The 112856-nt window shown below is 72.3% G+C and carries 99 protein-coding genes, 1 tRNA gene and 7 pseudogenes (2 of these 107 running past the window's edge); 36 read left to right on the forward strand and 71 right to left on the reverse strand.

Translation table 11 applies throughout. The features are described from left to right. On the reverse strand, positions 1 to 139 hold the 5' end (the start) of the coding sequence (locus tag HDC93_RS00270) for a 1-acyl-sn-glycerol-3-phosphate acyltransferase (protein WP_185005984.1). It extends 677 nt beyond the left edge of the window; the window shows 139 of its 816 coding nt (coding positions 1-139); the start codon lies at positions 137 to 139; its stop codon lies beyond the left edge, outside the window. Further along, positions 136 to 906 carry a GNAT family N-acetyltransferase gene (locus HDC93_RS00275; protein WP_185005986.1) on the reverse strand — a complete coding sequence of 257 codons (771 nt, stop codon included), beginning with the start codon at positions 904 to 906 and terminating at the stop codon, positions 136 to 138. Before HDC93_RS00275 ends, HDC93_RS00270 begins: the two co-directional genes overlap by 4 nt. A gap of 244 nt (positions 907 to 1150) precedes the next feature. Between HDC93_RS00275 and HDC93_RS00280 the strand changes: the two are divergent. Further along, a pseudogene (locus tag HDC93_RS00280) lies at positions 1151 to 1348 on the forward strand (gas vesicle protein K); the annotation flags it as partial. Between the two features lie 167 nt (positions 1349 to 1515). Here HDC93_RS00280 and HDC93_RS00285 read toward each other — a convergent pair. The 3 genes from HDC93_RS00285 to HDC93_RS00295 are packed head-to-tail and all read right to left on the reverse strand — an operon-like array spanning position 1516 to position 4918. Further along, positions 1516 to 2262 (reverse strand): succinate dehydrogenase/fumarate reductase iron-sulfur subunit, encoded by a 747-nt coding sequence (locus HDC93_RS00285; protein ID WP_030851268.1) that lies wholly within the window; start codon positions 2260 to 2262, stop codon positions 1516 to 1518. Continuing rightward, the gene (locus HDC93_RS00290) at positions 2259 to 4208 is read right to left on the reverse strand and encodes a fumarate reductase/succinate dehydrogenase flavoprotein subunit (RefSeq protein ID WP_185005988.1); all 1950 of its coding nucleotides are present in this window, start codon (positions 4206 to 4208) and stop codon (positions 2259 to 2261) included. Before HDC93_RS00290 ends, HDC93_RS00285 begins: the two co-directional genes overlap by 4 nt. Positions 4209 to 4210: 2 nt before the next feature. Further along, positions 4211 to 4918 (reverse strand): succinate dehydrogenase, encoded by a 708-nt coding sequence (locus HDC93_RS00295; protein WP_185005990.1) that lies wholly within the window; start codon positions 4916 to 4918, stop codon positions 4211 to 4213. An 83-nt stretch (positions 4919 to 5001) separates the two neighbouring features. Between HDC93_RS00295 and HDC93_RS00300 the strand changes: the two genes are divergently transcribed. Further along, positions 5002 to 5886 carry a LysR family transcriptional regulator gene (locus tag HDC93_RS00300; RefSeq protein ID WP_185005992.1) on the forward strand — a complete coding sequence of 295 codons (885 nt, stop codon included), beginning with the start codon at positions 5002 to 5004 and terminating at the stop codon, positions 5884 to 5886. A 288-nt stretch (positions 5887 to 6174) separates the two neighbouring features. Here the strand turns inward: HDC93_RS00300 and HDC93_RS00305 are convergent, their stop codons facing one another. The 4 genes from HDC93_RS00305 to HDC93_RS37955 form a co-directional block, all read right to left on the reverse strand. Then, entirely contained in the window at positions 6175 to 8319 is a 2145-nt protein-coding gene (locus HDC93_RS00305) for an EAL domain-containing protein (protein WP_185005994.1), read from the reverse strand. Next, positions 8316 to 9128, reverse strand: coding sequence for an SAM-dependent methyltransferase (locus HDC93_RS00310; protein ID WP_185005996.1), 813 nt, complete (start codon positions 9126 to 9128; stop codon positions 8316 to 8318). The genes HDC93_RS00305 and HDC93_RS00310 overlap by 4 nt, the downstream gene beginning before the upstream one ends. 330 nt (positions 9129 to 9458) lie before the next feature. Further along, positions 9459 to 10433 carry an SCO0930 family lipoprotein gene (locus HDC93_RS00315; RefSeq protein ID WP_185005997.1) on the reverse strand — a complete coding sequence of 325 codons (975 nt, stop codon included), beginning with the start codon at positions 10431 to 10433 and terminating at the stop codon, positions 9459 to 9461. Between the two features lie 290 nt (positions 10434 to 10723). Continuing rightward, on the reverse strand, positions 10724 to 11158 hold the full coding sequence (locus HDC93_RS37955; protein ID WP_185006000.1) for a hypothetical protein: 435 nt from the start codon (positions 11156 to 11158) through the stop codon (positions 10724 to 10726). A 28-nt stretch (positions 11159 to 11186) separates the two neighbouring features. Here HDC93_RS37955 and HDC93_RS37960 point away from each other — a divergent pair, with 28 nt between their 5' ends. The 3 genes from HDC93_RS37960 to HDC93_RS00330 all read left to right on the forward strand — a co-directional run bounded on the left by HDC93_RS37960 (position 11187) and on the right by HDC93_RS00330 (position 12872). Then, positions 11187 to 11318: a hypothetical protein gene (locus tag HDC93_RS37960; RefSeq protein ID WP_260419336.1), complete on the forward strand. Its 132-nt coding sequence runs from the start codon at positions 11187 to 11189 to the stop codon at positions 11316 to 11318. Between the two features lie 24 nt (positions 11319 to 11342). Then, positions 11343 to 12107 carry a DUF4239 domain-containing protein gene (locus HDC93_RS00325; protein WP_260419337.1) on the forward strand — a complete coding sequence of 255 codons (765 nt, stop codon included), beginning with the start codon at positions 11343 to 11345 and terminating at the stop codon, positions 12105 to 12107. Positions 12108 to 12332: 225 nt separating this feature from the next. After that, entirely contained in the window at positions 12333 to 12872 is a 540-nt protein-coding gene (locus HDC93_RS00330) for a hypothetical protein (RefSeq protein ID WP_185006002.1), read from the forward strand. A 139-nt stretch (positions 12873 to 13011) separates the two neighbouring features. Here the strand turns inward: HDC93_RS00330 and HDC93_RS00335 are convergent, their stop codons facing one another. Further along, the gene (locus HDC93_RS00335; RefSeq protein WP_185006003.1) at positions 13012 to 13572 is read right to left on the reverse strand and encodes a hypothetical protein; all 561 of its coding nucleotides are present in this window, start codon (positions 13570 to 13572) and stop codon (positions 13012 to 13014) included. 351 nt (positions 13573 to 13923) lie between these two features. Between HDC93_RS00335 and HDC93_RS00340 the strand changes: the two genes are divergently transcribed. Then, entirely contained in the window at positions 13924 to 14592 is a 669-nt protein-coding gene (locus HDC93_RS00340) for a class F sortase (RefSeq protein WP_185006005.1), read from the forward strand. Positions 14593 to 14632: 40 nt separating this feature from the next. Here the strand turns inward: HDC93_RS00340 and HDC93_RS00345 are convergent, their stop codons facing one another. Continuing rightward, a complete protein-coding gene (locus HDC93_RS00345; protein ID WP_185006007.1) occupies positions 14633 to 15475 on the reverse strand; it encodes a polysaccharide deacetylase family protein in 843 nt (280 codons plus the stop codon). A gap of 89 nt (positions 15476 to 15564) precedes the next feature. Continuing rightward, complete coding sequence (gene lysX, locus HDC93_RS00350; RefSeq protein WP_185006009.1) at positions 15565 to 18855, reverse strand: bifunctional lysylphosphatidylglycerol synthetase/lysine--tRNA ligase LysX; 3291 nt, start codon at positions 18853 to 18855, stop codon at positions 15565 to 15567. Positions 18856 to 19009: 154 nt separating this feature from the next. Here lysX and HDC93_RS00355 point away from each other — a divergent pair, with 154 nt between their 5' ends. Continuing rightward, positions 19010 to 19471, forward strand: a complete 462-nt coding sequence (locus tag HDC93_RS00355) for a universal stress protein (RefSeq protein ID WP_185006010.1) — start codon at positions 19010 to 19012, stop codon at positions 19469 to 19471. Positions 19472 to 19532: 61 nt separating this feature from the next. Here the strand turns inward: HDC93_RS00355 and HDC93_RS00360 are convergent, their stop codons facing one another. Beyond that, positions 19533 to 20684 carry a CapA family protein gene (locus HDC93_RS00360; RefSeq protein ID WP_185006012.1) on the reverse strand — a complete coding sequence of 384 codons (1152 nt, stop codon included), beginning with the start codon at positions 20682 to 20684 and terminating at the stop codon, positions 19533 to 19535. 222 nt (positions 20685 to 20906) lie between these two features. Here HDC93_RS00360 and HDC93_RS00365 point away from each other — a divergent pair, with 222 nt between their 5' ends. The 3 genes from HDC93_RS00365 (at position 20907) to HDC93_RS00375 (ending at position 22923) form a co-directional block, all read left to right on the forward strand. Next, on the forward strand, positions 20907 to 21452 hold the full coding sequence (locus HDC93_RS00365) for a sigma-70 family RNA polymerase sigma factor (RefSeq protein WP_185006014.1): 546 nt from the start codon (positions 20907 to 20909) through the stop codon (positions 21450 to 21452). Positions 21453 to 21605: 153 nt separating this feature from the next. Then, positions 21606 to 22118, forward strand: coding sequence for a hypothetical protein (locus tag HDC93_RS00370; RefSeq protein ID WP_185006016.1), 513 nt, complete (start codon positions 21606 to 21608; stop codon positions 22116 to 22118). A gap of 151 nt (positions 22119 to 22269) precedes the next feature. Further along, complete coding sequence (locus HDC93_RS00375) at positions 22270 to 22923, forward strand: zf-HC2 domain-containing protein (protein ID WP_185006018.1); 654 nt, start codon at positions 22270 to 22272, stop codon at positions 22921 to 22923. 213 nt (positions 22924 to 23136) lie between these two features. On the opposite strand, the gene HDC93_RS00380 is transcribed toward HDC93_RS00375, so the two are convergent. Genes HDC93_RS00380 through HDC93_RS00390 form a run of 3 tightly spaced genes read right to left on the reverse strand, consistent with a single transcriptional unit; the run spans position 23137 to position 27333 of the window. Next, positions 23137 to 24000, reverse strand: a complete 864-nt coding sequence (locus HDC93_RS00380) for an Fpg/Nei family DNA glycosylase (protein ID WP_185006020.1) — start codon at positions 23998 to 24000, stop codon at positions 23137 to 23139. A 22-nt stretch (positions 24001 to 24022) separates the two neighbouring features. Continuing rightward, positions 24023 to 26110: a SpoIIE family protein phosphatase gene (locus HDC93_RS00385; protein ID WP_185006022.1), complete on the reverse strand. Its 2088-nt coding sequence runs from the start codon at positions 26108 to 26110 to the stop codon at positions 24023 to 24025. A 50-nt stretch (positions 26111 to 26160) separates the two neighbouring features. Continuing rightward, positions 26161 to 27333 carry a DUF6777 domain-containing protein gene (locus HDC93_RS00390; protein ID WP_185006024.1) on the reverse strand — a complete coding sequence of 391 codons (1173 nt, stop codon included), beginning with the start codon at positions 27331 to 27333 and terminating at the stop codon, positions 26161 to 26163. Positions 27334 to 27476: 143 nt separating this feature from the next. Here HDC93_RS00390 and HDC93_RS00395 point away from each other — a divergent pair, with 143 nt between their 5' ends. Continuing rightward, on the forward strand, positions 27477 to 28898 hold the full coding sequence (locus tag HDC93_RS00395) for a lipase maturation factor family protein (protein ID WP_185006026.1): 1422 nt from the start codon (positions 27477 to 27479) through the stop codon (positions 28896 to 28898). On the opposite strand, the gene HDC93_RS00400 is transcribed toward HDC93_RS00395, so the two are convergent. Genes HDC93_RS00400 through HDC93_RS00435 form a run of 8 tightly spaced genes read right to left on the reverse strand, consistent with a single transcriptional unit; the run spans position 28886 to position 36724 of the window. Continuing rightward, entirely contained in the window at positions 28886 to 29719 is an 834-nt protein-coding gene (locus tag HDC93_RS00400) for an amidohydrolase (protein WP_185006028.1), read from the reverse strand. The two genes, HDC93_RS00395 and HDC93_RS00400, sit on opposite strands and share 13 nt — an antisense overlap. Further along, a complete protein-coding gene (locus HDC93_RS00405; RefSeq protein WP_185006030.1) occupies positions 29716 to 30033 on the reverse strand; it encodes an L-rhamnose mutarotase in 318 nt (105 codons plus the stop codon). Before HDC93_RS00405 ends, HDC93_RS00400 begins: the two co-directional genes overlap by 4 nt. Continuing rightward, positions 30030 to 31025: an aldo/keto reductase gene (locus HDC93_RS00410; RefSeq protein WP_185006032.1), complete on the reverse strand. Its 996-nt coding sequence runs from the start codon at positions 31023 to 31025 to the stop codon at positions 30030 to 30032. Before HDC93_RS00410 ends, HDC93_RS00405 begins: the two co-directional genes overlap by 4 nt. Next, positions 31022 to 31777 carry an SDR family NAD(P)-dependent oxidoreductase gene (locus HDC93_RS00415; protein ID WP_185006033.1) on the reverse strand — a complete coding sequence of 252 codons (756 nt, stop codon included), beginning with the start codon at positions 31775 to 31777 and terminating at the stop codon, positions 31022 to 31024. Before HDC93_RS00415 ends, HDC93_RS00410 begins: the two co-directional genes overlap by 4 nt. After that, positions 31774 to 33108 carry an L-fuconate dehydratase gene (locus HDC93_RS00420; RefSeq protein WP_185006035.1) on the reverse strand — a complete coding sequence of 445 codons (1335 nt, stop codon included), beginning with the start codon at positions 33106 to 33108 and terminating at the stop codon, positions 31774 to 31776. The genes HDC93_RS00415 and HDC93_RS00420 overlap by 4 nt, the downstream gene beginning before the upstream one ends. A gap of 37 nt (positions 33109 to 33145) precedes the next feature. Further along, positions 33146 to 34171 (reverse strand): ABC transporter permease, encoded by a 1026-nt coding sequence (locus tag HDC93_RS00425; protein ID WP_185006037.1) that lies wholly within the window; start codon positions 34169 to 34171, stop codon positions 33146 to 33148. Further along, the gene (locus HDC93_RS00430) at positions 34164 to 35654 is read right to left on the reverse strand and encodes a sugar ABC transporter ATP-binding protein (RefSeq protein ID WP_185006039.1); all 1491 of its coding nucleotides are present in this window, start codon (positions 35652 to 35654) and stop codon (positions 34164 to 34166) included. Before HDC93_RS00430 ends, HDC93_RS00425 begins: the two co-directional genes overlap by 8 nt. Further along, on the reverse strand, positions 35651 to 36724 hold the full coding sequence (locus tag HDC93_RS00435; RefSeq protein WP_185006041.1) for a sugar ABC transporter substrate-binding protein: 1074 nt from the start codon (positions 36722 to 36724) through the stop codon (positions 35651 to 35653). The genes HDC93_RS00430 and HDC93_RS00435 overlap by 4 nt, the downstream gene beginning before the upstream one ends. A 167-nt stretch (positions 36725 to 36891) precedes the next feature. On the opposite strand from HDC93_RS00435, the gene HDC93_RS00440 reads away from it, so the two are divergent. Next, on the forward strand, positions 36892 to 37596 hold the full coding sequence (locus HDC93_RS00440; protein ID WP_031107763.1) for a FadR/GntR family transcriptional regulator: 705 nt from the start codon (positions 36892 to 36894) through the stop codon (positions 37594 to 37596). A gap of 28 nt (positions 37597 to 37624) precedes the next feature. Here HDC93_RS00440 and HDC93_RS00445 read toward each other — a convergent pair whose 3' ends face one another. Together HDC93_RS00445 and HDC93_RS00450 are read right to left on the reverse strand one after the other, a co-directional pair. Beyond that, entirely contained in the window at positions 37625 to 38098 is a 474-nt protein-coding gene (locus HDC93_RS00445; protein ID WP_185006043.1) for a carboxymuconolactone decarboxylase family protein, read from the reverse strand. Positions 38099 to 38197: 99 nt separating this feature from the next. Beyond that, positions 38198 to 38956: pseudogene (locus HDC93_RS00450) on the reverse strand (glycoside hydrolase family 38 C-terminal domain-containing protein); the annotation flags it as partial. On the opposite strand from HDC93_RS00450, the gene HDC93_RS39195 reads away from it, so the two are divergent. The 3 genes from HDC93_RS39195 (at position 38900) to HDC93_RS00465 (ending at position 41359) form a co-directional block, all read left to right on the forward strand. Continuing rightward, positions 38900 to 39268 carry a prolyl oligopeptidase family serine peptidase gene (locus HDC93_RS39195; protein WP_311774454.1) on the forward strand — a complete coding sequence of 123 codons (369 nt, stop codon included), beginning with the start codon at positions 38900 to 38902 and terminating at the stop codon, positions 39266 to 39268. The pseudogene HDC93_RS00450 and the gene HDC93_RS39195 overlap by 57 nt on opposite strands. A gap of 119 nt (positions 39269 to 39387) precedes the next feature. Continuing rightward, positions 39388 to 40731 (forward strand): amidase, encoded by a 1344-nt coding sequence (locus HDC93_RS00460; RefSeq protein WP_185006047.1) that lies wholly within the window; start codon positions 39388 to 39390, stop codon positions 40729 to 40731. A 208-nt stretch (positions 40732 to 40939) separates the two neighbouring features. Then, the gene (locus HDC93_RS00465; RefSeq protein WP_185006050.1) at positions 40940 to 41359 is read left to right on the forward strand and encodes a VOC family protein; all 420 of its coding nucleotides are present in this window, start codon (positions 40940 to 40942) and stop codon (positions 41357 to 41359) included. A gap of 22 nt (positions 41360 to 41381) precedes the next feature. Here the strand turns inward: HDC93_RS00465 and HDC93_RS00470 are convergent, their stop codons facing one another. Both HDC93_RS00470 and HDC93_RS00475 read right to left on the reverse strand, forming a co-directional pair. Continuing rightward, positions 41382 to 41864, reverse strand: coding sequence for a GNAT family N-acetyltransferase (locus HDC93_RS00470; RefSeq protein WP_185006052.1), 483 nt, complete (start codon positions 41862 to 41864; stop codon positions 41382 to 41384). A gap of 55 nt (positions 41865 to 41919) precedes the next feature. After that, on the reverse strand, positions 41920 to 42093 hold the full coding sequence (locus HDC93_RS00475) for a hypothetical protein (RefSeq protein WP_167526749.1): 174 nt from the start codon (positions 42091 to 42093) through the stop codon (positions 41920 to 41922). A gap of 456 nt (positions 42094 to 42549) precedes the next feature. Here HDC93_RS00475 and HDC93_RS00480 point away from each other — a divergent pair, with 456 nt between their 5' ends. Further along, positions 42550 to 42999, forward strand: coding sequence for a hypothetical protein (locus HDC93_RS00480; RefSeq protein ID WP_185006054.1), 450 nt, complete (start codon positions 42550 to 42552; stop codon positions 42997 to 42999). A 66-nt stretch (positions 43000 to 43065) separates the two neighbouring features. Here the strand turns inward: HDC93_RS00480 and HDC93_RS00485 are convergent, their stop codons facing one another. The 6 genes and pseudogenes from HDC93_RS00485 to HDC93_RS00510 form a co-directional block, all read right to left on the reverse strand. Beyond that, entirely contained in the window at positions 43066 to 44568 is a 1503-nt protein-coding gene (locus HDC93_RS00485) for an SDR family NAD(P)-dependent oxidoreductase (protein WP_185006056.1), read from the reverse strand. Positions 44569 to 44672: 104 nt separating this feature from the next. After that, entirely contained in the window at positions 44673 to 46016 is a 1344-nt protein-coding gene (locus HDC93_RS00490) for a wax ester/triacylglycerol synthase family O-acyltransferase (RefSeq protein WP_185006058.1), read from the reverse strand. Between the two features lie 144 nt (positions 46017 to 46160). Next, a pseudogene (locus tag HDC93_RS00495) lies at positions 46161 to 46910 on the reverse strand (hypothetical protein); the annotation flags it as partial. Between the two features lie 152 nt (positions 46911 to 47062). Then, positions 47063 to 48283, reverse strand: coding sequence for a glucose-1-phosphate adenylyltransferase (gene glgC, locus HDC93_RS00500; protein WP_185006060.1), 1221 nt, complete (start codon positions 48281 to 48283; stop codon positions 47063 to 47065). A 51-nt stretch (positions 48284 to 48334) separates the two neighbouring features. Next, a complete protein-coding gene (gene glgA / locus HDC93_RS00505; RefSeq protein ID WP_185006062.1) occupies positions 48335 to 49486 on the reverse strand; it encodes a glycogen synthase in 1152 nt (383 codons plus the stop codon). A gap of 39 nt (positions 49487 to 49525) precedes the next feature. After that, entirely contained in the window at positions 49526 to 50263 is a 738-nt protein-coding gene (locus HDC93_RS00510) for a (2Fe-2S)-binding protein (protein ID WP_185006064.1), read from the reverse strand. 228 nt (positions 50264 to 50491) lie between these two features. Here HDC93_RS00510 and HDC93_RS00515 point away from each other — a divergent pair, with 228 nt between their 5' ends. Then, positions 50492 to 51922, forward strand: a complete 1431-nt coding sequence (locus HDC93_RS00515; RefSeq protein WP_185006066.1) for a DMT family transporter — start codon at positions 50492 to 50494, stop codon at positions 51920 to 51922. On the opposite strand, the gene HDC93_RS00520 is transcribed toward HDC93_RS00515, so the two are convergent. Further along, positions 51912 to 53177 (reverse strand): transglycosylase family protein, encoded by a 1266-nt coding sequence (locus tag HDC93_RS00520; protein ID WP_185006068.1) that lies wholly within the window; start codon positions 53175 to 53177, stop codon positions 51912 to 51914. The two genes, HDC93_RS00515 and HDC93_RS00520, sit on opposite strands and share 11 nt — an antisense overlap. 350 nt (positions 53178 to 53527) lie before the next feature. Here HDC93_RS00520 and gndA point away from each other — a divergent pair, with 350 nt between their 5' ends. Next, positions 53528 to 54967, forward strand: a complete 1440-nt coding sequence (gene gndA, locus HDC93_RS00525) for an NADP-dependent phosphogluconate dehydrogenase (RefSeq protein WP_185006070.1) — start codon at positions 53528 to 53530, stop codon at positions 54965 to 54967. A gap of 536 nt (positions 54968 to 55503) precedes the next feature. Here gndA and HDC93_RS00530 read toward each other — a convergent pair. Beyond that, a complete protein-coding gene (locus tag HDC93_RS00530) occupies positions 55504 to 55848 on the reverse strand; it encodes a GNAT family N-acetyltransferase (protein WP_185006072.1) in 345 nt (114 codons plus the stop codon). Between the two features lie 28 nt (positions 55849 to 55876). Beyond that, positions 55877 to 56296, reverse strand: a complete 420-nt coding sequence (gene panD, locus HDC93_RS00535; protein ID WP_185006074.1) for an aspartate 1-decarboxylase — start codon at positions 56294 to 56296, stop codon at positions 55877 to 55879. Positions 56297 to 56686: 390 nt separating this feature from the next. Here panD and HDC93_RS37970 point away from each other — a divergent pair, with 390 nt between their 5' ends. Further along, a complete protein-coding gene (locus HDC93_RS37970; protein WP_260419338.1) occupies positions 56687 to 56809 on the forward strand; it encodes a hypothetical protein in 123 nt (40 codons plus the stop codon). A 240-nt stretch (positions 56810 to 57049) separates the two neighbouring features. Here HDC93_RS37970 and HDC93_RS00540 read toward each other — a convergent pair. Together HDC93_RS00540 and HDC93_RS00545 are read right to left on the reverse strand one after the other, a co-directional pair. Continuing rightward, positions 57050 to 57708 (reverse strand): annotated as a pseudogene (locus tag HDC93_RS00540) (nucleotidyl transferase AbiEii/AbiGii toxin family protein). Further along, a complete protein-coding gene (locus tag HDC93_RS00545; RefSeq protein WP_185006076.1) occupies positions 57705 to 58070 on the reverse strand; it encodes a hypothetical protein in 366 nt (121 codons plus the stop codon). Before HDC93_RS00545 ends, HDC93_RS00540 begins: the two are co-directional and overlap by 4 nt. Before the next feature lie 419 nt (positions 58071 to 58489). Here HDC93_RS00545 and HDC93_RS00550 point away from each other — a divergent pair, with 419 nt between their 5' ends. Next, entirely contained in the window at positions 58490 to 60946 is a 2457-nt protein-coding gene (locus HDC93_RS00550) for a SpoIIE family protein phosphatase (protein WP_185006078.1), read from the forward strand. Between the two features lie 376 nt (positions 60947 to 61322). Continuing rightward, the gene (locus HDC93_RS39550; RefSeq protein ID WP_398983294.1) at positions 61323 to 61595 is read left to right on the forward strand and encodes a transcriptional repressor; all 273 of its coding nucleotides are present in this window, start codon (positions 61323 to 61325) and stop codon (positions 61593 to 61595) included. Positions 61596 to 61688: 93 nt separating this feature from the next. Here the strand turns inward: HDC93_RS39550 and HDC93_RS00560 are convergent, their stop codons facing one another. The 13 genes and pseudogenes from HDC93_RS00560 to HDC93_RS00620 all read right to left on the reverse strand — a co-directional run. Then, positions 61689 to 63452: an ABC transporter ATP-binding protein gene (locus HDC93_RS00560; protein WP_185006082.1), complete on the reverse strand. Its 1764-nt coding sequence runs from the start codon at positions 63450 to 63452 to the stop codon at positions 61689 to 61691. Continuing rightward, a complete protein-coding gene (locus HDC93_RS00565) occupies positions 63449 to 65188 on the reverse strand; it encodes an ABC transporter ATP-binding protein/permease (RefSeq protein ID WP_185006084.1) in 1740 nt (579 codons plus the stop codon). Before HDC93_RS00565 ends, HDC93_RS00560 begins: the two co-directional genes overlap by 4 nt. Then, positions 65185 to 66336 (reverse strand): SagB/ThcOx family dehydrogenase, encoded by a 1152-nt coding sequence (locus tag HDC93_RS00570; RefSeq protein ID WP_185006086.1) that lies wholly within the window; start codon positions 66334 to 66336, stop codon positions 65185 to 65187. Before HDC93_RS00570 ends, HDC93_RS00565 begins: the two co-directional genes overlap by 4 nt. A 9-nt stretch (positions 66337 to 66345) precedes the next feature. Next, positions 66346 to 67725, reverse strand: coding sequence for a YcaO-like family protein (locus HDC93_RS00575; protein WP_185006088.1), 1380 nt, complete (start codon positions 67723 to 67725; stop codon positions 66346 to 66348). Next, on the reverse strand, positions 67722 to 69203 hold the full coding sequence (locus tag HDC93_RS00580; protein ID WP_185006090.1) for a CocE/NonD family hydrolase: 1482 nt from the start codon (positions 69201 to 69203) through the stop codon (positions 67722 to 67724). The genes HDC93_RS00575 and HDC93_RS00580 overlap by 4 nt, the downstream gene beginning before the upstream one ends. Continuing rightward, complete coding sequence (locus tag HDC93_RS00585; protein WP_185006092.1) at positions 69200 to 70054, reverse strand: hypothetical protein; 855 nt, start codon at positions 70052 to 70054, stop codon at positions 69200 to 69202. Before HDC93_RS00585 ends, HDC93_RS00580 begins: the two co-directional genes overlap by 4 nt. Before the next feature lie 92 nt (positions 70055 to 70146). Further along, on the reverse strand, positions 70147 to 70260 hold the full coding sequence (gene amiA, locus HDC93_RS37980) for a streptamidine family RiPP (protein ID WP_240797855.1): 114 nt from the start codon (positions 70258 to 70260) through the stop codon (positions 70147 to 70149). Positions 70261 to 70316: 56 nt separating this feature from the next. Next, positions 70317 to 71138, reverse strand: a complete 822-nt coding sequence (locus tag HDC93_RS00590) for an ABC transporter ATP-binding protein (protein WP_185006094.1) — start codon at positions 71136 to 71138, stop codon at positions 70317 to 70319. Positions 71139 to 71158: 20 nt separating this feature from the next. Further along, the gene (locus tag HDC93_RS00595; protein ID WP_185006096.1) at positions 71159 to 72166 is read right to left on the reverse strand and encodes an iron ABC transporter permease; all 1008 of its coding nucleotides are present in this window, start codon (positions 72164 to 72166) and stop codon (positions 71159 to 71161) included. Beyond that, a complete protein-coding gene (locus HDC93_RS00600; RefSeq protein ID WP_185006889.1) occupies positions 72163 to 73329 on the reverse strand; it encodes an iron ABC transporter permease in 1167 nt (388 codons plus the stop codon). Before HDC93_RS00600 ends, HDC93_RS00595 begins: the two co-directional genes overlap by 4 nt. 104 nt (positions 73330 to 73433) lie before the next feature. Continuing rightward, a complete protein-coding gene (locus HDC93_RS00605; RefSeq protein ID WP_185006098.1) occupies positions 73434 to 74411 on the reverse strand; it encodes an ABC transporter substrate-binding protein in 978 nt (325 codons plus the stop codon). Positions 74412 to 75540: 1129 nt separating this feature from the next. After that, complete coding sequence (locus tag HDC93_RS00615; RefSeq protein ID WP_260419339.1) at positions 75541 to 76569, reverse strand: metal ABC transporter substrate-binding protein; 1029 nt, start codon at positions 76567 to 76569, stop codon at positions 75541 to 75543. Continuing rightward, positions 76566 to 76953: pseudogene (locus tag HDC93_RS00620) on the reverse strand (hypothetical protein); the annotation flags it as partial. The pseudogene HDC93_RS00620 and the gene HDC93_RS00615, both read right to left, overlap by 4 nt. Before the next feature lie 216 nt (positions 76954 to 77169). On the opposite strand from HDC93_RS00620, the gene HDC93_RS00625 reads away from it, so the two are divergent. The 5 genes from HDC93_RS00625 (at position 77170) to HDC93_RS00645 (ending at position 82489) form a co-directional block, all read left to right on the forward strand. Then, on the forward strand, positions 77170 to 78105 hold the full coding sequence (locus HDC93_RS00625) for a metal ABC transporter solute-binding protein, Zn/Mn family (protein ID WP_185006101.1): 936 nt from the start codon (positions 77170 to 77172) through the stop codon (positions 78103 to 78105). Positions 78106 to 78125: 20 nt separating this feature from the next. After that, positions 78126 to 78998 carry a metal ABC transporter ATP-binding protein gene (locus HDC93_RS00630; protein ID WP_221516138.1) on the forward strand — a complete coding sequence of 291 codons (873 nt, stop codon included), beginning with the start codon at positions 78126 to 78128 and terminating at the stop codon, positions 78996 to 78998. Then, entirely contained in the window at positions 78995 to 79903 is a 909-nt protein-coding gene (locus HDC93_RS00635; protein WP_185006103.1) for a metal ABC transporter permease, read from the forward strand. The genes HDC93_RS00630 and HDC93_RS00635 overlap by 4 nt, the downstream gene beginning before the upstream one ends. 73 nt (positions 79904 to 79976) lie before the next feature. Then, positions 79977 to 80294 (forward strand): DUF1490 family protein, encoded by a 318-nt coding sequence (locus HDC93_RS00640; protein ID WP_185006105.1) that lies wholly within the window; start codon positions 79977 to 79979, stop codon positions 80292 to 80294. A gap of 2 nt (positions 80295 to 80296) precedes the next feature. Then, entirely contained in the window at positions 80297 to 82489 is a 2193-nt protein-coding gene (locus HDC93_RS00645; RefSeq protein WP_185006107.1) for a cation-translocating P-type ATPase, read from the forward strand. Between the two features lie 351 nt (positions 82490 to 82840). Here HDC93_RS00645 and HDC93_RS00650 read toward each other — a convergent pair whose 3' ends face one another. The 5 genes from HDC93_RS00650 to HDC93_RS00675 all read right to left on the reverse strand — a co-directional run bounded on the left by HDC93_RS00650 (position 82841) and on the right by HDC93_RS00675 (position 86823). Further along, positions 82841 to 83035: a hypothetical protein gene (locus tag HDC93_RS00650; RefSeq protein ID WP_185006109.1), complete on the reverse strand. Its 195-nt coding sequence runs from the start codon at positions 83033 to 83035 to the stop codon at positions 82841 to 82843. Between the two features lie 74 nt (positions 83036 to 83109). Beyond that, positions 83110 to 83811 (reverse strand): response regulator, encoded by a 702-nt coding sequence (locus HDC93_RS00655; protein WP_185006111.1) that lies wholly within the window; start codon positions 83809 to 83811, stop codon positions 83110 to 83112. Further along, positions 83808 to 84215, reverse strand: a complete 408-nt coding sequence (locus HDC93_RS37990; RefSeq protein ID WP_260419366.1) for an ATP-binding protein — start codon at positions 84213 to 84215, stop codon at positions 83808 to 83810. Before HDC93_RS37990 ends, HDC93_RS00655 begins: the two co-directional genes overlap by 4 nt. Before the next feature lie 134 nt (positions 84216 to 84349). Then, complete coding sequence (locus HDC93_RS00670) at positions 84350 to 84853, reverse strand: hypothetical protein (protein WP_185006113.1); 504 nt, start codon at positions 84851 to 84853, stop codon at positions 84350 to 84352. Positions 84854 to 84927: 74 nt separating this feature from the next. Beyond that, positions 84928 to 86823, reverse strand: coding sequence for an ABC transporter ATP-binding protein (locus HDC93_RS00675; protein ID WP_185006893.1), 1896 nt, complete (start codon positions 86821 to 86823; stop codon positions 84928 to 84930). 217 nt (positions 86824 to 87040) lie between these two features. Between HDC93_RS00675 and HDC93_RS00680 the strand changes: the two genes are divergently transcribed. The 3 genes and pseudogenes from HDC93_RS00680 (at position 87041) to HDC93_RS00690 (ending at position 90163) form a co-directional block, all read left to right on the forward strand. Further along, positions 87041 to 88024: a YbhN family protein gene (locus HDC93_RS00680; RefSeq protein WP_388450382.1), complete on the forward strand. Its 984-nt coding sequence runs from the start codon at positions 87041 to 87043 to the stop codon at positions 88022 to 88024. Positions 88025 to 88067: 43 nt separating this feature from the next. Continuing rightward, positions 88068 to 88846, forward strand: a pseudogene (locus tag HDC93_RS00685) (crotonase/enoyl-CoA hydratase family protein). Between the two features lie 219 nt (positions 88847 to 89065). Then, entirely contained in the window at positions 89066 to 90163 is a 1098-nt protein-coding gene (locus HDC93_RS00690; protein WP_185006115.1) for a mechanosensitive ion channel family protein, read from the forward strand. Positions 90164 to 90230: 67 nt separating this feature from the next. On the opposite strand, the gene HDC93_RS00695 is transcribed toward HDC93_RS00690, so the two are convergent. Further along, a complete protein-coding gene (locus tag HDC93_RS00695; RefSeq protein WP_185006117.1) occupies positions 90231 to 91775 on the reverse strand; it encodes a M1 family metallopeptidase in 1545 nt (514 codons plus the stop codon). Positions 91776 to 91962: 187 nt separating this feature from the next. On the opposite strand from HDC93_RS00695, the gene HDC93_RS00700 reads away from it, so the two are divergent. Next, the gene (locus tag HDC93_RS00700; RefSeq protein WP_185006119.1) at positions 91963 to 94182 is read left to right on the forward strand and encodes an NADP-dependent isocitrate dehydrogenase; all 2220 of its coding nucleotides are present in this window, start codon (positions 91963 to 91965) and stop codon (positions 94180 to 94182) included. A gap of 88 nt (positions 94183 to 94270) precedes the next feature. Here HDC93_RS00700 and HDC93_RS37995 read toward each other — a convergent pair. Further along, positions 94271 to 94613 (reverse strand): annotated as a pseudogene (locus HDC93_RS37995) (DUF5713 family protein). Between the two features lie 81 nt (positions 94614 to 94694). Here HDC93_RS37995 and HDC93_RS00710 point away from each other — a divergent pair. Beyond that, complete coding sequence (locus HDC93_RS00710; RefSeq protein WP_185006121.1) at positions 94695 to 95483, forward strand: N-formylglutamate amidohydrolase; 789 nt, start codon at positions 94695 to 94697, stop codon at positions 95481 to 95483. Positions 95484 to 95581: 98 nt separating this feature from the next. Here HDC93_RS00710 and HDC93_RS00715 read toward each other — a convergent pair whose 3' ends face one another. From HDC93_RS00715 to HDC93_RS00725, 3 genes are all read right to left on the reverse strand, one after another. Beyond that, the gene (locus HDC93_RS00715; protein WP_398983596.1) at positions 95582 to 96112 is read right to left on the reverse strand and encodes a hypothetical protein; all 531 of its coding nucleotides are present in this window, start codon (positions 96110 to 96112) and stop codon (positions 95582 to 95584) included. Between the two features lie 41 nt (positions 96113 to 96153). Continuing rightward, on the reverse strand, positions 96154 to 96729 hold the full coding sequence (locus HDC93_RS00720; protein ID WP_311774455.1) for a sigma-70 family RNA polymerase sigma factor: 576 nt from the start codon (positions 96727 to 96729) through the stop codon (positions 96154 to 96156). Between the two features lie 62 nt (positions 96730 to 96791). Continuing rightward, a complete protein-coding gene (locus HDC93_RS00725) occupies positions 96792 to 98222 on the reverse strand; it encodes a S8/S53 family peptidase (protein WP_185006124.1) in 1431 nt (476 codons plus the stop codon). Positions 98223 to 98392: 170 nt separating this feature from the next. Between HDC93_RS00725 and HDC93_RS00730 the strand changes: the two genes are divergently transcribed. Then, positions 98393 to 100960, forward strand: coding sequence for a CHAT domain-containing protein (locus tag HDC93_RS00730; RefSeq protein ID WP_185006899.1), 2568 nt, complete (start codon positions 98393 to 98395; stop codon positions 100958 to 100960). 244 nt (positions 100961 to 101204) lie between these two features. On the opposite strand, the gene HDC93_RS00735 is transcribed toward HDC93_RS00730, so the two are convergent. Next, positions 101205 to 102932 (reverse strand): LuxR family transcriptional regulator, encoded by a 1728-nt coding sequence (locus HDC93_RS00735; RefSeq protein WP_185006126.1) that lies wholly within the window; start codon positions 102930 to 102932, stop codon positions 101205 to 101207. A gap of 99 nt (positions 102933 to 103031) precedes the next feature. Here HDC93_RS00735 and HDC93_RS00740 point away from each other — a divergent pair, with 99 nt between their 5' ends. Both HDC93_RS00740 and HDC93_RS00745 read left to right on the forward strand, forming a co-directional pair. Next, the gene (locus HDC93_RS00740; RefSeq protein ID WP_185006128.1) at positions 103032 to 104117 is read left to right on the forward strand and encodes a M12 family metallopeptidase; all 1086 of its coding nucleotides are present in this window, start codon (positions 103032 to 103034) and stop codon (positions 104115 to 104117) included. Positions 104118 to 104481: 364 nt separating this feature from the next. Continuing rightward, a complete protein-coding gene (locus HDC93_RS00745) occupies positions 104482 to 104835 on the forward strand; it encodes a hypothetical protein (protein WP_185006130.1) in 354 nt (117 codons plus the stop codon). A 240-nt stretch (positions 104836 to 105075) separates the two neighbouring features. Here HDC93_RS00745 and HDC93_RS39555 read toward each other — a convergent pair whose 3' ends face one another. The 7 genes from HDC93_RS39555 to HDC93_RS00775 form a co-directional block, all read right to left on the reverse strand. Further along, positions 105076 to 105153, reverse strand: a complete 78-nt coding sequence (locus HDC93_RS39555) for a 50S ribosomal protein bL37 (protein WP_370443954.1) — start codon at positions 105151 to 105153, stop codon at positions 105076 to 105078. 161 nt (positions 105154 to 105314) lie between these two features. After that, the gene (locus HDC93_RS00750; protein WP_185006132.1) at positions 105315 to 106502 is read right to left on the reverse strand and encodes an ABC transporter ATP-binding protein; all 1188 of its coding nucleotides are present in this window, start codon (positions 106500 to 106502) and stop codon (positions 105315 to 105317) included. A gap of 26 nt (positions 106503 to 106528) precedes the next feature. After that, positions 106529 to 107362: a carbohydrate ABC transporter permease gene (locus HDC93_RS00755; protein ID WP_142156932.1), complete on the reverse strand. Its 834-nt coding sequence runs from the start codon at positions 107360 to 107362 to the stop codon at positions 106529 to 106531. Further along, a complete protein-coding gene (locus HDC93_RS00760; RefSeq protein WP_260419341.1) occupies positions 107362 to 108321 on the reverse strand; it encodes a carbohydrate ABC transporter permease in 960 nt (319 codons plus the stop codon). Before HDC93_RS00760 ends, HDC93_RS00755 begins: the two co-directional genes overlap by 1 nt. A 70-nt stretch (positions 108322 to 108391) precedes the next feature. Next, positions 108392 to 109672: an ABC transporter substrate-binding protein gene (locus HDC93_RS00765; protein ID WP_311774456.1), complete on the reverse strand. Its 1281-nt coding sequence runs from the start codon at positions 109670 to 109672 to the stop codon at positions 108392 to 108394. Between the two features lie 491 nt (positions 109673 to 110163). Beyond that, positions 110164 to 110237, reverse strand: a tRNA-Pro gene (locus HDC93_RS00770). 43 nt (positions 110238 to 110280) lie between these two features. Next, the gene (locus tag HDC93_RS00775; RefSeq protein ID WP_185006134.1) at positions 110281 to 110502 is read right to left on the reverse strand and encodes a hypothetical protein; all 222 of its coding nucleotides are present in this window, start codon (positions 110500 to 110502) and stop codon (positions 110281 to 110283) included. 304 nt (positions 110503 to 110806) lie between these two features. Between HDC93_RS00775 and HDC93_RS00780 the strand changes: the two genes are divergently transcribed. Beyond that, positions 110807 to 111151: a cupin domain-containing protein gene (locus HDC93_RS00780; protein ID WP_030840645.1), complete on the forward strand. Its 345-nt coding sequence runs from the start codon at positions 110807 to 110809 to the stop codon at positions 111149 to 111151. A gap of 13 nt (positions 111152 to 111164) precedes the next feature. Here the strand turns inward: HDC93_RS00780 and HDC93_RS00785 are convergent, their stop codons facing one another. Next, positions 111165 to 112163 carry a LacI family DNA-binding transcriptional regulator gene (locus HDC93_RS00785; protein WP_185006136.1) on the reverse strand — a complete coding sequence of 333 codons (999 nt, stop codon included), beginning with the start codon at positions 112161 to 112163 and terminating at the stop codon, positions 111165 to 111167. Positions 112164 to 112274: 111 nt separating this feature from the next. On the opposite strand from HDC93_RS00785, the gene HDC93_RS00790 reads away from it, so the two are divergent. After that, positions 112275 to 112856, forward strand: the beginning of a protein-coding gene (locus HDC93_RS00790; protein ID WP_185006138.1) for a Gfo/Idh/MocA family protein. The gene runs 582 nt beyond the window's last position; only the first 582 of its 1164 coding nucleotides appear in the window; its start codon is at positions 112275 to 112277; its stop codon lies off the right edge, out of view.

Consider the following 112856-nt stretch of genomic DNA (forward strand, 5'->3'; position numbering starts at 1 on the left):
GCGCGATCCCCGCGAGGAGGAGCAGCAGGACCGCGCCGAATCGCAGCACGGCACGCGGCACGGCCCGCGCCCGCACGGCCGCCGACGCCTCGACACAGGCGCGCGGCGTGCAGGGCGCGGTGGGCAGCCAGGCGCTCATCCGGCCGGGGCGAGAGAGAGGAAGTGGCGCAGGTAGCGCGCGTTGACGCGGCTCATCGGCAGCAGCACGTACAGGTCGGCGACGCCGAAGTCCGGGTCGTGGGCCGGTGCGCCGCACACCCAGGCGCCGAGGCGGAGGTAGCCGCGCAGCAGGGCGGGCAGTTCGACGCGGGCGGCGGGCGCGGGGCCCGGCGTCCACGGCAGCAGCGGCCGCACCCGGAACTCCTGCGGGGCGAGGTGCTTGTCGCTGACCCGGTCCCAGGTGGCGGAGGCGAGGGTGCCGCCGTCGGCGAGCGGGACGGAGCAGCAGCCGGCGAGCCACTCGTGGCCGCGGTCGACCATGTAGCGGGCGATGCCGGCCCAGATGAGGCTGATGACTGCCCCGTCGCGGTGGTCGGGGTGCACGCAGGAGCGGCCGACCTCGACGAGCTGTGGCCGGATCCCGTCGAGGGCGGTGAGCTCGAACTCGCCCTCGGAGTACAGCCGCCCGGCGACCGCCGCGCGCTCCGGCGGCAGCAGCCGGTAGGTGCCGACGACCTGGCCGGTCGTCTCCTCCCGGACGAGCAGGTGGTCGCAGTACGCGTCGAAGGAGTCGACGTCGAGGCCCGGCTGCGGGCCGGCCAGCAGGGCGCCCATCTCCCCGGCGAAGACGTCGTGCCGCAGCCGCTGGGCGGCCCGCACGTCCTCCTCGTTCCGGGCGAGGGCGACGGTGTAGCGGGTGGGGGCCGTGGGCTGCGCGGGGCGGTCGACGGTCAGTACGCCGGTCATGGCACTCTCCTGGTCACGGGCCGGTCGGTGAGGCGGGGCGGGGCGCTGAGCGGTGGCGTGCGAACCTCCGCCTCTGTTCTCCCGAAACCGACTGACCTGCGCGTGTCATGTGCAGAGAGAACGGGTGTGAGGTTGTTGAACGGCTCGCGCCCGCCGGCGCGGCCCGGAATGGCCACTTGCGCACGCGCACCCCGGCGCCGGCGGCGAGAGTGGGCTGCGTGACAGAACCCGGAGCCGGCGGGCGCAGCTCATGGAACGCCAGGCGGTCCGCCGTTTCGACGAGGGCACGCTCAGCGTCGAGCAGGAGGACCGGCTGGGCACCGCGCTGACGCTGCTGGACGAGCGCATGGACGAACTGTGCGCACAGCACGGGCTGCGGCGCAGCGACCTCAACCTGGACCTCGGCCCGCTGGGACCCCTCCTCGCCGATCCCGGCCCGTGACGGACAGAAGCGAGACGGGGCCGGGAGAGCACCACTCCCGGCCCCGCCCGTCCGCACGTACCGGCGAACGTTCATTGCAACGCCCCGGGGGCGCGGGGAACTGCGCGATCAGCCCCGACGCACCCGCAGCCACCGAAGCACCGAAGCACCGAAGCCCCTACGGCGCGCTACCGCTTCACCTTCCGTGCGGCCCGCAACCACTCCTTGTTCATGCTGGTGATGGACATGAGAGGTATCCCCTTGGGGCAGGCGGTGGCGCACTCCCCGGCGAGGGTGCAGCCCCCGAACCCCTCCTCGTCCATCTGCTCCACCATGTCCAGCACCCGCGTCTCCCGCTCGGGCGCCCCCTGCGGCAGCACGTTGAGATGGTTGATCTTGGCGGACGTGAACAGCATCGCCGCCCCGTTCGGACAGGCCGCCACGCACGCCCCGCACCCGATGCACTCGGCGTGCTCGAAGGCGAGGTCGGCATCCGGCTTCGGCACCGGCGTGGCGTGCGCTTCGGGAGCCGCCCCGGTCGGCGCGGTGATGTACCCGCCGGCCTGGATGATCCGGTCGAACGCCGACCGGTCCACGACCAGGTCCTTGATCACCGGGAACGCGGACGCCCGCCACGGCTCGACGTCGATGGTGTCGCCGTCCTCGAACGACCGCATGTGCAGCTGACAGGTGGTGGTCCGCTCGGGCCCGTGCGCGTCGCCGTTGATGACGAGCGAGCACGCCCCGCAGATCCCCTCGCGGCAGTCGTGGTCGAAGGCGACGGGGTCCTCGCCCTTGACGATGAGCTCCTCGTTGAGCGTGTCGAGCATCTCCAGGAAGGACATGTCGGGTGAGATCCCGTCCACCTCGTACGTGGACATCGTGCCGTCGGCGTCGGCGTTGCGCTGCCGCCAGACGCGCAGGGTGAGCTTCATGCGTAGCTCCGCTGGGTGGGGTGGACGTACTCGAAGACCAGGTCTTCCTTGTGCAGGACGGGAGCCTCGCCGGTGCCGGTGAACTCCCAGGCGGCCGCGTACCCGAACTCCTCGTCCTTGCGGGCGGCCTCGCCGTCGGGTGTCTGGGACTCCTCGCGGAAGTGGCCGCCGCAGGACTCCTCGCGGTGCAGCGCGTCGAGGCACATCAGCTCGGCGAGCTCCAGGTAGTCGACGATGCGGTTGGCCTTCTCCAGCGACTGGTTGAACTCCTCGCCGGTGCCGGGCACCTTGATGCGCCGCCAGAACTCCTCGCGGATCTGCGGGATGCGCTCCAGCGCCTTGCGCAGGCCGGAGTCGCTGCGGGCCATGCCGCAGAACTCCCACATGAGTTCGCCGACCTCGCGGTGGAAGGAGTCGGGGGTGCGGTCGCCGTCGACGGACAGCAGCAGGTTGAGCCGGTCCTGGGTGTCGGCCAGCACCTCCTGCACGGCGGGGTGTTCGTCGGTCACCGCGTCGTGATGCGGGTTGCGGGCCAGGTAGTCGTTGATGGTCGAGGGGAGGACGAAGTAGCCGTCCGCGAGTCCCTGCATCAGCGCGGAGGCGCCGAGCCGGTTGGCGCCGTGGTCGGAGAAGTTGGCCTCGCCGATCGCGAACAGGCCGGGGACGGTGGTCTGGAGGTCGTAGTCGACCCACAGGCCGCCCATCGTGTAGTGCACGGCGGGGTAGATCCGCATCGGCACCTCGTACGGATCCTCGTCGGTGATCCGCTGGTACATGTCGAAGAGGTTGCCGTACTTGGCCTCGACCGCCTTGCGTCCCATGCGGGCGATGGCGTCGGCGAAGTCGAGGTAGACGCCCTGCCCGCCGGGGCCCACTCCCCTGCCCTCGTCGCAGACGTTCTTCGCGGCGCGGGAGGCGATGTCGCGCGGGACGAGGTTGCCGAACGACGGGTAGATGCGCTCCAGGTAGTAGTCGCGCTCGTCCTCGGGGATCTCGTTCGGGGGCCGCTGGTCGCCCTTCGCCTTCGGCACCCAGATGCGCCCGTCGTTGCGCAGCGACTCGCTCATCAGCGTGAGCTTGGACTGGTGGTCGCCGGTGCGCGGGATGCAGGTGGGGTGGATCTGGGTGAAGCAGGGGTTGGCGAAGTGGGCGCCGCGCCGGTGGGCCCGCCAGATGGCGGTGGCGTTGGAGTTCATGGCGTTCGTCGACAGGTAGAAGACGTTGCCGTAGCCGCCGGAGGCGAGGACGACGGCGTCCGCGAAGTACGTGTCGATCTTGCCCGTGACCAGGTCCCGGGCGACGATCCCGCGCGCCCGTCCGCCGACGACGATCAGGTCGAGCATCTCGGTGCGCGGGTGCATCTCGATGTTCCCGGCGGCGATCTGCCGGCTGAGGGCCTGGTAGGCGCCGAGGAGGAGCTGCTGGCCGGTCTGTCCCCGGGCGTAGAACGTGCGTGACACCTGCACGCCGCCGAACGACCGGGTGTCGAGCAGTCCGCCGTACTCCCGGGCGAAGGGCACGCCCTGGGCCACGCACTGGTCGATGATCTCGACGGAGATCTGCGCGAGCCGGTGGACGTTGGACTCGCGGGCGCGGAAGTCGCCGCCCTTGACGGTGTCGTAGAACAGGCGGTGGACGGAGTCGCCGTCGTTGCGGTAGTTCTTCGCGGCGTTGATGCCGCCCTGCGCGGCGATGGAATGGGCGCGGCGGGGCGAGTCCTGGTAGCAGAACTGGACGACGTGGTAGCCCTGTTCGGCGAGGGTGGCGCCGGCGGAGCCGCCGGCGAGGCCGGTGCCGACGACGATCACGGTGTGCTTGCGCCGGTTGGCGGGGTTGACCAGCTTGGCCTCGAAGCGGCGCGTGTCCCACCGCTCGTCGACCGGCCCGGTGGGGGCCTTGGTGTCGACGACCGGCTCGCCGGTCGTGTAGTCGGCGTACGAAGTCATCTTCAGCTCACCACTCCGGTCATGACGCCCACGGGTACGGCGATGAAGCCGGCCGTGAGCAGCAGCGCGAGGACGTTGGCCGTGGTCTTCAGGGCGCGGTCGCGGGTGCGGCTGCCCGCGCCGAGGGTCTGGGCCGCGCTCCAGAAGCCGTGCCGGACGTGCAGGCCGAGCGCGAGCATCGCGACGATGTAGACGACGTTGCCGTACCAGGTGGAGAAGGTGTCCACGACGTTCTGGTACGGGTGGCCCTCCTGGAAGCCGCCGGAGTGCACGGTGCCGGTCGTCAGGTCGAGGATGTGCCACACGATGAACAGGCCGAGGATGACGCCGCCCCAGCGCATGGTCCGCGTCGCGTAGCTCGCCCGTGGCTTCTTGTGCACGTACTTGCTGGGCCGTGCCCTGATGTCGCGGCGGCTGAGCTGGTACGCCGAGGTGGCGTGGGCGACGACGGCGGCGACCAGCACGATCCGGACGAGCCAGAGCGTCCACTCGTAGTGCATGATCGGCTCGCCGACGACGCGCAGCCAGTGCGCGTAGTGGTTGAACTCTCCCGCCCCGAAGAAGATCTTCAGATTTCCGATCATGTGGACGACCAGGTACAGCAGCATGATCAGACCGCTGACCGCCATCACGGTCTTCTTGCCGACGGTGGAGTCCCACACGGTGCGTGCGAGAGACGGCCGTCGGTCCGTCCGCGTTGCCAGAGCCATGGAACAGCACGCTACGGACCGGCAGGCGATCGGTCCAAGACATGGTCCGGCTTGAATCAATAGGCTGTAGCTATCGTGGGAGCATGCAGTTCCAGCAGCTCCAGTACTTCGTGGCCGTCGCCGAGACCCGGCACTTCACCCGGGCCGCCGATCTGGTCCATGTCGCCCAGCCGTCGCTGTCGCAGCAGATCAAGGCGCTGGAGCGGGAGCTGGGCGCGGACCTGTTCCTGCGCGCCCGGGGCAACATCACGCTCACGGACGCCGGAGAGGCGCTCCTGCCGCTGGCCAGGCGCATCCTGGCCGACGCCGACACGGCCCGGCACGAGGTGCAGGAACTGGTGCAACTGCGCAGCGGCCGGGTACGGCTGGGCGCGACGCCGAGCCTGTGTACGGGTCTGCTGCCGGATGTGCTGCGGGCGTTCCACGACCGCTACCCCGGGGTGCGGCTGATGATCGAGGAGGGCGGCTCGCACGATCTGGTACGGGAGCTGGCGCGGGGGGCGCTGGATCTGGCGCTGGTGGTGCTGCCGCTTCCGACGCCGTCACCGGCGCTGACCACGGTGGAGCTGCTGCGGGAGGATCTTGTCGTGGTCTCCTCGCCGAGCGCCCCGCGTCCGGGCGGGGGGCGCCGCACCGTGCGGGTCTCCGACCTGGAGGGTGAGCGGCTGGTGATGTTCCGGCACGGGTACGACCTGCGGGAGCTGACCGTGGCCGCGTGCCGCACGGAGGGGTTCGAACCCGACTTCGCCGTGGAGGGCGGGGAGATGGATGCGGTGCTGGGCTTCGTGCGGGCCGGGCTGGGGGTCGCCGTGGTGCCGCGGATGGTGGCGGCGAGGTCCGGGCGCGGACTGCGGGTGACCCCGCTGGCCCGGCCCGGACTGCATCGCACGATCGCGCTGGCACATCGCGGTGATGTGGCGCCGCCCCGGGCCGCTCGGGAGTTGCAGCGGATGCTGCTGGAGCGGTGAGGCGGTTCCTGAAGCGCCGTTGGGTGTGAGCACCGTTCGAGGGTGCGGGTCGATCGCGGCTGGTCGCACCCACGCGGCGGAGCCGCATACCGAATACAGCCCCGCACCCCTCGAAGGCGTTACCCCTAGGGGGCTGCTGACTGATCTCCGCGGAGGAAGGAGCGGCGTTCGGTACGTGTTCTCGGCGTGCCGGACGGAAGGTCTCGCAGCGGAGACCAGGCCTTTCGTCCGGTGCGGCGAGAGCGCGTGCCGGGCGTCGCGACGCCGTGGAGATCCGTCAGAAGCCCCCTAACCCGTCGCGTCCACCAGGGCCAGCTGGTGCAGGCGCTCCGGTGGACCCGGCCTCGCGTAGTACCAGCCCTGCGCCGTGTCGCAGCCGAGTATGCGCAGTTGTTCGGCCTGGGCTCCCGTCTCCACGCCCTCCACCGTCACCGCCAGGTCCAGGCTGTGGGCCAGGGAGACGATGCCCTCGACGATCTTCAGGTCGACGGGGTCCGCCGGGAACTGCTGCATGCTCTGGGTGAAGGAGCGGTCCAGCTTCAGGATGCTGACCGGCAGCCGGCGCAGGTTGGCGAGGTTGGAGTAGCCCGTGCCGAAGTCGTCCAGGGCGATGTCGACTCCCATCTCCGCCAAGCGCCGCAGCGGCTTCAGCAGATCGTCGTCGGCCCCGATCAGCGCCGACTCCGTGACCTCCAGGCACAGCGCGTCCGGCGCGACGCCCGTGCGCTCCAGGATGTCGACCGTGTCCTGGACCAGACCGGGGTGCGTCAACTGGCACGGCGACAGGTTCACGTTGATCCGCAGCGGCCCCGCCGCCTCGACGCCGCCCTGCAGTTCCCGCCACTCGCGGGCCTGGCGCACCGACTGCTCCAGCACCCACCGCCCGAGAGGCACGATCAGCCCGGTGTGCTCCGCGAGCGGGATGAACCGGTCCGGCCCGAGCACGCCGTGCTGCGGGTGCAGCCAGCGCACCAGGGCCTCGGCCCCCCGGACGCTGCCGTCGCCGAGGTGCACCAGCGGCTGGTACTCGATGAAGAACTCGCCCCGCTCCAGCGCTGTCGGCAGTGCCGTGGTCAGCCCGTGCCGCGTGATGGCCCGGGCGTCCGCCTCCGCGTCGGCGAGTTCGAAGCGGTTGCCGCCGGCCGACTTGGCCCGGTACATGGTGATGTCCGCGCTGCGCAGCACCTCCGCGGGGCTGCGTTCCCCGGCCGGGCCCTCCACGATGCCGATGCTTCCGCGCACGGTCAGTTCCCGGCCGTCGACGCTGATCGGCGCGAGCAGCGCGTTCATGATGCGTCCGGCGAGTTCGTCGACCGCGTGCTGGGTGTCGGGTCCCGTGGTCAGCGCGACGAACTCGTCGCCGCCGAGCCGCGCGACCATCTCGCCGGGCGCGGTGGCGCAGGACTGCAGCCGGTCGGCGACCTCCACCAGCAGCCGGTCGCCGGCCGCGTGGCCGAGGCTGTCGTTGATGGTCTTGAAGCCGTCGAGGTCCAGGTAGCACAGCCCGAACCGCTGGCCCTCCCCGGCGCCCAGCGCCTTCTCCAGCCGCTCGAAGAAGAAGGTGCGGTTGGGCAGCCCGGTCAGCGCGTCGTGCGTGGCCTCGTAGCGCAGTCGCAGGTTGAGCAGCCGCCGCTCGGTGGTGTCCTCCATGAGGGCGAGCTGGTACTGCGGATCACCGTCGGCGTCACGCAGCAGGGAGACCGTCAGGTTGGTCCACAGGACGGTCCCGTCAGGCCGGTAGAACGCCTTCTCCAGGTGGTAGTGCTCCCGCTCGCCCCGGACGAGTTCGTCGTAGAGCCGCCAGGTCTGCGGGGCGTCGTCGGGGTGGGTCCACTCCCGGACGTTGCGGCTGCGCAGCGTCGGCTCGGAGACCCCGAACATGCGCAGCAGCGCGCCGTTGACCTGCAGTATGTTGCCCTCGAGGTCGGCCATGCCGATGCCTATGGCCGCGCCCTCGAAGACGGCTCGGAACCGCGCCTCGCTCGCGTGCAGGGCCTGCGCCACCACGCCCTGCGCCTGGAGGGCGGCCTGGGCGACGGCCTCCTGCTCGGCCAGCGTCCGCTCGCGCAGCGTCCGGGCGAAACCGGCGGCCATCGCGTGCTGCAACCGCGCGCACCGGGCCCGCAGGTCCTCCTGGTCGCCGTCGCCGCCGCAGTACAGGACCAGGTAGGCGTCGACGCAGTCCAGGGTGCGGCTGAGCGCCTCCGGGTCGGTGCAGTGCGCGTCCACGAGGGCGGCGCCGACCGCCCGGCCCGCGTCGGAGTCGAAGGTCCGGGCCAGCAGGGCCTCGCTCAGCCGCCGGGCCAGGGGCAGCAGATGTGCCTCGAACTCGGGGCGGGTCGACGACGTCGAGGTCACCGGGAAGACGGCCCGGCTCCAGATCGTCGCGAACCGGCGCAGTCTGTCCTCCGGCCCGTCCGGTTCCGGGGTCACGCCGTACGCCCCACGCCCGCGAACCCGGAGAACGCGTACGGATCCTCGTCCTCCGGTGCGGTGTCGGGGCGCCAGTGCGGCATCGCCACCAGTCCGGGTTCCACCATGTCGTACCCCTCGAAGAACCGCGCGATCTCCTCGCGCGAGCGCATGATCAGCGGGTTGCGGATGTCCTCGTACACGTCCACCGCACCCCCGGCCCGCTCCGGCGGCAGCGGGATCCCCTCGTAGGAGGCGTGGGTGAGCACGAGCAGGCTGCCGGGCGCGAGCGCCTCGCACAGTTCGGCCACGGCCCCGTACGGGTCGTCCTCGTCTTCCACGAAGTGCAGTATGGCAACGAGGAGCAGCGCCACTGGCTGATTCAAGTCGATCAGCCGCTCCACCTCGGGGCTGCGCAGGATCTCCTGGGGCTTGCGCAGGTCCGCCGCGACGACGCCCGCGTCGTCGTTGCCCTCCAGGACCGCCTGGCTGTGGGCCACCGCCACCGGGTCGTGGTCGACGTACATCACGCGCGCACCGGGGCGGGCGGCCTGCGCCACCTCGTGCACATTGCCGAAGGTGGGGATGCCGGAGCCGATGTCCAGGAACTGGGAGATGCCCTGGCCTGCCGCGTAGCGCACGGCGCGGCGCATGAAAGCGCGGTTCGCCTGCATGATTTTGGGGAGTCCCGGCATGAACTCCATGGCCCTGCGGGCCGCTTCCCGGTCGACCTCGAAGTTGTGTGATCCGCCCAGGTAGTAGTCGTACATCCGGGAGACGCTGGGCACCGAGATGTCGATGCTCCGTGGGGCCCAGGCGGGACGCTCCATCTATCTCTCCAAGGCGTTAGGCGATCCGGTGTTCGAGCAGAGGCTACTGATCGCCCGCCAATGGAGCGACCCGAAACGGAAATTGACCATCCGTTCCCGGTCACTGCCTGCGGCACGTGCCGAATTGATACCCCTGCGCATGCCCTTCGAACATATGACGAACAGTGCCCGAGGCATTCCGGAGAGTCCCGGTCCGGAGGGGAAGAGTGGGCGGAATTCGCTGAGTTCAGGTGAAGCACGGCAAAACGGCCCACCCCTCCGTGGAGCACGAAGGGGTGGGCCGGGCCTGCGCTTCGGGTGGACGAAACGATCAACCCTGGGGAGGTTTCTCTACTTCTCCGACGCGCCGACCAGCTTTCCGTCGGGCCGCACGGCGTACCAGGTGCCGCCGACACCCTGGCCGTTGGTGTCGCCCGGGGCCTTGTCACCGGCGAAGGTGTAGATGGGCGAGCAGTTGATCGTCTGCTGCTTGCCCTTGCCGTCGGTCCGGTCGAAGATCATGTAACCCTTCTTCTGGATGCCCTTGGTGTCGGCGAAGTCGACGGGCTCCACGAGCGGCCACTTCTCCAGGCACGCGCCGGTGCAGTTGGAGACCGGCTTGGGCCAGGCCTCGTCCTTCTTGAACCGGTAGACGGTCATGCCGTTCTTGTCGACGACGATCTCGCCGAGCTTGGCGTCGTTGCGCGTGGACAGCCCGGCCTCGACCGCCTCGCCGCCGCCCGCGCCCCCCTGCGCCTTCTTGCCGTCGGGGGCGAGCGCGTACCACTTGCCGCCCACGCCCTGGCCCTTGACGTCACCGGCGTTGACGTCCTTGGCGTAGCGGTAGGCGGGCCAGCCGGCGACCGTGAGCTGCTTGGTGCCGTCGGCCCGGGTGACCGAACCGAGCAGCGCCTTGTCGATGCCCTCGCCCGCCTCGGCGTCGTCGGCCGGAACCGGCGGCCAGGTCTTGGCGCAGTCGCCGTCGCAGTTGGACTTGGGCGGCTCCTCCGTGTCCTGGTCGAACCGGTACAGGGTGAGGCCGAGACTGTCGGTGACCACCTTGCCGACCTTCTCGGCGGTGGAGACGGACAGCTTGCCGGCGGGGTTGGACGGGCTGGAGGCGCTCGGCGCGGACGGCTGAGCGGTCGCGGCGTTGCCCGCCGTGCCCGCGGTGCCCGAGCCGATGCTTCCGTAGTCCCCGGGCGCGGCCGTGGCGCCCACGTTCTGGCTGGCCGCCGGTGGGCTGTCCTGACCGCACGCCGTCGTCAGCGCCAGGACCGCCGCGGCGCTCGCCACGAGTGAGGCGCTCCGCCAGGAGGTCTTCATCGTCAACTCCCCATAATCGCAAGGGTGTTGCAGCGCCCTGCTGCGCCGCCGCACGGCCATGAATACGCACGGCGGCTGCGCTTGTGTTCAACGGTCGGCCACATTTCTTTCCGGAACCTGTGACGAGCCCCTCGCGCCGCCGTACACGTACGCGGGAAGCACCCTGCGGGTGACCGCCGATCAAACCGGCACCACCCGGAATTCCCCCTTTCGGGGCAATCCCCTTGCGCCCTGGCCCGTGCGGGCGGCACAGGGCTCATGATCTTCGTCGTGCATGGACCCCTCTCGACTCAACCCGCCCTTGCGGCACGGGCCTTGGCGGCGGCGACGCTGACCTGGGCGCTCGTCGGCGCACCGGCCGGGGTCGCGGTGGCCGACGCCTGCGCGTACGCCTCCACGGGGCCGGACGGCACCGAGGCGGTGGCGTACGCCGGAAGCAAGAAGACCTGGCCGTGCCCCACACCCACGCCGAGCCCCTCCCCCACGCCGACCCCGACCCCGCCACCGAAGCCCCCGCCGAAGCCGACGCCCCCGCCGAAGCCGACGCCGGACCCGCCGCCCCCACCGAAGCCCCCGCCCACCGAGCCGACCCCCACGGCCCGGCCCGAGCCGCCGCCTCCACCGCCGCCCGCGCCACGCCCGGCACCGCCCACGCCCCGGCCGGCCCCGAAAGCCGTGCCGCCGGCACCCGCTCCCCCGGCGCCGGCACCGGCCCCGCCGGCCACCCCCGCGCCGCGTCCGTCCGCGACGCCCGTGCACTACCCGCGCTACCGCGCCGCGCCCCCGCGGCCACGGAGGGCGGACGGCACGCTGTCGCCGCTCACCTTCGTCCTGCTCGTCACGGTGCCCGCGGTGGTCGCCGTCGCCGCGCTGCGCGCGCGCTGATCCCTGAAGCCCTGGAGGTACCTCTTGCCGGAATGGCTTGTTCTCACCCTCGCGATGCTGGCCGCCTGTGCCGTGGTGGTCATCATCACCTTCGTACGCCACCGCGCGGCGCCCGAGGACGAGGACCCCAGTGAGACCCCGGACGTCATCGAGTACATGACGATGTGGATCGGCGTGGTCTACGCCATCGTCCTGGGCCTGGCGATCGCCGGTGTCTGGGAGGGGCGCAGCGCCGCACAGGACCACGTCCAGGCCGAGGCGACCGCGCTGTACGAGATCTCGGAACGGGTTCGGGTGTATCCGGCCGAGGAACGCGACCGCATCCGGGACGACATCCGGACGTATGTCAGCCATGTCGTGACCACCGAGTGGGACACGATGGCCGACAAGGGCGAGGTCACCCCGCGCGGCGCCGAGCTCTTCGAGCGGATCCGCCAGGACGTCACCGACTACGAGCCGGCGACGGACTTCGAGGCCCAGGCCTACCAGCCGCTGCTGGACCAGGTGACCGCGGCGAATCAGGCCCGGATCGCCCGGGCGGAGTCGACCGGGGAGACCATGCCGGGGGTGGTGTGGTTCGGGCTGATCGCCGGGGCCGTCATCACCATCGGGATGATCTTCGCCCTGCAGATCCGCAGAACGACCCGCGAACTGGTCCTCGCCGGGCTGTTCTCGGCGCTGATCGCCTTCCTGCTGTTCCTGATCTGGGACTTCGACTCGCCCTACAGCAGGGGCGTGACCGCCTCGGCCGACCCGTTCCTGAGTCTCTTCCCGGGCGTCGGGGACTGACGGCGCCCCACAGCACGGATCCCGGCCGGGGGGCGCGCGACACACCGTCGCCGTCCCCCGGTCGCGTGGGCGGCGTTCCCCCGGGCGGCCCACACCCGTGCCCCATTCGCCCTACTGCGATCGCGCCGCCACGCTCGCCTTCTTAGCGTTTCGGGCATCGAGGTGCATTTGTGACGTGAGCGGAACAGGTCCGCGATTGCTCCTCGGGGACCCGGAGGATTCACCATGCGCGCGATAGGCCTCGCTTCGGCCGTACTGCTGGGCGCCGGCGCCCTCACCTCCTGCGTGCCCGCCGCCGACGCGGCGATCCGCACCGACTTCGGCTTCAGCATCATCCCCTCCACCGTGGCGGCGGGCGGTGAGGTCACCCTGCGGGTGGAACGCAACAAGGCGTGCCGGGGGGAGGCGGCGGTCAACTCAGAGGTCTTCGACATGGTCATCATCCCGCCAAAGGAGTCCTGGGCGACGGCCGTCGTCGACTGGGACGCCAAGCCCGGAGCCGTGTACGACGTGGAGTTCGAGTGCGACGAGTCGAGCGGCACCGCGCGCCTGACGATCGCGGGCGGCCGTCCGACACACCACCCCACGCACCACCCCACCCATCACCCGACGCGCCACCCCCACAAGGGTGTGCACGCCGGTGAGGGCGGCACCCTCGCCGGGTTCGACCTCAAGGAGATCGGCCTCGGCGCCGCCCTGATCGCCGGATCCCTCGGCGTCGCCTACCACTTCTCGCGCCGCCGCACCGACGACGACGCCGGCTAGCACCGACGCCGCCGGCTGATGAACGCCATGGCCGCAGGTCTGCGCCCCGGCTCCCCCGAAGACCTCGGGGGGAGCCGGGGCGAAGACCGTGCACGTGCGAGGCGGTGGCTCGTCGAACGAAGGAGCGCGAAGCGAGGCGTCAGATGCGCCGCTCGGCCCGACGGCGCATCCAGAACACGCCACCGCCGACGACGGCCGCGGCCACGAGACCGCCGCCGATGGCCACGTCGGTCGGGGTCGCACCCGTGGTGGTGCTGCCGCCGATTCCGCCGCGGACACCGCCGATGACGCTGAAGGCCTGCGGCTTGGTCAGGGTCCTGCCGTCGCAGGTGACCGTGATGTCGTACGAGCCAGGACGGGCGTTTCTGTTGATGGTGGCGGTGCCCCGCGCGGTCGCGTTGCCGGCGCTGCCCCTGCCGCCATCGTTGTTGCCGTCGCCGCCCCTGTCGCCCTCGTTGCCCTTGCCGCCGTGGTGGACGGGCGACAGCCGCGTCGGCGCGAACGCGTTGGACGTCGCCGTGCCGCCGCTCCGGCAACCGTCGACCGTGATGGTCAGCTGGCCGCCGGTGGCGATCACGCTGGGCAGGGCGGTGATGTTGCTGGGCGTCTTGGGCGTCTCCCACGCGACGGCCGCGGGGGCCGAGAGGCCGAGGGCGGCGACCGCCGCGCCGGTGACCGCCAGGGCACGAGTGTTACGCATGTGAACCTCCGCGGAAGACGCCCCGGGACCCGTCCCCGGTCGATCGGCGAGAAAGCGCCTCCCAGAGAGACAGTCAGTTGCCGTGCCGCGACCCGCATTTCGGGAATGGTCCGTCCTGGTGAGACAAGGCGGTGCCGGAAAACCGCACAATCGGACATCGCCGCAGGTCACGGGCCGTCAGAAATTTCCTCGCGGCGGCAACTCGGATGGCGCACCTCCGGTCCCCGGGGCACCCCGTCCGTCCCGGGGCCACCCGTTCGCCGCCGCCCCGTCGCCGGTTTCGCGCGTGCCGCTTAGCGTTCGGATATGCGCGATTGACACGGCGACGGCCATGTCGAGAGGGGATGGCGAATGTCTGCGTCCGAGCTGGCCCAGGCGGAAGAGGAGGCGCGGCCGAGGAAGCGCGCCCCGTGGGGCGTGATAGCGCTGGTCCTGCTGACCGGCCTCGCCCTCATCCGGAACGGCTCGGGGGAGTTCGACGAGGGCCCGCCGCAGCCGGCGACGGCGGCCGCCGCGGACAACCGGGTACCCGCAGGCACCTTCGCCGGGACCGTACCGGCCCTGCCCTACTCCCTCCCGGACCGGGTCAGGATCCCGGCGATCCAGGTCGACGCGCCGATCACTCCCGTGGGCCTGGACGCGGACGGCTGGGTCGGCGCACCGCCGCCGGAGGACCCCAACCTGGCCGGCTGGTTCACCGGTGCCGTCACCCCCGGCGAGAAGGGCACCGCGGTCGTGGTCGGCCATGTCGACAACCAGCAGGGCCCCGCCGTGTTCTACGGACTCGGGGCCCTGAAGCAGGGCCATCGCGTCGAGGTCGCCCGGCAGGACGGAAAGACCGCGATGTTCGAGATCTACGGCGTCGAGGTGTTCGAGAAGAACAACTTCCCCGGTGACCGCGTCTACGCGTCCAAGGGCGCGCCGGAACTGCGGGTCATCACCTGCGGCGGGGGCTTCTCCGAGCAGGAGGGCTATGCGGGGAACGTCGTCGCCTTCGCCCGCCTGGTCGAGGTGCGCTGAGCGTTCCCGGCCGGGCGGGCGAAAGGCCCGAGGGAGTCCTTCACGCGTAGTGCCGCCGGGGCACGGTGACGTGGTAGCCGGAGTCCAGCAGTTCGGGCAGGTAGCGCCGCAGGGCCCGCACGCTCTGCGAGCGGTCGCCCCCGGCGTCGTGCGAGAGCACCACGACGCCGGGGGCGGCGCCGCGTTCGACCCGGTTCGCGATGGACCGGACTCCCGGGGTGGTCCAGTCGAGGGTGTCGACCGTCCAGCCGAGCGGTTCCATGCCGAGTTCGGCGCCGAGCTGCAAGGCGGCGCGGTTCCAGGCCCCGTAGGGCGCGCGGAACCACTCGGGGCGCTCCCCGTAGGCGTCCTCGATGACGTCGCTGGTGCGTTCCATCTCGGAGCGGATCTGGCGACGGGTGAGGCGGGTCAGCAACGGGTGGGACCAGGTGTGGTTTCCGACGACATGACCCTCGTCGGCCATCCGGGCCAGCAGCTTCCTGCCGCCGGCGACCATTTCGCCGCACACGAAGAACATCGCGCGCACGTCGTACTCGGCGAGGGTGTCGAGGATGTCCGGGGTGAAACGGGGATCGGGGCCGTCGTCGAAGGTCAGCACCATGGTGCGGCCGCGGCCGGACACCTTCAGCGGCGCTTCGCGGCGTACCAGGGTCCGCCGGGGCGCGGCGCGCGGCGGGCCGTAGCCGGTCACCGGCTGCAGCCGGTACGCGGAGGACTTGACGGGCGGGGCCGGGGGTCCCGCGGCCGGGGCGGGGGTGACGGGTCCGTCCCCGGTGACAGTCGTGATCACTCCGGCCGTCGCGGCCGCTCCCATGGCGCCGGTGGCAGCGATCAACGCCCGGCGCCGGGTGAGCAGCCGGGTGAGCAACTGATCCTTCTTCATGAGTCATCAGTCGCCCGGCCGAAGGCCGACGCTCGCGAGCAACACCGGTGTGGCGGCACACATTCACCCGTTCGGCCCACGCAGTCGGGTCAGCGGCGGCGCACCAGGGGGAAGGGCAGGGTCTCGCGGATGGTCAGTCCGGTGAGGAACATGACGAGCCGGTCGACGCCGATGCCGAGGCCGCCGGTGGGCGGCATGGCGTATTCGAGGGCGTCGAGGAAGTCCTCGTCGAGTTCCATCGCCTCGGGATCGCCCCCGGCGGCCAGCAGGGACTGGGCGGTGAGGCGGCGGCGCTGCTCGACGGGGTCGGTGAGCTCCGAGTAGGCGGTGCCGAGTTCGGTGCCGAACGCGACGAGGTCCCAGCGTTCGGCGAGGCGCGGGTCGGTGCGGTGCTGCCGGGTGAGCGGGGAGACCTCGGTCGGGAAGTCCTTGTAGAAGGTGGGCAGCTGGGTCTTCTCCTCGACGAGCCGCTCGTACATCTCCAGCACCACGTCGCCGTGGCCGTCGTCGGCGGTGTACGGCACGCCGACGCGGTCGCAGAGCCGCAGCAGTTCGGGCAGTTCGGTGCCGGGGTGGATCTCCTCCCCGATGGCCTCGCTGACGGCGCCGTAGACGGTCTTGACGGGCCACTGCCCCGAGATGTCGTACTCCACGCCGTCCTTGTGGGCGACGGGCTTGCCGAACGCGGCGGTGGCGGCGCCCTGGATCAGCTCGCGGACGAGGTCGAGCATCACGTCGTAGTCGGCGTACGCCTGGTAGGCCTCCAGGATGGTGAACTCGGGGTTGTGCTTGTAGTCCGTGCCCTCGTTGCGGAAGGTGCGGCCCATCTCGAAGACCTTCTCCATTCCGCCCACGCACAACCGCTTGAGGTACAGCTCGGGGGCGATGCGCAGGTAGAGGTCGAGGTCGTAGGCGTTGATGTGGGTGGTGAAGGGCCGGGCGTTGGCGCCGCCGTGGATCTGCTGGAGCACCGGCGTCTCGACCTCCAGGTAGCCGCGTGCCAGCAGGCCCTGGCGCACGGCCTGGACGGCGGTGGAGCGGGCGCGGACCACGTCGCGGGCGGCGGGGCTGGCGGCCAGGTCGAGGTAGCGCATGCGGACCTTGGCCTCCGGGTCGGCCAGGCCCCGTCGCTTGTCCGGCAGCGGGCGCAGGCACTTGCCGGTGAGCTGCCAGGAGGTGACGAACACGGTCGGCTCGCCCTTGTCGCTGGCGCCCGCCTCGCCGGTGGCGGTGATGTGGTCGCCGATGTCGGTGTCGGCGGTGAAGCGGTCCAGGGCGGGGCCGGAGCGGTCGCGGGTGAGGGCGAGTTGGTGGTCGCCGGACCAGTCGCGCAGGACGGCGAAGACGATGCCGCCGAAGTCGCGGACCAGCATGATCCGGCCGGCGACGGTGACCTGCTCGCCCGGCCGGACCTCGGCGAGGGTGTGGGTGCGGGCCGGGATGCCCACCGGGTAGGGGTCGATGCCGTCGGTGCGCAGCCGGTCGAGCTTGTGATGCCGGACGCGGACCTGGTCGGACAGGCGGGAGAGGGGGTCGGCGGGCTCGGTCCCGTCCCCTCCGGCGAGGCCGAGCGCCGCCAGCGACGGCAGCCCCTCCGTGGTGGCGGGCCGCTGTCCGGCCCTCGGGTGCCCCTTTCCCTTTCCCCACAACTTGCGCATCGACGGTACGGAGACGAAGCCCTCGGCGATGCCGGAGGCGAGACCGACCCGGGCGAGGGAGGCGGCCTCCGCGTAACAGAGGAAGCGGGGGTACCACTCCGGGTGGTACTTGGCGTTGGAGCGGTACAGCGCCTCCAGTTGCCACCACTTGGAGAAGAACAGCAGCAGGCGGCGCCAGAGGCGGATCACCGGTCCCGCGCCGATGCGGGCGCCCTCCTCGAACACGGAGCGGAACACGGCGAAGTTCAGCGAGACCTTGCGCACGCCCAGCTTCGGGGCCACGGCACACAGTTCGGCGACCATGAACTCCATGACGCCGTTGGGGGCGGTGCGGTCACGGCGCATCAGGTCCAGGGAGACACCGTCCTTGCCCCAGGGCACGAAGGACTGGATGGCGAGGAGCCGGCCGTCCTCGTCGAGGGCCTCGGCGAGGAGGCAGTCGCCGTCGGCCGGGTCGCCGAGGCGGTCCAGGGCCATGGAGAAGCCGCGTTCGGTCTCGGTGTCGCGCCAGGCGTCGGCGCGTTCGACGAGCTGGCGCATCTCGTCCTCGCCGAGGGTGGAGTGGCGGCGGACGCGGCAGGTGACGCCGGTGCGGCGGACCCGGTTGACGGCCTGGCGGGTGACGCGCATGTCGCGGCCGTCCAGGTCGAAGTCGAGGACGTGCAGGATCGCCTCGTCGCCGAGCTGGAGCGCGCCGAGCCCGGCCCGGACGAAGGCCCGGGCTCCCTCCTCGGAGGCGCCCATCACGGCCGGGACCCAGGCGTAGCGGCGGGCCACGTCCTGCCAGGCGGCGATCGCGTGCGGCCAGGCCTCCCGGTCGCCGACCGGGTCGCCGCTGGCCAGGCACACCCCGGCCTCGACGCGGTAGGTGACGGCGGCCTTGCCGCTGGGCGAGAAGACGGCGGCCTTGTCGCGACGGGTGGCGAAGTAGCCGAGGGAGTCCTGGTCGCCGTAGCGGCCGAGGAGGGCGCGGATGCGGGCCTCCTCGTCGTCGTGCAGGGCGGCTTCCAGGCGCTGGGAGCGGAACAGGGTGGCGGCGGCGTTGAGCAGGGCGAGCGCGCCGAACAGGCCGAGCAGGAAGTACAGGGCGTGTGGCGGGCGGCCGTCGAAGGAGCCCGCTGGCACCAGGCCGCCGCAGACCCGGTTCGCGGCCCAGGCCAGGCGCTCGCCGCTCGGCAGACTGCCCGGGAACGCCTCGACCAGGGCCCAGCCGACCAGGATCGCCACGACCAGGCCCGCCACCAGGACGGCCAGGGCCCGGCGTACGGCGGCGCGTCGGGAGGCGGCGTAGAACTCCTTGCGGGCGTAGATCAGCAGGATCAGGGCGAGGCCGCACAGCACGAGGGAGGGGACGGACTCGGCGAACTCGCCGCCGGCCATGCCGAGGATGTCGGTGAGGACCAGCAGCCCCAGGTAGACGACGACCAGCCACCAGGCGATCTTCTTGCGGGCACCGGTCGCGGCGGCGAGCAGGAACAGGAAGACCGCGTAGGCGAGGTTGGCGCTGACCGGGACGAGCAGCAGGTCCAGGAAGCGGACGAGGGGGCGCAGTCCGGTGCGCAGCGGGGGGATCAGAGCGAGCAGGGCGCAGAGCAGTCCGAGGACCCCGAAGAAGACGGCGAAGCCCTGCGGTACCCGGCTCAGGAAGCCGTGCGCCCGGTGGGGCGGCCGTATCGGTCCTGAGGTGTCCTCGGCCGTCCCGGTGTCCGCGATGACGCTCATGCTTTCGACTCTAGGAACACCCGCGCCTCCTCGCCCGTCGAGCGCTCCCGCCTCGCGGGGCCCAGGAGGCCCGGGGGTCCCGTCCGCATCCGGGTGCGCGGACCCGGGCCTCCCGCCCGGCGGGCGGACCGGGGGGTTCCGATAGCCTCGCGGCGTGACGGAACAGCACTCCCATCGGTTCGAGCGGGGCACGGACGGTCCGAAGGTGATCGTGGTCGGGGTGGACGGCTCCGATTCCTCCCTGCGCGCCGCGGCCTACGCCGCCGGCCTGGCCCGGCGGCAGCACGCGTTGCTCGCCGTGGTGTACGTGCAGCCGGTGCTGGCGGCGGGCGCCGCGCTGGGGGTGCCGGTGGCCGAGACCACGGACGAGATCGCCGAGGATCTGGTGGCGCAGATCCGGGAGTCGGCCGAGCGGCTCAAGGGGATATTCGAGGTCCGCTGGGAGTTCCACACGTTCCGGGGTGACCCGTACAACGGCCTGGTGACGGCGGCCGACGAACTGAAGGCCGACGCGGTCGTCGTGGGCGCCTCGGAGCAGGCGGGCCACCGCATCGTCGGCTCGGTGGCGGTCCGTCTGGTGAAGGCGGGGCGCTGGCCGGTGACGGTCGTGCCGTAGGGGACCTGTCGATGTTCGGCCGCCATCGCCGGGCTTGCGCCGATGGCGGCCGAAGCAGGTGCTACTCCCCCATGACCAGTCCGTCCCCGGCCGCGCCGCGGCTGAGCACGATGTCGCGGATGCGGTCGCGGACGGCCCGGACGTCGGCGCCCTGGGCGAGCGCCCGGTTGAGGTTCACGACCCGGCCGGCGTCGACGTCGAACAGCTGCGGGACGAACTCCGCCCTGGTCACCTTCCAGCGCTCGCCCGGCCGTGCGGGCGGGGCGAAGGTGAAGCGGCCGAGGGTGGACTGGTTGCCGCGCGGGTCCTTGGCGCCCTCGTGGTTGGTCATCTCGCCGGCGATCTGGTCGCCCATGCCGTAGATGACCCAGGTGCCGTTGACCTTCTCGTAGGCCTGCGGGACGTGCGCGTGGGTGCCGAGGACCAGGTCGATGTCGGGGCGGTTCCCGGTGCGCGCGGCGGTGAGGCTCCGGGCCAGGGTCAGCTGCCGGTCGTCGGGGGCGTCCTGCCACTCGGTGCCCCAGTGCAGGGAGACGACGACCACGTCGGCGCCCGCCCGGCGCGCGGCCCGGGCGTCCTCGACGATCCTGGCCTCGTCGATGAGGTTGACGGCCCAGGGCTGCCCGTCGGGGAGGGGGAGGCCGTTGGTGTCGTAGGTGTAGGCGAGGTGGGCGACCTTGGCCGGTCCCGGCTCGAGGAGGGTCGCCGTGCGTGCCTCCTCCTCGGAGCGTGCCGAGCCGGCGTGCCGGACGCCCGCGCGGTCGAGGGCGTCGAGGGTGCGGCGGATGCCGTCGGCGCCGTCGTCCAGGGTGTGGTTGGAGGCGGTGGAGCAGCCGTCGTAGCCGGTGACGGCGAGGGCCTGGGCCACCTCGGGCGGGGATTTGAAGGTGGGGTAGCCGGTGTAGGCGCCGTCCGCGCCGTAGACGGTCTCCATGTGGCACAGGGCGATGTCGGCGCGGGAGACGACGGGGCGGATCGCGGCGAGCATCGGCCGGAAGTCGTAGCCGGTGCCGCCGGCGTCGAAGCGGGCCCGGTCGATGATCGTGCTGTGCGGGAGGACGTCACCGGAGGCGACCAGTGTGAAGCCGCGGGGCCCGGCGGCGGGTGCCGGACGTCCGGGGCCGGGCTTGTCGTGTCCGCGGGCCTGGCAGGCGGCGCCTGCGGCGAGGACGACGGTCAGGGCCAGGGCGATCTGTCGACTGCGTGCGAGCATGCATTCACCCCACTGTGGGCGTTGTGGTCGTATTTGCGCACAATCAGGAAAGAAGGCAGGTGGCGCCCCATGCGGCTCCGACACGCTCATCAGCCCCTCCGGCACCCACATGGCCTGGCGCCCTGACCGTTCGTCGAACCGTTCGTCGACGCGATCGACCGTCCGCCGCACAGCCGGGTACGTGCCCTGTGCCCGGACCGCCCCCTGCGGTGGCATACGGCCATGACGGCCGGATCCACTCTCACGAACGGAACGACCGCCGAGCACGAGCTCGCCGCACTGCAGCGGGAGCACGGCCGGCCCCTCTTCGCGCTGCTGCTGCGGCTCTGCGACGGCGACCGGCAGCGCGCGGAGGACCTGGCCCAGGAGACGCTGGTGCGCGCCTGGCAGCATCCCGAGGCCCTGCGCGCCGACGACTTCGACTCCGTGCGGCCCTGGCTGATGACCGTCGCGCGGCGCCTCGCGATCGACGCCCGGCGGGCTCGTCAGGCCCGTCCGCCCGAGGTCGGCGACGCGGTGCTGGAGAACGCGCGGGTCGTCTCCGACCACGCCGAGCGGGCCGCGGCGACGCTCGACGTCCGCGAGGCTGTGAAGACACTCACTCCGCAGCACCGTGAAGTCCTGGTGCTCGTGTACTTCCAGGGGGCGAGTGTGGCGGAAGCAGCGGCGACCCTCGGCATCCCGCCCGGTACCGTGAAGTCCCGCGCGTACTACGCGCTGCGCGCCCTGCGCAGGGTGCTACCGGGATACGCCGCCGACCTGCGATGAAACCAACAGGTGGGTCAAGCCTCCGTAAAGCGCCTTGCCGATGACCCCGGTTGAGTAATCGGCTGTTCTCATCCGTGTTCCGGAGGGGGCCGTCAGCGTCCCCCGGAGCCCGGTGTCGGGCGACGCGCAGGTACCGGAGGAAGGCAGGAAGGGATGCTGGACAGAGAGCAGGGGAGCACGGACGGCGCCGACGGCGAACTGACCGTTCCCATGGCGTGGTTGTACGCCGAGTACATCGCCGACGAGCTGCTGCGGACCGGCGATCTCATGCCGCCGACGTCCTTCGAGTTCCGCGCCGGGCGCGATGCCCTGGCGTTGACCATCTTCCTGTCCGACACCGACGGGGAGCTGTCCGGCATCCGGGTCGTCACCCAGCTGGAGACGTGGCTGTCGCTGACCGCGTACGACCAGCCGTGGCAGGAGTGGGTGCGTGAGCGGCTGGCCGAGCTCGCCGTGGGCGCCGCACGGTCGGGAGGGCCCGCGCCGGACCTGGCTCTCGCCGAGGAGGCCTGGCGCTGGCTGCAGGAGACGGAGCTGCTCGCGCCCGATCTGAACGCGGTGCCGGGGGGCGCTCCGGTGGCCGGGGAGGACGACGGGCCGAAGGTCTGGACGCCCGCCTGGCAGCTCGGACTGCCGCTGGGACACCTCGCGATCCATCTTTTTTAGATTTCTGCGGCCCCCGACCAATCCGGGGGCCGGAGGGCTCCGAATCCTTTGGTTGCGATTGTGTCGCCGGCTTGAGTGATTCCGCTGCCAGGTCCGTACCGGTGGGAGCAAGGAGTAACCCCACCCGCACCCAACGGCACGAGGATTCGGCATGAGGTCCCTGGAAAGGCATCACGACGTCGCGGCCTACGCGCTCGGCGTGCTGGACGAGGCGGAGGCATTCCGCTTCGAGGACCACCTCATGGAGTGCCCTCGGTGCGCTGCAGAGGTGACGGAATTCGGTGCGACCACACGGCAGTTGATGCTGTACCGGCGGGCGACGCCACGGTTCGTGCACCCGATGGCGCAGCCCGGCCCGCGCATGCTGGACGGGCTGCTGGCCGAGGTGGCGACCCGGCGCCGGACCGGACGCAGGCGTCTGCTGTTCGCCCTGACCGCCTCGGTGGTTTTCGCGGCGTCGGTCCCCGGCATCGCGATGATGGCCGAGGGCAGCGCCGAGGAGTCACGGACGGTGGCGGCGACCGATGCGCGCACGGGCGTGTGGGCACAGGTCACCACCGAGGACGAGGCCTCGGGCAGCCAGGTCGAGCTGAAGGTGAAGGACGCCTCGGGTCCGCGCCCCTGCCACCTGGTGATCGTCGGACACGACGGCACCGAGGAGACCGCGACCAGCTGGCAGGCGCCCGGCCACGACGACCACCCCAACACGATGATGGCCAGCTCCTCCATGCATCCGGAGGACATCGCCCGCTACGAGATCCGCTCGGCGGCCGGCGAGGTCCTGTGGAGACTCCAGCCGAGCTGACCATCCGTCCGCCCCTGTCACCGGGCGCCGCCCGCGCCCCGGTGTGAGTTCGCCGACTGCATCATCGGGGCGACGGCCGCGGGCGAGCTGGCACCCGAGACACTCCGGCGGCTCACCACGCCGTCCTCGACACGCCCACCAGCCGGCTGCGGGACGACGCGACCATCCTGATGTTCGAGTGGACACCGCCGGCCCCATGACCCCGGGCCCGGGTCACTTCAGCAGGCGGGACATCCTGCGGTCCGCGAGCGGCTTGCCGCCCGTCTGACAGGTCGGGCAGTACTGGAGCGAGGAGTCGGCGAAGGACACCTCGCGGACGGTGTCGCCGCACACCGGGCAGGGCTCGCCGGTGCGGCCGTGGACGCGCAGCCCGCTCTTCTTCTCGGCCTTCAGCCGCCCGGCCGCCACGCCCCGGGAGCGTTCGACCGCTCCGGCGAGCGTGTCGCGCAGGGCCGCGTACAGCCGCCCGGTCTCCTCCTCGCTCAGCGACGCGGCCAGTTTGAAGGGCGACATCTTCGCCGCGTGCAGGATCTCGTCGCTGTACGCGTTGCCCACCCCCGCGATGAGGCTCTGGTCCCGCAACGCGCCCTTGAGCTGCCGCCGTTCGCCGGCCAGGAGCTCCGCCAGGCGCCGCTCGTCGAAGTCGCCGGCGAGCGGGTCCGGACCGAGCCGGGCCACGCCCGGCACCTCCTGCGGGTCGGCCACGACGTACACCGCGAGGCGCTTCTGTGTGCCGGCCTCGGTGAGATCGAACCCGGCACCGGTCTCCAGGGCCACGCGCAGCGCGAGGGGGCCCTTGCCGGGGCGGGGCGGCCCGTCGGGCAGGCGGTCCTTCCAGTGCAGCCAGCCCGCGCGGGCCAGATGCGTCACGAGGTGCGGGCCGTCCGCGGTCCGCAGGTCGAGGAACTTGCCGTACCGGCGTACGGCGGTGACCTCCTGGCCCTCCAGCGCGGACAGGGGCGGTTCGTACGTCTTCAGGACGCTGATCGCGACGGGCAGCACCCGTACGATCTCGTGGCCGACGAGGTGCCCGGTCAGGAAGTCCTTGAGCGCCTCGACCTCGGGGAGTTCCGGCATGAGTCCAGAGTGCCACGCCGGGTCAGCCGGAGTCGGGCACCACGAACTCGCACCACACGGCCTTGCCGCCGCCCCGGGCCTCCACGCCCCACACGTCGGTGAGCAGCTCGACCAGGAGCAGGCCCCGCCCGGAGACGCCCGCCTCGCCCGCCTCGCGGCGGCGCGGCAGTGCGCTGGAGGAGTCCTCCACCTCGACGCGCAGCCGCCGCTCGGAGCCGGTGAAGGCCCGCAGGGTGACGACGGCGGCTCCCTCGGTGTGCATCAGGGCGTTGGTGATCAGCTCGTCGGCGACCAGTTCGACCTCGTCGGCGCGCTCGCCCGCTCCCCAGCCGGCGACCGCGGTGCGGATCATGTGCCGGGCGTCGGCGAGGGCCCCGGGATCACCGGGGGCCACATGCCGCTGGAGCCGGCGGCCGGACTGCGGATGCTCGGGGCCGCGCCGGCGCAGCAGGAGCAGCGCCACGTCGTCGTAACCGCCGCGCTCGGCGGCCACGTCGATCAGCCGCTCGGCGAGGTCCCGCACGTCGTCAGGGCCGGTGGCCACGAGCGCGCCCAGGGTGCGCATGCCGTCGTCGAGGTCGGCGCCGGGCTGCTCCACCAGACCGTCGGTGCACAGCAGCAGGGTCTCGCCGGGGTCGAGCTCTATGGTGCCCACGGGGTATTCGAGGCGGCCGAACTCGGCGGACAGGCCGAGCGGCAGCCCGCCGGGGACGGTGACACGGCGGCAGGAGCCGTCGGTGTGGCGCACCAGCGGATCGATGTGGCCGGCCCGGACCATCTGGAGCACGCCCGTGGACAGGTCGGCTTCCGCGTAGAGGCAGGTCGCGGAGCGGTCGGTGTCGAGTTCGTGCAGGAAGACGGAGGCGCGGGCCATGACGGTGGCCGGGGGGTGCCCCTCGGCGGCGTAGGCGCGCAGCACGATGCGCAACTGGCCCATGACGGCGGCCGCGTGCGTGTCGTGGCCCTGGACGTCGCCGATGACGGCGCCGACCCGGCCGCCGGGCAGCGGGATCAGGTCGTACCAGTCGCCGCCGATGTCCCGGCCGACGGAGCCGCCGATGGTGGCGGCGCGGTAGCGGACGGCGATATCGGCCCCGGGCACGCTCGGGATGGTCCGGGGCAGCATGGCCTGCTGGAGGCCCTGTGCGAGGTCCATCTCCTGCTCGTAGAACATGGCCCGCTGCAGGCTCTGCGCGATGCTGCTGCCGAGGGCGACGAGGATGTTGCGCTCCTCGGTCGTGAAGCCGTACCGGTCGCTGTAGAGCAGGCCCATCACGCCGATCGGCCGGGCCTGGACGATGAGCGGCAGGTAGGCGGCCGAGGTGATGTCGAGGTCGGTGATGTGCGGCCACAGGATCGGGTAGCGCTCGGCGAACTCCTGCGGTGACTCGATGAAGCACGGGCCGAGGGTCCGTACGGCCTCGCTCATCGGGTAGGGCTCGTCGATCCGGGTGACGCGGGTGCCGGGCACGAAGCTGCCCGCGGGGCCCTCGGCGACCAGGCGGATGCGGCCGGCCTCGACCAGGCCCATGACGAGGCTGGTGGCGCCCAGATGGACGAGGCCGTGGGTGTCCTTGAGGACGTCGATGACGTCCTGGACGGTGCGGGCGTGGGCGAGGGCGGCCGTGGTCAGTTCGACGACGCTGGTCTGCTCGCGGCGGGCCTCGTCGCGGGCGGCCTGGTCGAGGCGGGCGTCGCTCTCGCCGAGTTCCCGGGTGGCGTCCCGGATGATGCCGATGATGCGGCGGGGCCGTCCGGTGTCGTCGCGCCGGATGTAGCCCTGGGTGTGGGTCCAGCGCAGGGAGCCGTCACGGCGGCGGATGCGGAAGTAGGCGCCGTAGTTCTCGCTGCCGTCCTTCAGGGCCCGGGAGACCGCGGTGTCCAGGCGGCGGGACTCGTCGGGCGGGACGCGCTTGGCGAGGGTTTCGGGGTGGTCGTCGTACTCGTCGGGGCGCACGTCGAAGACCTCGTGGGCCTGGGCGTCCATCTGCATCAGGCCGGTGTCCAGATCCCAGTCGAAGCTGCCCATCCGGTTGAGTACGAGGATCGGGTCCGGGTGGGCGGGCCAGTCGTCCGGAAGGGACAGGGCGCTCGCTCCCCGATCAGCCATGGGCCCACCTTGCCAGGATTCGTCCGATTCTTCGACCGGATGTGCTGAGTCTACGAGCCGCGCCGCCGGATCGGCCCTCTGTTGATGAAGACGCCCGTGGGGCTGCCGGGGATGCGTTCGGCGGCCAGGTCGTCGGGGATGAGCCCGGCTCCGTCGGGCGGATCGGGGTTGTCGGGGACGGCGTCGGGGCCGACCTCGTCGGATCCTGCGGGGCCCTCCGGCTCGGCCGGAGGGTCGGGAAGCGGGGCGGTCTCGCCGGACGTCGGAAGGGGGGTTTCCGCGGCCGGGAGACCCGTCTCGGCCGGGGTGTCCCCGGGGGATGCGCCGCCCGGGTCGGGATCCGGCTCCGGGGACGGCTCCGTTTGCGGCGGGACGCGGGTCTGCGGCGGTGACGGTGCGGGCCGGGACGGGTCCGGGGGGTCCGTCACCCGGGCGGGGGGCGGCAGGGCCCGGTCGTGGCGTACGTCGTGGCCGGTACGGCGTTCGATCCAGGTCCGGGCGGTGACGTCGATGATCGTGAAGCCGGCGACGGCCCGCGGGGCGGGGGTCACGGCGATCACCCGGCCGGACCGGTAGCCGGGCCAGGGGGTGCCTCGGGTGACCGGGGTGCCGTGCGACTCGGCCGGCGGCCCGAGCGGGTTCCCGCAGGCGCACCGGACGCGCGGCATGCCCCGGTCGTCGACGAGGACGGCGGTGCCGGCCTGGAGGACGGACTGGTAGCGGGTGATCCGCCCGGCCCGGAAGCCGTGGCCGGTGACGCGGGTGTCGGCACGCAGCACGACCGGGGTCAGCGCGCGCACGTGGTCGGGGAGCGCCGCCGGGGAGATGCCCACGACCTCGGCGAAGGCGCGGCCCCTGGCCGGGTCGCGGACGAGGTGGCCGACCTGCCGGCCGATGTCGCAGCTGCCCGTCCGCTCGGCGCCGCCGTACAGGCCGGGCGTTCCGCCGGAGAGGGCACGTGGGCCGCCGCCGGCGGCGGGAGCCCGGTCGGTGCGAGGTGGCGTTCGCGGGGCGGGGGACGGGGTAGCCGCCGTGAGGGCCGTGGAGTTGGTGAAGGGGTCGGGCCCCGGAGCGGCGGCGGGCAGGAGGAACAGTTCTCCGCCGGTGCCCGCGCCGAGGCGGGTGGTGCCGGGGTGCCGGGTGGTGTGGCCGACGCAGCCCGAGAGGAGGAGCGCCGCCGAGAGCACACAGGCCAGGACGACGGTCCCGGTGGGTGTCCGCACCTCGTCCTCCCGCTCACCTCGGCCCGTTCGGGGCCGTTCGTCACTATTGTTTGCTCCGGTCACTTGCGTCACGCAACCGGAGCGGTGGCACACGGAGTGTGACGTCCGGGCAGGGCGCCGCACTGGGAGGAGGACCGCACCCCGTGGAATGGTTCGGCGCGTCCGACTACTGGCTGACCCGGCTGGTCTTCCAGCGGGCGCTGGCCGCCGTCTACCTGGTGGCGTTCCTGACGGCGGTGCTCCAGTTCCGCCCGCTGATCGGGCGGCGCGGCATGCTGCCGGTGCCGCGGTTCGTGGAGCGGGTGCCGTTCAAGCGGGCGCCGAGCCTGTTCCAGTGGCACTACTCGGACCGCTTCTTCGCGCTCTGCGCCTGGGCGGGCTGTGCGGTGGCGGCGGCGCTGCTGGCGGGGCTCGACTCGCTGCTGCCGTTGTGGGGCGCCATGCTGCTGTGGCTGGTGCCGTGGGTGCTGTACCTGTCGATCGTCAACGTCGGGCAGACCTGGTACGCGTTCGGCTGGGAGTCGCTGCTGCTGGAGGTCGGGTTCCTCGCCGTGTTCCTCGGCAACGACGAGGTGGCGCCGCCGGTCGTCATGCTGTTCCTGCTGCGGTGGATCCTGTTCCGCGTGGAGTTCGGCGCGGGCCTGATCAAGATGCGCGGGGACGCCTGCTGGCGCGAGCTCACCTGCCTGGACCACCATCACGAGACCCAGCCGATGCCGGGCCCCCTCAGCTGGTTCTTCCACCATCTGCCGGGGCCCCTGCACCGCGTCGAGGTGGCCGCGAACCACGTCACCCAGCTCGTGGTGCCGTTCCTGCTGTTCACCCCGCAGCCCGTCGCGACGGCCGCCGCGTCGCTGATGATCGTCACCCAGGTGTGGCTGGTGCTGTCGGGCAACTTCTCCTGGCTGAACTGGATCACGATCGTCCTGGCGCTGTCGGCCCTCCGGTTCCCGGCCGATCCGCCGGACGTGCCCGGCGCCCCGGTGTGGTACGTCGTGGTGGTGCTCGCGGTGGCCGTTTCGCTCCTGGGCCTCAGCTACCGGCCGGTCCGCAACATGCTCTCCCGCCGCCAGGTCATGAACCGCTCCTTCGACCCGCTCCACCTGGTCAACACCTACGGGGCGTTCGGCAGTGTGAGCCGGGTGCGGTACGAGGTGGTGGTGGAGGGCACCGCGGACGACGTGTTGCGCGAGGACTCGGGCTGGCTGGAGTACGAGTTCAAGGGCAAACCGGGCGATCCGCGGCGCTGGCCGCGCCAGTTCGCGCCCTACCATCTGCGGCTGGACTGGCTGATGTGGTTCGCGGCCCTCTCCCCCGCCTACGCCGACCCCTGGTTCGGGACGCTGGTGGAGCGGCTGCTGGAGAACGACCGGGCCACCCTGAAGCTGCTGCGCCGTTCCCCGTTCCCGCCGGACGCGCCCCCTCGGTTCGTGCGCGCCCGCCTGTTCCGGTACCGCTACACGACGTGGCGCGAGCTGCGGGAGACGGGCGCGTGCTGGGAGCGGACGTACGTGAGGGACTTCCTGCCGCCGACGCGGCTGGCGGGGCCGGTTCAGAGGCCGTAGACGCGGGTGGCGGTGGTCTCGAGGATCTGCGGGTGGTCCTGCGGGTCGGTCAGCCGGCGGGTGAGGTCCAGAGTGGCGCCGTACGCCGCGCCCAGGGTGCACACCGGCCAGTCCGAGCCGTACATCAGCCGGCCGGGCCCGAAGGCCTCCAGGGCCACGTCGGCGTAGGGGCGCAGGTCCTCGACGGTCCAGGAGGCGGGGTCGGCCTCGGTGACCAGGCCGGACAGTTTGGCGACCGTGTTGGGCAGGGCGGCCAGGGCGCGCAGGCCGGTCACCCAGGGTTCGAGGGCACCGGCGGCGATGGGCGGTTTGCCCAGGTGGTCGAGGACGAAGGTGAGGCCGGGCAGGGCGGCGGCGGCCCGGACGCAGGCGGGCAGGTGGTGCGGGAGCACCACCAGGTCGTAGACCAGCCCGGCGTCGGCGACGGCAGCCAGTCCGCGCTGCACGTCCGGGCGCAGCAGCCACTCGGGGTCGGGTTCGCCCTGGACCTGGTGGCGGATGCCCTTGAGGTAGGGGCCGCCGGGGAGCGCGCGCAGGCGGGCGAGTTCGTCGGCGACGTCGGGGCGGGTGAGGTCGGTCCAGCCGACGACGCCCGCGATCAGGTCGTGCTCGGCGGCCAGGGCCAGGAACTCCGGGGTCTCCTCGGGCACGGTGACCGTCTGGACGAGGACCGTGCGGGTCACTCCGGCCGCTCTCGCCTCGGATGCGAGGTCCTTCATGGTGAAGTCGCGCCGGAGCGGGGCGAGTTCGGGGCCGGTGATCCAGTCCTGGTCCCGGACGGACAGGTCCCACACGTGGTGGTGGGCGTCGACCACGGTCATGCCGGCAGCTCCCAGACGACGGGCAGACCGGCGTCGGCGCCCCCGCCGGAGTAGTCGTGCACGACGTCGAGCAGTTCGGCCATGCGGGCCTGCCAGGCGACGTCGACCGGCAGCTTCTCCAGTTCGGCGAGGAGCCGGGCGTAGTCCTCGCACTCCAGGACGTGGAAGAGGTCGGTGCCGCTGCGCCAGATGATCCAGGAGGTGGCGCCGGCGGCCCGGATGGCGTCGGTGAGTTCTTCGGGGACCTGACGGTGGGCGGCCTCGTACGCGGCGATGCGGTCGGCGCGGACCTGGGTGTGCAGGGCGACTCTCATGCCGGCTCCTTCAACGCCTCGTCGGGGACGGGCGCGTCGGCGGGCAGCAGGCCCTCGGCGCGCAGGTCCTGCCAGAACCCGGCGGGCACCCGGGCGGCGAACTGGTGGGCGCAGTCGCGCACTTCGTGGGCCGAGCGGGCGCCGACGAGGACACTGGCGACGGCCGGGTGGGCGGCGCAGAAGGCCAGGGCGGCGGCGCGCAGCGTGGTGCCGTGCCGGTCGGCGAGGGACTTCAGGCGCAGGGCGCGCTCGACCAGTGCGGAGGGAGCGACGGTGTAGTTGTACCTCGCCCCGGGCTCGGGGTTGGCGAGCAGGCCGGAGTTGAAGGCGCCGCCGATGACGACGGACGTGCCGCGTTCCCGGGCCGCGGGCAGCAGGCCGGTGAGGGCGCTCTGGTCGAGCAGGGTGTAGCGGCCGGCGCAGAGGACCACGTCGACGTCGGTGTCGCGGACGAAGCGGGTGAGCGTCTCCGCCTGGTTCATGCCGGCGCCGATCGCGCCGACCACGCCCTCGGAGCGGAGCTTCTCCAGCGCTGGATAGCCCTCGCGGAAGGCCTGTTCGGCGTGCTCGTCGGGGTCGTGGAGGTAGACGACGTCGACCCGGTCGAGGCCGAGGCGTTCCAAACTGGAGTCCAGGGTGCGGCGGATGCCGTCGGCGCTGAAGTCCCACACGCGGCGGTGGCTCGCGGGCACGGCGAATCCGCCCGCCAGGTCGTCGCCGCCGCCGTCCGAGGGTTCCAGGCGGCGACCGACCTTGGTGGAGAGGGTGTACTGGTCGCGGGGGTGGTCGCGCAGGGCGGCGCCGAGGCGGCGTTCGGAGAGGCCGAGGCCGTAGTGGGGGGCGGTGTCGAAGTAGCGGACGCCCCGCTGCCAGGCGGCCTCCACGGCGTCGTGCGCCTGGGCCTCGCCGACCTCGGTGTACAGGTTGCCGATGGCGGCGGCGCCGAAGGACAGGGAGCTGACCTCGACGCGGCTGCGGCCGAGCCGGTTCACCGGGCCACCGGGCGCAGCCGCAGGCCCTGCATGCCGCCGTCGACGGCGAGCGCGGTGCCGGTGGTGGCGCCGGACAGGGGGCTCGCCAGGTAGGCGATGGCGCCCGCGACCTCGGCCGCGGAGACCAGGCGGCCGGCGGGCTGGCGGGCCTGAAGGGCGGCCCGTTCGGCGGCCGGGTCGGGTGCGGCGTCGAGGAGGCGGCCGACCCACGGGGTGTCGACGGTGCCCGGGTTGACGCAGTTGACGCGGATGCCCTCGCGGACGTGGTCGGCGGCCATGGCGAGGGTGAGGGAGTACACCGCGCCCTTGGTGGCGCTGTACAGGGCGCGCTGCGGCAGGCCGGCGGTCGCGGCGATGGAGCAGGTGTTGACGATCGCGGCGTGCGCGGAGGCCCTCAGCTGGGGCAGGCAGGCGCGGGTGGTGCGGACCATGCCGAGCACGTTGACGTCGTAGACGCGGTGCCACTCGTCGTCGGGGTTGTCCTCGACGGTGCCCTGGGCGCCGATGCCCGCGTTGTTGACCAGCACGTCGAGCCCGCCGAGGTCGGCGACGGCGACGGCGACGGCCTCACGCACGGACGCGTCGTCGGTGACGTCCGCGCGGTGGGCGAGCAGCGGCTTGTCGACCGGCGACGGGTCCAGGTCGAGGACGGCGACCTGGGCGCCGCGCTCGGCGAGGAGCTCGGCGGTGGCCCGGCCGATGCCGGAGGCGCCGCCCGTCACCAGGGCCCTCAAGCCCTCGAAGTCGCTCATTCAGCCTGCTCCTTTTGGAGGTCGGCGGCCCAGAACGCACCGCCCGGGTAGGTGTACCGCGCCAGCGACTCGGGCCGCATGGCCGCCGAGAAGCCCGGCGCGGTGGGTGCCGTGTACCGACCCTCGCGGATCACCACCGGGTCGAGGAAGTGGTCGTGCAGATGGTCGACGTACTCGATGACGCGGTCCTCGGTGGTGCCGGAGAGGGCCACGTAGTCGAACATCGACAGGTGCTGGACGAGTTCGCACAGGCCGACGCCGCCCGCGTGCGGGCAGACCGGCACGCCGAACCTGGCCGCGAGCAGCAGGATGGCGAGGTTCTCGGGGACGCCGCCGACGCGGGCCGCGTCGATCTGGACGACGTCGAGCGCGCCGGCCTGGAGGAGCTGCTTGAAGACGATCCGGTTCTGCACGTGTTCGCCGGTGGCGACCTTCACGGGGGCGACGGCCCGGCGGATCGCCGCATGGCCGAGGATGTCGTCGGGACTGGTGGGTTCCTCGATCCAGTACGGGTCGAACCCGGCGAGCGCCTTGGTCCAGCGGATCGCCTCGTCGACGTCCCAGCGCTGGTTGGCGTCGACGGCCATGCGGACGTCCGGCCCGATCACCGAACGGGCCACACGGCAGCGGCGGATGTCGTCGTCGAGGTCGGCGCCGACCTTGAGCTTGATCTGCCGGAAGCCGTCGGCGACGGCCTCGGCCGCGAGCCGGGTGAGCTTCTCGTCGTCGTAGCCGAGCCAGCCGGGCGAGGTGGTGTAGGCGGGGTAGCCGGACTCCAGCAGGCGGGCCGTGCGTTCGGCGGCGCCCTGCCTGCCCCGGTGCAGGAGGGTCAGGGCCTCCTCGGGGGTGAGGGCGTCGGTGAGGTAGCGGAAGTCGATCTGTCGCACGATCCATTCGGGTTCGGCCTCGGCCAGCAGCCGCCACAGCGGCAGTCCGGCCCGCTTGGCGGCCAGGTCCCACACGGCGTTGACGACGGCGCCGATCGCCATGTGCATCACGCCTTTCTCGGGTCCGAGCCAGCGCAGCTGGCTGTCGCCGATCAGGTCGCGGCTCAGGGTGGAGGGGTCGGCGCACAGCTCGTCCAGGTCCCGGCCGACCAGGTGCCCGCTCAGTGCCTCGATGGCGGCGACCTGCACCTCGTTGCCCCGCCCGATGGTGAAGGCGAATCCGTGCCCCTCGTGCCCGTCGGCCGCGTCCGTGCGCAGGACGACGTAAGCCGCCGAGTAGTCGGGGTCCGGGTTCATCGCGTCGGAGCCGTCGAGCTCGCGCGAGGTGGGGAAGCGGATGTCGTGGGTGTCGACCGCGGTGATGCGGGCGGGCGTCGGGGACACGGAGTGCCTTTCGGTCGGGTGCACAAGGGCGGGGAGGTCAGTCCTGGGCGCGGCCGGTGGTGACCCGGGCAATCATGAGGGCGACCAGGATGATCCCGCCGTAGATGGCCTGGATCCAGAACGACGGGACCTGCGCGAGGGTGAGCAGGTTCTGCACGACACCCAGAAGGAGTACGCCGGTCAGGGCGCCGAACATGGTGCCCTTGCCGCCGTCGAGGGCGATGCCGCCGATCACCGCGGCGGCGAACACCGTGAAGATCATGTTCTGGCCCTGGTTGGCGCTGATCGCGCCGACGTAGCCGGTCTGCATGATGCCGCCGACCGCGGCGAGGACGCCCGCGACGACGAACACGCCGAGCATGACGCGCTCCACGCGGATGCCCGCGGCCCGGGCGGCGTCCGCGTTGCCGCCGATGGCGTACAGGGCGCGTCCGACCCGGTGGTACTTCAGGACGAGCCCGGCGACCGCGAAGGCGATCGCGGCGAGCCACACCGACAGCGGGACGGTGAGGAAGGTGGTGGTGGCCGGCGAGTAGAAGCTGTCGGGCATGCCGAACAGCGTCTTGCCCTTCGTCGCGCCGACCAGCAGGCCGCGCAGCACGATCAGCATCGCCAGCGTCACGATGAACGCGTTGAGCTTGAACTTCACGACCAGGACGCCGTTGAAGGCGCCGACGGCCGCGCCCGCGACCAGGACCGCGAGCAATGCCAGGGCGGCGGGGAACTCGGTGCCCCAGCCGGACTGGGCGGCGGGCAGCACGAGCAGCGCTCCGACGGCGGGCGCGATGCCGACCACCGACTCCAGGGACAGGTCGAACTTGCCGGTGATGAGGACGAGCGACTCGGCGAGCACGACCATCGCGAGGGCGGCGGAGGCGCCGAGGATCGAGATCAGGTTCCGCTCGGTGAGGAACGAGTCGTTGACGATCGTCCCGAGCACCGTGAGCAGCAACAGGGCTGGTACGAGGGCCAGTTCGCGGGCCCGGCGCAGCAGCACGGTCCTGGCCGACCCGGTGCCGGTCACGAGCACCGGCTTCACCGGTGGGGCCTTGGTGTCAGCCATGGTCCACTCCTTCGATGGAGGCGATGAGCTCGTGGTCGCGCCAGCCCGCGCGGTGTTCGGCGACGACACGGCCGTGGAAGAGGACGAGGACCCGGTCGCAGCGCCTGAGGTCGTCGAGTTCGTCGGAGACGACGAGCACGGCGGTGCCGTCCTCGCGGGCGCTGTCGACCCGGGCGAGCAGGGACTCCTTGGACTTCACGTCGACTCCCGCGGTCGGGTTGACGAGGACCAGGAGCCGCGGGTCGGAGGCGAGGGCCCGGGCCATGACGACCTTCTGCGCGTTGCCGCCCGACAGGTCCGAGACGGGCTGCTCGGGTCCCTCGGCGTGGATGTCGAGCCGTTCGATCAGCGCGGTGGCGACGTGGCGCCTGCGGTCGGTGCCGACGAAGCCGAAGCGCCCGAGCCGGTCCAGAACGCTGAGGGTGGCGTTGTCGCCGATGGACATGCCGAAGACGAGGCCCTGGTCGTGCCGGTCGCGGGGCACGAAGCCGACTCCGGCTTCGAGGGCCCTGCGGACGTCGCCGAACGGCAGCGGTGCTCCGTCCAGCCGCGCCGTCCCACCGGTGGGCGTGTGCAGTCCCGTGAACGTCTCGGCCAGCTCGATCTTGCCGCTGGCGCTGGACCCGGCGAGTCCGACGACCTCCCCGCGGCGGACGGTGAGGTCGACGTTGTCGTACGCCGTCGAGCGGAGACCGTGAACGTCGAGGAGCACGGGGCCCGCGGCCTCGGCGGCCCGCTGCCGCTCGGCCGCCTCCGCGATCGTCTCCCCCGCCATGGCCTCCACCAGCGCCTGGCGCGGGAGGTCGGCGACCGGCGCGGTGGTGATCCAGCGGGCGTCGCGCAGGACCGTGACGGTCTGGCAGACCTCGTACACCTCCTGGAGGTGGTGCGAGATGAACAGGAAGGTGACGCCCGAGTCCTGGAGGGCCCGCATGCGGGTGAAGAGGCGCTCGATCTCCCGGTTGTCGAGCTGGGCGGTGGGTTCGTCCAGGACGATGAAGCGGGCGCCGAAGCTCAGCGCCCGGGCGATCTCCACCATCTGCCGGTCCTCGACCTTGAGGTCGGCCGTGCGGGCCTCGGGGGCGACGCGTACGTCCCAGGTGTCGAGGAGGGCGGCCGCTTCGGACGTGAGGCGGCGCCAGCTGATGAAGCCCTTCCTCAGGGGCTGCCGGTTGATGAACAGGTTCTCGGCGACGGTCAGTTCGGGGACGACCGTCGGATGCTGGTGGACGCAGGCGACCTTGCGGCGCCAGGCGTCCCGGTCGGTGAGCGGGGGCGCGGGCTCCCCGTCGAAGTGGACGGTGCCCTCGTCGGGTGCCTGGAGGCCGGTGAGGATGCGGACGAGGGTCGACTTGCCCGCGCCGTTGCGGCCGACCAGGGCGTGGGACTCGCCGGGCAGGACGGTGAGCCGGCCGTCGGCGAGGGCGGTGGTGGGGCCGTAGCGCTTGACGACGCCCCGAGCCTCGACAAGTGGGCTGCTCATTCGACCGTGTTGCCCCACAGCTCGGGGTCGTCGACGTTCTCCTTGGTGACCAGCGGGGCGGGCAACTGGTCCTCCAGGATGCCGCTGGGCAGCTTGACGATGGTCGAGTCGTGGTCCGTCGGGCCCGGCTTGAACCGCTTCCCCTGCATCGCCGCCTTGATGTAGTACATGCCGTACTTGGCGTAGGCGTCGGCGGGCTGGGAGACGGTGGCGTCGATCTCGCCCTTGCGGATCGCGTCGAACTCCTGCGGGATGCCGTCGTTGGAGACGATGGCGATGTGGCCCGACTTCCCGGCCTTCTTCAGCATTCCCTTGGACTTGAGGGTCTGGAGGGTGGGCGCGAGGTAGACGCCGCCCGCCTGCAGGTAGATGCCCTTGATGTCGGGGTTGGCGTTGAGGAGGGTGTCGAGCTTGGAGGCCGCGGTGTCGGACTCCCACTTGGCGGGGATCTCCAGGACCTTCAGCTTCGGGAAGTTCTTCTGCACGCAGGCGCGGAACGCCGCGGAGCGGTCGCGGCCGTTGACCGAGGCGAGGTCGCCCATGACCTGCACGACCTTGCCGGAGGTGATGTGCTCGCCGAGGTATCGGCAGGCCTTCTCGCCGTACGCGACGTTGTTCGCCCGGACCACCATGGCGACCTTGCCCTTGTCGGGTGCCACGTCCACGGCGACGACCGGCACGCCCTTGCGCTCGGCCTGGACGAGTCCGGCCTCGATGGCGGCGCTGTCCAGCGGGGCGACGACCAGGCCTTCGACGCCCTGGTTCAGCTGGTTGTTGATGTCGGTGATCTGCTGCGAGGGGTCGCTGTTGGAGTTGACGGTCTTCATCGCGTCCACGCCCTCGGACTTCGCCATCTTCGGCACGTAGTCGTTGTACGACTGCCAGAACGGCGAGGTCAGCAGGGGCAGCACCACCCCGACCTTGCCGGTGCCGTCACCGCCTGCGGCCCCGGAGGCTCCGGTGTCCTTGGTGCTGCCGCACGCGGCGAGCACCAGGGACGCTCCGGCGGCCAGGGCCACCGCGCCGAGCATCCGGGACGTGTTCCGCTTCCGCACTGTGCTTCCGGGCATCTCAGGGGGCTCCCATCGACCGGTCTTCCAGCAGATGCCCGCATACTTATCAGACCACTCCCTCGCCAGAACACCCTTCGACGCCGGATTTTCCCGCTTGTGGCTCGCAGTGGTCCGACCACCTGGCTGGTTAGACTGCGCCGGAGCGCGGTGATCGGAGGAGTGGCGTGGACGACGAGACAGCCCCGCAGAAGGGCACCGTGACGCAACGCGCCATCGAGCGGATCAAGGCGATGATCGGCGAGGGCCGGCTGGAGCCGGGTCAGCGGCTGCCCACCGAACGCGATCTGGCGGTCCAGCTCGGCATCTCCCGCAGCTCGATGCGGGAGGCGATCCGCGCGCTCACGGTGCTGGGCGTCCTGGAGGCCCGGCACGGCTCGGGCATCTACGTCACGCAACTGGAGGCCGGCGACCTGCTGGAGACCTTCGGTGTCGTCGCGGACCTGTCGCGCGGCCCGCAGCTGGTGGAGCTGCTGGAGATCCGGCGGATCCTGGAGTCGACGGCGACGGCGCTGGCCGCCGCACGGATCACCCCGGACCAGCTGGCCGAGGTGGAGAAGCACCTGGCGGCGATGAACGCCACGGACGATCCGGAGGAGATCCTCGCCCACGACCTGGCCTTCCACCGGGAGATCGCGGCGGCCGCGGGCAACGAGACGATGGCCGCGATCCTGGAGGGCCTGTCGTCACGGACGTTCCGCGCCCGCGTCTGGCGCGGCTACCAGGAGGAGGGCGCCTTCGCCCGCACCCGCCGCGAGCACGCGGCGATCCACCGCGCCCTGGCGGCCCGTGACCCGGAGGCGGCCCGCGCGGCGGCGGCCGCGCACGTGGGCGAGGTGGAGCAGTGGCTGCGCGCGCAGCTCGGGCCCTAGGCCAGTCCCAGGGCCCGGTGCTCCGCGGCTACTTGAACTGGCCGGCCTTGTAGTCGCCCGCCGGCTGCTCCAGCAGGACGTTCAGCCGGTTCGCGGTGTTCATGAAGGCGATCAGGGTCACCAGCGCCATGAGCTGCTCCTCGTCGTAGTGCTTGGCGGCCCGCTCCCACACCTCGTCCGGCACCCCGCCGGCGCCGTCCGCGATCCGGGTCCCCTGCTCGGCCAGCTCCAGCGCGGCACGCTCGGCGTCGGTGAAGACCGTCGCCTCCCGCCACGCCGCGACCAGATGGAGCCGCACGGCGCTCTCGCCCGCGGCGGTGGCCTCCTTGGTGTGCATGTCGATGCAGACCGCGCATCCGTTGATCTGGCTCACCCGCAGCGAGACCAGTTCCCGGGTGGCGGCCGGCAGCGGTGACTCCACCACCAGCCGCCCCACGGAAGTGAACTGCTTGACGAGCTTGCTCGCGGTCGGGCTGCCGAAGATGTCCAGTCGTGCGCTCATGGTGAGCTCCTCTGCCGTTGTCGGTGCGTACACCCCTATGAGGCAGGGGCCCACCACGATGTGACATCGGCGAATGTGACCTGCGTCTCCCGCCTGCCGTCAGGCGCGCCGCAGCCGGAGGGTGACCAGCCGCAGCCGCAGCCGCAGCGCGATCCGCCCGTCGCGGATCTCCGGTGCCGCCGCGTCGGCGAGCGGGCGTTCCAGCAGGTCCGTCACCGCGACACCGGCGACCTCGAACCCGGCGGTGAGCGTGGCGCGTGCCCGGCCGCCGAACGCCTCGTGGAACCGGACGACCACGTCACCGCTGCCGTCGTCGGCCAGCTTGACGGCCGTGACGACCACCGCGTCCTGGTCCGATGTCACCAGGGGCGCCACCTCGGCGGCCCCGGTGAGGTGGCGTTCCGGCAGATCGATCCGCCAGCCCTCGCGCACCGCGTCCCCGATGCCCACGCCGGGCACCAGCGCGTGCCGGAACCGGTGGACGCCCTGGTCGGTCTCCGGGTCGGGGAAGCGCGGGGCCCGCAGCAGGGAGGCGCGGACGGTGGTGGTCGTACCGCCGTCGCCGTCGGTGCGGACGGTGCGCGTCACATCGTGGCCGTACGTCGAGTCTTTGACGATCGCGACGCCGAAGCCGGGTTCCTCCAGGTGGACGAAGCGGTGGTTGCACGCCTCGAACTTGGCGGCCTCCCAGGACGTGTTGGTGTGGGTCGGCCGGTGGAAGTGCCCGAACTGCGTCTCGGACGCGTACCGTTCGGCGTGCACGTCGAGCGGGAAGGCGAGCTTGAGGAACTTCTCCGTCTCGTGCCAGTCGACCTCCGTGTCCACGACCAGCCGCCGCTCCCCCGGTGCGAGGGACAGCGGCCAGAGGGCGACCCCCTCGTCACCGAGATCGAGGAGAAGCACGGAACGCCCGAGGAGAACCCGGCGTTCTGGCGCGGCGTCTCCCCGCTCACCCACGCCGACCGCGTGTCCGACCCCCTGCTGATCCAGCACGGAACCGCGGACGACACCTGCCCCCTCGCCTGGTCACGCGAGGCCGCCGCGGCGTTCCAGGAGGCCGGCAAGGACGTCGTGCTCCGCACCGTCAGCGGCGAAGGGCACACGTTCGGGCTGAAGTGGGCGGCCTCGATGGACGTCACCGAGGCCTTCCTCGCACGCCACCTGCGCTGACACCCACCACGGACACGCGGGTAAGCGGTCGGCGACCTCGACGGGCGGCCCCGGACCGGTGCACAGTTCTCCCTACGTACTCGTCAGTAAGTCCGCCCTCTCCCCTCCGAGGAGCCGCTGTGACCACCTGGACCGGCCGCACCGCCGCCGAGATATCCGCCGCCGTACGCGAGAAGCGGGTCACGCCCCGCGAGGTGGTCGCCGAGCACCTCGCCCGGATCGAGCGGCTCGACGGCCGGGTCGGGGCCTTCCGCACGGTGCGCGCCGAGGCGGCCCTGGCCGAGGCCGACGAGGTGGCGGCGCGCGGCGACTTCGTCGAACTGCCCCTGGCCGGGGTGCCCGTGGCCGTCAAGGACAACCTCGCCGTGCGCGGCGAGTCCCGGCGGATCGGCTCGGCCGCCACGCCGGACACCCCGGCCCCGCAGGACCATGTGACGGTGGCCCGGCTGCGGGCCGCGGGCGCGGTGGTCGTGGGGCTGACGAACGTCCCCGAGCTGTGCGTCTTCGGCACGACGGACGGCGTGCTGGGCATCGCCCGCAACCCCTGGGACCCCACGCGTTCGGCAGGCGGTTCGTCGGGCGGCAGCGCGGCCGCCGTCGCCGCCGGCATGGTGCCGATCGCCCTCGGCAACGACGGCATGGGGTCCTTGCGCATACCGGCGGCCAACTGCGGCCTGGTCACCATCAAGCCGGGGCAGGGGGTCGTCCCGACCGGCGACGGGGACAGCACCTGGTTCGGCATGTCGGAGAACGGGCCGCTCGCCACGACCGTCGAGGACGCCCGCCTGATGTTCTCGGTCCTCGCAGGCACCGAGCCCGCTCCCGTGTCCGCGCCCGGCGTCCTCAGGGTCGCCGTGTCGCTGCGCAGCCCCCTGGCGGGCGTCACCATCAGCCGCCCGTACGCGGCGGCCGCCCGGGACGCGGCGGGCCTGCTGATGCGGGCGGGGCATCAGGTCCGGCGCGCCGACCCGCCCTACCCGCTGTCGCTCGCCACGACCTCCCTGGCCCACTGGTCGGCGGGTACCGCCGCGGACGCCCGGCCCCTGGACCCCCGGCTGCTGACCCGGCGCACCCGCGTCCACGCCCGGCTCGGCCGGCCCTTCCTGCGCACGGTCAGCTCCGGGGCGAGCCGGGAACAGCTGCGCCGGAGGCTGGAGCCGTTCTTCACCGAGCACGACGTGCTGCTCACACCCGCGCTCGCCCGCCGCTCCCCGAAGGCCGGCCCCTGGCACGAGCGGGGCTGGCTGAGCAATGTGCTGGTGAACACGAACTACTCACCCCTGACGCCCGCGTGGAACCTCACCGGCTGGCCCGCCATGTCCGTCCCGTGCGGGACCCTCCCCTCCGGCGCGCCCTGCGCCGTGCAGTTGGTGGGCCGGCCCGGCACGGAGTCCCGACTGCTCGATCTGGCCGGGCAGTTGGAGGAGCGAAACCCGTGGCAGCGGACGGCGCCGATGGACTAGGGTCGGGCGGGTGACTGCCGGGTCGGCCGTAGGCCATGCACGAGTGAGGCGCCCGGCCTCGCAGTGAGCGCGGCGGGGGTGACCCCGCCCGGGCCCGCCCGAGAGCCGGAGAGGGCACGCGCCCCGCCTCCCGTTCTTCGTGTCCTCATCCCCGCGCCCCTCAGCGGCGCTTCACCACGGATCCCGAGACCCGGAGACGAACCCACGCATGTCCGACACCCGGCACGCCACCGACCTTCCGACGACCATCGCCCATCTGAACCACACCGCCGTCTACGCCTCCGACCGCCACCTGTCGGCGGAGTTCCTGGCGACCGTCCTGGGTCTGGAGGTCGGTGCCCCCTTCGGCCCGTTCCTCCCCGTCGACCTGGGCAACGGCGCGACCCTCGACTACTACGAGATGACCGACGAGCCGATCCAGTCGCAGCACTACGCGTTCCTCGTACCCGACGAGCGGTTCGACGGCATGATCGACCGCATGGAGGCGCTCGACGTCACCTACTACGCCGACCCGAACCACACCCGTCCCGGCCGGGTCAACGACCTCTTCGGGGGTCGCGGCGCCTACTTCGACGACCCGGACGGCCACAACATGGAGATCATGACCCGGCCGTACGCCCGGCCCTGAGAGCGGCGACCGCCGCGTCGGCCTACAGCGCCCGGTACATGATGTGCAGCCCCACCCGGCCGTGGCGGGGGTGGTCGAACGCGTCGGGGACGGTGCCGAGGACCGTGAAGCCGAGGGAAATCCACAGCCTCACGGCCGGGTTGGTCTCGACGACGGCGTTGAAGACCATGCCGCGGTAGCCGGCGGCCCGGGCCTCGGTCAGGAGGTGCTCGGCGAGGGCGCGGCCGTAACCGCGGCCGCCCCGGCCGGGGTCGACCATGAAGCCGGCGTTGGCGATGCGGGCGGCGGGGCCACCGTAGTTGGGGGTGAGGTAGGCGGAGGCGACGACGGTTCCACTGTCGTCCTCGACGACGTAGACGCGTTTCGCCGGGTTCATCCACAGGACCCGGGCCTCCTCCTCGGAGGTGCCCGGGTCCCATGCGTAGGTCTCGCCCGTGGCGACGATGCGGTGCCAGAACGGCCAGATGCGAGGCCAGTCGTCAGCCGTTGCTTCCCTGATCAGCATGGCCGCGAGTCTGGCACGGCCATGCGCTCGGAGGTCGCGGAGGGTCCGCCCCGGGTCAGTCGACGCTGGGCAGGATGTGGGGCTCTGCGAGGTCGTCCTCGTAGCCCGCGAGGCGGATCGGGGCCGAACGGGCCCACACGTCGAGGCTGCCGAGCTCGTCGGCCCGTCGGCCGGCGCGCTCGCCGCGTTCCTTGGGGCGTTGATCGCGATTCGTCTTCTCCGGTGTCACCGCGCACTCCTTATGTGTCGGTCACCCTCGGGACGTACGCGCCGGTCCTGCTGCGCCTGACGCCCGCTCGGGCCTCTATGTCAAATGCAGTTCGGACGCGGTGGCGCCGGTCGACTCACGGGAGAGCAGGCCGTGGTGAACCGGCTGGTCCCATGACGGACCGTGGGTGTGGGTAGGACCCCGTACTGCTGTCCGTCCGCATCAGACTAACCAGATGAGCGAAGCCCCGCTCGATGGGGCTGAAAACAGCCGGTAACAATCACGCGTCATCTGCCGTTCAACTCGTGTTTGCGTACGGGTTTGTAGACATAGGACCGTTTTGCGAATCACTCGAACGGCGTACGTCGGGGGCAGCGCTTTCCAGACGGTTGCGCAGTTCAAGCGGCGTTGGCCGCGTCGCAAGCTCGCCATGCTCTGCTGCCGTACGCAACGGCTGTCTCGCGGGAGGACTGACGCATGGAGCCGCGCAGCGTCGAGGAGCTGATGGATCTGCTGTACGCCTGCCGGGGCACCCGGGACGTCCCGGTCCGCGCCCGCCCGCCGGTCGACCCGCACGACCACGCGCTGCGGACCGCGGCGCTGCTGCGCCGCAGCCGGCCGGCGGACAAGGAACTCCAAGTCGCGGGCCTGGTGCAGCCCGTCGGCGGGCTTCTGTGGCCCGGCGATCACGCCGGGCGCGCTGACCAGGCGGCCGACGCGGTGCGCGCCCTGCTCGGCGAGCGGGTCTCCCGCCTGGTACGCCACTGCCCCCGCCGTGACGCCCCGGCCGACGACAATCTCCTCACCCTGCGCCAGGCGACCGAGGAGGGCCGCACGGCGGGTTTCGACGCCGGGGTCCTGGAGGACTGGCGCACGGTCCTGGAACTGCTGGCGGCACGCAACTCCCGCCTCAAAGCGGTGGACTGACGGGCCGCCACCACTTGAGACACCCCGGGGTACGACCGGCTCAAGGGCGCGGGGAGCCGGCCACGGCTACCACTTGCCCGGCGCGTAGTCCTTCATGAAGACGCCGTACAGGTCCTCGCCCGCCTCGCCCCGCACGATCGGGTCGTAGACCCGGGCCGCACCGTCGACCAGGTCGAGCGGGGCGTGGAACCCGGCCTCGGCGAGCCGCAGCTTGTCGTAGTGCGGCCGCTCGTCCGTGATCCAGCCCGTGTCCACCGAGGTCATCAGGATGCCGTCGGTCTGGAACATCTCCTGCGCGCTGGTCCGCGTCACCATGTTCATCGCGGCCTTGGCGGCGTTGGTGTTCGGGTGTCCCGCGCCCTTGTACCCGCGCCCGAAGACGCCCTCCATCGCGGACACGTTCACGACGTACGCGCGGCCGCTCTCCGCCTTCTTCGCGGCCTCGGCCATGGCCGGCCGCAGCTTGCTGATCAGGATGAACGGCGCCGTGTAGTTGCACAGCTGCGTCTCCAGCAGCTCCACGGGCGAGATCTGCTCGATCGTCTGCACCCAGGTGTTGGAGTCGACCACGTCGGGCACGAGGCCGCCCGCGTCGATCGCCGTGCCGTCCAGGTGCCGTTCGACGCTGGCGTTGCCCGCGACGAGGGCGAGGTCGGCGACCTTCTGGGCGTCGAGGCCGCTGGTGCCGAGGGGCAGCGCCGCGATGCCGTCCACCGCGCCGGAGTTGAAGGCCCCGATGACGTGGTGGGCGGGCAGCTCGCCGGCGGGCAGCGGGGCGCTCTCGCCCTCGACCAGTGCGGCGTATGCGGAGGGCAGGCGCCGCACGGTCTGGGTCGCGTTGTTGACGAGGATGTCGAGCGGTCCCGCCTCGGCGACCTGGTCGGCGAGGGCCACGGCCTGGGCGGGGTCGCGCAGGTCGATGCCGACGACCTCCAGGCGGTGCATCCAGTCCGCGGAGTCGTCCATGGCCTTGAAGCGGCGGATGGCGTCCTTGGGGAAGCGGGTGGTGATCGTGGTGTGCGCGCCGTCGCGGAGCAGCCGGAGCGCGATGTACATGCCGATCTTGGCCCGGCCGCCGGTGAGCAGGGCGCGCTTGCCGGTGAGGTCGGCGCGGACGTCGCGCTTCTCGCGGTTCACGCGGGCGCAGTCCGGACAGAGCTGGTGGTAGAAGTAGTCGACTTCCACGTACCGGGACTTGCAGGTGTAGCAGGAGCGCGGGCGCTGGAGTATCCCCGCGATCCTGCCCTCCTCGGTGTTCGACGACGGCAGCAGACCCTCGGTCTCGTCGTCGATGCGCTGGGCGGAGCCGGTCGCCGTGGCCTCCGTGACCGCCTTGTCGTGGGCGGTCTTGGCGGCCCGGCGCTCCTGGCGGCGGCGCTGCTTGACCGTGCGGTAGATGCCCGCGGTGGCCCGGCGCACGGCGATGGCGTCCGGGTGGTCGACGTCCAGCTTGTCGAGTTCCTCGAGCACGCCGAGGCAGACGGCCAGGCGCTCCGGGTCGATGCCGGGTCCGTACGAGAGCCCGCCGGTCTCGTCCATGGCCTGCGGGCCGTCCTCTGTCACCGTCATCGCCGCTGTCGTTCCCTGCTCTGCCCTCGCGGCGCGCCGGTCGCGCCCGCATTCGAAGGGCGAATTCTACGGAGCGTCGGGCCGCACCGCCAAAGTTGCCTTGATCACGACCGGCAGGCCTTGATCAGCGTCGCCGCCTCCTGGGAGACGGCCGCGGCGAACAGGTCGAGGTCGGGGACCGCCTCGCCGTCGGCGACGAGACCGTAGTGGACGCTCCCCCGGTACGTCGAGACCGCGACGGCCAGGGAGTGGCCGGGGGCCAGCGGGGCGAAGGGGAAGACGGCGGTGAGCGGGTGTCCGCCGAGCTTCAGGCCCAGGCTGGGCAGCGGCACGCTGGTCACCAGGAGGTCGAACCAGAGCCGGGCCGCCTGGCCGACCAGAGGGCCGCCGAGCCGGTGGGCGAAGGCGGGGACGTGGTCGGCGAGCAGGGCGACGGCGCCCGCGCCCCGGTTGGGGCCGGCGTCCTTGTTGCGGTCCATCGCGTCCCGGACCGAGGCCAGTCGGGCCAGCGGGTCCGGGTCGTCCACCGGAAGCCGCATCAAGTACCCGGAGAGCCGGTTGCCCTGCGGGTACGCGGTGCGCGGGCGACGCTTGGAGACGGGGATCAGGGCGCGGGGCGCGACGCCCTCGCTGCCGTCGCCGCGCTCGTCGAGCCAGCGGCGCAGGGCGCCCGCGACGACCGCGATGAGGACGTCGTTGACGGTGCCGCCGACGGTCTTGCGGACGCGGTGCACATCGTCGAGGTCGAGCACCACTCCGGCGGTGCGGCGGGTGCCGCTCGGCTCGCACGTGAGCGCGGGGGTGGAGCGCACGTCGAGGGAGGAGCGGGCGACGGAGGCGCCGATGTCCAGGGCGCGGCTCATGTCGGACAGGGCGCCGCGCATCAGCCCGGGCAGGTCCCGCACGTCCGGCACCAGAGGGCGGGGGGCCTCGGCGGGGCGGGGCCGGGGGGCGGGCATGTCCATCGGGTCCATGACGCCGGCGGCGAGGGTCAGCGCCCGCAGCCCGTCGGCCAGGGCGTGGTGGAACTTGAACAGGACGGCGAAGCAGACACCGTCCTCGCCGGGCAGGACGTGGGCCTCCCAGGGCGGCCGGTCGCGCTCCAGGGGGCGTTCCATGAGACGGCCCGCCACCGTGTGGAAGTCGGCGGTCGGCGCGTGCAGCCGCACATGGTTCAGGGAGTCGAAGTCCGGGTCCGCCTCGCGGGCGGCACCGCCGAAGGCGAGCGGGCGGCGCAGGGCCGAGGGCAGCGGCTGCCACACGTCGCGGATGCGCATCCGCAGTCCGGGGACACCGGCGGCCCGGGCCGCGAGCAGGTCCGCCGCGTGGGCGCCCGCGGCGGGCGAGTGGGCCGAGAAGATCCCGAGCGCGCCGAGGTGCATCGGGTGTTCGGCGGACTCGATGTTCCAGAACGCCAGGTCGAGAGGAGCGAGCAGATCAGCAGTCAAGGCCTTGCCTCGCGTCGACGACGGGTGGGTCAGCAGTCAACCGCCCCCAGCCGATTACGGTCAAGTACGATCACGCTACGTACAGTTAACAGCAGATTAAGTCCCGCCCCGGCGAAAGGGGCGGGACTTATGGTGCATGTGGGGTCAGTTCAGCACAGGTTGCGCCGCCGGGCACCCCGTGGGAGTCACCCGGGAGGCGGCACGGATCAACGCCTCGTGCGCCGCCCTCAGCTTCGCCGTGTCGGGTTTCAGCACCGCGCGGTCATAGGTGAGGAAGCCGTTGAGCTCACCCTCGACGTCCGCGATCTGGGTGTACACGGCCCCGCTGCTCCCCTTGCCGTGCTCGTCGATCATCTCCTTCATCTCGCGCTCGTAGCGGGCGCGGGAGGCGGCACTCGGGTTCACCCCGGCCGTCATCGCGGGCATGTCCTGCCACACCAGCAGCCCGAGCCGGTCGGCCCAGTAGAACCAGCGGTCCGGCTCGACCTTGATGTGCTTGCGGACGGAGTTGAAGCCGAGCCGCTTGTGCGCCTTCAGGTCGTAGGCGAGGGCCTCGTCGGTGGGCGCGGTGTGCAGGCCGTCCGGCCGGAATCCCTGGTCGACGGTGGCCATCATGAAGACCGGCGTGCCGTTGAGGACCGTGCGCGGCACGCCGTCGATCTCCTTGACGGCGATCGAGCGCATCCCGAATTGGCTGCCGACCCGGTCAGCGCCGGCCTTCACCTCCAGGCGGTAGAGGAAGGGGTCGTCGGGTGACCACAGGTGCGGGTCGTGGAGGGTCAGGGTCAGCGGCCGGCCGGTACGGCCGCTCGCCGTGGCCACCTTGCGCCGACCGTCGTACGCCGTCGCCGTGATCGGTACGCCGTCCCGGACACCGCGGGCCTCCACGGTCAGCGAGCGCGCAGAGCACTGACGCGAGGCGGTTTCTGAGGCGTCGGGGACGCACGGAACCTCCATGCCGACGTTGGCATGCACAGGAGGTTGCATGCCACCATGGATTCCGCTCTTCGTCCATAGGCAGGACAAAGTCCCGGGGCCGCCCCGCGTCAGGTGACCAACTGCCCCTTCCCGAGGGCGATGACCCCGGCCTTGGAGACCGTGTACAGCTCCGCGTCCCGCTCCGGGTTGACGCCGATGGTCGCGCCCGGCGGCACCTCGACGTTCTTGTCGAGAACGGCGCCGCGCACCACCGCTCCCCGGCCGATGTGCACGTTGTCGTGCAGCACCGAACCCTGCACCACGGCCCCCGGGTCGACGAGCACACCCGGCGACAGCACGGACCGCGTGACCTGTCCGCGCACCAGGCAGCCGGCGCTGATGATCGACTCGCTGGCGATGCCGCCGGCGTTGAAGCGGGCCGGCGAGAGCTGGTACGAGTGCGTGTAGATGGGCCAGCTGCGGTTGTACAGGTTGAAGGCGGGGCGCTCGGCGATCAGGTCCATGTGGGCCTCGTAGTAGGCGTCCAGCGTGCCGACGTCCCGCCAGTAGCCCTGGTCGCGGGTGGTCTCGCCAGGCACGTGGTTGGCGCTGAAGTCGTACAGCGCGGCCTCACCCCGGTCGGTGAGCTGGGGCAGGATCGAGCCGCCCATGTCGTGCACGGAGGACTCGTCCTCCGCGTCCCGCTTCAGCGCCTCGATGAGGGCCTTGGTGGTGAAGATGTAGTTGCCCATCGAGGCGAAGACGGAGTTGGGATCGTCCGCCAGCCCGGGCGGGGCCGAGGGCTTCTCCAGGAAGCGCTCCACCGTCTGGCCGTCCGAGCCCGGCGTGATCACCCCGAAGGACGAGGACTGGGTGCGCTGCACCCTGATCCCGGCGACCGTCACGCCCGCGCCGCTCTCGATGTGCTGGTCGAGCATCTGGCGCGGGTCCATGCGGTAGACGTGGTCGGCGCCGAAGACGGCGACGTACTCGGGGCGCTCGTCGTAGATCAGGTTCAGCGACTGCAGGATCGCGTCGGCGCTGCCCAGGTACCAGTGCGGGCCGAGGCGCTGCTGGGCGGGCACGGGCGTCACGTAGTTGCCCAGCAGGTTGGACATCCGCCAGGTGGTCGTGATGTGCCGGTCCAGCGAGTGCGACTTGTACTGCGTCAGGACGCAGATGCGCAGGACACCGGCGTTGACGAGGTTGGACAGGACGAAGTCCACCAGGCGGTACGTACCGCCGAAGGTCACCGCCGGTTTGGCCCGGTCGGCGGTCAGGGGCATCAGCCGTTTGCCCTCGCCGCCCGCCAGCACGATCCCCAGGACCGAAGGACCACCACCACGCATGGCCGCTCCCCTCACGCCGATTTCCCGATGCCTGCCCCTGAGCAGTACCCACTAAGCCTGTTTGACGATCTCCTCGTAGAGCCGGACCGTGCGGCGGGCCACCGCGTCCCAGCCGAACTCGCCGACCACGCGCTCCCGCCCGGCCTCGCCCATCCGCCCGGCGGCCTCCGGATCACCCAGAACCGCGTCCATGGCCCGGGCGAGACCCGCCTCGAAATCGTCGCCGGGCGGGACCAGCAGCCCGGTGGCGCCGTCGTCCACGACCTCGGGGATGCCGCCGACCGCCGAGGCCACCACGGGAGTGCCGCAGGCCATCGCCTCCAGGTTCACGATGCCGAGCGGCTCGTACACCGAGGGGCAGACGAACAGGGCCGCGTGGGTGAGGAGCTGGATCACCTCCGGGCGGGGCAGCATCTTCGGTATCCAGAACACGCCGTCGCGGACCGCGCTCAGCTCCCCGAACAGCTCGCGGAACTCCTGGTCGATCTCCGGCGTGTCCGGGGCGCCCGCGCACAGCACGACCTGCGCGGCCGGGTTGATGTCCCGCACCGCGCGCAGCAGGTGGGGCACGCCCTTCTGCCGGGTGATGCGCCCGACGAACAGCACGAACGGGCGGGAGCGGTCGAGCCCGATCCGCTCCAGGGCGTCCGTGCCGTGGTCGGGCCGGTAGAGGGAGGTGTCGATGCCGTTGTGCACGACGTGGACCCGCTCGGGGTCCAGCGCCGGGTAGCAGCCGAGGATGTCCTCGCGCATGGCTCCGGAGACGGCGACCACCGCGTCGGCGGCCTCGATCGCGGTGCGTTCGGCCCAGCTGGACAGTCCGTAGCCGCCGCCGAGCTGCTCGGCCTTCCAGGGGCGCAGCGGCTCCAGGGAGTGCGCGGTCATCACGTGCGGGATGCCGTACAGCATCTTGGCGAGATGGCCGCCGAGGTTGGCGTACCAGGTGTGGGAGTGGACCAGCTCGCGGCCCTCCAGGGCGGCGGCCATGGCGAGGTCGACGGCGAAGGTGCGCAGCGCGTCGTTGGCGCCGTCGAGCGCGGACCAGGGGCGGTGGCGCAGCACGCCGTCGGCGCGGCCCTCGCCCCAGCAGTGCACGTCCAGGTCGACGAGCGGTCTGAGCTCGCGGGCGAGGAACTCCACATGGACGCCTGCACCGCCGTAGACATCCGGCGGGTACTCCCGGGTCAGCAGTGCCACTCGCACCCGCAACTCCCTGCTCTCAGCGGCCGTTCCCTTTCATGGTCACCCAGAAGCGGCGCGCGGGGAAGAGCGGGGCGGCCGTGTGAAGCAACAGTCGCCGCAGACGCCCCCGCCGGGCACCCGGTAGTACAGGCAGCAGCTGCGGCGCCGGAAGGCGGTGCCGTCGAGGGTCCCGGCGCCGGTGAGCAGGGGGTGGGCGAGGACTTCCGCGGCCAGGGAGCGGGCCCGGGCGGCGGCGTCCGGACGGCCGTGCCGCCGGGCCCAGCGGCCCAGTTCCCGAGCGGCGCCGGCCAGCGCGGAGGCGGCGTTGCCCCGCAGCAGGCCCGGGGCGAGGCCGTGATGGGCGCGCAGAGCCGCCGCCAACGGGACGAGGTGGCCGTGCAGGACGACGTCCGCGAGGGCCGCAGCGTCCCCCGGGAGGGGGCGTACGTCCGTGAGCCACAGGTCGTCGGGGGCGCTGCCGTCGGCGTCCCAGCGCAGCAGCCGGGCGTCGAGGTCGGGGACGCCGCCGTAGAGCGCGGCGCAGCCGAGGGCGATCGACCAGAGCCGGGCCGCGAGTCCCTGGTGGGTGACGGACGCGGCGACGCGCGATTCCGGGACCCGCAGGGCTGTAGCGATTTTTCGCACACGAAAAATCAGAGGATTTACCGATACATCCGGTGCTACCGGGGCGTAGGCCTGTGCGAGAGTGGGAAGAGACCCGGCCGATGCTCCTTCCGTGCGCAGCACGAAGAAGCCGGCGAGCGGGCGGAGCGCGGCAAGGTCGGGGTCGAGGTCCATGAAGAGCAGTAGTACCAAGGCCCCTGCGGGATGCGACCCGGTGGCCCCCGACCGGACTCGCCCACCCTGGGGATGATGGGGGTCCCCTCGTACTCCATCGGCAGTAGGACCCAATGAGTGCTCAGGGACGACGACGGGAAGACCTGGACACGGCAGGGTGTTGGTCATGAAAGCCCACCTTTCGCCGCGCCGGGCCGAGCGCCCCCGCCTGACGCAGAGGATCAGCCGATGAGCGCCCTCGCGTTGTCCGTCCTGCTCTCCCTCGTCTCCGCGTTCGCCTACGCGGGCGGGGCGATCGTGCAGGAGCGGGTGGCGGAGTCCTCGCCGGGCGAGCAGTACGCGCCGCTGCGGCGGCCGGGCTGGTGGGCGGCGGTCGGGCTGAACGGCCTCGGCGGAGTGCTGCACGTGGTGGCGCTGGCCTACGGGCCGCTGAGCCTGGTCCAGCCGCTCGGCGCGCTGACCATCGTGGTGGCCCTGCCGATGGCGGCGCTGTTCGTCGGCCGCAAGGCCGGTGCCACGGCCTGGCGGGGCGCGATCATGGCGACGGTCGGGCTCGCCGGTCTGCTGTCCCTGGTCGCCGCGTCGGACGCACAGTCCCTGAACACGGCGGAGCGGGCGGCCGTCGCCGTCGTCACGGCCGGTGTGGTCGTGGCGCTGATGATCGCCGCCCGGGCCGCGCACCGGCACCCGGCGGTCCGCAGCATGCTGCTGGCGACCGCCTCCGGTATCGCGTTCGGCATGTCCTCGGTGTTCACCAAGACCGTCGCGGTCGACTGGACGGGCGGTGTGTCGGCGGCGGACGTGCCGTCCCTCGCCGTGATCGGCGCCCTCGCCACGGCCGGCATGCTGTTGTCACAGGCCTCCTACCGGGGCGCCGGCCTCGCGGCCCCGCTGGCGACGCTGACGGTCGTGAACCCGGTGGTGGCGGCCGCGGTCGGCATCACGATGTTCGGAGAAACCTTCCGCTACGGAACGACGGGCACGGCGCTCGCGCTGAGCTGCGGCGTGGTGGCCGCGGGCGGCCTGATCCTGCTGACGACGGAGCGGCTCACGCACGGGCAGCCCGCGGACACGGAGGGTCTGCCGGCGGCGGGGCATGCACCGAAGGCCGTGGGCGCCGGTTCCGCGGAGATGCCCGCAGCCCCCGAGGGCGTGGACGGCCGGACCGAGCCCGTGACTGCCGGAGCCGAGGCCGTGCCCGCCGCGGGGCGCCTGCCCGTGCAGGACGTGCTCGCGGCGGGGCCGAGGGCGGGGACGGTGTCGGCGGTGCTCGTGCCGGGGCCGGGGACGCCTGCGGCTGTGCTCGTGCCGGGGCCGGGGCCGAGGGCGCCTGCGGCTGTGCTCGTGCCGGGGCCGGGGCCGAGGACGCCTGCGGCTGTGCTCGTGCCGGGGTCGGAGGCCGCCGGGCTGCGGGGCGAGCAGGAGACGCCGGCGGAGGTGCCGGACGCCGCGGACGCGGTGCTCGTGCCCGGGCCGGATGCCGTTGCCGCGGCGGCAGCGGTGGTGGCTTCCGTGGCGGACGCCTCGTACGAGAGCGGGGAGCCGTCGGTGGCGGCGGCCTCCGACGACGAACGCCCGCTCTCCTACGTGCCCTTCTACGGCATCCCGTACGTCCCGCTGCCCACGGTCGACCGGCACCGCATGCGTGTCAGATCCTGACGCCGCCGGCCCGGAGGTACGCCACCGGGTCGACGTCCGAACCGAAACCGGGCCCCGTCCGCACCTCGAAGTGCAGATGAGGGCCCGAGCTGTTTCCGGTGGAGCCCGAGCGGCCGATGCGCTGGCCGGCGCTCACCGACTGCCCGTCCCGCACGGAGATCGCCGACAGGTGGGCGTACTGGCTGTAGCGGCCGTCGGCGTGCCGGACCACGACCTGGTAGCCGAACGAGCCGCCCCATCCCGCGCTGACGACGCTGCCCGCCGCGACCGACTTGACCGACGTGCCGGTGGGCACGGGGAAGTCGATGCCGGTGTGGTAGCCCTTCGACCAGGAGGAGCCCGCCTTGCGGTAGGGCGTCCCGAGTGAGGCGCCGACGGGGGCCACGAGGCCCTGCCGGGTGGCCGTGGACCGGCCTGCGCGCTCCTTGCCCTCGCCCTTCGGCCGCTCCTTGGAGCGCTCCTTCGGCCGCTCCTTGGCGCGGTCCTGGACCGGCTTCTTCGTCGACGGCTTCGCCGACGGCGCCGGCCGGTGCGCCGGCCTCGTCTTCGTGGCGCCCTCGCCGCGCAGGGCGAGACGCTGGCCGGGCACGATCAGATCGGGGTCGGACCCTATGGCCGACCGATTGGCCGCGTACAGGCCCCGCCAGCCGCCCCGGACGTCCTGGTCGTCCGCGATGCCGGAGAGGGTGTCGCCGTGGACCACGGTGTACATCTCCGCGTTGCCCGCCCGGGACTGCGGCGTCGACTGCGGCCGTACGTCCTCGATCGAGGTCTTCTTCTTCGTGTTCTGCTGCGTGTCCTTCTGCTTCGTGTGCTTCTGCTGCGTGTCCTTATGCTGCATGCGCTCGGCGGCCGGCCGGATGTCGGGCTCGCCGCCGCCCCGGGTCAGTCCGGCCCGTACCGAGCAGACCGGCCAGGCGCCCGGGCCCTGTCCGTCGAGGACCTTCTCCGCGACGGCGATCTGCTGGTCCTTGCTCGCCAGGTCCGCGCGGGCCGCGTAGGCCCGGCCGCCGTAGGCCTCCCAGGTGGACTGGGTGAACTGCAGTCCGCCGTAGAAGCCGTTGCCGGAGTTGATGCTCCAGTTGTTGGTGGACTCGCAGGCGGCGACCTTGTTCCAGGTGTCCATGTCCGCCGCCTGGGCGGCGCCGGTGCCCATGAACGGCAGTGCCATGCCCGCGCCGCCCGCCGTGACGGTGAGTGAGGCGCGGTTGATCCTGTTCGGCTGATACCGGCGGTGCCGGCCGCGTACGGCCATCGAAAGCCCCCCTAGACATGCGTCTGGAGGGGCAAAAGTAAGCGCTGCGAACCGGCCAGAACAAGACGGCTTTTCGCCGCCCGGGAGCCCAAATGGCCGGTATGAGGCCCCTGTTGCGCGGCCTGCGCCACGGTGGTGCACCGTGGACGGCACACGGTGCGCCGGTGCGCCGTGCGCGGGGACGCGTACGGCGGCTGAGTGCGACGGGGCTCTCGTCCGTATCAGCCTGCGCCACGCCGTGCGACCCGGGCGTGCGGACGAAGTAGCGGCACGTAAGGATGGTCGCCGGGGATGCCCGAGGGCACCACCCGCCGGCAGCACCGATACCGAGGTCTTTAGGAGCGAACCGTATGAGCAGTACAGCGCAGATCGGCGTCACGGGTCTCGCGGTCATGGGCCGCAATCTCGCCCGCAACTTCGCCCGCAACGGCTACACGGTCGCGGTGCACAACCGTACGCCCGCGCGCATGCACGCCCTGGTGGAGGAGTTCGGCGGCGAGGGGGAGTTCGTCGCGTGCGAGAGCGCGAAGGACTTCGTGGCGGCGCTGGAGCGGCCGCGGCGCCTGGTCGTGATGGTGAAGGCCGGTGAGCCGACGGACGCGGTGATCCAGGAGTTCGCGCCGCTGCTGGAGCCCGGCGACATGATCATCGACGGTGGCAACGCGCACTTCACGGACACCCGGCGCCGGGAGCGGGACCTGCGCGAGCAGGGCATCCACTTCGTCGGCATGGGCGTCTCCGGCGGCGAGGAGGGCGCGCTGAACGGCCCGAGCATCATGCCGGGCGGCCCGAAGGAGTCCTACGACTCGCTGGGCCCGATGCTGGAGAAGATCTCGGCGAAGGCCGCGGACGGCTCGCCGTGCGTGTCCCACGTCGGTCCGGACGGTGCCGGGCACTTCGTGAAGATGGTGCACAACGGCATCGAGTACGCGGACATGCAGCTGATCGGTGAGGCGTACCAGCTGCTGCGGGACGTCGCCGGGTACTCCCCCGCCGAGATCGCGGAGATCTTCCGGACCTGGAACCGGGGCCGTCTCGACTCGTACCTGATCGAGATCACGGCCGAGGTGCTGTCGCACGTGGACGCGGAGACGGACAAGCCGTTCGTCGACGTGGTGGTCGACCAGGCCGAGCAGAAGGGCACCGGCCGCTGGACCGTGCAGATCGCGCTGGACCTGGGCGTGCCGGTGTCCGGCATCGCCGAGGCGGTGTTCGCGCGCTCCCTGTCGGGCCACGCGGCCCTGCGGGACGCCTCGCGCGGGCTGGCCGGCCCCAAGGCGCAGCCGCTGAGCGAGGCGGAGGCCCGGGCGTTCGCCGACCGGGTCGAGCAGGCCCTGTACGCGTCGAAGATCGTGTCGTACACGCAGGGCTTCCACGAGATCGACGCCGCCCGTGGTGAGTACGGCTGGGACATCGACCTCGGCGCGGTGTCCGCGCTGTGGCGGGGCGGCTGCATCATCCGCGCGGCGTTCCTGGACCGGATCCGCGCCGCGTACGACGCCCGGCCCGACCTGCCGAGCCTGCTGTCGGACGCGACGTTCGCGCAGGAGATCGCGGACGCCCAGGACGACTGGCGCGAGGTGCTGGTCGCCGCGACCCGCCAGGGCGTGCCGACGCCCGGCTTCGCCGCGGCCCTCGCCTACTACGACGCCCTGCGCGCGGAGCGGCTGCCGGCGGCGCTGACGCAGGGCCAGCGGGACTACTTCGGTGCGCACACGTACCGCAGGGTCGACCGTGACGGCTCGTTCCACACGCTGTGGGGCGGGGACCGGTCGGAGACCTCCGCGTAGGCGCTGATCGCTCGGGGAATTGAGCGGGGCGGTGGACGGCACGGCATGCCGTCCACCGCCCCGCTCGCGTACGGGTCGGGATCGGGGATCAGGACAGGGGCGGTCCGGGCTCCGGGCTCGGGACGGGCTCCGGTCCCGGGGGGATCGGCGACGGGTCGGGGCCCGGAACGGGGCCGGGGGCCGGGGGTGCCGGTGGAGTGGGCGCCGGTGGGGGCGGGGTCGGCTCCGGGCCCGGCGGGGGCTGTGGGTTCGGCACCGGGTCCGGGTGCGGCTCCGGGCGCTGGGGATCCGGGCCCGGGGTCGGCGCCGGCGGCACGGGGTCGGGAATCGGGTTCGTCATCAGGTCCTCCAGCCAGTGGGACGACTCCGGCTCTGGACTACTCCCCCGCCTACCCGGCCCCCGCCTCGGCAGTCACTCCCCGGCGGGACCGGGAGGGGACCAGGTGGGGGTAGGGGGCCGGGGTGATGCGCGTGGCGGGGGTGGGCCGGTTCAGAAGCGGCCGGTGGGCCCTTTCAGAAGCGGCCGGTGGGCCCGTTCAGAAGCGGCCGGGGTGGGCCCTCAGCCAGCCCTTCGCCGCCGCCAGCAGGTCCTGGCCGGCCGGCGAGGCCTCGTCGGGGTGGCGTTCGATCCACCGGGTGACGTAGGGGCAGAGCGAGGCGACCGCGCTGTGCTCGCGGCCGGCGAGGGCGAAGAGCTCGCGCGCGAGCGAACCGGCGATGCCCTTGCCCTCGTGGGCCGGCTCGACGATCGTGTGGACGGGCACGAGCGCCCGCTCGGGGCTTTCGAGCACGAAGTACTCGATGCCGCCGACGACTTCACCGCCGGACACGGCCTCCAGCCGGCCCGCCGCCCGGTCGTCACGGATCTCCGGGTCGCTCATCGACACGCTCCTGTCCCCTCTGCGTCGGTCAGGCTCGGACGGCCTGCGGGCTGCGCTGCTGGTCCGAACCGGGCACCGGCTCGGACGGGTCCGCGCCCAGGGCCACGACCCGGTTGTCGCGGTCCACGTGCACGACCCGGGGGGTGAGTGCCCGCGCCTCGGCATCCGTCACCTGGGCGTAGCTGATGATGATCACCAGGTCGCCGGGGTGGACGAGATGGGCGGCGGCCCCGTTGATCCCGATCACGCCGGATCCGCGCTCACCCTCGATGACGTATGTCTCCAGCCGGACGCCGTTGGTGATGTCGACGATGTGCACGAGCTCGCCGGGCAGCAGATCGGCGGCGTCGAGCAGGTCCGCGTCGATGGTCACGGATCCCACGTAGTGCAGGTCGGCCTGGGTGACGGTGGCTCGGTGGATCTTGGACTTGAACAGAGTACGCAGCACTTTGGACTCCTGGAGGACGGCTCCCTGCCGGCTTTCTGCAGGTCAAGGGCGGTATCACTCTACAACTGGCACGCGCCTGACTCGAAGATTGTGAGGAACATCGCTTCACTCCGGTAAGCAGGCTCCTGCCTGGGCTTCAACGCGAACACGGCTGTTGTGGCTCGTCGAAGGTGCACCTACTCGAACGCTCTTCGCGGAACTTGCCAGGATCGATGCTGACGAAACGCCGGATTTACCTGACGGCATATCAGGAGATTTGGGGGTGCCATCGGGTCACTGCTCAAGGGGCCGCGCCCTTCGTTCCTCGACGAGCCGCGCCGCCCGGACGAGACGGACTTCTGCACCGCCGGTACAGAGGACCGCTACCCGGATGCGTTCGAGCTGCTACCCATGACCGGCCGCTCCGCCCGCCTCACGGAGCGGCCGCCCTCCCGTACCAAGACCCTCGGCCTCGGCCACGATACGAACACCAACGCCCTCCAGGAGAAGACTGCCTTCAACCTCCTCACCTGAGAGGGGTCGTGGCAGCGAACCGCGCGACGTCGTGCCCGCCTGTACGCCGGGACAGCACCGGTCCAAAGCCGATGCTGTCAGCGCTGGTAGTCGATGGATCCAGCCGGAAGCCTTCCGACCAATTCTTCGAGCTGGCTGTTACCGAGTTCCACCGTCGGGATCCGGACTGGGCCTGGGAGTGGGAGCGGGATGCAGTGTTTGACCGTTACCGCACCCAGGTTTCGCCGTGATGACCGCCTCTCAGGCGTTCTCGTCATGGATCCGCGCACCCAGATCCTCCGCCCACTCCAGCGCCCACGCCTTGAGTTCTTCGATCTGCCGGGAGGTGAGCCCGTATGCGGTGTAGTCCTCATCCTCGTACCAGTCAGCGCCGATCAGCCGGTCCCGGAGGTCTTCGAGGCTGAACTCGTCGTGGGCGCGACGGCGGCCCAGGGATTCGAGGTCGGCGAGGGAGCGGTGGCGGGAGGCAGCCTGGACGTCGATGAGGTCGCGGACGGTACCGCGGTCGGCGAGGGCACGGACCTTGGTGCCGATCACGTCGTCGAGGGAAAGAACCGGGCCGTAGGGAGTCTGGGCAAGCTGAGCCCAGAACGCCTCCTTGAGGACGTCGACCTCGCACTCCTCGCCGGTGTCCGGATCGGTGACGAGAAACCGGCCGCTGAGCGGATCGGTCTGGACGTGCGTGGCCGCCATCCGCGCGCGCTGAGGCCGGCTGTGAGGGAGGCGACGATCTCCTCCATCGGAGCGGGGTTCTCGGTGGCGACGTCGAGGTCACGGCTGAAGCGTTCGACCAGGCCGTGGGCCTGCACGGCGTATCCGCCGGTGAGGACCAGAGGGTAGGGGGAGCCGAGGTCGAGGATGTCGGCGAGGAGACGCTCGTGGAGCGGAGTGAGCTTCACGCGGCGGTCGTGCCGGCCGGAGCGGTGCAAAGCAGCAGCTCGGGGAAGGCGTCCTCCCAGACCTCGCGGATGTAGGGACTGATCAAGCGCCGCAGCACGGGCCACTGCTCGGCGAGCAGCCGGTGGTGCACGAGAGTCATCAGGTCCTCGCGCAGTCCTTCGGCGAGGACGGTCCGGTAGAGCGTCATGCGGGACTTCGGACGGTCCAGGCTGTAGCTCGTCCGCCCGGACCAGACGATGTGGAGCGGCAGGTCCACGTCACCCTCGACGGGGCCGGCCAGCTCCTGCAAGCGCTCGGGCAGTCGGCTGCGATAGCGGTCCCGCAGCACCTCGGCGCGGGGCGCGGTGGTCGTCGTGTCCATGCATCCAGTATCACTGCTGGGAGGCGGCGGCATGGCGGACACGGGGGTCACCTGTCGTACGTACTTCGGGTGCCCGCCCTTCCCTCGGACATCTCACCCAGTGGGCGCTTAGCACATCATCGCCTCCCCGTACAGGCCCCCAGGTGGCGCGGCAACCGGCTGCCCTGCAGACCCGGGACCCGTCCCGCCCGCGGGCGCGGGTGATCATGACGCACCCACTCGGAAAGCGCTTGCGCTCGGAAGGTGACCCCAGGCGCGAGAGAATGTCTCGACCCCTGCAGCGACCTGCACACGGTCTGCCCGAGCATCCCCCAGCTTGGGAGGAGCGTTCCCCGCGTTTTCGAAGGGGCTGACCCCGCGCCCGGAGCATGCGCATCAGGGCCCGGGCGGGAACATACTGGCGTGTAGAGGTGAGAGCCATGGCGCCTGTGCGAGACGGATTCGATGTGCCTCCGCCCGTAGGACCGCACGACCTCCTCGATGCGTCCGCCGACGCGGTAGCGCTGGTGTCCGCAGCCGGCAAGGTGATCGGCTGGACGCGGGGGGCCGAAGCACTCCTCGGCTACTCCAGTGCGCAGGTGGTCGGGCGTCCCGCCTCAGAGCTGCTGGCGATGCCCGGGGACCCGGTACGCGTCGCCCGTATCGCGGAACGATGCCGCGCGGGAATGGGCTGGAGCGGCCGGGTCGCCGTCTGGCGCGACGGTGCTCCCGTCGAGGTCAGCCTGCGCGTGTCCGGGTCCTTCCACATCGGCGAGGACGAGTGTTTTCTGATCTCGGCACGACCGGAGCGGCAGCAGTGGACCATGGGCGAGTCCGTCCTCGACGGCTTTCTGACCCGCTCTCCGGTCGGCATGGCGGTGATGGATCTGGAGATGCGCTACGTCTGGGTCAACGACACCCTGGAGCGTTTCGGCGGTGTGCCACGTGAACAACGGCTGGGGCGCCGGCTGCGCGACCTGCTGCCGGGCCTGCAGGGGGAGACCCTCGAGGGCGTGATGCGCAAGGTGCTCACGACCGGCGTGCCGGTCACCGACTACGAGTACCTGGGATGGAGCTGGGCGGACCCGCACCGTCAGCACGCCTACTCCACCTCGTTCTTCCCGCTGGTGGATGCCAACGACTCCGTCACCGGGCTGTGCTACATGGTCATGGACGTCACCGAGCGCTGGAACGCCCGCCGACTGCTGTCGCTGGTCAGCGAGGCCGGGACCAGCATCGGCAGGACGCTGGACGTGATGCGCACGGCGCAGGAACTCGCCGACTTCGCTGTTCCGCGCTTCGCCGACTTCGTCATCGTCGACCTGCTCGAGCCGGTCCTGAGCGGCGAGGGCCAGGGGACCTGGTTGCCCGACCCCGGGCCGGCGCCGGCCCGGCCGGTGATGCGCCGGGCCGGAATGAGCTCCGTACGACCGGGCTGCCCGGAGGCCGTCGCGCGGACAGGAGACAAGGTCGACTTCGTTCCCCCGCCGCACGACGCGAACCTGCTCGTCAACGGCGAACCGATCTTCATACCCGCGCTCGACCCGAGCGATCCCCTGTGGATCACCGAGCAGCCGGCCAGGACGGCCAGCATCCGCGAGTTCGGTCTGCATTCCCTCATCTCGGTGCCGATGCGGGCGCGCAACACCGTCCTCGGTCTCGCCACTTTCGCCCGGTCGGTGAACCCCACCTCGTTCCAGCAAGACGACGTGCTGCTGGCCCGGGAGCTGGTGGCGCGGGCGGCGCTGTGCGTCGACAACGCCCGCCGCTACACCAGGGAACACACCGCGGCGGTCACGCTGCAGCGCAGCCTGCTCCCCCACGCCCTGACCGGTGGAACAGCACTGGAGGTGGCCTCCCAGTATCTGCCGGCGGACGCGTCGGGCGGGGTCGGCGGCGACTGGTTCGATGTGATCCCGCTGTCCGGTGCCCGTGTGGGTCTGGTCGTCGGTGACGTGGTCGGCCACGGCATCACCGCGGCGGCGACCATGGGCCGGCTGCGCACCGCCGTGCAGACCCTCGCCGACATGGACCTGTCCCCCGATGAGCTGCTGGCTCACCTCGACGACCTGGTGCTCCGGCTGAGCGAGGAATCGACCTCCGACCCCGCCGACCAGACCGCCACCGCCTTCCTCGGAGCGACCTGCCTGTACGCCGTCTACGACCCGGTGACACAGCGGTGCACGCTGGCCCGGGCCGGCCATCCACCGCCGGTCGTCGTCACCCCGGACGGGCAGTTCTCCTTCCCGGAGCTTCCCGCCGGTCCTCCGCTCGGACTGGGCAGCATGGCCTTCGAGGCCACCGAGATCGAACTCCCCGAGTACAGCATCTTCGGCCTCTACACCGACGGCCTGGTCGAGGGGACCGACCGCGACATCGAGGGCGGCATGTCCCGTCTCGGGCATCTGCTGTGCTCGACCGGCCCCGACCTGGAAACGCTGTGCGCGAACGCGGTGCGCCGGCTCGTTCCCGCGCCGCAGCCCGACGACGTCGCCCTGCTGCTCGCCCGCGCCCACGCCCTGGGCCCCGATCAGGTCGCCTCCTGGGACGTGCCGCTGGACCCGGCCGCCGTCGGTGACGTCCGCGCAGCCGCGACACGTCAGGTCGAGACCTGGAGCTGCCGGGAACTGGCCATGACGACGGAGCTCATCGTCAGCGAACTCGTCACCAATGCGATCCGCTACGCCTCGGGTCCCGTACGCCTGCGACTGCTCCGTGACGCTCGCCTGACCTGTGAGGTCGCCGACGGCAGCAGTACGGCTCCTCGCATGAGGCACGCCCGCAGCATGGACGAGGGCGGCCGCGGCCTCTTCCTCGTCGCCCAGCTCTCCCATCGCTGGGGTGCCCGGTACACGCCCGGAGGGAAGATCATTTGGGCCGAGCAGGAGCTCCCATGACGCACCGTCCTCATGCGGACCATGGGCGCTGGAGTGCGGGCAGAACCGGAGCGGCCACGTCCCCAACCTCACAGGGCAGTACACCTGGACCGCCTCGAAGGCAGCGGTGAGCAACCGCCTGCACAACGGGGCCCGGCAGTCGCGGGAGCGCCGATTCCGGGTCAACGTTCTCAGCCCGGGACCCACGGCACCACCGACTCCACGGAATCCGGCGGTCCCGGACGCCCAGGGCACTCCTTGAATCCGTTATGGAAATGATTACCATGTGCGTCACTTCGGAAGGTCAGACAGCACGGCCGTCCCGAGACGCAGTCAACTGATCCCCGCTTCGCGGGAGGTGGACGTTCTGGGCGACGCAATGCCGGCATCGTCATCGGTGCCGTGGCGCCGAACGCGGCAGCGTAAGGCTGTACTGAGCGCACTCCACGACTGCGCCTACTTCACCTCCGCGCGGGAACTGCACGAGGCGCTCGAGGCCGACGGCATCCCCATCGGCCTGACCACGGTCTACCGGGCCCTTCACGCCCTGGACCGCTGCGGACAGGTCGACGTCGTACGGGAGAAGTCCCCGGGGTCTGCGGTGGGACGGTACGCCGCATACAGCGCGGCGGCCCAGCGCACCGTGCTGCCCTCGTTGCGCAGCCCGTAGCCGTGACCAGCCAGGTCAGCGGCGGGCGCGCATACCGAGCAGTAGACCGCCGCTGAGCCTCACCGCACCGGAAACCGGGCCGGCGTCACGTGCTCAGGAGGGGGCGGTGAGGATGCGGTTGAGCGCGCTGCGGTGGCGGCCGGTGAGTTCCTCCCAGGTTCCCTCTTCCGTGATGCGGCCGCTCTCCAGGACGGCGATGCGGTCGGCGCGGCGGATGGTGGCGGGGCGGTGGGCGATGACGATGGTCGTACGGCCCTCCCGCCGCAGGGCGCCGGCGAGTTGGGCGTCGCCGGTGTTGTCCAGGTGTGCGGTGGACTCGTCGAGGATCAGCACTCTAGGGCTGACCAGCAGCGCCCGGGCGAGGGCGATGCGGGCCCGCTGGCCTCCCGAGAGCGTGGCACCGCGCTCGCCGACCAGCGTGTCCAGCGGGGCGATCCGGTCGACGCCGCACAGCCGTGCCGCTTCGGCCAGCGCCCGGTCGTCGGCCTCGGGTGCGGCGAGCCGCAGGTTCTCGGCGAGGGTGCCGTGGAAGAGCGGTGTCTCCTGTCCGACGAGAACGACCGCGCGCCGCAGTTCGGCGTCGTTCACCTCCCGGACGTCCACGGGGTCACCGTGGGCGGGCAGGAGCTGGACCGCTCCCTCGGACGGGTCCCAGAAGCGGGCCAGCAGGTGGGCGCAGGTGGACTTGCCGGCACCCGAGGAGCCGACCAGGGCGAGCGTCTGTCCCGGGCGAACGGTCAGCTCGACGCCGTCCAGCACGGGCGCGCCGCCGTAGTCGAACCGCACCCGGTGCAGCCGGACACCCAGCGGTGCCGGTGCCGGTGGCAGGGCGCGGGGCGTGGTGGGGGGTGGGGCGAGGGCGGGGGCATTGACGGCCGCGTCGACCCGGGAGGCGGCGGCTCGCAGGGCCACGGCCTGGCTCAGGGCCCGGGCCGACTCCGCGACCGGCCCGAGGACGGACAGGGCCAGGGTCATCGCCGCCGGGGCCCAGGCGCCGTGCAGCCGTCCGGCGGTCACGGACTGCGCGGCCGCTGCGACCACGCCGAGGACGGCGGCCACGATGAGCAGGTCGCGGACGGCGGCGGCGACGGCCTCCCAGGTGGCTTCGGCGCGCTGGGCGTCGCCCACCTGCCGTCCCCGCTCCGCCAAAGCACGGCGGCGTCCGCCCAGGGCGCCGAAGGCGAGCAGTTCGCGCAGCCCGTCGACGGTCTCCACCGTGTCGGCCGACAGCGCGGCCACGGCCGTACGGGTGCGGCCGCCGCGCGCCGCGCGGGCGCGGGCGTCGGCGAAGGGCGCCACGGCGAGCAGAGCCGCGACCGGCAGGACGGCCACGAGCAGCCACGGTTCCACCGTGGCGAGAACCACGGAGCCGCCGGTGAAGACCGTTCCTGCGGCGAGCAGTTGGGCGGTGGTGTGGGCGTAGAAGAACTCCAGGGCCTCCACGTCGGCCATGGCGGTGGCGGCGAGGTCGCCGCTGCGGCGGCCCGCGACCCGGGCGGGCGCGCTGCGGGCCAGTCCGTCGAAGACGCGCACCCGCAGGACGGCCAGCACGCGATAGGCCAGGTCGTGGGAGAGATCCATCTCCCGCCAGGTCATCAGGGCGCGCGTCACGACGAGGGCGACGAGCGCGGCGACGGTGCCGGCCGAGGGGCCGTGCCCGTCGATCACGGCGGTCCCCACGGTGTGCGCGGCCAAGGTCAGCAGCACGACGAGGGAACCCTGTTCGAGCACGGCGGCGGCACAGGTGCGCGCCGTCATGGCGCGGTGCGCGGCGAGGGCGGGCAGCAGGGCGCGCAGTGCGCCTCGCGCGGGGACGTCCGCTCCGGCGGGGGTGGTCGTGGCGGTGGCGGTGCTCATGCGGCGAGTTCCCCCCGGTGGGCGCGGCCGGCCTCGACGAGCCTCGTGTAGACGCCGCCGGCCTCGATCAGGCCGGTGTGGTCGCCGACGGCGTCCACCCGTCCCGCATCGAGGACGACGATGTGATCGGCGTGCCGGACGGCGGCCAGCCGGTGTGCGACCACCAGCACCGTCCTGCCGCTCGCCGCGTGCAGCAACTCCCGGACGATGTCCGCCTCGCGGCGCTCGTCGACCGCGCTCGTGGCCTCGTCGAGGACCAGCACCGGGGCGTCCGCCAGCAGGGCCCGCGCGAGGGCGAGCCTCTGGCGCTGACCGCCCGAGAGGGTGGCACCGCGTTCCCCGAGAACGGTGGCGTAGCCGTCCGGGAGGGCGGTGATCTCGTCGTGGATTCCTGCGGCGCGCGCCGCCCGGGCCAGGTCGTCGTCCGTGGCGCCGGGGCGGGCCATGCGCAGGTTGTCGGCGATGCCGGCGTGGAAGAGGTACGTCTCCTGCGAGACCACGGCGATGTGCTGCCGCAGCGAGTCGAGCGTGTACTCGGTCGTGGGACGGCCGTCGAGGGTGATCCGTCCTTCCTGCGGGTCGTGGTGGCGCAGGAGCAGCGCCAGCAGCGTGGACTTGCCCGCGCCGGACGGCCCGACGATCGCGGTCGTCCGGCCCGCCCGCGCGGTGAAGGAGACGCCGTCCAAGGCGGGTGCGGGGGCACCGTCGTAGCTGAACCGGACGTCGTCGAAGCGCAGTTCGGGCGGCGTCTGCCTGGGCACGGATGCCGTTCCGGTGTCGGGAACAGCCGGTTCTGCCGTGCGCAGGGCCCGGAGCCCGTCCGCCGCCGACACGCCCAGGTATCCGGCGTGCCATTCACGGGCGAGGTCACGCACCGGCCGGAAGCACTCGGAGGCCAGCAGCAGCACCAGATAGGTGCCGGTCGCCGTGGTGGAACCGGTGACGGCAGACCAGCACGCCAGCAGGGCCGCGGCGGCGGTGCCGCCCTGGATGGCCAGGTCGGTGATGCCGGTGTCGACCAGGGAGACCCGCAGTTTCGCGACGGTCGCCCGGTGCAACGCCGCCGACCGCTCCTCCAGACGGGCCCGGGTGCGGCCGACCGCGCCCGCGGCGCGCAGGGCCGGCATGCCCTGGAGCGCCTCCAGGTAGTCGGCGCCCAGCCCCTCGTACGTGTCCCAATGCTCCTTGCCGCGGGCTGCGAGGAGCCGGTCCCAGGCACGTGGCCCGGCCAGCGCCAGGGCCAGGGCGGGGACAAGGCCGAGGAGGGCCCACGGTTCGACCGCGGCCAGACCGGCCAGCACCAGGGACGGCACCGTGAAGGTGACCAGGAGCTGGGGCAGGTAGCGGGAGACGTAGGCGTCGACGCCCTCCACCCCGTCGACGAGGGTGGTGCGGACCGCTCCGGCCCGCGCGGTGGTCAGGTGAGCGGGACCCAACCGTCCCAGGTGGGCCAGGAGTTCGTCCCGCAGGGCCACCCTGACCCGGGCCCCGGCGCGGGTGGCGGTGCGCCGCTGCCACACGGCGAGCCCGGCGCGGGCGGCGACGACAGCGAGCACCGCTGCCAGCAGCCAGGGAAGCCGGCCGGTGTCGCCGCGGGCCAGGCCGGCGAGCGCGAGGGCCAGGAGTGCGGCCTGTGCCAGGTGGGTGAGGGTGACGGCGCCCTGCAACAGGGTGGCCGCGAGCAGGGGGCGCCGTGCGGGCCGGGCGGCGCGGCGCAGCTCGGGGTGGACGATCACGGGGTGTTCTCCTCGTCGGCGTGACGGGTGCCGAGGGCCAGTGCGTGGACGACCCAGTCGCGGTCCGGCTCGGCTCCGAGGGCGGCGCCGAGGTCGGCCTGCTGCCAGGAGCCGACCGGCCGGGCGGCCAGGCCGTGGCGGCGGGCGGTGACATGGGCCAGGTGGACGGCGTAGCCGGCCCGCAGGTGGGCGCGGCGGATGTGCGGGGTGTCGGCGTCGGCGGGGCAGCCGATGGCGAGCAGCACGGCGCCCGCGTCCGCGATCCATGCCTGGCCCGCGGCCCAGACCGCGAGTGTCGGACGGGCCTCACCGGCCGCGTACCGCCGCAGGCTCGTACCGTCGGAGGCCAGTTCCATGAGACCGGGCCAGGGTGGGCCGACGGCGACGCACCAGCGCAGGTCGTCGGTGCCCGCCCGTTCGGCGGTGGCGAGGACCGCTGCCAGCGCGTCCCGGGAGGGGGCTCCCCGCAGGGGCGGTGGGGCACTGCGGCGTGCCAGTAGTTCCGCGTGCGTGGGAGGGCCTCCCGCCGGCTCCCCGGTACGGGCGTCGTCAGCCGGACGCACCGGGCTCCGCCCGCCGCGCAGGGGGATGTGCACGACGGCCAAGGGCTTCTCGGTGAGTCCGTCCAGTCGTACCCCGGGCTCGCCGGCGCCGAGTGAGCAAGCCGCCAGGAACAGCGCGGCGGCCGCGTGCCCGGTGTCGAGCAGCAGCAAGGGCCAGGCCCGGTGCCCGTAATGGGACACCGTGCGCCGAGCCGTGACGGACAGTTCGGCGGTCACACCGGGGGGCGTGCCGTTGGGAGGCGGGCCGAGGGGGTGGACGCGGTGGCGCAGCGGGTCGTAGCCGTAGCGTCCGGGCGGCAGGGAGCAGCCGGCGCCCGCCAGGAGTTCGGTGTCCACCGGATGCAGGGCACCGGCGGACGGTGCCGGCCGCAACCGTCCGGAGTGGTCGGAGGCGGCCAGGGACAGCATCAGCAGGGTGCACAGGTCGAGGTCGGCCGGGCCTGCCGCCGGGATCGGGCGCGGCGCGTCCGGCCACGCCCGGACGGCTGTTCCGGCGGGCGTGTCGGGGCCGGGCCGCTCCATGGAGCGGGCGAGGGCGAGGGCGGCGACGAGGTCCGGCGGACGGTCCTCACGGGCGTGTTCCACGGGAGGCCCTCACATGTGCGGCGGGGGCGCCAGGGTGAAGTCCCCCGGCGCGTACGGCGGTTCGGCACGCCAGCCGCGGGCGACGGCGGTCTCGGCGAGGCGCGGGCAACCGAAATAGCCGAAGGCCGCGGGAGCGTTGGGCAGGAGCCCGGAGACCAGGACCCTGGCGACGCGCAGTGGCGTCTCGGCCACGTCCTCGGTGGTGAGGTCGAAGGTCATGACACGGTGGCCGCCGGCGCGCAGCGCGTTGTCCAGCCGGTCCCGGCTTCCGGGCTCGACCGCGTCGACGGAGACGGTTTTGAGGGCCGGTGCGGTGAACCGCCGGGCCTCGGCCGCCATCCGCTCGTCCAGCCACACCTGCACGTGCGCGCCCAGGTCCCGCACATGCTCGAACTGCTCGCCGCACGCGTCGAGATAGCGGCCGTCGGCCCGGTGGTCCAGGTACAGCCCGCGGGCCAGCAGCCCGGCCTCGACGGCCTGGAACACCCAGCCGCCGGCGTCCGTCAGGCCCTGGGTGAAGACCCAGGTGTGCACGGCTTCCAGGACGGCCTTGCGGGCGGCTTCGGCCGGGTCGTACTTGCAGGCGAAGCCCGCGGCGTACAGGCCGAGGCGCGGGTCGTGGACGAGCGCGGCCATACAGGGCGCGAACTCCGAGTGCATCTCGACGATGTGGACGTCGAACGCGGAGCCGGCCAGGTCGTCGGCGAGTCCGGGCACGCTCGCCGGGTCGATGCCGCGGGCCGGGCCGTCCAGGTGCCACCACAGTTCCAGGGCGTCGCGTTCGACGATCTCCAGCAGGCCGCGTTCGACGGCGTCCTCGAAGCCCTGCCCGGTGGCGATCCCGGCGTAGTTGAGGTGGTGGGTGCGCGGCAGCTCGCGCAGGTCGCCCTGGCGCCAGTTGAGGTGGGTGAGCGAGACGGGTGCCCAGACCTCGACGGCCGTCCCGTCGGGCAGTCGCTCGCTGCCGCGGGTCCACAGGGCCGGAGTGTCGGCGGTGAGGGGGCGGTACGGGAACTTCTCGCGGGCGTACTGCCAGTCGGCGTAGGCGGGCAGGTCCTGCGGACCGTAGAGCCGCAACCCCTTGTCGGTGAGTTCGGTGGCGGTGGCCCGCACGGGGGCGTCGGGGTGGCCGGGCGGCGGCACACGGTTGCCGCAGTAGCGTTCCACCCCTTCGGCTATGGCGGCGACACGGGCCTCTGCCGGGTCGCCGAAGGTGGTGCCGAGGGAGACCCGGTCGGCGGGCCACAACCCGTGTCTGCGGGCGTCGGATATCTCGGCCGTGAGCGCGGTGTACCGGGGTGGGGCACCCGCGGGGTGCTCGACGGGTTCGACCTTGCGGACGATGCCGCAGACGGGGTCGACGAGTGCTTCCATGGGCAGCGCCGTCATCGCAGGATCTCCTCGGCGGGGTCGATGGGGGTGGGGCGGGACGGAAGCACGGGCAGCGTGAGCGCCGCCCCGGCCGGGTCGACTTCGCGCCGGGAGACGAGCAGCCGGCCGGCCGTCACCGGGTCGTCGCCGCTGTGGGGATTGCGGGCGTGGGCCGGGAAGTGGTGCCCGGCGATCTCCAGGCGCAACCGGGAACCGGCCCGAAGCCGGCGCGCGAGCCGGCCGAGCTCGACGGTGAACTCGGTTGCCGTTCCCGCAGGTTCCTCGCGCCGCAGGACGCCGACGGCGAGATGCTCGGCGGTGCCCACCGGTGCGAGGGCGACGAGCCGGACCGCCCAGTCGGCGGACGGCGTGTCGGCGGTGGCCCGCAGCCGGACCCGCGCGGGTCCGACCACGTCGAGCGGGCGCGGCAGCGGCGCGGTGACCAGCAGGCAGCGGTCGGGCGCACCGTCGGTGGGGAGGGTCAGGTCGTCGGAGCGGACCGGGCGGTCGGGGTCGGCGGTGAAGGCAGAGCCGTGCACCAGGCGTGTGCGCAGGGTGCGCGGTGCGCCCTCGGCGCCGGCGGGCAGCCACAGGTCCGCGCACCCGAGCGCCAGTGCGCCGTGGCGGCCGGGGGCGAGTTCGCCGGTCAGGGCCCGGCGTGCCCACCGCACGTACAGCTCGCCGAGGTTCAGCCGATGCGCGGGTCCCGCGTCCGGGCCGGGCGCGCCGACCAGGCCGTGCCCCCACGGACCGAGCAGCAGGCGCGCCGAGGAACCACCCCAGGCGTGCCACAGCGCGACCGTCTCGGCGGTGAAGTGGTCGTGGTGGCCGCCCACCGCGAGCAGGGGCTGCCCGGCGTGGGCGGCCCGCGCCACGAGGCGACCGCGATCGTGATGGTGCCACAGCCCCTCCCAGGAGGGCAGACTCCGGCCGAGCCGCTCCGGGAGAGCGGACACCGGCAGGTGGGAGAGGAGACCGGGGTCCACGGCGAGTGCCTTCCCCAGGGCGCTCTCGTCGGAGTCCGGCCGGTCACCGTGGGCGGCCCACCATCCGGCGCGGGACAGCAGTCGCTCCGGGCCCGACGCCTCGCGCGCCGTGTCCGCGAGCCCGAGTGCGGGCACGGCCGCGATGACGGCGTCGGGCCGGGCGTCCTCGGGCGCGTCGAGGGCAAGGACAAGGGCGCAGTGGGCGGCATAGGAGGCGCCGGCGGCCACCAGTCGCCCGTCGCTCCACGGCTGCCGCCGGATCCAGCGCGCGGCCGCCGCTCCGTCGGCGGCTTCGTGCGTGTACGGGTGCCACTGCCCCGGTGACGCGAAGCGGCCCCGCACGTCCTGGACGACGGCGGCGAATCCCCGGCGGGCCCAGCCTCGCGCCTCGGCGCCGTGCCGGGTCCGGTCGTAGGGGGTGCGGATCAGGACGGCGGGGAAAGGGCCGTCACCGTCCGGAAGGCTTACGTCGGTGGCGAGGTCCTCCACCGCCGCGCTGAACGCCGTCATATGTCCTTCCTCGGCCTCGGTGCGACGACGGGCACCGGGAGGACGGGGTGCTCGGTGACAGTCAGCGTGCGCAGGTCCAGGTGGCGGAGCCGACGGCGTGCCGGGAGGCCGGCCGTGTCGGGAACGCCGGTGGCCCACCGCGCGAGGTCGTCCGCGAGCAGCGCCGCGAGCAGCGTGGCGGCGGGTGGGGTGAGCCGGGCCGGCGCGCCGGTGGTGCGGGGCCCGCTCCAGTACGCGGCCAGTTCGCGGTGGGCGGGGGTGGCGGCGAGCCGTCGGGAGCGGACGTGGGCCGAGGTGACGTCTCCGGGAGCGGCCGCCAGCGGCTCGACGTACGCCTGCCAGCCCTCGCGGTGGCAGCGCAGCCACGCGACGCCGTGGCCGGGCAAGGTGTCGGCGGCGTCCCACAGACCGTCCGGGACGGGCCCGTCGAGACACCACACGACCGCGGAGGGGTCTGAGTCGAGCAGGTCCTCGACGCCCACCGGTGATCCGCCCGAGGCGGTGGCGGCCCCGGCCGTGCGAGGCCGGGCGCCCAGGGCGGCCAGCTGTGCGGCGAGCGGTTCCGTCAGTACCGGGTCACCGAGGACCCGGATGTCCCGGCGAGCGGCGGGCCACTGCGCGTCTTGCGGCCCTTCCGCCAGGTAGCCAGCCGCCTCGAACGCCCGGACCACACGCGCGAGTTCCTCGCCCTCCGGGTCCGTCGTCCCGCCGGTGAGCCGGGAGAGCAGAACGTCCTCTTCGGCACTCCCCGTCCTGACGCTGAGGAACTCCCCTTCCTGGGTCCGGACGGCGAGCCCCCGCCCGGGCACGGCGACGACCTCGACACCGGGGACGAGTCGGCTGCGGGACACGGTGTTCCTCCTGACGAAAGGTGAGGGATGGGCGTGGGCCCGCCCGGAAGGCAAACGGGCGGGCCCACGGTCGAGGGTGGTTGGCCCCTCGCTTACTCCTCGTTGTCGTCGAAGGGGTTCTCGACGAGCGCGTTGGAGTGGGAGGCCGAGGCGTGGGCCAGCTGTCCCTGGTCGGCGATCGGGGTGAAGATCTGCTCGTTGTCCATGAACTCTCCTTATACGTACGGGAGTTGCGGCGTTCGGGTGAGCGCCGTGACCCACGTTAATGAATCTGGTTTTCATATTCTAGACTTGAGAGAGGGTGATCTGGGTAACACACCGGCCAGCCTCCCTCGGGGTCCCGGCCGACCCGTCCCGCCACCTTCAGCACCTCCGCCAGCAATCCCGGGGTCACCACCTCACCCGGTGTCCCGTCGGCCACCACACGCCCCTCGCGCAGGGCGACGATCCGCTCGGCGAACCGCGCCGCGTGGGCCAGGTCGTGCAGCACCATCACCACGGTGAGCCCGCGTTCCTCGCGCAGGCGGACCACCGTCTGCAGCACGTCGAGCTGGTGGTGCAGATCCAGGTAGGTGGTCGGCTCGTCGAGCAGCAGGACGCGGGTGTCCTGGGCGAGCGCCATCGCCAGCCGCACCCGCTGCCGTTCGCCTCCGGACAGCGCGTCGACGTCACGGTCGGCCCACTCCTCCACCCCGACGTCACGCAGTGCCCGGTCCACGACGGGGTCGTCGCCTTCGCGCAGCATGCCCAGCGGCCCGCGCGTCGCATACCGCCCCTGCCGCACGAGATGACGCACCGTCATCCCCGGTATGCCCGGTGCTGATTGGTGCAGCAGGGCCACCCGCCGGGCTGTGGCGCGACGGGACAGCCGGGCGAGGTCGTCCCCGCCGAGCCGAACGCGCCCCACGTCGGGTTGCAGCAGCCCGGCGGCCAGCCGCAGCAGGGTCGACTTGCCGCAGCCGTTCAGCCCGATGAGGGCGGTCAGTTCGCCCGGGCGGACGGTCAGGTCGACGCCCCGCAGTACAGGTCGTCCGGGGTAGCCGAAGTGGACCCCCTCGACGTAGATCCCCACGGACTCGGTCATGCTCTGTCCTCGATTCGACGTCAGAACGTACGGCTCGGCGTGCGGCGCACGACGACCAGCAGCAGGGCGGCGCCGAGGCAGGCGGTGAGCGCTCCGACCGGCAGCGTGAGCCGTCCGGAGTCCAGCGCCCCCGCCAGCAGCCGCGAGGACAGCTGCGCCGTCGCGTCCGCCCCGGACACCACCACCGCCCCCACCAGGGCCGCGCCGGGCAGGCTCACCCGCAGGTCCGCACCGAAGACGGCCACGGCCAGGTGCGGAACGAGCAGGCCGACGAAGCCCAGCGCCCCGACGGCGGCCACCGCGCCCGCCGTCAGCGCCACCGCGCACAGCAGGGCCAGGGTCCGGGCCGGGCGAGCCGAGAGCCCGACGGCCAGGGCGATGTCGTCCCCGCAACGCAGCAGGGTCAACGGCCCCGCCAGCAGCCAGGCGGCAGTCCCCCAGAGGAGCGCCCACGGCCACAGCAGGTGCCAGTGCTGCCACACCCGGCCCTCTGTCGTGCCCACCAGCCACTGGACGACGCTGCCGAGTTCGCCGGGCTCCACGAGCAACACCATGGCGGTGAGTCCGCCGAGCACCGCCGACACCAGCACCCCGTGCACGGCGGTCTGCGCGGGGTCACCGCGCCCGCGGCCGGCGAGCAGCCACAGCAGTGCCGCTCCCGCGCACCCGCCCGCGCACGCGGCGAGGACCACGGCCAGGGGCGAGTCCCACCCGGCGAGTCCCAGCGCGGTCGCGGTGACGGCGCCGAGCACCGCCCCCGGGGTCACGCCCGTCACCTCCGGCCCGGCCAGGGGATTGCGCAGCGCGGACTGCAGGACCAGTCCCGCCACGGCCAGGCACGCGCCCGCACCGAGCGAGACCAGAAGCCTGGGCAGGCGCAGTTCGAAGAGGATGTGGCGCTCCGTCGCGTCACCGCCGCCGCCCAGGACGTCCCAGGCCGTGCCCGGGGACATGCCGCGCCCGGCCACCAGTTCCACACCGGCGCACACGATGGCCAGGGCCGCGAGCACCGTGAAGCGCCGGGTCACCTTACGTCCTCCGTTCCGGCAGTCCTGGAAGGTTCACTTGCGGAAGTCCTGGAAGATGGCGGGCAGGCACCGCCGGGGCCGCCGCGTCCGGACTCGTATCGATGTGCGTCGTCCGGTGCTCCCGCGCCTGGGACTCCGTCCGCCGCACCGGATACCGGCTTCCTCGGCCTGTGCGGCGCCGTGCGCACGGCAGCCGTAGCGGCCCTTGCGCCCCGGCCCCCGCGGCCGCGCCCGCCGGACCGCATCAGCGCGACCCCGGCCGGCACCCCCAGCAGGGCCGTCCAGGCACCGGCCGGTGTCTCCACGGGAGCCAGCGCCAGCCTGGCCGGCACATCGGCGGCCGTCACGACAACGGCACCCCAGGCGGCGGACCACGGAAGCCAGCGCACCGCCCCCGCGGCGGGGTCGAACCAGCGCGCCAGGTGCGGGGCGAGGAAACCCACCCACGCGACGGGTCCGCACACGGCTGTCACCGGGGCGATCAGCACCACGGCGATGGCCAGTGCCCCCAGCCGCGCGCGCTGCGCGCGCACACCCAGCGCCTCGGCGTCCTCGTCTCCCAGCCGCAGCACCGACAGCACCGGGGCGCACAGCACGAGTGCGGGGGCGGCTACGAGCAGCCACGGCCCCAGGCCCGTCACGTCGTCCCACGTCCGGGCCGAGAGCGAGCCGAGCAGGTACCGGTAGATGAGCTGGAGGTCGAGCTGGTCGGCCATGACCATCAGGACGAGCAGCGCGGCCTGCAGGGCGGCCGCCACCGCGGCACCGGTCAGCAGCACCGAAGACGGACTGCGGCCCAGCCCTGCGACGAGGAGCGTGAGCCCGCCGCCGATCGTGGCCCCGCCGAGGGCCAGCAGCGGCACGACGGCGGCCGGCAGCGACAGGCTCAGGACCAGCGGCGCGGCCACCCCCAGAGCGGCGCCGGACGAGACACCGAGCATCTCGGGCACCGCCAGGGGATTGCGCAGCGCCTCCTGGAGCACCAGCCCGGCCGCCCCCAGACAGGCTCCGGCGACGAGAGCCAGCAGCAGCCGGGGCACGCGGAGTTCGGTGACGACGATCCCGGCGAGCGTGCCGTCCCCGTCCAGCACCGCGGCGACCAGCTGGTGCGGGGGAACGCCGGGGGTGCCGAGACTGAGCGCACAGACCGAGGACGCGGCCAGCAGTACGACGACCAGGAGGGGTTGCCACCTCCGTGCGCCGCGCGCCGGCCGGGGGCCGCCCGCCGCGGCGCGCTCGACCGCGGCGGGAGCCGAGAGGGGCGGCCTCACCGCAGCGCGGCCGTGGCCTCGTCGAGGACCATGCCCAGCGAACGGGTGCCGCGGCCCTTGGCCCACACCTCGGAGTTCACCTCGTGGACGTCGCCGTTCCTCACCGCCGGGATCTTGCCCCACAGGGGGTTCTCGGCCAGCTTCTCCGAGAGCTTGCCGTCCGCGTCGCCGAAGCTCAGCGTCTCGACGAACAGCACGTCGACGTCCTTGGCGAGGATCTCCTCGAGACTGTAACTACCTTCCACACCACGGGATTTCCACGGGTAGTCGGCTACCTTGGGGAACAGACTCGCGGCCACGTCGCTCTCCGGGGTCGCGACGCCGAAGTTCTCGTCGCTGCCGTAGATGATGAGCGCCGTCTTGTCGCTCGGGGCTTCCTCGGCGGCGGCGAGCTTGGTCCGGAAGGTCTTCTCGGCCTTCTCCCCCTCGGCGGTGCGTCCGGTGAGCGCGGCGACGTCGCGCAGGTATCCGACGCTGTCCTCCCATGTCTCGGGCTGCATGGCCCAGAACGTGGTGGCGCCCTTGAGCGCAGGGGCGAGCTTGCCGTGGGTGTCCCCCAGCCCGACGACGAGATCGGGCTTGTGGGAGAGGATGGCCTCCACCTCGGGGGCGATGAACCCGCCCGGGATGACGTCGACCTCCTTGGCCTTCGTCTCCCCCAGGAAGCCCGGGTGGGCCAGGAGCGCGCTGTTGGTGGCCGTCGGCACGATGCCCAGTTCGGTCAGGATGTCGTCGCACAGGGCGAACAGGCAGACGATCCGCTCCGGCTTCTTCTTCAGGGCGATCTTGGCGCCGTTCGTGTCGGTCAACTTCGTCGCCGCCTTGATGGGTTCGACGGTGACCTGGGTCTTTGGGGCGGGCCTGGCCTTGTCGCTCGCGGGTTCTTCGGACGACGAGCCGCAGCCGACCAGGACGGAACCCACCACCAATGCGGTGATCCACGTGCGGACGTTTCTCGACGGTGAGCGCAGCATCGAAGCCCTCGCTTTTTCTCAAGTGCTGGGAACGCACCGAAGATACATGATAATCGTTTTCACCAGACCGGCTTTCTGGAGGATCGCATGCCCGCTGCCGCTCCTGTCCTGCTCGTCTCCGACCACGTGAACGGTTCCGTGCATGTGGTGACCGTGCCGGACGGCGCCGTCGCGGGGCGTCTCACCGGCCGTCATCTCTCGGAACACGCCGGGTTCCTGGCGCTGCCGGGCGGGCGGGTGGCCTGTGTCGACGACCGCCGCGGTGAACTGCTGGTGCTCGATCCGTTCGGGGAGGAGCTCGTGGAACGGGCGGTCCCGGTCGCCGTGCCGGCCGAGCACATCGCGTGCGACCCGTCCGGTCACCGGCTGGCCGTGACCACCGGCCTGGGCGGGAACACCGAACCGTGGTCGGACCTGCTGACGGTCGTCGACCTGGCCACCGGGGAGGCCGCCCGGGTCCGCACGCGGGTCGGCGAGCCGGGCGTGACGGTGCTGGGCGGCGAGGACCCCATGGTCGTGCTGCGGCACCGCGAACCCGGCGCGCTGGCCGTGCACCGGTTCGCGGACCTCCTCGCGGCTGCGCCCGGCTGCCCTCCGGTCACACCTCACGCGGTTGTGCCGCTGCCGGACGACGGTCACGGGGACGCTCAGGATCCCCGCACGGACCATGTGTTCGCGGCCACGGGCGAGGGGGTGCACCGGGCCCGGCGAAAGGGAGACGCACTCACCGCGGAGACGGTCATCCCCTGGGGATCGCCCGCCCGGGGCTGGTACCTCCGGCTCGACACCCGCCGGCAGGCCCTGTGGAGCACGCTGCGCGGCGGTGATCCGGACCCGCTGCGGTGGCCGGAATGGACCAACCAGGCGTGGCGGCACGACCTCGAGACAGGACACACGTGCCACACGGAACTCGGCCCCGGACTCGTCTTCCGCCTGGCCTTCGCCCGGCGCCACACCGCCTTCACGCGTATCCACCCCGACGGCGACGAACTGGTCCTCCTGGACGACGGCAGCGTCCGCCGCTGCCCCCTGCCCCCCATGGACGGCGCTCCGCGTCGCGGCGGCACCCCCTGGGAGGGCGTCCAGCGCCGGGCGGTGGCCGCCTCACCGGGCTCCGACTGGGTCGCCGTCAGCCGGGGCGGCCACGGCGAGGTGCACCTCGTCGACGCGGAGACCGGCCACGAGGCGACCCGTGTCCGGCTGAGCACACCGCTGCATCACGGCGGCCACATGGCACTGTGCGGCCGCAACGACGGTACCCACGGTGATCCCTTCGGACGGTGACCCAGTGCCCCGGCAGGCAACGTCCGCCTCGTCGCGAACCTTGCCTGCCGAAGCACTCGTTCCGGACCGGGCCGGTCCGGGCGAGCGGCGTGCCCCCGCCGGCGCGACCGGAAGGCCGGGGCGGCGAGGGCGAGGAGCTGGGCGAGGCCAGTGTGGTGCCGCTGGGGATGACCGCGCCGATCGCCCTCAGGCCGAAGCGGTCGGCGAGGTAGCCGAAGACGTGGTGGTTGGTGACCAGGGCCCGCTTGTCCTCGGGAACGCGGTCGAAGGACTTCTCCATCCAGGCGGTGAGGCCGGTGAGTTCCTCGGCGTAGCGGTCGGCGTTGGCGCGTATCGTGCCGGCGTCCACGCCGTCGACGTGCTCGATGACCTGGTCGGCTATCAGCGCGGTGGCCTTGCGCACCCGGTCGGGGTCCGTCCAGAAGTGCGGATCGGGTTGCCCTTCCTCACTGCGGGGGCCGCCGTCGTCGGCCGTGCGGAAGGTGAGCGGGTCGGCCGCCTCGCCGGCCGCGAAGGCGGCGACACCGGACTCGCGGGCGGCCTCCACATGCCGGAGTACGTTCTCCTCCAGCCCCAGGCCGTTGTAGACGACGAGATCGGCCCGTTCCAGTTCGGCGGCCTGCACCGCCGACAGACCGAAGGAGTGCGGGTGGGCGTTGGGCTTCATCAGCACGGTGACGTCGGCCTGGTCACCGACGATCTTCCGGGTGACATCGCCGAGGATGTTGGTCGTGACGACGACGCGGGGCCGGTCGTCGTCGGTGGTGCACGCCGTCGCGGTCGCGGCGGTGACGAGAGCGAGCAGGCCCACGATCAGACGGCGCAGACGCGCGACGCCCACCCTCGCGCGCTGCTTCGCCTCGGTCCGGCTCATCGGCCGGTCTCCGCCATGAGGACCGGCTGGACGTCCAGGTCGAAGGAGCGGGCGACGCGCAGGCCGTCGTTGTAGTCGATCTCGAACACCTTCTTGCCTTCGGGGTCGTTGACGTAGGCGCGGCTGCGGTCCACCTCGATCACGGGGGCGCTGCCGTCGGCGCCTGCCCCCTTCCCTCCGGTCAGCAGCGGCTTGGTCCGCGCGGTCCGCTTTCCGGTGGTGATGTCGTAGCCGTGCAGGGCGCCGTCGGACTGCAGGACCAGCAGGGGGGCCTTCTCCGGCCGTGCTGGCCGCGACGACCGGGCCGGTGTCGACCCGGGTCCAGGTCCGCTCGGTGACGTCGAGGACCCATACGGCGTCACTTCCGGCCGGGGCGGTGAGGGTGCACCTCGAACGCAGCATCGGCCGGGGTACGAGGCGGCCCCCTCGGCACGCGCCCTCACGTCAAGCCTCGGCAATGATTTTCATATCGATCAGTTTCAGCCGTGGCTCTGACATTCGTTTCCATCTAGCGTGGATAAGTAACCGGCCTTGACCGACTGATCCGATCTAGCCCGATCCATCACGAATACTCCCGTTCTCTCCCCTCCTGGAGGACTCATGCGCACGTCCCCGTCCCGCCGCTGCCTGGCGCTGATAACCGGCGCCTCCCTGGCACTGCTGGCGGGTTGCGGCAGCTCGGACGCCGGGGGTGACGGGAGCGCCGGGGCGGACTCGAGCGACTCGTCCAAGGTCACGGTGGTGGCCTCGACGAACGTCTACGGCGACATCGTCGAGCAGATAGGCGGCGGGCACGTCGACGTCACTTCGATCATCAGCAACCCCGACCAGGACCCGCACTCCTACGAGGCCGACACCCGAAACCAGCTCGCCCTGTCCAAGGCGAAAGTCGTCGTCGAGAACGGCGGAGGCTACGACGACTTCGTCGGCAGGATGCTGAAGAGCAGTGATTCCTCCGCCGAGGTGATCAACGCTGTCAAGGTCTCCGGCAAGACCGCGCCCGAGGGCGGCGAGCTCAACGAGCACGTCTGGTACGACTTCCCCGGCGTCGCCAAGATCTCCGACAGCATCGCCACCGCGCTCGGCAAGGCGGACCCGGACAACGCCGCGACCTTCAGGAAGAACGCCGAGACCTTCAAGGCGAAGCTCACCGGGCTGGAGTCGAAGGAAGCGCAGATCAAGAAGGAGCACGGCGGTGAGGGCATCGGCATCACCGAGCCGGTGCCGCTGTACATGACCGAGGCGAGCGGCCTGGTCAACAAGACGCCAGAGGAGTTCAGCGAGGCGATCGAGGAAGGCGACGACGTCTCCCCGAAGGTCCTCCAGGAGACCCTGGCCCTGTACAGCGGCAAGCAGGTGAAGGCGCTGGTCTACAACGCGCAGACCTCCGGCCCGCAGACGGAGAAGGTCGAGGGCGCGGCCAAGGCAGCCGGCATCCCCGTCGTAGCCGTGACGGAGACCCTGCCCAGGGGTGAGGACTACCTCGGCTGGATGACGGCCAATGTCGACGCGCTCGCGAGCGCGCTGGCCAAGTGAGGCGACCGGGCGTGTCCTCCCTGCCGCAGTCCCGCCGCAGCGACAACCACACCGGTGTCGCCAACGGCTCCCCGGTGCTCGGTCTGCGCGGCGCCGCTGTGTCCTTCGGCGAGCGGGTGGTCTGGCACGGCCTCGATCTGGAGGTGCGGCCCGGAGAGTTCCTGGCCGTCCTCGGGCCGAACGGATCTGGCAAGACCAGCCTCGTACGGGCCCTGCTGGGCCGGCAGCAGCTGTCCGCCGGAACGCTCACCGTCCTCGGCCGGCCCGCGCGTGAGGCGGGCCGGCACATCGGCTACATCCCCCAGCAGGCGGACGTGTCCGCCCACGCGCTGCTGCGCGCCCGCGATCTCGTGCGTTTCGGGATCGACGGGCACCGCTTCGGGCCGCGGTTGCCTGCCGCCGGAGTCCGCCGACGGGTGGACGAGATCCTGGAGGCGGTCGGAGCTTCGGCGTACGCCGACATCCCCCTCGGCATGCTGTCCGGCGGCGAGCGGCAGCGGGTACGCATCGGGCAGGCGCTGGCGACCGACCCGCGCATCCTGCTGTGCGACGAGCCGCTGCTCTCCCTCGACCTCCACCACCAGCAGGCCGTCACCACACTCGTGGACGCCCGGCGCCGCTCCCACGGCACGGCGGTGGTCTTCGTGACCCACGAGATCAACCCGGTGCTGGAGCTGGTGGACCGGGTGCTGTACCTGGCCAGGGGCGGCCATCGGGTGGGGACACCGGAGGATGTGCTGACCTCGGAGTCGCTGTCCCGGCTTTACGGCTCCCACGTGGACGTCGTCCGGGTGCACGGCCGGATCGTGGTCGTCGGAGCCCCCGACGAGCCGGTTCCGCCGTCCCGTCATCCCGCCCCAGAGACCCACCGGACCGACGAAGCGCGCCCATGACGTTCACCGACGGGATCTGGCAGCAGATCTTCAGCTTCGACAACTACACCGAGCTGCTGGTGCTGGTCCGCAACTCCCTCATCGCCGGCGCCGCGCTCGGTCTGATCGGCGGCCTTGCCGGGGTTTTCGTCATCGTGCGCGACCTGCCCTTCGCGGTGCACGGAATCAGCGAGCTGTCGTTCGCGGGCGCGTCGGCCGCGCTGCTGATGGGGGTCAACATCGTGGCGGGCTCCATCGTCGGCTCTCTGGTCGCGGCCGGAACGATCGGTGTGCTCGGAGCGCGCGCCCGGGACCGCAATTCGGCGATAGGCATCCTCATGCCCTTCGGTCTCGGCCTGGGGGTACTCTTCCTCGCCCTCTACGAAGGGCGGGCAGCCAACAAGTTCGGTCTCCTCACGGGTCAGATCGTCGCCGTCGACACTCCGCAGATGACATGGCTGCTGGGTACCTCCGCACTCGTTCTGGTCATCTTGGCGATCATCTGGCGCCCGCTGACCTTCGCCAGCGCCGACCCGGACGTCGCCGAGGCCCGCGGCGTACCGATACGGGGACTGTCCTTCGTCTTCATGCTCGTCCTCGGACTCACGGTCGCCCTGTCCGTGCAGGTCGTCGGCGCCCTGCTGGTCCTCACCCTCGTCGTCACCCCCGCCGCGGCCGCCGCCCGCATCACCGCGTCCCCCGTCCTCCTGCCGCTGCTCAGCGTGGCCTTCGCCGTGGTCTCGATCGAGGGGGGCATCCTGCTCGCCCTCGGCAGCTCCATCCCCATCAGCCCTTACGTCACGACGGTCTCCTTCACCATCTACGTCGTCTGCAGGTGGGCGGGCAACCGCCGGACGCGACGCCGGGGAACAGGCGGAACACCTCCACCGGTCGCATGGGCCTCACCGGAAAAGGTGCCTCACTGAGGGACCCAGGCGCACATTGTCGTAGGTGTACGGCTTCTCGCGAACGGCCGGCCTGTGAACGGAGGGAAACCTCATGCAGCCCGCAGCTCTTGCCGCTACCGCATTCGGCCGCCTCGCCCACCACGCCGTATCGGGTGTCGTCGGCGCCGTCCTGATCCGTGGCGCCGCCAAAGCCGCGCCCCGGGTGAGGCCCGCCGCGCGTCGGGGGGTGGTCAGCGGGATCGCCGGCGGGATCGTGGCCGCCAGATGGCTGGGGTCGGCGGCCGAGGAGGCGCGACTGAAGGCCGGGGACATGGTCGCCGAGGCCCGGGAGTCACTGGGTGAGGAGGCACCGCCACCGTCCGCGGTCGATCTCAGCGGCCATGACCATGACCACGACCACGAGCACTGATCATGCCCGGCGTCCACGTCCGTTCCGTCGCCGCCGGGCGTGTGCGGCTGACCGTTCCATGGCTGCGGGCCCGGCCCGGCTGCGCCGGACTGGTCGACGAACGCCTCGCCGATCTGGCGGGCTTCCGCGCCCTGCGGATCTTCCCGCGCACCGGCAGCGTCATCATCTGGGTCGAGCCCGACCGCCTGGACGTCGACCGCCTGGTCGACGCCCTGGACGAGGCGCCACCCGAATCCGCGGTGATCAGGCGGAGCCGGTCGACTCCGGACTCCTCCACCGGTGAGATAGCCCGGCTCGTCGTGGGCGGTGCGGTTCTCGCGGTGGTGGCTGTGCACCGGCTGGTACTACGACGGCCGGCGTGGGCCGGGGGGCGTCTCGGCGTCCTCGGCGCCGTCACGGTCTTCAGCGGCCTGCCGTTCTTCCGCGGTGCCCTGCGCACCATGACAGGCCGTCAGCATCCGGGCACCGACACGCTCGTCACGGCCGCGACGGTGATCTCCCTGCTGCTGCGGGAGAACGTGGTCGCCCTGACCGTGCTGTGGTTGCTCAACATCGGCGAGTTCCTCCAGACTGTCACACTGCGCCGCACGCGTCGCGCCATCGAGGAGCTGCTGCGCATCGGCGACGAATGCGTCTGGGTCGTCCGCGAAGGCGTCGAGGTGGAGGTGGCACTGGAGGACGTGACCGTCGCGGACGTGGTGGCGGTCTACGAGCATCACAAGATCCCGGTGGACGGTGTCGTGACCGGCGGGGAAGCGCTCGTCGACCAGGCGGCCGTCACCGGCGAGGCGCTGCCCGTCTACACGCGCGAGGGTTCCGAGGTCTACGCCGGTACGGTCGTCACCTCCGGTTCGCTCACCGTACGCGCGGTCTCGGTCGGTGACGACACCACCGTCGGGCGGATCATCAGCCGCGTCGAGGAGGCCCAGGCCGACCGGGCGCCCATCCAGACGGTGGCCACCCGTTTCACCCGCCGCTTCGTCCCCGTCTCCCTGGCGCTCGCCGCGGGCACCTACGTACTGACCCGCGACGCCCGCCGGGCGATGACCATGCTCCTCGTCGCCTGCCCCTGCGCGGCCGGACTCGCCACACCCACCGCGATCAGCGCCGCCATCGGCAACGGCGCCCGCCACGGCACCCTGATCAAGGGCGGTACCCACCTGGAGGGCGTCGGCCGGGTCACCGCCGTCGTCTTCGACAAAACCGGCACCCTCACGCTCGGCCGTCCGCTCGTCACCAGCGTCGTGGCACTGCACGAGCGCTACACCGCGGACGAGGTCCTGAGCCTGGCGGCATCCGGTGAGCTGCACGCGCGCCACCCGCTCGCGCAGGCGATCGTCACCCGCACCGAGGAACAGCACCTGCACATCCCCATCCACCAGGCCTGCGAAGTCGTCCTCGGCATGGGCATGCGCGCCGAACTCGACGGCACCCGCCTCCTCGTCGGGAGCCCCGCCCTGCTCCGCCGGCACGGTGTCCCCCTCCCGGACGTGGCCCAGGAGTGGACCGAACAGCTGCGCCGCCAGGGCGAAACCGTCATCTGCCTCGCCCACGACGACACCCTCATCGGCATGCTCGGCGTCTCCGACGCCGTACGCACCGCCGCGGGGCCGGTCATCCGGCAACTGCGCGAGCTCGGAGTGCAGAGGGTCATCCTGCTGACCGGCGACGCCCCGGAAACCGCCCAGACCGTCGCCGACGCCCTCGACATCGCCGAGGTCCACGCCCACGCCCTGCCCGAGGCCAAACTCCAGCTCATCCGGGACCTCCAGGACGAGGGCCACACGGTCGCCATGGTCGGCGACGGAACCAACGACGCCCCTGCCCTCGCCCTCGCCGACATCGGCATCGCCATGGGCGAGCACTCCTCCCACGTCGCACTGGAGACCGCCGACATCGCCCTCGCGGGTAACGACCTCCGCCAGGTCGCCGCCGTCGTCGAACTCAGCCGCCACACCCTGCGGGTCGTACGCCAGAACTACGGGCTGGCCATCGGCGTGAACCTCGCCGGTCTCGTCGCCGGCGCGGGCGGCTCCCTCAACCCCGTCGTCGCCGCCCTGCTGCACAACACCAGCAGCATCGCCGTGGTCGCCAACTCCGCCCGCCTGGTCAACCACACCCCGCACCTGCCCGCCCCGGGCACGACCGGCGGGCGGCTGGCGCAGGCTCCGCTGCGGGAGACACGGGTGCGGTGACCGCTCGACCGCCCTGCCCTGAGGCGTGCCCAGGACCTGACGGCAGACGGCTCCGATCGGCCCGATTCCTCATTCGTCGACTGGGCGGCGCACAGCGGCAACACGGACGACAACACTTGCCTGATCCGCGGTCGGTACCCGTCAACCGACATGAGCGATTCGCTCCTGGTCGGCATGATCGTCGGCTCGCTCAGTGTCCTCCACGACGCCATGGTCACCCCCCAGAGGCGGAGCCCGTCCGGACCACAGCGGGTGACGAGGCGGCACAGTCAGCGGCTCCAGGCGCGACCGGGGCGTTCAGAGCGGATCGGTGCCACCACAGCCCGCATGCCAGCGGGCTACGTATAGGGCCTATGGACACCGCTCCAACAGCCATGACTTCACGGCCTTGGGCAGGTCGAGTGCGTCCGCAGTCTCACCGACCGCCGCCGCGTCGACGTCCGCATCACCCCTGAAGGCAGAAGCGCCCTCGACCACCTCAACGCCGATATCGCCTCCGCGGACGACGACATCCCGACGCCGCTGAGCGAGGCCGAACGCGAGCAACTCGCCTCCCTGCTGCGGCGCGTGCACGCCCACCACGAGGCGGCGGGCCCTGCCGCCGGGTCGCGGCCGGCGGCTCAGGCCCGCCAGGCGTAACGGCGTTCGGGCCGCCCGGTGGCGCCGTAGCGCAGGGCCACCTCCGCGCTGCCCGTGCCGTGGAAGTACTCCAGGTAGCGGCGGGCGCTGACGCGCGAGACGCCGGTCAGAGCCGCGCATTCGGTGGCGGACAGGGTGCTGTCCGCCTCGCGCAGAGCCCGTTCGACGAGTTCTGCGGTCTCCACGCTCATGCCCTTGGGCAGGGTGTGCGCCGGGGCGGGGACGAACGCGCCGGCCAGGACGCGGTCCACGTCCGCCTGCCCCCGGACCACCGTCGTGAGCAGCCGGCCCCGCTGGGCGGCGTATCGCTCCAGGCGCAGACGCAAGTCCTCGAACTCGAAGGGCTTGAGGAGGTAGTCGACCACCCCGCGGCGGACCGCGCCGCGTACCGTGCCGGCCTCCGTCGCCGCGCTGATGACCATGACGTCGCAGTCATGGCCCGCGGTGCGCAGCCGGGGTATGACATCGAGCCCGAAGAGGTCGGGCAGGTACAGGTCCAGCAGGACGAGGTCGGGGCACAGCTCGTCGACCGCCTCGACCGCCTGCTCCCCCGTGTGGGCCGTGCCGACGACACGGAACGGCCCGACGCGTTCGACGAACGCGCGGTGGACCCGGGCCACCATGAAGTCGTCGTCGACCACGAGGACGTCGATCGCGCCCGCCTTGTCGCTCGCCTCGGTCATGGGGCCGCTCCTTCCGCCACCGTCCCGGTGAGGTGGCTGACGGTCATGCGTGCGGTGAACACGGCCCCTTCGGGGGTGTTGGCCACCGAGTTCTCTCCCCCGTGGCGTTCGCAGACCAGCTTGGTCAGGGCCAGTCCGATGCCGCGCTCGCCCTCACGGGCGGCCTTGGTGGTGAAGCCGTGGGAGAACACCTCCCGGGCCAGCTCGGGAGCGACCCCCGGCCCGGAGTCGCGCGCGGGGCGCACCAGCTGGCTGCGGACCAGGGGGTTGGCGGCCAGCTGTTCGGCGAGCGCGCTCACCCGGCGTCCCTCGACGCGGTTGAAGGTGGCCTGCGACTGGGCGAGGGAGACCGCGGCGACAGCCAGCAGCACCACCACCACGATGGCGAGCTGGAGCACCAGCATCTCGCCCGCGAGCGAGTGGCGACGAAAGGTGGCGACCACGACGAACTCAATCTCCGATGCCGCCGCGAGGGGGGCGGCTCATGTGCCGAGCCGCACCATCATGACGCCCACCAGCCGAAATCGAAAGAGAGCTGTCACCGCCCGCCCGGCCTGGGGCCGATGCCCCGCAACTCCCTGATCGTGCCGCCGAGCTTCGCGCGGAAGGACTCCAGCAGTGCCGGTTTCACACTGACCACCCAGCGCGTGCCGACGAGGTACTTGCCACCGTAGACGCGTGCCTCCTCCAGCCAGGTCTTCTTGAACTTCTCCTCGGGGAAGGTGGTGATGAGGTAGTCGGCCTTCTTGGTGTGGCACAGGCCTTGGCGCAGTTCTTCGGCGTCGATGCGGATCTTCGCCTTGCAGCCGGTCAGCCCCGCGATCACCTCCACCTTGGCCGGTGCGACGACTCCGGCGGCGGGGGCGGCGGTCACGCTCGGCGCCGCCTTGCCGCCGTCCGCGCCCTTGCCGTCGTCACCGCCGCCGCAGGCCGTGACCAGGGGGAGGGCGACCAGGGCGCCGGCGGCCGCGAGGGCGCGCGGCCGGTGGGCGCGGGAGGGTGTGCGGCGGGGGGATCGTGTGGTCGGTTGCTGCTGGGACACGTCGCCTCTCCGGGTGCGGGCTCTCGGCAGGTGTTCGACAGGAGTACGCACAGGTCCGGGCGGGCGTTCACGCCTCACGCGGCCTCCTCCACCGCCTCGCCCCGCGTCCCGCCGGCCGGTCCCGCGAACTGGGTGCGGTACAGCTCCGCGTACCGCTGCCCGGCCGCGAGGAGTTCCTCGTGCGTGCCCCGCTCCACGATCCGGCCGGCCTCGACGACCAGGATCTGGTCGGCCGCGCGGACGGTGGACAGGCGGTGGGCGATCACGACGGCGGTCCGGCCCTCGAGTGCTTCGGTGAGGGCTTCCTGGACGGCGGCCTCGGAGGTGTTGTCGAGGTGGGCGGTGGCCTCGTCGAGGATGACGACGCGCTGGCGGGCCAGCAGCAGCCGGGCGATGGTCATGCGCTGGCGTTCGCCGCCGGACAGGCGGTAGCCGCGTTCGCCGACCACGGTGTCGAGGCCGTCGGGCAGGGACCGCACGAGGTCGTCGAGACGGGCCCGGCGCAGGGCGTCCCACAGGTCGTCCTCCATGGCCTCGGGGCGGGCGAGCAGGAGGTTGGCGCGGACGGTGTCATGGAAGAGGTGGCCGTCCTGGGTGACCATGCCGAGGGTCTGCCGCAGGGACCCGGCCGTGAGGTCGCGGACGTCGACGCCGCCGATGCGCACGGCGCCCTCGTCGGTGTCGTACAGGCGCGGCATGAGCTGGGCGATGGTCGACTTGCCCGCGCCGGAGGAGCCGACGAGTGCCACGGTCTGGCCGGGTTCGGCGCGGAAGGACAGGCCGTGCAGGACCTCGTCGCCGCCCCGTTTGTCCAGGGACGCGACCTCTTCCAGGGAGGCCAGGGAGACCTTGTCGGCGGCGGGGTAGCCGAAGCGGACGCGGTCGAACTCGACCGCCACGGGCCCGTCGGGCACCGGGCGCGCGTCCGGCTTCTCCTCGATGAGGGGCCGGAGGTCGAGGACCTCGAAGACCCGCTCGAAGCTGACCAGGGCGCTCATCACCTCGACACGCGCCCCCGCGAGGGCCGTCAACGGCGCGTAGAGCCGGGTCAGGAGCAGGGCGAGCGAGACGACCGCGCCGGGTTCCAGGGCGCCGCGCAGGGCGAACCAGCCGCCGAGGCCGTAGACGAGGGCCAGGGCGAGGGCGGAGACCAGGGTGAGAGCGGTGATGAAGGCGGCCTGGGCGGTCGCCGTCCGGACCCCGATGTCCGCGACCCGGCGGGCCCGTTCGGCGAACTCCCGTGACTCCTCCTCGGGACGGCCGAAGAGTTTGACCAGGGTGGCGCCGGGGGCGGAGAACCGCTCGGTCATACGGGTGCCCATCGCGGCGTTCAGCGTCGCCGCCTCCCGCTGCATCCGTGCCATCCGGCTGCCCATCCGCCGGGCCGGGATCACGAACACCGGCAGCAGCACCAGGGCGAGCAGGGTGATCTGCCAGGACAGCGTGAGCATCACCGCGAGCGTGAGCAGCAGCGTGACGAGGTTGCTGACCACTCCGGAGAGGGTGTTGCTGAACGCGCGCTGGGCGCCGATGACGTCGTTGTTGAGCCGGGAGACCAGGGCGCCCGTACGAGTGCGTGTGAAGAACGCGACCGGCATGCGCTGCACATGGTCGAAGACGGCGGTCCGCAGATCGAGGATCAGATGCTCCCCGAGCGTCGCCGACAGTCTCCGGCCGAGGATGCCCAGCACCGCCTCCGCCACCGCGATCAGCGCGATGAGCAGGGCAAGGCGTACGACCCTGCCCTCGTCGCCGTCCGACACGATCGTGTCCACGACCCACCCGGCCAGGACGGGTGTCGCCACGGCCAGCAGGGCGGTGCCCATGCCGAGCAGGACGAAGAGGGCGATGCGGCGCCGGTGCGGGCGGGCGAAGGCGCCGATGCGGCGCAAGGTCGCCAAGGCGAAGGGACGGCGGTCCTGTTCGGCGTTGATGACACTGTGCAGCTGTGTCCACGCCGTGGTCTCCATGCTCATGGAAGAGACCCTAGAACCTCAAGCAATCTTGAGGTCAAGGAGCTCGCACATTTCCCCGACATCCCGCACAATCAGCCCGATCCCCCTCTCTTCCCCGTCCCTCCGCGCAAAGGCCCCGATGACGCTCCCCACCCAGCCGCTTCCCGCGCGCAATCCCCAGTCCCCGCTCCCGCAACCCGCAGTTGGCACGGCCCGGACAGCCTCTTCAGACGTGACAGCGGTACAGCTCCCCGAACTCCGCCCGGGACGACTCCCCCGTCGCGTCCCGGTCCGCCGCCTGCGGCAGATCCTGTGTCTGCTCCCGCTCCTGCTCGTGACCGTGGTCGCGGTGCAGCACCGGTCGGTGCTGGCCGCCGGTTTCGCGCATCTGGGCACCGCCGAGTGGCCCTGGCTGCTGGCCGCGGCCGGTGCGACCTGCCTGACCTGGGTCGCCGCCTCCTGCACCCGGCAGGGCGCGGTCGTCGAGCGGCTGCCCCGACGACGGCTGCTGGCCACGCAGTTCGCGGCCGGGGCGGCCAACCACCTGCTGCCGACCGGGCTGGGGGCGAGCGCGGTCAACCTGCGCTTCATGACCGTGTGCGGGCTGCCGCTCGCCCGCTCCTCGGCGGCCCTCGGCCTGTACCTGCTCGCCGAGAGCATCGGCCGGGTGGCGCTGCTGGGTGCCCTGCTCGTCGCGTTCCCCGACGCGCTGCGGCTCGGCGCGCTGGTGCCGGAGACGGCGTTCGGCCCGCTGCTGGCCGGCGTCGCGGTCGTGCTCGTGATCGCCGTGACCGTGCTCGCCCTCGTGCGGCGGCTGCGCTCGGCCCTGGTGTCGTTCCTGCGGACGGCGCTCGGCGAGGCGCGTACCGTGCACACCCGTCCGGCGCGGGCGCTGGCGCTGTGGGGCGGGTCCTTCGCCTTCCCGGCGCTGCAGGCGTCCGTGCTGGTGCTGACGGGGCGGGCGCTGGGGCTGGACGTCCCGGCCGCGCACATGGCGGTGGCCTACCTGGCGGCGACGGTCGCCGTCGCGCTGGTGCCCACACCCGGCGGCATCGGCTCGGTGGAGGCGGCGCTCGTCATGGCGCTGGTGGCGGCGGGCGGCCCGGCCGCCGTGGCCACCGCGGTGGTCCTGGCCTTCCGGGTCATCACCGTCTGGCTGCCTCTGGTGCCGGGCGCGCTGACGCTGGCGGCGCTGGTCCGGCTGAAGGTGATCTGACCCGGGTAGCGTGCCGATGCCGTCACGCAGAAGGGACTTCACCATGCCGGTGCGGATCGAACGCCAGGGCCATGTGACCACCGTGGTCCTCTCCCGCCCCGAGGCACGCAACGCGGTCGACCGCCCGACCGCGGCGGAACTCGTCTCCGCCTTCCGGGAGTTCGACACGGACGACGAGGCCCGGGTGGCGGTGCTGTGGGGCGAGGGCGGCACGTTCTGCGCGGGCGCCGACCTCAAGGCACTCGGCACCGAGCGCGGCAACCGGGTCGAGCCGGAAGGCGACGGCCCGATGGGGCCGACCCGGCTGCGGCTGTCCAAGCCGGTGATCGCCGCCGTCGCCGGGCACGCCGTGGCCGGAGGCCTGGAGCTGGCCCTCTGGTGCGACCTGCGCGTCGCCGAGGAGGACGCCGTGTTCGGCGTGTTCTGCCGCCGCTGGGGCGTGCCCCTGATCGACGGCGGCACCGTACGGCTGCCCCGGCTGATCGGCACGAGCCGCGCCCTCGACATGATCCTCACCGGCCGCCCGTCCCCGCCGCCGAGGCCCACGGCATGGGGCTGGTCAACCGCCTGGTGCCGCCCGGCCGGGCCCGAGCCGCGGCGGAGGAACTGGCCGCGGAGATCGCCCGGTTCCCGCAGTCCTGCCTGCTCTCCGACCGGGCCTGCGTCCTGGACCAGGCGGGCCTGGACGAACCGGCCGCGCTGCACACCGAGTTCCGGCACAGCGCGGGCGTCCTCGCCGAGAGCCTCGAAGGAGCCGCCCGGTTCGCCTCGGGCGAGGGCCGGCACGGGTCGTTCACGGACCTGGGAGCGAGCCGGGCGTGACAGCGCGCCATGTGCAGTAACTCACCCTCCGCTCACCCCCGTCTCCGGTACGGAACCCCGTACGGGATACGGCAGGATGAACGATCGTGCCGACCGCAGGTCAGGGTGGTCGGGCACCTTCGGACATCCCGGAAGACGAGCAGGTGACGACGTGACGAGACTTCACATCCAACCGCCGGTGACGGCGTTCGCGGCAACTCCCCGCCCCGGAGGTGACCGGTGAACCGGGCACTCACCGTGGACGATCTGCTGTTCGCCGGCATCGCCCTCGCCTCGGGCCTGCTGGCGGCGTTCGCGCTGCGCATCCTGCTGCGCTGGCTGGGCCGGCACGCCGACCGCACCCGCTGGACCGGCGACGACGTCATCGTGCACGCGCTGCGGGCCGTGGTGCCCTGGGCCGCGGTCGTGGGCGGCGTGGCGGGCGCGGCGGCGGTGCTGCCGCTGACCCGCACGGTGCAGCACACCACCAACCAGGTGCTCACCGTGCTGCTCATCTTCGTCGCGACGGTGTCGGCGGCCCGGGTCGTGACCGGGCTGGTGCGCACGGTCACGCAGTCCCGCTCCGGGGTCGCCGGTTCGGCCACGATCTTCGTCAACATCACCCGGATCCTGGTCCTTGCGATCGGCTTCCTGGTGGTGCTCCAGACCCTGGGCATCTCCATAGCGCCGCTGCTCACCGCCCTGGGTGTCGGCGGCCTCGCGGTGGCGCTGGCGCTTCAGGACACCCTCGCCAACCTCTTCGCCGGCATCCACATCCTCGCCTCCAAGACCGTCCAGCCCGGCGACTACATCAAGCTCAGCAGCGGCGAGGAAGGCTACGTCGAGGACATCAACTGGCGGCAGACGACGATCCGCAACCTGTCCAACAACCTCATCGTGCTCCCCAACGGCCAGCTCGCGCAGGCGAACATGACCAACTTCATGCGCCCCGAGGAGCAGCTGACCGTCCTGGTCCAGGTCGGGGTGGCCTACGACAGCGACCTGGAGCACGTGGAGCGGGTGACCAACGAGGTCATCGCCGAGACGATGACCCAGGTCGAGGGCGCGGTGCCGGACCACGAGCCGATCATCCGGTTCCACACCTTCGGCGACTCGCGCATCGGCTTCACCGTCATCCTGGGCGTCGGCGAGTTCAGCGACCAGTACCGGATCAAGCACGAGTTCATCAAGCGCCTGCACAAGCGCTACCGCGCGGAGGGCATCCGCATCCCCGCCCCGGCCCGGACGGTGGCACTCCAGCAGGGCGGGGTCGTCATCCCGCAGCAGCGGACCGGCGAGATCGAGCCGGGCGGGCTCAGCACCGCCCGGTTCGACTGAGGCGCGCCGGGGCGGACCAGGGGCGCCTCGGCCGAGGCACGCGGGCCCGGCCGAGGCGCCCCGTTCGTCACAGCGTCGCCGAGTTCTCGTGGTGGTGGCTGTCCCTGCGGTCGCGCGGCGTCGAGAGGGACGCCTTCGCCGGCGTCACCGTCCAGTCCGGGTGCCCCGGCATCCGCGGCGTCTTCGTGCCGTACAGCCAGTCCCGCAGGAAGCCGGTGAGGTCCTGGCCGGAGACCTCCGAGGCCACGGCGATGTAGTCCTGCGTGGAAGCGGAGGAGTCGCGGTACCGCTCCAGGAACGCACGCTCCAGGGCCGTGAAGGCCGCCTCGCCGACCTGCTGCCGCAGCGCGTACAGCACGAGCACGCCGCCCAGGTAGCGCTGGCTGTCGAAAAGGTTGGCCGCGTTGGGCGCCGCCACCGGCCCGGAGTCGCGACGCCACTGGTCGCCCTGGGCGTAGGTGTGCTTCATGCGGGCTTCCAGCGTGGTCAGGCCCAGCGAGTCCGCCCAGCCGCGCTCGTAGCGGTACAGCAGCCCGTAGAAGTCGGCGTGGCCCTCGTTCAGCCACAGGTCGGACCAGGTGGCGGGGCTGACGCTGTTGCCGAAGTAGGAGTGGACCAGCTCGTGCATCATGTGCGAGCCGATCTTGCTCTCCTCCTGGAGGAGGTAGTTCGGCTTGTAGAGCGTGAGGGTCTGGGTCTCCAGGCCGGTGAAGTCGAAGGCGCTAGAGGCGTCGTTGTTGCAGGGCAGCAGGCCGTACGTCTCGAAGGGGTACGCGCCGAGCCGCTGCTCGACCCACGCCACCAGGGCGGGGGTGAGCGCCAGGGCCGGTTCCAGCGCGGTGGCCCGGGCGACGGGGACGACGTCCCGCAGCGGCAGCCCGTGCGGGCCCTGCCGGTCCTTGATCACGTAGTCGCCGACGGTGATCTGCACCACCTCGGTGGCGATCGGCGAGCGGGAGCGGTACGTGTACGCGGTGCGGTCGCCGGACAGCTGCTCGGTGCGCTCCAGCCGGCCGCTGGCGACGCCCCGCAGCCCGGCCGGCACGGTCAGGCGGAAGGTGAAGTCGGCCTTGTCGGAGGGATGGTCGTTGCAGGGGAAGACGGTGTGCGCCAGGTCCGGCTGGCAGCACACCGCGAATCCGTCCGGGGTGGCCACCCAGCCGCCGGCGGGCGGTGGGGTCCGGCGCGGGTCGGCGCCGTAGGCCACGGACACCGTGGCCCGGGCCTTCGCCGCGAGCGGCCGGGCCGGGGTGACCCGCAGCTTCTCGGCCACCTGCTCGAAGGCGGCCGTGCGGCCGTCGACCCGCACGGAGCGTATGTCCAGGCCGCGCGCGTCCAGGGAGAGGCGGCTGAGGGCCTGGGTGGTGCGGATGGTCAGGGTCGCGGTGGCCTCGACGAGCTTGGTCGTGGCGTCGTACGCGAAGTCGAGGTGGTAGGCCGAGACGCGGTATCCGTCATTGCCGAGGGCGGGGTAGACGGGGTCGCCGAGGGTCTCGGGGCCCGGGCCGGCGCCGGTCCGGCCGGCCGCCTGGGCCGGGATCCCCGTGGTCAGAGCCGCCGCCGTGCCGAGAAGGGCAACCGCGGGGGCCGTCACTCTGGTGCGATATCTCATGGTCCGCTTTCGCTGGGACGGCCGGGTGGTCAGGTCCGGCCGTGGCTTGGAGTGAGTGATCTCTCTCCCAGACACGGGAGCGGGGCGATCGGTTGCACGAAACTGGTCGCGGACCCCTGTCGAGACGAGGTCGATCACGAGATATCTTGATGTCGAGCAATGTTGCAGACGTGGAGCGGAGCACCCGGTGACTGACTCGACCATCATCTATACGCACACTGACGAGGCCCCCGCCCTGGCGACGTATTCCTTCCTGCCGGTGGTCCGGGCGTACGCGTCGCAGGCGGGTGTCGCCGTGGACACCCGCGACATCTCGCTGGCCGGACGCATCATCGCCGTGTTCCCGGAGTACCTGACCGAGGACCAGCGCATCCCGGACGCCCTCACGGAGCTCGGTGAGCTCGCCAAGACGCCCGCCGCCAACATCATCAAGCTGCCGAACATCTCGGCGTCCATCCCGCAGCTCAAGGCCGCCGTCGCCGAGCTGCAGGGCCAGGGCTACGCGCTGCCGGACTACCCGGACGACCCGAAGACCGACGAGGAGCGCGAGATCCGCGCCCGCTACGACAAGGTCAAGGGCTCCGCGGTGAACCCGGTCCTGCGTGAGGGCAACTCCGACCGGCGCGCCCCCGCCTCGGTCAAGAACTACGCCAAGTCCCACCCGCACCGCATGGGCGCCTGGACCGCCGAGTCAAAGACCAACGTGGCGACCATGGGGCAGAACGACTTCCGCTCCACCGAGAAGTCCGTCGTGATCGCCGAGGACGGCGCGCTGCGCATCGAGCTGGTCGGCGACGACGGCACCACCACGGTGCTGCGCGAGTCGGTACCCGTGCTCGCCGGCGAGGTCGTCGACGCCTCCGTGATGCGCGTCGCCGCGCTGCGCGAGTTCCTGACCGCGCAGGTCGCCAAGGCCAAGGCCGAGGGCGTGCTGTTCTCGGTGCACCTGAAGGCGACGATGATGAAGGTCTCCGACCCGATCGTCTTCGGCCACGTGGTGCGCGCCTTCTTCCCGAAGACGTTCGCGAGTTACGGCGACAAGCTCGCCGCGGCCGGCCTGACCCCGAACGACGGTCTGGGCGGCATCTGGAAGGGCCTGGACGCCCTGCCGGAGGGCGCCGAGATCAAGGCCTCCTTCGACGCCGAGCTCGCCGAGGGCCCGGAGCTGGCCATGGTCGACTCCGACAAGGGCATCACGAACCTGCACGTCCCCTCGGACGTCATCGTGGACGCCTCCATGCCCGCCATGATCCGCACCTCCGGCCACATGTGGGGCCCGGACGGCCAGGAGCACGACACCCTCGCGGTCCTGCCGGACTCCTCCTACGCGGGCGTCTACCAGGCCGTGATCGAGGACTGCCGGGCCAACGGCGCCTTCGACCCGTCGACCATGGGCACGGTGCCGAACGTCGGCCTCATGGCGCAGAAGGCCGAGGAGTACGGCAGCCACGACAAGACCTTCGAGGTCCCCACCACGGGCACCGTCCGCCTGGTCGACGGCAACGGCACGGCGCTCATCGAGCAGACCGTCTCGGCCGGCGACATCTTCCGCGCCTGCCAGACCAAGGACGCGCCGATCAAGGACTGGGTGAAGCTGGCCGTCACCCGCGCCCGCGCCACCGGCGACCCGGCGGTGTTCTGGCTGGACGAGACCCGCGCGCACGACGCCAACCTGATCGCGAAGGTCAACACCTACCTCGCCGACCACGACACCGAGGGCCTGGACATCCGGATCCTCAACCCGGTCGAGGCCACGAAGCTGTCGGTGGAGCGCATCCGCCGCGGCGAGAACACGATCTCGGTCACGGGCAACGTGCTGCGCGACTACCTGACCGACCTGTTCCCGATCCTGGAGCTGGGCACCAGCGCCAAGATGCTGTCGGTCGTCCCGCTGATGGCGGGCGGCGGCCTGTTCGAGACGGGTGCGGGCGGCTCGGCGCCGAAGCACGTGCAGCAGCTGGTCAAGGAGAACTACCTGCGCTGGGACTCCCTGGGTGAGTTCTTCGCCCTGGTGCCGTCCTTCGAGCAGCTCGCGAAGGTGGCGGGCAACGCCCGCGCCCAGGTCCTGGCCGACACTCTCGACCGCGCCACGGCGACCTTCCTCGAGGAGGACAAGTCCCCGACCCGTCGCGTCGGCGGCATCGACAACCGCGGCAGCCACTTCTACCTGTCCCTGTACTGGGCGCAGGAGCTGGCCGGGCAGAGCGACGACGCGAACCTGGCGAAGGCCTTCGCCCCGCTCGCCGAGACGCTCTCCGCGAACGAGCAGAAGATCGTCGACGAGCTGAGCGCCGTGCAGGGCAACCCGGTCGACATCGGCGGCTACTACCAGCCCGACCCGGCGAAGGCCGCGGCGGCCATGCGCCCGTCCACCACGTGGAACGAGGCCCTGGCGTCCCTGAGCTGACGCTCCGGGCCCCTTCGGCCCGCTGTCTCCGCCCCGGCCGGCACCGCGCCCGGCCGGGGCGGAGCCGTGTGCGCCCCTCCCCCGGCCCTCACCACTCCCGCCGTGGCGATCAGCTCCTCCACGTCCGCGTCCGGGAAGCCGTACGCGGACGCGACGAAGGCGAAGTCCTCGGCCATCTCCTCCCGGGCCACCGTCTCGATCTCACCGCCCGCCGCCTTAAACGCGGCCTCCAGGTCGTTGAACTCCTCCGTGGCCGCCTGCGTCAGCACGTACAGCGCGGCGAGACCGGCGGGGCGCTCCCGCTCGATGCGCTCGCACAGGGCGAGCAGGACGGCGCGGCCTCGGTCCACCACGTGGTCCGGGTAGCAGCCGTCGTCGTACAGGCCCCGGAGGAACGGATGGGTGCTCACCCGCTGGTTGCTGATCGGCATGGCGTCCTCGGCCTCGATGGCCGGTCGATGTGGCACCTTGATCCTGCCGGACACCACTGACAACGCCCCTGGAGCCGCCTCGTGACCGACGCCCCGCCGCCCTTCGAGCTGCTGCCCGGCGCCGGGCGGTCCCCGGTGATCCTCCATGTGCCGCACGCCGCGCGGGAGATACCGCGGAGTGTGCGCGCGGGAATCGCGCTCGGCGACGAGGAACTGGCGCGGGAGCTGGACCACATCACGGACGCGCACACGGACCGGATCGCCGAGGTCGCGGCCGGGCTGTCCGGCGTCACACCGTGGCGGTTCGTCAATCGGCTGTCGCGGCTGGTCGTCGACCCGGAGCGGTTCCCGGACGACGTTGAGGAGATGCTCGCCGTCGGGATGGGGGCGGTGTACACGCGGACCACGCACGGCGACGCGCTGCGGTCCGAGGGCGTCGAGGCCGGGCCGCTGGTCGAGCGGTACTTCCTGCCCTACGCGCGGGCGATGACCGAGGCCGTGGCGGACCGGCTGGAAGCCACCGGGCGGGCCGTGATCATCGACGTGCACTCCTACCCGAGCCGGAGGCTGCCCTACGAGCTGCACGGGGAGGGGCCCCGCCCGGCGGTCTGTCTCGGCACCGACTCCTTCCACACGCCTCCCGCGCTGCTGGACGCCGCACGGGAGGCGTTCGGGGAGACGGAGCTCGACACGCCGTTCAGCGGGACCTACGTCCCCCTGGAGTTCTACGGGAAGCGGCCCGAGGTGAGCGCGCTCATGGTGGAGATCCGCCGGGACACCTACATGACCGAGCCGGGCGGCCCCGCCGGGCCCGGGCCGGAACGGCTCGGCGAGGCACTGGCCGAGCTGGTCGACGCCGTGTCCCGCTGAGCCGCCCGGGCGGTGATGGGGCCCCGGCCCGGTGGCTGGGCCCCCGGCCCGAGGAATCAGCCCCCCCGGCGCGGTGACTCCGCCCCCCGGCCCGGTGACTAGGCCCGCAGCCACTCCGTGACCACGACGTCCTCGCCGGTCCGCAACCGCAGGGCGAACGGGCCGGACAGGGGCACGTCGCCGGTGAAGCGGCCCAGGTCGTCGGCCGTGAGCGGGTCGCCGGGGCGCGGTCCGCCGAGGACCTCGATGTGGGCCGGCTGGGGCGGCAGCACCTGCCCCATCAGCCCCCGTGCGGTCACCTCCACGTCGACGGTCACCTCGCCCGCCCGGAAGGTCAGCATCCGGGGCACGTCGTTGACGCCCCGCACCGGGAGGGCGTCGACCAGCGAGTCGAAGGTCAGCTCGGCCACACGCGCGTCCAGGTCGTGCAGCGCGTAGGCGTCGACCGCGATCTGCTGGAGCTCCGCCGGCACCGGGTCGAGGACGGCGGCGGCCTGCCGCAGCTCCTCCTCCAGCAACCCGGCGTCGAACTCCTCGTCGCCCCAGTCCTCTTCGCCCGACAGGCCGTCGTCCTCCCGGCCGTCCCCGTCCCGCGAGGACAGATCCTCGTTCAGGCCGTCGTCGTTCATGTCGTCGTTCATGTCGTTCATGTCTGTGTCGTTCATGTCGCTCACCTCGCCCCCCGCGCCTCGAGCCGGGCCCGCAGGCGCCGCAGACAGCGCTGGCGCAGGGGCCCGATGCTGCCCACCGCGATCCCCAGCGCGGCGGACACGTCCTGGTAGCTGGGCGGCGGCGTGGCCATCAGCACGCGCAGCAACTGCCTGCACCGCTCGCCCAGTTCCTCGAACTCCTGCCACAGCCGCCGTACGCGTTCGCTCTGCGCGGCGGCCTCCTCGGAGTCGAGCAGCGACTGTTCGGGCGTGCCGTCCTCGCTGACCCGGTCCAGCAGCCGCGGATCGTCCGTCAGGGCCAGCCGCTGGGAGTTCCTGATGACCTTGAGGCACTCGTGGCGGGCGGTGCTCGCCAGCCACGCACCCGCCTTGCCGGGCTCGCGGATCCGCCCGAGGTGCTGGGCGAAGCGGAACCAGGCCGTCTGGTACACCTCGTGGGCGTCGGCGTCGGAGAGCCGGTGGGCCCGGACGACGGACCACACCAGCGGGCTCAGCCCATCCACGAGCGCCTTCCAGGCCCCCGCGTCACCGTCGGCGGCCGCCTGGACGAGCGCGCCGGCATCAGTACGGTCCACGGCAGCCCCACCCCTCGAATACGGCACGCCATGGTACGCCGTGGAGGGGGCGGCTCCGGTCCTCACAGCCCGGGGCCGAGGCGCACGACCGGGACCGGGCGCCAGGTGGGCGGACGCAGTGCCGGGACGTGTGCGCCGCGCACTTCCGCGAACTCCGCTTTGGCGGCGATCAGTTGTCGCCGGGCCGTGCGTGGGTCGGTCTCCTTGTGGGCCGTCATGTGGGCGGCGACCAGGCCTGCGGTCACGGGGGTCGCGAAGGAGGTGCCGCTCCACTGGGCGTACCCCTCGAACATCACCTGGTCCGGCTTGGCGGCGTTGCCCTCGTCGCTCAGCACGCCGCTGTGGCGGGGGTGCTGGCAGGTGCAGCCGTAGGAGAAGCCGTAGCGGCAGGCGTCGTACGTGGAGTGCTGGTACACGTACGGGACGGGCGAGTCGAAGCCGGTGAGGGCGCTGGTCAGGCGCTCTCCGGGGGCGTAGACCTTCACCCAGGGGCCGTGGTTGGTGAAGCAGGCACCGAACTCGCCGTCGCTGCGCAGGGCGCCGACGGACAGCACGGAGTCCTCCCAGCCGGGCAGATCAGCGTAGGCGGCGGGCCAGAAGGGCGCCGCGCTGGCGTTGTTGCCTGCGGCGGCGACCAGCAGGGTGCGCTGCTCGCGCAGTTCCCGCATGAAGTTCTCGACGCCGAGCAGACCGTCGGTGCGGCCGTTGGAGGTGCCGGCGGAGAGGCTGAGGACATCGGGCCAGCCGCCGGCGTCGACGGCCTCGAAGAGTTTCTCGCCGAACTCCGACTCCAGGATGGCTCCGGCGTCGTTGAGGGTGCCGCGGACGGTGATGTCGGTGTTGGGCGCGACGGCGGCGACGAGCCCGGCGATGAACGTGCCGTGGCCCACGTACTGCTGGAGGACACCCTGGTCGTCGCACTCGCGCACCTGGGCGTCGCCGCCGGCGTGGGCCAGCAGGCCGCAGGAGCGGTAGTCGTGCATGAGGCCGGTGTCGACGACGAGGACGCCGACGGCCGTGTCCGGGTCGTGGGGCGTGCCGGCGGCGGCCGGGTTGGGCGGCTCGCTGAGCGGGGCGGGGACCGGTTCGTCGCCGGGGCAGGCGTTGACCGCGATGTGCACCACGTGGTTCCGGGCGACCATCCTCCGCCCGGCCCGGGACTCCTGTTCCCGTACGGAGCGCAGGGCGTGGGCGACCGCCCGGTCGGCGTCCCGGGCGCCCTCGCCGGGGTCGCCGACACGGATGCGGGTGATGCCGCTGCGGTTGGTCTGCGGGCCCGCCCGGCGGATCTGCTCCTGATCGAGGTCGGGTGCGGCCGTGAAGTGCGCCCGTACCGTGTCCTCCACGATCCGGGCCTCCTCGCCGTCGCGGACGAGGACCACACCCTTCTCGTACATGAACTCCGCCGAGTCGTCCGGGCCCGTCGCCAGAGGGACGTCCGGCATCGAGCGCTGGATCTGGTCGAACTGCTCGTGGAATCGCTGAGGTGCCATGGCGGGTCCTCCCGTTGGTGCGACGGCGTCGACCGGTTCCGCTGAGCGGTCGTCAACATGAGTCGCCTCGCCGCCCCTTGATACAGCTCGACACCTGTGTGGTGCGCTCCGGGACCACTACCATCCGAGGAGTGACAGCGGGAAGCGACTCGGTGACGGAACTGCTGCCGATGGTGTTCGCCGACCCGGGCGAGGCTCTCGCGAGGGCCCGGGCGCTGCTCGACGCCGGCCCCTCCCCGCTGGACGCCTCGGTCGCCCACCAGGTGATCGGCATCTGGCAGCGGGACTTCGGCGATCTGCGGCTCGCGCTGCACCACCTGCGGCGGGCCCGGGAGTGCGCGGCGCGCGCCGACTCGGCGGACCGCGAGGCGGACGTGCTGGCCACGCTGGGCGTGGCGCTGGTGCACGCGGGCCGCACCCGGGAGGGCCTGTCGGCCTTCGAGCGGGGTGTCGCGCGGGGCGCGGGGCACACCAGGGCCCGGGTGCTGTACCGGCGGGCGTACGTCTGGTGGGTGCTCGGTCGTCATCGGGAGGCGCTGGAGGACGTGCGCCGGGCGGTGCCCGTGCTGCGGCAGGCGGACGACGTGATCTGGACGGCGCGGGCCCTGACCCTGCGGGCCACCGTGCATCTGGCGCTGGGGTCGGTGGAGCGGGCGGAGGCTGACTTCACGGCGGCCGAGGCACTGTGGGACACCACCGGCCAGGAGCACGACAAGGCCGACGCGGTGGAGAGCCGGGGTCTGGCCGCGTTCCGGTCGGGGGACGTGCCGGCGGCGCTGCGGCTGCTGGACGAGGCGGAGGAGCGGTACGCCCGGCTCGGCACGCCGACGTTCATGCTGAACATCCGGCGCTGCGAGGTGCTGATGGCGGCCGGTCTCGCCCCGGAGGCGCTGGCCGAGGCGGACGCGGCGATCGGGAAGCTGGACGGGATCGGCGGGCAGTCCACCCGCAAGGCGGAGCTGCTGCTGGCCGCCGCGCGGGCCGCCCGGCCGGCGGGCGACCCGCACACGGCGATCGCCCGGGCGGCCCTCGCGGTACGGCTGTTCGCCGGGCAGCGGCGTACCTGGTGGGAGACGCACGCCCGGTTGGTGCTGATCGAGGCCCGGCACGCGGCCGGGCGCGGCTCGGGGCGGCTGGTCGCCGACGCCGCCGCGGTGGCGGGGAAGCTGGCGTCCTTCGGTTCCCCGGCCGCGCCGGAGGCGTCTCTGCTCGCGGGCCGGATCGCGCTGGACCTGGGCTGGACGGCGGACGCGGAGCGGCACTTGGCCGTGGCCGCGCGCAGCCGGCGCAGTGGTCCGCCCCTGGCGCGGATGACGGGCTGGGCGGCGCAGGCGCTGCGGGCGCAGGCGGCCGGGTCGGCCCGGGGCGTGCTGGAGGCCTGCCGACGGGGCCTGGACGTCCTGGACGACCACCGGATGACGCTGGGCGCCTCGGAGCTTCGGGCCCGCGCCACCGAACAGGGCGCGGAACTGGCGGCCTTGGCGCAGCGGGCCAGTCTGGTCTCCGGCGGGCCGCGGCGGTTGCTGGTGTGGAGCGAGCGCTGGCGTGCGACCGTGCTGTCCACACCGCCGACCCGGCCGCCCGCCGACCCGGAGCTGCTCAGCGGCATGACGGCCTTCCGTGAGATCGCCTCGCGTGCGGAGGCCGCCCGGATGGAGGGCCGTCCGGTTCCGGCGCTGGAGCGTGAACAGCGGCGTCTGGAGCGGGAGATCCGCTCCCGCACGCTGCACATGAGGGGCGACGCGCCCGGGGACGGCGACCGGTTCGACGTCGCCCGGCTGCTGGAGCGGCTGGGCGACGAAGTCCTGCTGGTGGAGCTGGCCGTCCTCGACGGGCGGGTGCAGGTCCTGCTGTGCGGGCGCGGGCGGGTGCGCCGGTTCGAGGCCGGCCTGCTCGCCGAGGCCGAGACCGAGGCCGAGCACGTACAGGCGGGGCTGCGGCGACTGGCCCACCCCGGGGCGGAGGCCCGGCTTCCGGTGGTGGAGGCGGCGGGGCGGCGGCTGGAGGAACTGCTCCTCGGACCGGCGGCGGCGCAGCTGGGCGGGGGTCCGGTGGTGATCGTGCCGCCGGGGCGGCTGCACCGGGTGCCGTGGGCGCTGCTGCCGTCGCTGCGGGAACGGGTGCTCAGCGTGTCACCGTCGGCGGGCAGTTGGTTGCGGGCCCGGGAGACCGCTCCGCCGCCGGAAGGCTGCCATGTGCTGGTGCGCGGCCCGGGTCTGGCTACCGGCGGTGCCGAGGTGCCCGAGCTGGCCGGCCGGTACGGCTGTGCGACGGTCCTGGAGGAGGACGAGGCGCGGGTGCCGCGGGTGCTGGAGGAGCTGGACGGGGCGGCGCTGGCGCACATCGCCGCGCACGGCACGTTCCGCGCGGACAGTCCGCTGTTCTCGTCCCTGCGGATGGCCGACGGGCCGATCGTCGTGCACGACTTCGAGCGGCTGGACCGCAGCCCGTACCGGATCATCCTGTCCTGCTGCGACACCGCCCGCCTCGCCTCCGTCGGCGCCGACGAACTGCTGGGCCTGGTCACGGCGCTGCTGCCGCTCGGCACGGCCGGGGTGGTGGCGTGCAGCGCACCCGTGAACGACGCCGCGGTGGTGCCGCTGATGCTCGCGCTGCACAAGGGCCTCGACGCCGGCCTGTCCCTGGCGGAAGCACTGCGCGACGCCCGGGCCTCCCTGCCGGGCGACGCGCTGCACCAGGCGACGGGCTGGGCGTTCTCGGCGTTCGGTGCGGCCTGACCGGGTCTTGTGCAGGGAGCCGGCCCCGGGCCGACCCGTCGGGGGACCTGCCCGAATCCCCGGCTCGGGGCGGCCTGACCCGAATCCCCTGCTCGGGGCGGCCTGACCCGAATCCCCGGCTCGGGGCGGCCTGACCCGAATCCCCGGCTCGGGGCGGCCTGACCCGGTCCCGCTGTTCACGCCCCACCCCGTATGGCGACCTGACCCGTCCCCTGTTCGGGTCAGGCCGCCGGTCCCGGGCCGGTCAGGCCGGCTGGGCCTCCGGGGTGTGGTCCAGCCACGGCAGGGCGCCGCGGTCGCTCGCGCCGAGTCGGGCGTAGGCGCTGTACAGGTGGTTGCCGACGGTGCGGACGGACAGCGTGAGGCGCTCGGCGATCTGCCGGTTGGTGAGGCCTGTCGCCGCCAGGGTGACGATCTGCCGCTGCCGGGCGGTGAGTTCGCCGAGGACCAGCCCGGACAGTGCGGGTGTGCGGGCGCCCTGGCAGCGTCGGGCCAGGGCGACGGCCCGGGTGCGGGAGTGCCGGGCCGCGCGCGGGTCGCGGTGGACGCCCACGGCCTGGGCGTACGCCTCGGCGGCGAACAGCAGGAAGCCCCGCCGCTCCAGTTCCCCGGCCACCTCGTCCAGGTCCGGGCCGTCGGCCCGGGTGAGGGCGTCGGCGTGCGCGGCGAAGACGCCGCCGAGCCGGTCGATGACCTTCTCGGGGGCGCCGAGGCGCACGGCGTCGTAGGGGTCGGTGAGGGCCTCCAGGTCCGGGACCGGATCGCCCGGGCCGTCCACCGCCACCGAGGCGCGGTCGAGTTCGGCCCGGCAGGACGCGTGACCGGGTTCGCCCCGCAGCCCTTCCCGCGCCCAGGCCGCCGCCTCCCGCACCTCCCCCCGCAACCACGCGAACCGGGCACGCACGGCTGCGTACCCGCCCGGCAGCACCCCGCCCCCGGCGACCAGCCACTCCCCCACCGGCGTGGCCACCGCCCGTACGTCGGCCTGCTCGATCCGGCGGGCCAGGGCGGCCGACTCGGCGTCGAGGGCGGCGGCGTACGCGTCAGCCGTCCGCGCCAGGCGGCGGGCCCGCAGCCGGCCCGCCACGGCACGGAGCACCGGCCCGTACAGAGGGTGGGCGAGCCGGACGGCACCGTGGTCGTCGACCTCGATCAGGCCGTCGGACTCCAGCACTTCGAGGGCGCCGAGGTCCAGGTCGTCCAGACGCGAGGGCAGGGGCTCGGCGAAGGCGAGGCGGTCCAGGGCCTCGCGTTCGAGCGGGCAGGTCCGGCCGAGGACCGGGGCGGTGCGTTCACGGACGGCCGTGGTCAGTGGGACGGGGCCGCGCCAGGCCCGCTCATCGGTGTCCGGGACGGGAGTCAGCAGCCCGCGCACCGCCCCCAGCAGGTCGCGCAGCAGCCGCAGGTCGCCCCGGCTCAGACGGCACAGCCGGTTCGCGGTGAGCGCGTCGAGCGGGCCGGCGCCCGCCGTGAGCAGCCGGCCGGTCTCCTCCTCGGGCAGCGGCTCCAGCACGAGGCGCGGCAGGAGGTCGCCGGTCCACAGCCGGGAGACCGCGCCGGGCACCGGGGTGCCGTCCGTGGCGACGACCAGCAGCCGGGTCCGCCCGTGCACGGCGAGTTGGTGGACGAGTGCGGCGGAGGCGTCGTCGAGCAGGTGCGCGTCGTCCACCAGCAGTGTGCGGACACCGGACAGCAGCCGGACCGCGCGGTGCAACGTGACCGACTCAGGCAGCAGATGGGCGAACGCCGCGAAGGGGATGGTCCGGCTCTCGGGCGTACCGGCCGCCCGCGCGCAGTCGGTGCCGCGGACCGCCTCGGCCAGGAGGCGGGTCTTGCCGCAGCCCGCCGGGCCCGTCACCACGATGCCGCGCCGCGCGCCGGTCGACGACCGCCGGATCATCTCCAGTTCGTCCTCCCGCCCGGCGAACGGCCAGGGCAGCTCCAGCGTCGTCGCGTCCCTCTCGTAAGTCATCACACAGACATGAGCGCGGCTACTCACCTTTGATACAGGGCGACTTGAGTAGCCCCCGACTCAGGCGCCCGGGGCGGGCCGCAGGGCAGGCTGTGGCCCATGACCGCACGCTACTGCTCGCTGGCTCAGGCGCCGGCGCCGGCCTTCGCACCGGGGCCGGCGGCCGAGCGGCTGAGCGCGCTCGCAGGCGGGCGGCGGAAGTGGGTCAACGGCACCGTTCTGCACTACTGGTTCTTCGACGGTGACACCGACGCGTCCGTCATCCCCGTGCCGGGGAGGGGGATGACGCGGCGGGTGTCGTGGGCCGGTGCCGAGGAGCAGCGCGACGTGGTGCGGTCGTGCTTTCGGGAGTGGCGGGAGCTCGGCATCGGGATCGCCTTCACCGAGGTCGACGACCGCTCGGAGGCCGAACTGCGCATCGGGTTCCAGGCCGGCGACGGCTCCTGGTCGTCGGTGGGCCGGGACGCGCTGCTCGCCGGGCGGCAGGAACGCACCATGAACTTCGGCTGGGACCTGACCGCGCCCGGGGAGCGCGCGACGGCCCTGCACCAGATCGGGCACGCGCTCGGCATGCTGCACGAACACCAGAGTCCGTTCGCGGGCATCCACTGGGACGACGAGGCCGTCTACGCCGAACTGGCGGGCCCGCCGCACCACTGGAGCCGGGAGCGGACGCACTACAACATCCTGCGCAAGCTCGGCCCCGACGAGGCCAACGGTCCCTTCTGGGACCCGCAGTCGATCATGGAGTTCCCGTTCGCGCCGGGGCTGATCCTTGAGCCGGAGCAGTATCGCGGGGGTCTCAACCCGCACGGCACCCTGTCGGCCGCCGACAAGGAGTCGGTGCTGCGCTGGTATCCGCCGGCGCATCCGCAGGGCTCGCCCGCGCTGGTGCCGTTCCGCTCGGCGCCGCTCGGACTCGGCCCGGGCGAACAGGCGGACTTCGTGATCGACCCGCCGGAGACCCGCACATACACGCTGGGCACCTTCGGCGACTGCGATGCCGTGGTGGTGCTCTTCGAGGAGCGGGACGGACGGCCCCGTTACGTCGCGGGCCGGGACGACGGGGGAACCGAGCACAACGCCACGATCGGCGCCCGGCTCGTCAAGGGCCGGCGCTATGTCGTCCGCGTACGCCTCTACTCCGCCTGGGGCAGTGGCGAGACGGCGGTGATGTGCTGGTGACGGCACCCGTCCGCCGCGCGGACACCTGAGCCACAGTCCGGCACCGGGGGAGCGGTCGAGGACGTCGCCCATGGGGGTGGGTGACGTCCTCGACCACGCCATGTGCCGGGGGCCACCCGCTCGCGCGCGGGCCGCACGCGGCCCACCGGCGCGTGCGCCGCCATCCGCGCGTTCACGCCGAGGTCCGGCCGGGGGCGGGGGCGCACGCGCGACGGACGCGACGCCGTCCGGGTCCCGGCCAAGAGCGGCGGGGCGGGCGCGGGGCACACCGGCCGGGGGCCGCAGTCCCTCCCCCGGCGTCAGGCAGCCGGCGAGGGCAGACGGGCGAAGTGCCGCCCACGGCCGACGGGCTGCGGTCCTCCGCATGACCGAAGGGTGTACGGCGTCTCCTCACCACGGCGACACGCGGATCTCCCCTGCCCTCGCCGACAGCTCGTCCGCGCTGGAACCCGTCCTGCTCGGCGCCCTGCTGCTTCTCCGCGCCATGGGCCCCCAGCGGTGGGGAACCGTCCGGGTGCCCGGACCGAAGGGCGGCGTGCTGTCGCTCGACGCCTGGGGCGACAAGCACGGGGGCGACACCGAGCAGGTCTGCGACGCCGTCATGGCCGCCGCGGGCGACCCGCCAGGGGCGTCGGCGGACATGGGCGGCTTTGGCGGGCTGGGGGATTCCTCGACGGGGTGTACCTGCTCGCGGCCGTCACCCCGATCGGGCAGATGACGGAACGGATCGCGACGGAGTGGCGCACGCGCGTTCGACAACTGCCGCCGTGACGCACCTGTTCGCGCCGGGCGGTGAGGGGCGCTCCCACGCGCCGTGGCGTCCCGATCCCCGTCCCCTGCTCGGTCTCTTCCACCGGCCGTGCGCACACCCGTGCGTGGCTGACCTCTGCCTGCGAACGCAAACGGGTGGGTGGCATCTGCCACCCACCCGTTTGCGTCGGCGCGCCCGCAAGGCTTCTCAGGACTGCGGACGGCTGCCGTGGTTCGCGCCGTTCTTGCGGCGGGCCTTCTTCTTACGACGTCGCTTCGAGGACATCGGACCTCCTCTTTCCGGCTTTCGGTCACCATCCACCGGATTGCGCGTCCGGTGGCTACAGAGCCACTTTCCAGCCGACGCGACAGCAAACACACACGATGCGGATGCATACGGGTGGCCTACATCACGGTGGTGGCCCGGCTCGGCCACGTGGTGCCTCGTCAGTCCGCCCGCGCCGGATGCGTGAGGTTCGCTCCGGTCGCCGGGTCGAACACGTGGGCCTTGGCCATGTCGACCCGCAGCTCCAGCGGTTCTCCCTCGCGGGCACGCGTGGCGGCGTCCAGGCGGGCCACGAGGTGACTGGTGTCGGCGCCGGTGTCGCGCAGGCCCGAGTCCTTGGCGAGCTCCTCCAGTTCGGTGGTCTGCACGGGCCCGCCTTCCGCGGCGAAGTAGACATACGCGTCGGAGCCAAGGGACTCCAGCACCTCCACGGTGACGGTGAAGACCGGGCCCGTCCGGTCCCGGTCATGTGACAGGGCCACGTCCTCGAATGCCTCCGGCCGCAGCCCGACGATGACCTCGCGGGGCGCGTTCTGGCGTTGAAGCGCCTGCCTCGTACGGTCGTCGAGGAGCAGGTCGCCCAAGGGCGAGCGGAGGGCACCACCCTCCAGAGTGGCGTTCAGGAAGTTCATCGCCGGGGAGCCGATGAAGCCCGCGACGAAGATGTTGCGCGGCAGGTCGTACAGCTCGGCAGGTGTGCCGAGCTGCTGGACCAGGCCCTGTCTCATGACCACGACGCGGTCACCCAGCGTCATCGCCTCGGTCTGGTCGTGGGTGACGTACACGGTGGTCGTGCCGAGGCTCCGCTGCAGCCGGGAGATCTGAGTGCGCATCTGGACCCGGAGTTTGGCGTCCAGGTTGGACAGCGGCTCGTCCATCAGGAACGCCTTGGGATCACGGACGATCGCCCGCCCCATGGCCACCCGCTGGCGCTGACCGCCTGAGAGGTTGGCGGGCTTGCGGTCCAAGTGCTCGGTGAGGTCCAGGATCCGGGCGGCGTCCGTCACCTTGGCGTCGATGGTGTCCTTGTCCACCTTGGCCAGGCGCAGCGGGAAGCCCATGTTCTCCCGGACGCTCATGTGCGGATACAGGGCGTAGCTCTGGAACACCATGGCCACGTCTCGTTCCTTGGGAGCCAGGTCGTTGACGACTCGGTCTCCGATGCGCAGGGTGCCTTCCGTGATGTCCTCGAGTCCGGCGATCATGTTCAGGGTGGTGGACTTGCCGCATCCCGACGGACCGACCAGGATCACGAACTCGCCGTCGGCGATCTCGAGGTCCACGTCCTTCACGGCGAGGGACCCGTCGGGAAAGCGCTTGGTGACTCCCTCAAGGATGATCTCGGCCATGGATGGTGCCTCCTTGCCTTCCCCGTTCAGCCCTTGACTGCCCCGGAGGTCAGTCCGGCGACGATCCGCCGCTGGAAGAGCAGGACGAAAACGATGATCGGGATGGTGATGACGACAGCGGCGGCGGCGATCGACCCCGTGGGCTGCTGGAACTGGGAACTCCCGGTGAAGAACGCGATCGCGGCGGGAACGGTGCGCGCGGACTCGGTGGACGTCAGCGAGATCGCGAACAGGAAGTCGTTCCAGCAGAAGATGAACACGAGAATGGCCGTGGTGAACACGCCCGGCGCGGCCAGCGGCGCGATGACCAGCCGAAAGGCCTGCGCGGGCGTCGCCCCGTCGACCTTGGCGGCCTTCTCCAGATCCCAGGGGATCTCCCGGAAGAACGCCGACAGGGTGTAGATCGCCAGCGGCAGGGAGAAGGTCATGTACGGGATGATCAGCCCGATCCAGGTGTCGAAGATCCCGATGATCCGCTCGATGTTGAACAGCGGTGACACCAGGGAGATCGGCGGGAACATGGCGATCAGCAGGGACATGCCGATGAGTACCCGCTTGCCGGGGAACCGCAGCCGGGCCACCGCGTAGGCGGCCATGGTGCCCAGTGCCACCGCGATCACCGTGGCGATCAGGGCGATGCCGATCGAGTTGATCAGCGCGCGGGTGAACTCGGCGGTCTCGAAGATGCCCCGGTAGTTCTCCCAGGTCCAGTCCCTGGGGATGTAGTCACCGTCCGTCAGCGTGCCGGGGTCCTTGAACGACAGCGCGGCGATCCACCACACCGGGAACAGGGCGTACAGCACCACCACCACGTTCAGCACGCCCCATCGGGCGGCATGTGTCTTTCCCACGGCGGCCATCAGCGCTTCACCTCCGCGCCGGGTGCGGCGGCGCCGAACAGTTTGACGAAGGTGAAGGCGATGATCCCGACGCAGATGAAGATCAGGACCGAGATCGCCGACCCGATGCCCAGGTTCAGCGCGGTGAACAGGTTGTCGTACCCGAGGATCGACAGCGAGCCGGTCCCCTGGGCGCCCGCGGTCAGGACGTAGATGTTGTCGAAGATCCGGAACGCGTCCAGTGTACGGAAGAGCAGGGCCACCAGGATGGCCGGCTTCATCAGCGGCAGCATGATCTTGGTGAAGCGCTGCCAGGCGGTGGCACCGTCCACCATGGCCGCCTTCAGGGTCTCCTCGGGGACCAGTGCGAGGCCCGCGAGCAGCAGCAGGGCCATGAACGGCGTCGTCTTCCACACCTCGGCGAGGATGATCAGCCAGAGTGCGGGCCACTGCTCGGTCAGCGGAGCCTCTCCGCTGGGCAGCAACTCGGCGAGGTATCCGAGGTCCGGTGTCCAGGCGTACTGCCAGGAGAAGGCGGCGACCACGGTGACGATCCCATAGGGGACGAGGACCGAGGTGCGGATGGCGCCGCGCCAGAAGATCGTGCGATGCATCACCAGGGCGAGGCCCATCCCGAGGACCAGTTCGATCGCCACGGACACCGCGGTGATGAACAGCGTCACCCAGAACGCGTCCCACCAGAACGGAGAGGACAGCACGGCTCCGTAGTTGCTCAGGCCCACGAACTCCGCCTGTCCGGGAAAGCGCAGGTCGTACCGCTGGAGGGACAGGTAGACGGCGTATCCGATGGGGTAGGCGGTCACGGCGATCATGACGACGACGGCGGGCGCGCAAAGCAGCCAGCCGAGCCTCCGCTCCTGCCGGGCGCCCGCCGACAGCGCCGCCTGCTCCGGCCCCTTCTGCTCCGTCTGGGCTTCGGGGGGCGGTGGGGTTCCGGCGGGCTGCGCCCGCGTGCTCATCTCGGGCCGCCCGTGGACGAGGCCCGCGCGCTGCTGCGCCGGGCGACGACGTGGTGCGCGAGGTGGTGGTTCACGGGATCACACCCTCGGATCGCAGGGCATTGTCGATCTGCTCCCTGATGGTGTTGACGGAGCTCTCCGGTTTGATCCCGGACGGCGGAGACAGCGTGTGGGAGACCGCGATCGAGACGTTCTGGTAGACCGGAGTGATCGGGCGGACACTCGCCGACTCCAGCGCGGCCAGCACCTCCGCGGAGAAGGGGTACGCCTTCATGAACGCGGGCTCGTCGTACAGGGCGCGCAGGGTGGGCGGCAGGCCGCCCTCGAGCGCGGCGGTGAGCTGGTTCTCCCTGTTGCGCAGGCACAGTGCCGCCTCGAAGGCCAGGTCCGGGTGGCGCGAGTAGGCGCTCACCGCCAGGTCGATGCCGCCGATGGTGGGCCGTGCCGGGCGGTTCGCGTCGACCCGGGGGTACGGCGCCCAGCGGAAGTTCTTGAACAGCTCGGGGTTGTTCGCCTTCATCGACGGATAGACGAACGGGTAGTTGAGCTCGAACGCCGCCACCCCCGACTCCATGGCGAGGCGGTTCTGGTCCTCCATCTGGTTGGGCAGGGAGGGGTCCGCGGCCGGGGACGTCGCCAGCTGCCGCATGATCCCCGCAGCCCGCACAGCGGGAGGACCGAGGGAAGGCTCGGTCGCGCTCGCGTTGAGGATGGAGCCCCCCGCACTGTTGATCAGGGTGTTGAACCAGGCGGTCAGTCCCTCGTACTGGGCGCCCTGGATCTCGACGAAGTGCGGTTTGCCCTGCCGGGCGAGGGCGCCGGCCATGTCCAGCATCTCGGCCCAGGTCCTGGGCGGCGTGGGCACCAGGTCCTTGCGGTACCACAGGAGCTGGGTGTTGGTGTTGTACGGGACGGCGTACAGCTTGCCCTTCCAGGTCGAGGTCTGCAGCGGTACGCGCAGAGTGCCCTCGACGGCCTGCCGCTTCACCGCTCCTGTCCATTCCCGGATCCAGCGCGCCTCGGCGAACTCCGCCGCCCAGGTGACGTCCAGGCCCAGGATGTCGAGCGAGTCGTCCTCGGCCGCGAGCCTGCGGACCATCTGCTGACGCTGACCGTCGGCGGCACGCGGGAGCTTGTTGTAACTGATCCTGTAGCGGCCGCCCGACGCCTGGCTGCACCGGTCGGCGGCTTTCTGGAGCGCACCGGAGTCGTCGGGGAAGTTGTACCAGTTGAGGGTGGGCCTGCCGGAGCCTTCGTCACTGCCACAGGCGGCGAGCGCCGACGCCAGCAACGGCAGTACGGCGAACGCCCGCAGCCATCGCGTCCCTCTGGGATGTCCCCTCGCGTGCACGCGCTCCACACCTCGATTCCGGACGGTGGCACGGGCTCGGGCCTCGCAGTGCTTACCTCCCGGTGAACATTAGGGATCACCCAACGCGACATCAAGGACATATGATACGAAACCACTCATTAGCCGGATCGGAGGCAGACACGGCGCCGGCAAAGCCCCACGCCCCGAGGACCTCGGGCGGCCCCGCACGAAGCCCGACAGCGTCGCGGCCGACGGGGGATACGGCAATGGAACCTCCTGTCAGATCCGGGCCTCACGCGGGCCGACTCCGCGATCGACGCACCGGATCGTCACTCCTGCCGGCCATGAGGATGTTCCGCCTGCACCACCAGCGGACGAAGGACCTTCAGCGGGCCGCACGGCGCACCGTGACCGGGTCAAGGTGCGCCCCGGCTCAGTCACGTGCGTCGGGCCCCAACCGGCCCCGAGAATGATCAAGGGGCCGTCTCAGATCTCCTCTGAAACGGCCCCTGAAATGCGACTTCGAAAAGTCGGGACGACAGGATTTGAACCTGCGACCCCTTGACCCCCAGTCAAGTGCGCTACCAAGCTGCGCCACGTCCCGATGCGCATCGCGCGGGTGAACCGCGTGATCACGCAGGTCAACCCTACCGCATGGGGAGCCGTCCCCCGGCCCGTACCGACGGCCGTTCCGGGCGCCGGGTCCAGCCGGCGAGACCCACCGCCGAGACGGCGACGGCGAGGACGGCCCACCAGGGGAGGTCCGCCTTGGTCGCGTGGCCGGCGCAGGCCGCCACCGCCAGGAGCGCCGTGACGGCACCTCCGGGCAGTCCGGTCCGCCGGGCGGGTCGTCGCCCCGTCTCGTCCACGTCCTGCTCCCCTTCACCCACGCAGTCGCATGCCTTCGGGCATCTCAACTCCCCGGCATATGCCGCAAACAATACGCCAATCGGCGAGAACTCCCGACCAGGGCATAGGGGTTGAGACAGACATGGCCTCCGTCGACGGCGGCGCGGCCGTGCCGGGCCGACCGGATCGACACGGTCGCGCAGATCGCCGTCCGGGCGCTGTCGAAAAACGAGGCCGGGGAGCGACGGAGTGTCCGCCCGCCCCCGCCGGCACCGCACACTGTGTCCAGGCCGCTCCCCCGCCGGTCAGGGCTAGGGTCGCCGCATGACGCACAGCTTCGTACTCCACATCCCCGACGCCGAGCTGGAACCCGAGCCCCTCGCGCCCGAGCAGATCGTCTCCGGGACGCCCGAGGTGACCGGGAAGGTGGTCTGGGAGTCGGAGGACGGCCGTCAGGTCCGGGGCGTCTGGCAGATCACGCCCGGCGTGGTCACCGACACCGAGGCCGACGAACTGTTCGTCGTGATCAGCGGCTCGGCGACGATCGAGGTCGAGGGCGGGCCGACGCTCACGGTCGGGCCCGGCGACATGGCCGTCCTGCGCGAGGGCGACCGTACGACGTGGACGGTGCACGAGACCCTGCGCAAGGCGTACGCGATCAACCTCTGAGCGAGGTGCGCGATCAGGGCGGCGGGGCCGACGATCCCCGGATCTCCAGGGTGGGCGTGGCCAGTTGGACCCGGCCCGCTCCGCCGGCGCCCTCGAAGCGCTTCAAGAGGCACTGGGCCGCGCGGCGGCCGACCTCGTGGCTGGCGTTGTCGACCGACGTGAGCCACACGTGCCGCAGCCGGGCGATGCTCGTGTTGTCGTAGCCGACGACGGACAGCTCGCGCGGCACGCGCAGCCCGAGTTCCTCGGCCGCCGAGAGCACGCCGATGGCGGCGATGTCGTTGACGGCGAAGACGGCCGTGGGCCGGTCGGGGCGGCTGAGCAGCCGGACGGTCGTGCGGTAGCCGCCCTCCTCGGTCATGTCGCTCGGCTCGACCAGCACCTCGTCCGCGAGACCGTGCCGGCGCATCGTCGCCTCGAAGCTCCGGCGGCGCAGCTCGCCCACCGCTCCGTAGCCCGCGATGTGTGCGATTCGGCGGTGCCCGAGGCCGATCAGGTGCTCGGCGACCAGCAGGGCGCCCCGCTCGTCGTCGCCCGCCACGACGTCGACGCCCGGCGGGGCCGGTTCGCGGGAGCCGGCCAGCACGACCGGGATCCTCTCGGCCACTTGGCCGAGGGCCGCCGGGTCGGGCAGCGTGCCGACCACGACCAGACCGTCGACCCGCAGGTCCAGCAGCGGATCTGCGGGGTCCTGACCGGTGCGGCGGTTGAGGCGGGCGTCGGCCAGCAGCATGCGCAGGCCGTTGGCGTGCAGCAGGGAGTTCAGACCGTCCAGGAGGTCCACGAACCAGGGGTTGCGCAGGTCGTTCAGGAGGACGCCGACGGTACGGGTGCGCTGTTCGCTGAGGCTGCGGGCGGCGGCGTTGGGCCGGTAGCCGAGCTCCCGTGCGGCCCGGAGCACGGCGTCCCGCTTCTCGGGGCGCACCTGGTCGGAGCCGCGCAGCACGAGGGAGACCAGCGATTTGGAGACGCCGGCCCGTTCGGCCACGTCCCGGATCGTCGGCGCTCTCATGGGATGGACCGTTCCACGCGACGCCACGGCTTGTCAAAGGGTTGACAGCGTCGGCGAACCCCGCCAAGGGTGACCTGGACAGGTTATGGAACGGTCCAAAGAGGGGCTCTCATGGTGGACACGCTCGGCGTCGCCGTCATCGGATTCGGCTGGATGGGGCGGGTGCACACCCAGGCGTACGCGCGTGTGCGGCACCACTACCCGCAGCTTCCCCTCGTCCCGGAGCTGGTGACGGTCGCGGAGGAGGTGCCGGGGCGGGCGGAGGAGGCCGCCGCGCAGTTCGGGTTCGCCTCGACCACGCGGGACTGGCGCGAGGTGGCCGCCGACCCACGTGTGCGGGCGGTCAGCATCACCGCGCCGAACTTCCTGCACCGCGAGATCGGTGTCGCCATGGCCCAGGCGGGCAAGCACATCTGGATCGAGAAGCCGGTGGGCCTGACCGCCGAGGACGCCGGGGCGGTCGCGGACGCGGTCGCCCAGGCCGGTGTGCAGGGAGCCGTGGGCTTCAACTACCGCAACGCGCCCGCCGTGGAGGCGGCCCGCGAGCTGATCGCCTCCGGGGAGATCGGCACGGTCACCCATGTTCGCGTCCGGCTGTTCAGCGACTACGCGGCCCACCCCGAGGGCGCGCTGACCTGGCGCTACGAGCGGGAGCGGGGCGGCAGCGGGGTGCTGGGCGACCTGGCGTCGCAC

The organism is Streptomyces sp. AK010, from assembly GCF_014207295.1.
GTDB lineage: Bacteria > Actinomycetota > Actinomycetes > Streptomycetales > Streptomycetaceae > Streptomyces > Streptomyces massasporeus.

Bases quoted from the DNA above. Each gene is read 5' to 3' on its own strand.
- HDC93_RS00275 (WP_185005986.1), bottom strand. From the start codon at position 906: ATGACCGGCGTACTGACCGTCGACCGCCCCGCGCAGCCCACGGCCCCC.
- HDC93_RS00285 (WP_030851268.1), bottom strand. From the start codon at position 2,262: ATGAAGCTCACCCTGCGCGTCTGGCGGCAGCGCAACGCCGACGCCGAC.
- HDC93_RS00290 (WP_185005988.1), bottom strand. From the start codon at position 4,208: ATGACTTCGTACGCCGACTACACGACCGGCGAGCCGGTCGTCGACACC.
- HDC93_RS00295 (WP_185005990.1), bottom strand. From the start codon at position 4,918: ATGGCTCTGGCAACGCGGACGGACCGACGGCCGTCTCTCGCACGCACC.
- HDC93_RS00300 (WP_185005992.1), top strand. From the start codon at position 5,002: ATGCAGTTCCAGCAGCTCCAGTACTTCGTGGCCGTCGCCGAGACCCGG.
- HDC93_RS00310 (WP_185005996.1), bottom strand. From the start codon at position 9,128: ATGGAGCGTCCCGCCTGGGCCCCACGGAGCATCGACATCTCGGTGCCC.
- HDC93_RS00315 (WP_185005997.1), bottom strand. From the start codon at position 10,433: ATGAAGACCTCCTGGCGGAGCGCCTCACTCGTGGCGAGCGCCGCGGCG.
- HDC93_RS00330 (WP_185006002.1), top strand. From the start codon at position 12,333: ATGCGCGCGATAGGCCTCGCTTCGGCCGTACTGCTGGGCGCCGGCGCC.
- HDC93_RS00335 (WP_185006003.1), bottom strand. From the start codon at position 13,572: ATGCGTAACACTCGTGCCCTGGCGGTCACCGGCGCGGCGGTCGCCGCC.
- HDC93_RS00340 (WP_185006005.1), top strand. From the start codon at position 13,924: ATGTCTGCGTCCGAGCTGGCCCAGGCGGAAGAGGAGGCGCGGCCGAGG.
- HDC93_RS00345 (WP_185006007.1), bottom strand. From the start codon at position 15,475: ATGAAGAAGGATCAGTTGCTCACCCGGCTGCTCACCCGGCGCCGGGCG.
- lysX (WP_185006009.1), bottom strand. From the start codon at position 18,855: ATGAGCGTCATCGCGGACACCGGGACGGCCGAGGACACCTCAGGACCG.
- HDC93_RS00360 (WP_185006012.1), bottom strand. From the start codon at position 20,684: ATGCTCGCACGCAGTCGACAGATCGCCCTGGCCCTGACCGTCGTCCTC.
- HDC93_RS00365 (WP_185006014.1), top strand. From the start codon at position 20,907: ATGACGGCCGGATCCACTCTCACGAACGGAACGACCGCCGAGCACGAG.
- HDC93_RS00370 (WP_185006016.1), top strand. From the start codon at position 21,606: ATGCTGGACAGAGAGCAGGGGAGCACGGACGGCGCCGACGGCGAACTG.
- HDC93_RS00375 (WP_185006018.1), top strand. From the start codon at position 22,270: ATGAGGTCCCTGGAAAGGCATCACGACGTCGCGGCCTACGCGCTCGGC.
- HDC93_RS00380 (WP_185006020.1), bottom strand. From the start codon at position 24,000: ATGCCGGAACTCCCCGAGGTCGAGGCGCTCAAGGACTTCCTGACCGGG.
- HDC93_RS00385 (WP_185006022.1), bottom strand. From the start codon at position 26,110: ATGGCTGATCGGGGAGCGAGCGCCCTGTCCCTTCCGGACGACTGGCCC.
- HDC93_RS00400 (WP_185006028.1), bottom strand. From the start codon at position 29,719: ATGACCGTGGTCGACGCCCACCACCACGTGTGGGACCTGTCCGTCCGG.
- HDC93_RS00405 (WP_185006030.1), bottom strand. From the start codon at position 30,033: ATGAGAGTCGCCCTGCACACCCAGGTCCGCGCCGACCGCATCGCCGCG.
- HDC93_RS00415 (WP_185006033.1), bottom strand. From the start codon at position 31,777: ATGAGCGACTTCGAGGGCTTGAGGGCCCTGGTGACGGGCGGCGCCTCC.
- HDC93_RS00425 (WP_185006037.1), bottom strand. From the start codon at position 34,171: ATGGCTGACACCAAGGCCCCACCGGTGAAGCCGGTGCTCGTGACCGGC.
- HDC93_RS00430 (WP_185006039.1), bottom strand. From the start codon at position 35,654: ATGAGCAGCCCACTTGTCGAGGCTCGGGGCGTCGTCAAGCGCTACGGC.
- HDC93_RS00435 (WP_185006041.1), bottom strand. From the start codon at position 36,724: ATGCCCGGAAGCACAGTGCGGAAGCGGAACACGTCCCGGATGCTCGGC.
- HDC93_RS00445 (WP_185006043.1), bottom strand. From the start codon at position 38,098: ATGAGCGCACGACTGGACATCTTCGGCAGCCCGACCGCGAGCAAGCTC.
- HDC93_RS00465 (WP_185006050.1), top strand. From the start codon at position 40,940: ATGTCCGACACCCGGCACGCCACCGACCTTCCGACGACCATCGCCCAT.
- HDC93_RS00470 (WP_185006052.1), bottom strand. From the start codon at position 41,864: ATGCTGATCAGGGAAGCAACGGCTGACGACTGGCCTCGCATCTGGCCG.
- HDC93_RS00480 (WP_185006054.1), top strand. From the start codon at position 42,550: ATGGAGCCGCGCAGCGTCGAGGAGCTGATGGATCTGCTGTACGCCTGC.
- HDC93_RS00485 (WP_185006056.1), bottom strand. From the start codon at position 44,568: ATGACGGTGACAGAGGACGGCCCGCAGGCCATGGACGAGACCGGCGGG.
- glgC (WP_185006060.1), bottom strand. From the start codon at position 48,283: ATGCGTGGTGGTGGTCCTTCGGTCCTGGGGATCGTGCTGGCGGGCGGC.
- HDC93_RS00510 (WP_185006064.1), bottom strand. From the start codon at position 50,263: ATGGACCTCGACCCCGACCTTGCCGCGCTCCGCCCGCTCGCCGGCTTC.
- HDC93_RS00515 (WP_185006066.1), top strand. From the start codon at position 50,492: ATGAGCGCCCTCGCGTTGTCCGTCCTGCTCTCCCTCGTCTCCGCGTTC.
- HDC93_RS00520 (WP_185006068.1), bottom strand. From the start codon at position 53,177: ATGGCCGTACGCGGCCGGCACCGCCGGTATCAGCCGAACAGGATCAAC.
- gndA (WP_185006070.1), top strand. From the start codon at position 53,528: ATGAGCAGTACAGCGCAGATCGGCGTCACGGGTCTCGCGGTCATGGGC.
- HDC93_RS00530 (WP_185006072.1), bottom strand. From the start codon at position 55,848: ATGAGCGACCCGGAGATCCGTGACGACCGGGCGGCGGGCCGGCTGGAG.
- HDC93_RS37970 (WP_260419338.1), top strand. From the start codon at position 56,687: ATGACCGGCCGCTCCGCCCGCCTCACGGAGCGGCCGCCCTCCCGTACC.
- HDC93_RS00545 (WP_185006076.1), bottom strand. From the start codon at position 58,070: ATGGACACGACGACCACCGCGCCCCGCGCCGAGGTGCTGCGGGACCGC.
- HDC93_RS00550 (WP_185006078.1), top strand. From the start codon at position 58,490: ATGGCGCCTGTGCGAGACGGATTCGATGTGCCTCCGCCCGTAGGACCG.
- HDC93_RS00560 (WP_185006082.1), bottom strand. From the start codon at position 63,452: ATGAGCACCGCCACCGCCACGACCACCCCCGCCGGAGCGGACGTCCCC.
- HDC93_RS00575 (WP_185006088.1), bottom strand. From the start codon at position 67,725: ATGACGGCGCTGCCCATGGAAGCACTCGTCGACCCCGTCTGCGGCATC.
- HDC93_RS00580 (WP_185006090.1), bottom strand. From the start codon at position 69,203: ATGACGGCGTTCAGCGCGGCGGTGGAGGACCTCGCCACCGACGTAAGC.
- amiA (WP_240797855.1), bottom strand. From the start codon at position 70,260: ATGGACAACGAGCAGATCTTCACCCCGATCGCCGACCAGGGACAGCTG.
- HDC93_RS00590 (WP_185006094.1), bottom strand. From the start codon at position 71,138: ATGACCGAGTCCGTGGGGATCTACGTCGAGGGGGTCCACTTCGGCTAC.
- HDC93_RS00605 (WP_185006098.1), bottom strand. From the start codon at position 74,411: ATGCTGCGCTCACCGTCGAGAAACGTCCGCACGTGGATCACCGCATTG.
- HDC93_RS00615 (WP_260419339.1), bottom strand. From the start codon at position 76,569: ATGAGCCGGACCGAGGCGAAGCAGCGCGCGAGGGTGGGCGTCGCGCGT.
- HDC93_RS00625 (WP_185006101.1), top strand. From the start codon at position 77,170: ATGCGCACGTCCCCGTCCCGCCGCTGCCTGGCGCTGATAACCGGCGCC.
- HDC93_RS00635 (WP_185006103.1), top strand. From the start codon at position 78,995: ATGACGTTCACCGACGGGATCTGGCAGCAGATCTTCAGCTTCGACAAC.
- HDC93_RS00640 (WP_185006105.1), top strand. From the start codon at position 79,977: ATGCAGCCCGCAGCTCTTGCCGCTACCGCATTCGGCCGCCTCGCCCAC.
- HDC93_RS00645 (WP_185006107.1), top strand. From the start codon at position 80,297: ATGCCCGGCGTCCACGTCCGTTCCGTCGCCGCCGGGCGTGTGCGGCTG.
- HDC93_RS00655 (WP_185006111.1), bottom strand. From the start codon at position 83,811: ATGACCGAGGCGAGCGACAAGGCGGGCGCGATCGACGTCCTCGTGGTC.
- HDC93_RS37990 (WP_260419366.1), bottom strand. From the start codon at position 84,215: ATGCTGGTGCTCCAGCTCGCCATCGTGGTGGTGGTGCTGCTGGCTGTC.
- HDC93_RS00675 (WP_185006893.1), bottom strand. From the start codon at position 86,823: ATGGAGACCACGGCGTGGACACAGCTGCACAGTGTCATCAACGCCGAA.
- HDC93_RS00695 (WP_185006117.1), bottom strand. From the start codon at position 91,775: ATGAGATATCGCACCAGAGTGACGGCCCCCGCGGTTGCCCTTCTCGGC.
- HDC93_RS00715 (WP_398983596.1), bottom strand. From the start codon at position 96,112: ATGAACGACGACGGCCTGAACGAGGATCTGTCCTCGCGGGACGGGGAC.
- HDC93_RS00725 (WP_185006124.1), bottom strand. From the start codon at position 98,222: ATGGCACCTCAGCGATTCCACGAGCAGTTCGACCAGATCCAGCGCTCG.
- HDC93_RS00730 (WP_185006899.1), top strand. From the start codon at position 98,393: ATGGTGTTCGCCGACCCGGGCGAGGCTCTCGCGAGGGCCCGGGCGCTG.
- HDC93_RS00735 (WP_185006126.1), bottom strand. From the start codon at position 102,932: ATGACTTACGAGAGGGACGCGACGACGCTGGAGCTGCCCTGGCCGTTC.
- HDC93_RS00740 (WP_185006128.1), top strand. From the start codon at position 103,032: ATGACCGCACGCTACTGCTCGCTGGCTCAGGCGCCGGCGCCGGCCTTC.
- HDC93_RS00745 (WP_185006130.1), top strand. From the start codon at position 104,482: ATGACCGAAGGGTGTACGGCGTCTCCTCACCACGGCGACACGCGGATC.
- HDC93_RS39555 (WP_370443954.1), bottom strand. From the start codon at position 105,153: ATGTCCTCGAAGCGACGTCGTAAGAAGAAGGCCCGCCGCAAGAACGGC.
- HDC93_RS00750 (WP_185006132.1), bottom strand. From the start codon at position 106,502: ATGGCCGAGATCATCCTTGAGGGAGTCACCAAGCGCTTTCCCGACGGG.
- HDC93_RS00755 (WP_142156932.1), bottom strand. From the start codon at position 107,362: ATGGCCGCCGTGGGAAAGACACATGCCGCCCGATGGGGCGTGCTGAAC.
- HDC93_RS00760 (WP_260419341.1), bottom strand. From the start codon at position 108,321: ATGAGCACGCGGGCGCAGCCCGCCGGAACCCCACCGCCCCCCGAAGCC.
- HDC93_RS00780 (WP_030840645.1), top strand. From the start codon at position 110,807: ATGACGCACAGCTTCGTACTCCACATCCCCGACGCCGAGCTGGAACCC.
- HDC93_RS00785 (WP_185006136.1), bottom strand. From the start codon at position 112,163: ATGAGAGCGCCGACGATCCGGGACGTGGCCGAACGGGCCGGCGTCTCC.